The following is a 109,984-nucleotide window of genomic DNA, read 5'->3' as shown; positions in this document are numbered from 1 at the left end:
AAGCGTGAAGCCCCCCTCAAGATGAGATATCCCTACGAAAGTAGTAAGACCCCTTGAAGACGACAAGGTAGATAGGGCAGAGGTGGAAGTGCAGCAATGTACGGAGCTGACTGTCACTAATCGGTCGAGGGCATAACCAAGAGGTAGGAAGGGAAATGGATGAATGATTAGATTTGTATGCGGTTTTGAAGGTACACCGAAAGCAACTTAGTGAATGTGAGCCGAAAGGCGAAGCATGAGCTTAGTGCGAGGTGGTTTGCGAACCTTAACGAGGTATTTCCGAGTTTAGCCCCGCGAACGTACCTTAGCAAGGCCCGATGGCTCAGTTGGTTAGAGCGCCGCCCTGTCACGGCGGAGGTCGTGGGTTCGAGTCCCATTCGGGTCGCTGATATTAAACACTTTGTGTATAATATCTACATATATTGTGGGATCATAGCTCAGCTGGGAGAGCATCTGCCTTACAAGCAGAGGGTCATAGGTTCGAGCCCTATTGGTCCCATATATATGCCGATGTGGCTCAATTGGCAGAGCAGCTGATTTGTAATCAGCAGGTTATCGGTTCGAGTCCGATCATCGGCTTGCATCGAACAGCTTAGCGAAACGATGTAAAGTAACAAATAATTTGGATGGATTCCCGAGTGGCCAAAGGGGGCAGACTGTAAATCTGTTGGCACCGCCTTCGAAGGTTCGAATCCTTCTCCATCCATTGTGCATTTTACAAAAATGTGCTATAATAATTGAATATCGCGGGATGGAGCAGTCTGGTAGCTCGTCGGGCTCATAACCCGAAGGTCGTAGGTTCAAATCCTGCTCCCGCAATCAGATTAGTAAACTGTGCTTTCTAATCTTAAAACGCCCAGATAGCTCAGTCGGTAGAGCAGAGGACTGAAAATCCTCGTGTCGCTGGTTCGATTCCGGCTCTGGGCATTTGTCCTGTAGGACAAGTAATATTTGAATGGAGCATTAGCTCAGTCGGTAGAGCACTTGACTTTTAATCAAGTTGTCCGGGGTTCGAATCCCCGATGCTTCATTGAACCAAGAATCTATAACTTTTCAGTTATAGATTCTTTTATGATATAGGAAATTCTTACCAAATGCTATAGGAGGATATATATGAAATCATCAGTTGATTTGGATAAATTATTAATGAACATCAACCGGAGAAGCTATCCGGCATATAAAGATTTGAAGGGCAGTTATCAATTTCCCGGGTATCAGCTGAATATTGATCATGTGCAGGGAGACCCCTTTGCGGCCCCCTCCAAACTTAGTATACAGGTGAAGAAAAGTCAGGCTGGTTTTCCTGAGTCAATGTACAAAAAGGATTACAGAAGGATTGCGCTGCAGGATTATTTGACAAGGCAATTTGGAAAGGCTGTCTCCGAGTATATGTTTCAGGCGAAAGGCTCAGGAAAAAGCGGTCTTATCGGTATCAGCAGATGTGGACAGGAAATATTGGAAAGAACGGCTTTTGAGATAGACAATGGAGATTTGCTGGTACGCTTTGAAGTCGGATTTCCGGCAAATGGCAGGACAATCAATTCGTTTGAGCTAAAGAAAATTTTGTTTGATTATCTGCCAGAAGCTGTGAAGAAATCACTTTATTTTAAAAACTTGAACGTGAATGAAGTAAATAGGGTCATAGAGCTTTCGGAGGATCAATATACAATACGTGAAGAATTGAAGAGAAGAGGTCTGACGGCTTTTGTGGCAAATGATTCCATACTACCGAGGGAGAGTGGTGTATCCCAGCGCCCGATGAGAAATGCGGTAAAGTTTATGTCGCCTAAAAGTATGGAAGTAGAGTTGGAACTTCCTTACCGGGGAAAAATTAAAGGAATGGGAATCCCGAAAGGCATCACTTTGATTGTAGGCGGGGGCTATCATGGAAAGTCTACTCTGTTAAAAGCTTTGGAGCAGGGAATCTACAATCATATAGCGGGTGATGGCAGAGAGTATGTGGTTACTTGCGATTCAGCAGTTAAAATACGGGCCGAGGATGGGCGTGCGGTTTCTCACGTTAATATCTCTCCGTTTATTAATGATCTGCCAAATAAGAAGAATACGGTCGACTTTTCTACAGAGGATGCGAGTGGTTCTACTTCACAGGCCGCAAACGTTGTGGAGGCTGTCCAGTCGGGTGCGGAGGTGCTCTTGATCGATGAAGATACCTGCGCTACGAACTTCATGGTAAGGGATGCGCTTATGCAGGCTGTAGTCTCAGGAGACCAAGAGCCTATTACACCCTTTACTCTGCAGGCAAGAGATTTATATGAAAAACAAGGTGTGTCGGTCATCTTAGTGGCAGGAAGCTCCGGTTCTTACTTCTACATTGCGGATAAGGTCCTGCAGATGGACAATTATCATACTTATGATATCACCGATAAGGTGAAGCGTGTGATTCAAGATGTAAAGAGTGACGCGGTAGAAAAAGCGCCGGTATCTGTAAATATTCTTTTTGAAAAACAAAAAAATAAACGAGTATTTAAAGCAAGAAGGCTGGAAAAGAAAAGAGATCAGGTTAAGATTAAGCAGTTTGGAAAAGATAGTTTTTCTATCGGGAAAGAGAACGTTGATCTAAAATATGTGGAGCAGATATTGGATTCAGAACAGACTACAGCGCTCTCGTATTGCCTCAAAATCTTGTTAGAACAGATGGAGGTAAAAGAACAGGATGCAGGACAGTGTATAGACCGGCTTTGGAAGCAGATACAGGAGCGGGGGCTTCGGTCTCTTTGTACCGGATCTTATCTTCCGGTTTCCATGGCTCAAATCCGCAGGCAGGATATTTATGCATGTCTGAATAGATATAGAGGTATATTAATATAGCATTCGGAGGAAGAGAGTGTGAAAAAGACTGGAAAACTTCTTGCCGTTTTCTTAACGGTTTTCATTTTAACAGGGACAATAGCGGAAGCGGCGGATACAAAGGAAGATGCGCCTGTGGATATGACGGCAACGGGAATTGTACTCACTGATGCTGAAAGGGAAGGGAAGACAGCTGAGGAGATATATGCGCTTGAGGCGGCGAATGAGGAGACTGCGACTCAGAATGCATATAATATGGCAATAAGCTCCAATGGCTTGACAGGCTGGCCTCAGGGGCCGGCTACATACGGAGAAGCGGCTATTGTAATGGAGGCAGAAAGCGGAGCTATCCTATACGCAAAGAATATAGATGGAAAAGGATATCCGGCCAGTATCACTAAGGTGCTGACCGCGTTGATAGCGCTGGAGAACGGAGGCCTCAACGATAAGATAACAATCACACAGTCCTGTATTGATTTTCTTGAATACGGGGATGCTCATATTGGCATGACTACCGGTGAAGAAATTACTTTGAACGATGCCCTTCACGCGCTGCTTTTGGCGTCGGCAAACGAAGTGGCCTACGCCATAGGAGATAATACCGGAGAAGGTTATGAATGGTTTATCAACCAGATGAACGCACGGGCGAAAGAGCTTGGCGCGCTCAATTCTAATTTTGTAAATACCAATGGGCTGAATGATGAGAACCACTATACGACGGCCCGTGATATGGCGTTGATTACGCGGGAGCTTTATACGAAGCACGAGGAGTTCAAGACCATATCACAGACATTACAGTACACCATCCCGCCCACGAATCTCCAGCCGGAGAGCCGGATTTTCCAGCAGAAGCATAAGATGTTCTATGAGAGTAATGAATATTATTATCCTTATGTGACGGCGGGAAAGACAGGGTACACAGAGCAGGCTATGAATACTTTAGTCACTTGCGCGGATGATGGTAATATGAAGTTAATCTGCGTGGTACTGAAGACACATGGAAGGAATGTGTATACGGATACAAAAGCCTTGCTGGAGTACGGTTTTGCTAATTTTCATAAAGTAAATGTTAAAGAAAATGAAAAGTCAAAAGATTTCAAAGAAATAGACAGCAATTCATATGTGGTTCTGCCGGAAAGCGTGACCTTTGCGGATTTGAAACCAGAGATTATCACGGAGAGCAGTCAGGCAAAAACAGGAATCGTGAATTATTCTTATGAGGGGAATACACTGGGAAGCGCCAACGTCACTTTTAGTCAAGCGTATCTGAAAAAAAATGCGCCTCAGGTGGAAGTGAAGGAGACAAAGAAAACGACAGAAAAAGGTATAAGCCTTCCCACATGGGTCAAGTGGCTGGCAATTGGCGTTGTTGTTGTATTTTTCCTGCTCTTTCTGTGGTTCTGTTTTGCACTTTATGTTAGGAAAAAGCGTAAGGAGCAGCGGAAAAAAAGACAAAAAAGACGGCGGAGACGGCGGTAAATGAGGAAAATGCGAGAAACCCTTGACTTTCCAAGGGTTTCTTTATTATAATAATAGGGCATATAGGAAAAACTATGACGAAGACAGTAGGTTATATTTCAAAGTCAAAGCGAGCCGGTGATGGTGTAAGACCGGTACGAGTAAAATATATCTGAATATCACTTCCGAGTTGCAGTTACTGAAAGTTGCAGGAATTCAAGGCCGCAATGTATAAGTGCTGACGGTAATTTCCCCCGTTACAGGGAACTCATATGATAGTATGCAGTAACAGGTGGTTAACGAAGCTTTGGCTTTCGTCCTATTACGGGGCGGAGGCTTTTTTATTATATAGAAAAGTCCTTTGAACTTTCCTATATAACAAAAACCCTCCGGGGGATGCACACAATGTGCAGATGAAAGCTGCTTCGCAGCCGCACATTGGCGCACAAAGTGTACAAGTCCCTCATGAGTGAGGGATATAGGGAGTTGAAGTGGACTTGTCCACTTTGTTCTTTTATTACATCAAGAAAGGGGTACAACAATCATGTACAATAAAGTTTCTACAGATTTGAAGTTTGTAGACAGAGAAAAAGAAGTGGAAAAGTTCTGGGAAGAGCATCAAATTTTTGAAAAGAGCATGGACAGCAGAAAGGAAGGAGAGACCTATACATTCTATGACGGCCCTCCGACCGCCAACGGTAAACCGCACATTGGCCATGTGCTGACGCGTGTCATCAAGGATATGATTCCGAGATATCAGACGATGAAGGGCCACATGGTTCCGCGTAAGGCGGGCTGGGATACGCACGGCCTTCCGGTGGAGCTGGAGGTCGAGAAGCTCCTTGGCCTTGACGGGAAGGATCAGATTGAGGAATATGGGCTGGAGCCGTTTATTGACAAATGTAAAGAGAGTGTGTGGAAATACAAAGGAATGTGGGAGGATTTTTCTGCCACGGTAGGTTTTTGGGCCGATATGGAAGATCCTTATGTCACATACGACAATAATTTTATCGAATCTGAGTGGTGGGCCTTGAAGCAGATCTGGGAGAAGAAGCTTCTTTATAAAGGTTTCAAGATTGTTCCTTACTGCCCGCGCTGCGGTACGCCTCTTTCTGCGCAGGAAGTAGCGCAGGGATACAAGGATGTCAAGGAACGTTCTGCTATCGTGCGCTTTAAAGTAAAGGATGAGGATGCATATATTCTTGCATGGACGACTACACCGTGGACACTGCCGTCTAATATCGGTCTCTGTGTGAATCCGAATGAGACTTATGTGAAGGTGAAGGCAGCGGACGGATATGTTTATTATATGGCCGAGGCGCTTCTTGATAAGGTGCTGGGCAAGCTGGCAGAGGAAGACGAGCCCGCATATGAGGTGCTGGAGACTTTCACGGGAAAAGAGCTGGAATTCAAAGAGTACGACCCACTATTTACCTGTGCGGCAGACTGTGCCGCGAAGCAGAATAAGAAGGCATTTTATGTGACATGTGATACCTATGTAACACTGACTGACGGTACCGGCGTGGTACACATCGCTCCGGCCTTCGGTGAGGACGATGCCAAAGTCGGCAGAAATTATGATATGCCCTTCGTACAGTTGGTAGACGGCAAGGGCAACATGACAGAGGATACACCGTTTGCGGGTGTATTTGTGAAGAAAGCGGATCCATTGGTACTGAAGGATTTGGAGAAGCGGGGACTGCTCTTTGATGCGCCCAAGTTCGAGCACAGCTATCCGCACTGCTGGAGATGTGATACTCCACTTATTTACTATGCAAGAGAATCATGGTTCATCAAGATGACGGAAGTCAAGGATGACCTGATTGCCAATAATAATACGATCAACTGGATTCCTGAGAACATCGGCAAGGGCCGTTTTGGCGACTGGCTTGAGAATGTGCAGGACTGGGGAATCAGCCGCAACCGTTACTGGGGAACGCCGCTTAATATTTGGGAGTGTGAATGTGGACACCAGCATTCCATTGGAAGTATCGAGGAGCTGAAGTCTATGTCAGACAACTGCCCGGATAATATTGAGCTTCACCGCCCATATATCGACGAAGTGACTATCAAGTGTCCGGTGTGTGGAAAAGAGATGCACAGAGTGCCGGAAGTAATTGACTGCTGGTTCGACAGTGGCTCTATGCCGTTTGCACAGCATCATTATCCGTTTGAAAATAAAGAATTGTTCGAGCAGCAGTTCCCGGCGGACTTTATATCAGAGGCCGTAGACCAGACACGTGGCTGGTTCTACTCTCTGCTTGCCATTTCGACGCTGATTTTTAATAAGGCGCCATATAAAAATGTTATCGTTCTCGGCCATGTACAGGATGAGAACGGACAGAAGATGAGTAAGTCCAAGGGCAATGCTGTCGACCCGTTTGACGCGCTGGAGACTTACGGGGCAGACGCTATCCGCTGGTATTTCTATGTCAACAGTGCACCGTGGCTGCCGAATCGTTTCCACGGCAAGGCTGTTACGGAAGGGCAGCGTAAATTCATGGGCACATTGTGGAACACTTATGCATTTTTCGTACTCTATGCGAATATTGATGAATTTGACGCTACCAAATATACGTTAGATTATGAGAAACTCAGCGTTATGGATAAATGGCTCCTTTCTAAGCTGAATACGCTAGTGAAGGACGTGGACGGGAACCTTGGAAATTACCGGATTCCGGAGGCGGCAAGAGCGCTTCAGGACTTTGTGGATGATATGAGCAACTGGTATGTGAGAAGAAGCCGTGAGCGTTTCTGGGCGAAGGGCATGGAGCAGGATAAGATTAATGCGTACATGACACTGTATACAGCGCTTGTGACGGTGTCAAAGGCAGCTGCGCCTATGATTCCATTTATGACGGAGCAGATTTATCAGAATCTGGTGAGAAACATCGACGAAACTGCGCCGGAGAGCATCCATCTCTGCGATTTTCCGGAGGTCAATGAGTCCTATATCGATAAGGAATTAGAGGCAAATATGGATGAGGTCCTGAAGCTTGTCGTTATGGGCCGTGCGTGCCGGAACGCTGCGAATATCAAGAACCGCCAGCCAATCGGAAAAATGTTTGTAAAAGGTGTAAATAATCTGCCGGAATTTTATCAGGATATCGTAAAAGAGGAATTAAATGTAAAAGAAATAGAGCTGACTGACGATGTCCGTGCATTTACCTCATATACTTTTAAACCTCAGCTAAAGACAGTGGGCCCGAAATATGGTAAACTGTTAGGAGGAATCAAGTCAACGCTTACGAATCTGGACGGAAACGCCGCGATGGATGAGCTCAATGAGACTGGTTCTTTGAAGTTTGATGTGAATGGTCAAGAGGTTACCTTATTTAATGAAGACCTGCTGATCGATATGGCGCAGGCAGAAGGTTATGTATCTGAAAATGATTATGGAATCACGGTAGTTCTGGACACGAACCTGACAGAAGGATTGCTGGAAGAAGGTTTTGTAAGAGAAATCATCAGCAAGATTCAGACAATGCGTAAGGAAGCAGACTTTGAAGTGACTGACAAGATTAAAGTTACCTATGAAGGAAGCGATAAGGCGGAGGCTGTCTTTGCCAAAGCTGCAAAAGAGATAGGGGACGAGACGCTGGCAGTCAGTGTGGAGAAGAAAGCTCCGCAAGGGTACGTAAAGGAATGGAAGATTAACGGTGAGACCGTGACAATGGGCGTGGAGCGTTAAGTGCTCCGCCCATGATGCAGAAGGGAAGAATAGAATGTATAGTAAAAGATTCGAAAAAGAGCAGTTTAAGGCAGATGTAAAAGATAACGTGCGTACACTTTACCGTCGTACGATTGATGAAGCGACACCGCAGCAGATATTTCAAGCTGTTTCTTATGCCGTAAAGGAGGCAGTCATCGATGACTGGCTTGCGACACAGGAGACATATAAAAAAGAAGACCCAAAAACAGTGTATTATATGTCCATGGAATTTTTGATGGGCCGTGCATTGGGGAACAATCTTATTAATATGTCGGCGTACAAGGAAGTAAAAGAAGCGCTTGACGAGATGGGAATCGATTTAAACGCCATAGAGGATCAGGAGCCGGACCCGGCGCTTGGAAATGGCGGTCTTGGGCGTCTGGCAGCTTGTTTTCTTGATTCGCTTGCTACCCTTGGGTATGCGGCTTACGGATGTGGTATCCGTTATCATTACGGGATGTTCAAGCAGAAGATCGAGAATGGATATCAGATTGAAACGCCGGATAATTGGCTGAAGGAAGGATATCCCTTTGAACTGCGCCGTGATGAATATGCACGGGAAGTCCGTTTTGGAGGAAATATCCGAATTGAATATGATGAGAATGAGAAGCGGAACAAGTTCATTCAGGAGAACTATGAGTCTGTACTGGCCATTCCATATGATATGCCAATTGTTGGGTATGGCAACCATGTGGTCAATACGCTGCGTATCTGGGATGCGCAGGCCATCACGGAGTTTAAGCTGGATTCCTTTGACCGAGGTGAGTATCACAAAGCTATCGAGCAGGAGAACCTTGCCAAGAATATTGTAGAGGTGCTGTATCCCAATGATAATCACTATGCGGGTAAAGAGCTTCGTCTGAAACAGCAGTATTTCTTTATTTCTGCCAGCCTGCAGCAAATGCTCTGGAAATATAAAGAAAGACATGACGATGTGCGTAAGCTCTATGAGAAGGTGGCCATTCAGATGAATGACACACATCCGACGGTCGCGGTGGGTGAGCTTATGCGTCTTCTCATCGATGAGGAAGGTTTGAATTGGGATGAGGCGTGGGATGTGACAACTAAGACCGTGGCTTACACGAATCATACCATTATGGCGGAAGCGCTTGAGAAATGGCCGATTGATTTGTTCTCACGGCTTCTTCCAAGGGTTTACCAGATTATTCAGGAGATTGACCGCAGGTTTATCGAGAAAGTACGTCAGATGTATCCGGGCGACGAAGGCAAAGTGAAGAGAATGGCGATTCTCATGGATGGACAGGTAAAGATGGCTCATCTCGCCATTGTTGCCGGATTTTCTGTCAATGGGGTGGCAAAGCTTCACACGGAGATTCTCAAGCATCAGGAGCTCAGGGATTTCTATGAGATGATGCCGGACAAATTCAACAATAAGACGAATGGTATCACCCAGAGAAGGTTCCTGCTTCATGGAAACCAGCTCCTTGCGGATTGGGTTACCTCACATATTGGAGAAGGCTGGATTACCGATTTGAGCCAGATGGAGAAGCTGAAGGCTTTGGCGGATAATCCGAAAGCTCTTGCCGAGTTCATGGATATTAAATATAAAAATAAGGAGCGCCTTGCCGCTTATATATTAGAACACAATGGTGTGGAGGTCGATCCCCGTTCTATTTTCGATGTGCAGGTCAAGAGGCTTCATGAATACAAACGTCAGCTTTTGAACATTTTACATGTAATGTATCTCTACAATCAGATTAAGGAGCATCCGGAGATGCCGTTCTATCCGAGAACATTTATTTTCGGCGCGAAGGCCTCTGCGGGTTATGTCCGTGCAAAGCAGATTATTAAGCTCATCAATTCAGTTGCGGATGTGGTAAATAACGACAGAAGCATCAACGGAAAGCTGAAGATAGTCTTTATTGAAGATTACCGTGTGTCGATTGCGGAGCATATTTTCGCGGCGGCAGATGTGAGCGAACAGATTTCTACGGCCTCCAAGGAAGCGTCCGGTACCGGAAATATGAAGTTCATGTTGAACGGCGCTCCGACGCTTGGCACAATGGACGGCGCCAATGTGGAAATCGTGGAGGAAGTGGGGCTTGAAAATGCCTTTATTTTCGGGCTTAGTTCTGACGAGGTCATCAATTACGAGAACAAGGGTGGCTATAATCCGCAGGACATCTATTTCAATGACTGGGATGTCAAGAGAGTGGTAGACCAGCTGATGGACGGAACTTATTCGGGTGGAGACCACGACATGTTCCGGGATTTGTATAACTCACTTCTGAATACGCAGTGCAGCTCCAGACCGGATATGTATTTTATTTTAAAGGATTTCCGGGCATATGCGGAGGCTCAGAAGCGTGTGGAGGAAGCGTATCGGGATACACAGCGCTGGGCTAAGATAGCTCTTATGAATACCGCTTCTTGTGGAAAGTTTACTTCTGACAGAACGATTCAGGAATATGTGGATGAGATTTGGAAGTTGGATAAAGTGACGGTAAAAGTAGAAGAATAAGAAATAATATGATAAAACCTTTCATACATTGTTATGGGAGGTTTTGTTATGCGAAAATTTTTGAGACAGGCAGGGTATCTGCTTCTGATTATTATATTACTGCCCTATGTGATTACGGTTTTTATCAATGGAAATGGTTTGAACACGGGCATGGGGAGCAACAGTCCCTATGTCACCGTGAAGCGGGATAATAAGACGAAGCAGATGCCGCTTGCGGAGTATGCCATAGGTGTACTGGCTAAGGAAATCGATGCGGATATGGAGAAAGAGGCTATCAAAGCGCAGGCTGTCTTGATTCGTACAAGTATTTACAAGACCATTCAGGAAGAGGGCAGCAGTACCACGCTGACGAAAGGGTACTGGACAAGAAGCCAGATGGAGGATAACTGGGGTACCGGGGAATATGCGAAAAAATATGAAAAAATGAAAAAGGCGTGGGAGGAGACGGAGGGTCAAGTGCTGATGTATAATGGGAGCCTTGCACTGACGCCGTACCACAAGTTGAGCAACGGAAAGACGAGAGCCGGGAGCGAGGTCTTTGGCGTGGAGGATTATCCGTATTTGATGGTCAAAGATTGTCCGCAGGATGTGGAAGCCCCGGAAGCGATGACAACGTCCATGATTCAAGGGACAGACATGGAAGTGACGAAGACGGACAGCGCGGGCTATGTGACAGAGGTGCGCTGCGGGCAGGAGACGGTCAGTGGGGAAGAGTTCCGGGACACGTATCATCTGGCCAGCGCCAGTTTTACCTTGCAGCCCTTTGAAAACCAGATTCGCGTCACCTCTGCGGGAATCGGGCACGGTCTGGGGATGAGTCAGTATACGGCAGAAAAAATGGCGGAAGAAGGGAAAACATGTGCAGAGATTCTTACTTTTTTCTTTGAGGGAACGGCCTTGGAGGAGGTTGCGGAGATTGTCACAATGTAGTTTTCTGTGGATGCCTGTGGGTTGATTCGCAAATTGCATGACTGCTCGTTCAGGCATTGGCAAAAAAATATATTTAATTGGAATAAGGCGTACACTTTCTGGCAAAAATACAGTCAGAGGTGATAAATATGAATAAACAGCAGCGACCTTCCAAAAAGGGAAGAAAACAGGCGGCGCTGGGCCTGATAGTTTGTTTTGTAGCCGCCATTGCATTGACAGGTGCCTATACATGGAGCCATTATAAAGACAGAACACAAAAGGAACTTGAATTGGCGCAGGCAGAAGAACAAGCAAGAGAAGATGCACTACAAAAAGCATCCGAGGAAGCAAATAATATCGCTTCCAAAGCAGAAGAAAAAGAAACTGAAACTGACACAGAAGAAAAGAACACGGAAAATGCAAGTAATACCGCAGAGAACAGCACCAGTACTCAGACGGCTGGAAGCACAGGGCAGATTAATTTCTCAGAAGACGACCAGCTTCTATGGCCGGTGAACGGTAATGTAGTTATGAGCTTTAGCATGGATAAAACCGTCTATTTCTCAACACTCGATCAGTATAAGTACAATCCGGCACTCATTATTTCAGGAGCACTGAATGATAACGTCATAGCTTCCGCGCCGGGAATCGTAAAATCCATTGACGTACTCGCACAGACGGGCACAACAGTTACAATGGACATGGGAAACGGTTACGAATGCCTGTACGGTCAGTTAAAAGAAGTACCCCTGAAAGTCGGCGATTATGTAAACGCAGGAGATGTTGTAGGTTATCTCAGCGAGCCTACAAAATACTATAGCGTAGAAGGATGCAATCTCTATTTCGAATTGCGTAAAGATGGACAGCCCGTGAATCCCATGGATTTCATGGCAGAAGAATAATTAGACGGAAGAAAAGCCAAACAGAAAAATAGTCAGGCAATTATAGTGAATTGTAGAGGGGGACAGGTCCCAACGCGTTGGGACCTGTCCCCAATGAGGTAAAGTATGAATTATACATATATTGTACAGTGTCACGATGGCACGTTGTATACGGGATGGACCAATAATATAGATAAGAGAATGAGGGATCATAATGCCGGCAAGGGGGCGAAGTATACGAAGCCCCGCAGGCCGGTTGTTTTGGTGTATTTGGAGATGTTTGAGACGAAGGAGGACGCGATGAAGCGGGAGTATGCGATTAAGCATATGCGGAGGGCGGAAAAGTTAGAATTAACAAAAAAATACCGTCGGGACAAGGCGTAATGCCTGTGGTCTCCGGCGGTATTTTCTTGTGTGATGGATATGATATTACAGGAGTGAGTACATGAGGATAAAATGGCATGCGCTTCCGCCCATAACAAATAAGTGGAATATCTCATGACTGCCAAAATTCTTATGCTTGTTGTTGAAGATTGGCAGCTTTAACGCGTAAATAATTCCGCCTATAGTGTAAATGATACCCCCTGCTAAAAGCCAGCCAAATTCGGCACGTGTCAGAGAATTTAGAATCTGAGTAAAAGCCAATACGCAAGTCCAGCCCATCCCTATATATAGGACAGATGACACCCATTTAGGACAAAATACCCAGAATGCTTTGATGAGAATGCCGATTATGGCGATGCCCCAAACTAGAGCGAGCATCATATTACCTGTCTTGCCCTTCAACACTAAAAGGCAAATAGGTGTGTAGCTGCCGGCAATCAGAACAAATATCATCATATGGTCAATTTTTTTCAAGATAGTATTAACCTTTTCTGACAAATCTAATGTATGGTAAGTGGTGCTGGCGCCGTAAAGAAGAACCATGCTTAACACGTAAATAGTAAGAGAAATCAAGTAAATTCTGCTTGGCTCGTTGGCGGCCTTTATCAAAAGTGGGACTGCTGCAAAAATAGCCATCAACATTCCGATAAAATGTGTAATAGCGCTCCCAGGGTCTTTAATGTGTTTGTTCATGGTGAATCCCTCCTAACAAAAAATACAAAAGTGATATCATGTAGTAATTAAAACTACATTAAGTATATGAGTATATTACAACTTTTATACATAAATTGCAAGCTCTATTTCAAAAAATATATTATGCCATTTTAGAATAAAATAAATTAGTTCAGTAATTAACTTGTAATAATGTGAGCAAATTTTATATAATAGAAATAATATACAAGCGGATGGATGTGGTATGAATGAGAGTAGTCAGATTCAAAATATCTTTTATAATTTTGACAGTTCTAATGTGTGCGGCAAGCGTAGGCCTGCCAAGTCAGGCTAAAGAGAGAAGGAAGGTGACTGTACTTTTCCCGGCGGAGGAGGACAGCCTTTTATATGGAGTCAATGATGACGGGACGCCTACCGGAATGATGAGCGAGTATTTTGACGCGCTGGAGAAATGTACCGGCTGGGATATGGAGTATGTGACTGGAGATATGGATGAACTGTACGCAAAGTTCCTTGCAGGTGAAATCGACATTATGGGGACTGCCGCCTACACAGAGGAGCTGGTGCCTTACGTTGATTATCCTCTGATAGCGAGTGGGGCCAATTATACAGCGCTGGCGGCAAAAGATGACACCAAAGATATTGTTACAGGGGATATTACTTCTATTAATAATAAAACGGTGGCAGTTACCCAAAGGCAGCAACAGTCCGGCAAGGTAGACGAACTTCTAGCGTTTTGCAACGAAAACGGTGCACTCGTAAATATAAAAGTGTATGACAGCCATCAGGAGTATTACACCGCGGTGGAAAATGGAGAAGCCGACCTTATGATGGTTGGCAGCATGGCGATACCGTCCAATTTGCGGGAAATTCTTTGCTTTGGCGAGCAGCCGTATTATACGGTGGTATCAAAAGGCAGGGAAGAGATACTGAATGAATTAAATACAGCCCTATACACTATGCATAGAATGACTGCCGATTATGGTAACACATTATACCGTAAATACTTTTCAATGGAAAGTATGGACTTGGCCTTTGCATTTACAGAGGAAGAAAAAAAGTATCTGAGTGAGAAAAAAACGTTAAAAGCAGCAGTGACGAGACAGTTTACCGGAAAAGAAAAAATAGACGGACAGACAGAATACAGCGGTTTTATGATTGACGTGGCCCAGCGTTTTGGTGAGTATATCGGTGTAGATATAGAGTTTGTACTGGTGGACGGACAGGCAGGGGCACAGAAGGCACTGGCAGAAGGTGAAGCAGACTTTGCGCCGGCATTTCTGACTCTGCAGGGGAATACCAGCCCAGAGAAAATCACGCTCATTCCATATACAAATGTAAAAAAAGTAATGGTTGCTAATCTGGAGGACGAGACAGAAGATCGTATTCTTGCAGCCACAGGCGCTGAATTAGAAGGAATCAATAAGGGCGGCATAGCGCTGGGCGGATATGATGAGGTCCTCCCCTGCAACAGTCTGGAAGATTGTATTGACCAAGTTTATGAGGGAAAAGCAGATGCAACCTATATGGATATGTTCTCGGCCCAATACTATGTGATAACGAAAGGGTATTCCAATCTGACGGTACTGCTGAACGGAGAGAACTGTGGAGAACTGAATATCGGAGTTGCGAAGAATTGTGATGCCGAGCTTTTGACTATCATGGAAAAGGTTAAAATGTATACCGATGAGGATGAGATATCCCAAGTCATCCTGCAAAATGTGATTAACCAAAAATCCCAGATAACGGTCAAGGACTTTTTTAGACAGCATATGGCTGCAATCATAATCGTAGCGTGCGTCGCATTATGTTTCATAATCAGCTGTATCTACTGGGTCATTTATTCAAGGATGAAAAGGCGCAGTGCGGAAGCAGCAGTGAGAGAAAGGGAGGAGAATGAGAAACGTCTCAGCATAGCCCTGACAAAAGCCAATGCAGCGACAGTTGCCAAATCCCGTTTCTTGTCTAATGTGTCCCATGAAATGAGGACACCGTTGAACGGAATTATGGGAATGCTCACGCTTTTGGAGTCGGACGAAATGTCAGAACAGGCGGGAGAACACTTGAATCAGGCACAGATAGCAGCGGAACATCTGATGACACTGGTCAGCGATGTGCTCGATATGTCCAAAATTGAGACGAACGAGAGCCGGTTAAATAAAGAAATATTTGACATTCATTCACTTCTCGAGCAGACGCAGGCGATTCTTCAGATGCGGCTCAAAGAGAAAAAAATCAGATTAGACATCAAGGATGAGTCGCCGGTTCAAAAAATCTGGGGGGACGCGCCGAAAGTACGGCAGATTCTGCTCAATATTGTGGGGAATTCCATTAAGTTCCTACAGGTAGAGGGGATAATTGGCATTGAGGTGAGGCGGCTGCCTGATAGGGGAGACAGAAAGCTCTGGTATGAATTTGTCTGCTGGGATAATGGACCCGGAATCAGCGACGAATATATGGAGCATATATTCCAGCCGTTCACAAGGGCAAAGGAGGCTGAAGAAAACCAGATAAGGGGAACTGGATTGGGGCTTTCTATTGTGAAGGGACTCGTAGATTTGTTTGGAGGCACGATCGAAGTCGCTGGCACAGAAGGAGTTTGTTTTCACATACAGCTCCCGTTTGAGGAGATTCCGGAAAATATACAGCCCAAAGTGGACAAATCCCCTTCTTTGACATTAGGAAAAGAGGAAAATACGGCAGCAGGCAAGCACGTACTAGTCGCAGAGGACAACGAGCTGAATCTACAGATCATGGTAGAATTTTTGAAAATTCTCGAGGTTACGGCCGAGAGTGCAAGAGACGGAGAAGAGGCCGTCAAGAAATATGTGGAGCACCCAGCCGGATACTATGACGCTATTCTTATGGATATCCAGATGCCTAAATGCAATGGATATATGGCTGCTGAATTAATAAGAAAGAGTCAAAAAGAAGACGCGCAAACAATTCCGATTATTGCGACTACGGCAAATGCCTTTACAGAAGATATTGAAAAATCAAAAGCTGCGGGAATGAACGGTCATCTGGCTAAACCTCTAAATATAGAGATGTTAAAAAAAGTATTAAGCTAAAAAACAAAACGAGCAGGCGGATTCTTTTCCCGCCTGCTCGTTCATTATTCGTTACAAATCTTAATAGTTCTCAGCCTTTCTCTCAAAATAAGCCTTCGGATGAGCACATACCGGGCATACTTCAGGAGCTTCGTTTCCACTGTAGATATATCCACAGTTGTTGCACTTCCATCCCAGAGGAGCGTTATCCTTAAAAGTTTGTCCTGCGCGGAAGCTCTCTAATAATTTGAGATAGCGTTTTTCATGAGAAGCTTCTACCTCTGCAACAAGAGCGAACTTTTTAGCTAATTCGTCAAAACCTTCTTCTTTAGCTTCTTCAGACATACGTTTGTACATATCTGTCCATTCGTAATTCTCACCGGCTGCGGCATCTTCAAGATTCTCTGCAACATCACCGATTCCGTGGAATTCTTTGAACCACATCTTAGCATGCTCTTTTTCTTGATTAGCTGTCTCTTCAAAAATGTTTGACATCTGTACGAAACCTGCTTTTTTAGCTGCTGACGCATAGTACGTATACTTATTACGAGCCTGTGATTCACCGGCAAAAGCATCCATTAAATTTTTTTCAGTCTTTGTTCCTGCATATTTTGACATAATTAAATCCTCCATTTTATCTGATGTATTTTTAGAAAATTGGGACGAGGTAAGATTACACTTTCCCAGTCCCAATTCTAAGTCTAATTGCTTCTATAACTATATTTTACAAATCTTAGCCGAAGTATCTCTTAAGAAGTCCTTCGAAAGCTTTTCCGTGACGAGCTTCGTCTCTTGCCATTTCATGAACAGTATCATGGATTGCGTCAAGGTTAGCAGCTTTTGCACGTTTTGCAAGGTCGAACTTACCAGCTGTTGCGCCGTTTTCAGCGTCAACTCTCATCTCAAGATTCTTCTTTGTGCTGTCTGTTACAACTTCTCCAAGGAGCTCTGCGAATTTAGATGCATGCTCTGCCTCTTCGTATGCAGCCTTTTCCCAGTATAAGCCGATTTCCGGATATCCTTCTCTGTGTGCCACTCTTGCCATTGCAAGATACATACCAACTTCAGAACATTCTCCTTCAAAATTAGCTCTTAAATCAGCGATGATATCTTCACTTACACCCTGTGCTACGCCCACAACATGCTCTGCAGCCCATTCTCTCTCACCTGTCTGCTCTTTGAACTTTTCAGCCGGTGCTTTACAGATTGGACATTCAGCCGGTGCTGCCTCTCCTTCATGAACATAACCACATACTGTACATACAAATTTTTTCATAGTTTTAAATCTCCTTTTCTTTATTTAATTTATTGTTTTTAATATTAGTAATTGTTACTGATATTAAATTATCATATTTTTTCTTGGTTGTCAACAGTTATTAAAAAGTTTTTTCATTATTACTGTTTTTTCTTTTTCTTTACCGTTTTGTGTCACGAACGTGTTAAACATTCTCCGCATGTTCCGTAGAACAGAATAGTGTGTGATTCTATTCTACCATCAAAATTCTGGGAAGCGAGTTCATTGATTTCTTCTATATTATTGAAATCCATGTCGATTACACTTCCGCAGTCTTTACAATAAAAGTGATAATGAGGAATTGTCTGCGCATCGAACCGGTCTCCGCCGTCAGGAGTCGTAATTTTTACTGCCTCACCTAAATCAGCCAGCAGATTCAAGTTGCGGTATACGGTGCCAAGGCTGATGTTAGGAAATTCTGTCTTAACATGCATATATACGGTATCCGCAGTAGGATGGGACGTAGTCGAAGCCAAATATTCCTTGATTGCCTCGCGTTGCCTGCTGTATTTTAAAGTAGCCACTGAAGTCCTCCTTTCAATAATAGTAATAGTTATTAAAATCAATATAGTACAAAATATTTGAATTGTCAATAGGATTTCAAAATTTTTATTTGAAAGAAAATGAATAAAATATGGAGAATTGCCAATACTGTTAAAAGAAGTTGTAACAATTTGTAACAATTACAACACACAAATGACGAAAAATATAACCATATGAAACATTATGGCGAACGAAAATAAAGGCATTATGCTTGACAAAGACATATTTGATTGATATAATATCACCGTAACATATGTAACAATTCTGTAACAATTACAAAAGATAAGAATACATAAAGGAGGGAGATTTATGCATTCAAATCTTAGGAAAGGATTGTTCCTGGTTACACTATTAGGAGCAGTAGCAATTCCGGGGATACCGGCGGCAGCGGCGGATTCAAATACATCTGTATCCGATACTATGCCGGGAGTTGGAATTGAAGCGGTATTGAATGATTGTTATTCACAAAATAAAGAAATCAAAGTAGAAGATTATTTGGTGCCGACTAACAAGGGCGAGTATTTAGATATGGCATTTGCCAATGTCACTAGCTACTTATATATAAGAAGCGAGCCAACGAAAGAAAGTGAATGGGTAGGAAAACTTTACCCCGGGTATGCGGCCAAGATTACAGGCCCCGTCGGTGAATGGACACCGATTCGGTCGGGAGAAGTCACCGGATATGTAAAGACTGAGTTCATTACAACCGGAGGGGCGGCGGAAGAGTTCGCTGTGAATCTGGTAAATGAGGCCAAGAGCGAAGGGAAAGAAGAAGTATTCACTTATGCCGAGTCCAAGGAGCAGGAAGAAGCAAGGCTTCAGGCAGAGGCAGAAGCACAAGCGCAGGCGGAAGCAGAGGCAAGAGCAGCGGCAGAAGCAGAGGCAAGAGAAAAAGCCGGAAGTGGACAGGCTATCGTAGATTATGCCTGTCAATTCATAGGAAACCCCTATGTGTGGGGAGGTACTAGTTTGACAAACGGCGCAGACTGTTCCGGTTTCGTGCAATCAGTATTTGCACACTTCGGAGTCAGCATGCCGAGGACATCTTATGAACAGAGAAGTGCAGGAGTTGCAGTTAGCTACGAACAGGCGATTCCGGGTGACATCGTTTGTTACGATGGCCACGTAGGAATTTATATGGGTGACGGACAAATTGTCAATGCAATGAATCCGGCTCAGGGAATTGGCATCTCACCGGCAGCCTATACAACGATAGTGGCGGTCCGAAGAGTACTTTAGCAGAAGGTGTTTTCACAAATGTTTGAAATGTCAGACAAGAAAATCCGGGAATCTTATCCCGGATTTTTTATGTGTAAAAAATAATGTCGAAATATATAGGCAAAATGTACAAAAAAGTAAAAATTGGTATAATATGGTAAAATATAGTTATGAAGGTTATCCACACTAAATTATGAAAAAAACGTGGAAAAATCGCCATTATCAAAAAGTTATCCACGTTATCCACACAAAAACATACGTTTTTGGGGGATTACTCACCTCAAAAAAAGAACAAACGTTTTGGACAGAACACATAAAAATAGAAATTTGTCGAAAGATGGAAAGAAAGTTGTTGACATATAAGTAATCTAAATTAACATCAAATTGACTAGTTAATTCAAGTAATTTTACATGAATATAAGAAAAACATATAAAAATAATAACTGACATATTTATTTTATAGTTTTTGCGGTTGCTAATTCAAAAAAGAGGTATTATAATAATGAACATGTCAAATAACAAAGGAGGAGTAATAATGGCAGTAAAAGTAGATAAGACAATGTCTATTGGTGAATTGCTTGCTACCGCACCAGATGCAGCTCCGATTCTTATGGAAGTAGGAATGCATTGTCTGGGCTGACCGGGAGCACAGATGGAAACATTGGAAGAAGCAGCTATGGTTCATGGAATGGACGCAGAGCTGTTGGTCGAGAAAATCAATGCTTTCTTAAATGCATAGGTTATGCATATGATAAATCAAGAGGCTGTGATATTTCATAATATCAGGGCTTCTTTTTTTATTTCTTATGCGAATAAAAATAATATTGAATAGAACAATATGTTGTGTTAATATGTTTTGGTAATACAATTACTAGTATAGGGGATTGGGAATATGGAAGAACAATATTTTGAAGAGATGTGCGGGTTTTTGGAGACGCTGGCCCAGATAAAGAAAAATTTTACCGGAGAAGAATATAATCTGCAAAAGCTTTGGACAAAATACCGGGCGCTGCAAAGACCGGGAGTCAATGAAGAAGAAAAATTGGACATGCTCGTGCGTGCGGCCGCGGAGCTTACCACGCAGGAAGCACCACAGTGGGAGATGATAGCGGCCAGATTATTGATGTTTCAATTTACACGCGTATTGGAGGGCAATCTGCACCGTCTCTCTATTCATAGCTTTTACGAAAAATTAGTATATCTGACCAGCGAGGGTCTGTACGGAAGCTATATATTAGAAAATTATACAAAAGAGGAGATTGGTACCTTTGCGTCCTACATGAGGGACGCACGTAATGATTTATTTAACTATGCCGGATTAAAGCTCGTGCTGGAGCGTTATATTATACGCACAAAAAACGGGATTCAGATGGAGACTCCACAAGAAATGTTCTTGGGCATTGCCATGCACTTGGCAATGAAGGAGAGGAATAACCGGGCGGAGTGGGTGAAGCGGTTCTATGATATGCTGAGCCAGTTGAAAGTGACGATGGCGACTCCTACCATGTCCAACGCGAGAAAGCCTTACCACCAGCTGTCCTCCTGCTTTATTGACACGGTTCCCGACAATCTGGACGGCATTTACCGGAGCGTTGACAACTTTGCCAAAGTCAGCAAATTCGGAGGCGGTATGGGGATGTATTTTGGAAAAGTAAGGGCCAGCGGCAGTGCCATCCGCGGGTTCGAAGGGGCTGCCGGAGGCGTGATACGCTGGATACGCCTTGCCAACGACACTGCAGTGGCGGTGGATCAGCTAGGGATGCGTCAAGGGGCGGTAGCCGTCTATCTGGACGTGTGGCACCGGGATCTGCCGGAGTTTCTCAATCTTAGAACCAATAATGGAGATGACCGCCTAAAAGCCCACGATGTGTTCCCGGCAGTCTGTTATCCGGATTACTTTTGGGAGCAGGCAAAGGATAATATAGAAGGGGACTGGTATCTTATGTGTCCCCACGAGATACTGACAGTAAAAGGATATGCGCTGGAGGACTGCTTTGGCACAGAATGGAAAGAAAAATATCTGGACTGTGTGAAAGATGAACGAATCAATAAGAGAGTGATTCCAATCAAAGATATCATCCGCTTGGTTATAAAAAGTGCTGTGGAGACCGGAACGCCGTTTACATTTAACCGGGACCATGTGAACCGCATGAATCCGAATCAGCACAAGGGAATGATCTACTGCAGTAATCTATGTACGGAGATAGCGCAGAATATGAACGCTATAGAGCTGATAGAGCAGAGGATAGAAACGGTGGACGGCGAGACCGTTGTTGTGACAGTGACAAAGCCCGGTGAATTTGTTGTGTGCAACCTTGCCAGCTTATCACTTGGCCGAATAGAGGTGGAGGACAGCGGGGAAATAAAGGACATTACTGCTAGTGCTGTCAGAGCGCTGGACAATGTAATCGATTTGAATTTTTTCCCAGTGCCTTATGCAAAAATAAACAATCAAAGCTACCGCCCTGTCGGTCTTGGCGTCAGCGGATACCACCATATGCTGGCTAAAAAAGGTGTGGCATGGGAAAGTCCTGAGCATTTGGAGCTTGCGGAAAAGGTATTTGCGGACATTCACTATGCCACAATTGAAGCCAGCTCGCAAATTGCGGCAGAAAAGGGGTGCTATGCATATTTTGAAGGAAGTGACTGGCAGACCGGCGCTTATTTTAAAAAGAGAGGACTGACAGAAGGGCGCTGGGAAGAATTGCGCAAAAGGGTGGCACGCAATGGACTTCGAAACGGATACCTGCTGGCAGCCGCGCCGACAAGCAGTACCAGTATTATCGCGGGGACGACCGCAGGGCTTGACCCGGTCATGAACAGGTACTATCTGGAGGAAAAGAAGAATGGGCTCATCCCTCGTGTAGCGCCGGAGCTGTCTATGGATACGTTCTGGTATTATAAGAACGCCCATTATATAGACCAGACATGGTCGGTGAGAGCTTGCGGCATCCGGCAGCGCCACATCGATCAGGCACAGAGCATGAATCTCTATATCACCAACGAGTATACCTTCCGAAAGGTATTGAATCTATATATTTTGGCTTGGGAGCAGGGCGTAAAGACAATCTATTATATCAGGAGTAAGAGTCTGGAGGTCGAAGAATGTGAGGTATGTTCTTCATAACGGGCCTTGGGATATTATCGAAAATGGAGGAGAAGGATGGCAAACAAAAAATTAACGAAAAAACCGTTATTCAATCCGGGCGGCGACACGGATGTGTTGAAACGCCGGATGATTGGCGGCAATACAACGAATCTCAATGATTTTAACAATATGAAATATGGCTGGGTCAGCGACTGGTACCGGCAGGCAATGAATAATTTTTGGATTCCCGAGGAAATCAATCTTGGAGTGGACGTAAAAGATTATAGAAAGCTGCCAGAGCCAGAGCGGAGGGCATACGATAAAATCCTTTCATTTTTAATATTTTTGGACAGCATACAGACGGCGAACATCCCCAATATCGGGGAATATATCACGGCCAATGAGGTGAATCTTTGCCTGTCCATTCAGGCCTTTCAAGAAGCTGTTCACAGTCAGAGCTACAGCTACATGCTGGATACAATCTGCGAGCCGCAGGAGAGGAATGAGGTGCTGTATCAGTGGAAAGAAGACGAGCACCTTCTGGCCAGAAACGAGTTTATCGGGAGTTTGTACAATCAGTTCCGTGAGAAACAAAATGCCGAAATGCTGGCAAAGACTTTAATCGCCAGCTATATTTTGGAGGGAATCTATTTTTATAGCGGCTTTATGTTTTTCTATAATCTTGGAAGGAATAACCGGATGCCGGGGTCCGTGCAGGAAATACGGTATATTAACAGGGACGAAAATACCCATCTTTGGCTGTTCCGCAGCATACTTTTGGAATTGAAAAAAGAAGAGCCGGGGCTGTTTGGCGTCAAGGAAACAGAGGAATACCGGGCCATGATAAGAGAAGGATGTGAGCAGGAAATCCGCTGGGGACATTATGTAATCGGAGATCAGGTACAGGGACTCACGAAAGAGATGATAAGCGATTATATCAAATACCTTGGGAACCTGCGCAGTGCGAGTCTTGGGTTCGGCGCCATATATGAGGGACATGAAAAAGAGCCGGAAAGCATGGCGTGGGTGAGCCAGTTTTCAAATGCCAATATGATAAAGACCGATTTCTTCGAGGCAAGAAGCACCGCTTATGCCAAGAGCAGCGCACTGATTGACGACCTCTAATTCTTATCAAATATGCACAAAACAGAGACGGTGAAAGTGTACAATACCACTGAATTTACCAAAGATAATTGACATCCCAGTTTTAGAGAATTATAATGAAACTAAGATGTGAAACGGGTTTCACATGTTTAGGATGATTTGGGGGATGAAAATGACAAGTATCAGGGAAGTTGCAAAGATTGCAGGTGTGTCACCGTCCACGGTTTCAAGGGTCATGAACGGGACGGCGAAGGTGGATGAAGAGAAGCAGCAGAGAGTGCTGGCGGCGATAGAGCAGACGGGATTCAAACCGAATGAGCTTGCCAGAGCGCTTTTTAAAAAGTCGTCGAAAATGATTGGGGTGATTGTGCCGAATATAGAGAACCCATTCTTTAACGAGATGGCAAAGGCAATTGAAGAGGAGGTATTTCGGGGTGGATATAAGATGCTTCTCTGCAATTCCAATGACGATGGAGAGAAAGAGCTCGCCAACATAGAGATGCTGAGCCAGATGAAGGCGGACGGTATTGTCATCATGACGAATTGCGACAGTACCGGAAAAGCTATTGCAAATTGTGAAATCCCAGTGGTGGTAGTGGACAGAAAAGTCTCTGGTGGAGGCGAGATTGCCTACATAGAATCAAACCATTACGAGGGAGGGCGTATTGCCATGAACCACCTCCTGCAGTGCGGGTGTAAAAATATCGTCTGTATGCGCGCCCCGCAGGAGCTGTCAAGTGGCCGAAAGCGGTATCAGGGATATCAAGATGTCTGTAAGCAGTATGGAATCAAGGAGCAGTTTGTGGACTGTAAGTACAGTTATGACTCGGGGATTGAGGCGACAAAAAATATTTTGAAAGAATATCCGGAAGCGGACGGGATTATCGCCTGTAACGATATGGTGGCGGCTGCTGTTTATAAGATACTGCACAATGAGGGCCTCCGTGTTCCGGAGGAGATTCAGATTATCGGGTTTGATAATATTGTGTTCAGCAGACTTTTCACACCGGAGTTCACGACGATTGAGCAGCCAATTACGGACATGGGAACACTGGCAGCCCGGATTATTATTGAATATGTACAGGGGAAGCCGTTTCAAAAAGAAAATATATTTGACGTAACACTATTAAAACGTCAGACGACAAAAGTAAAGGAGTGAAAGGATGAAAATTGCAGTAGTAGGAAGTATCAACATGGATATGACTGTCACCGCAGAAAGAATTCCGTTGAAGGGTGAGACATTAATGGGGGACAGTATCAGCTATATCCCGGGTGGAAAGGGAGCTAATCAGGCGGTCGCCATGGCGAAGCTTGGAGCGGAGGTCGAGATGTTCGGCTGTGTAGGTGATGACAGCAACGGGCAGAAGATGCTTGACAATCTGAATCATGTGGGGGTAAAGACAACACACATCCAGAGACTGGAAGGAGTTCCCACTGGAATCGCAATGATTACTGTAGGGGAGAATGACAATACCATCATCGTAGTGCCGGGGGCAAATGGCAGGGTAGACAATGCTTATGTGGACGGAATCAAAGAGGAATTAAAGTCTTATGATATGGTGGTGCTCCAGCACGAGATACCGCTGGAAACCGTGAAATATGTAGTAGACTATTGTGCGGAGAACCAGATACCGGTAGTGCTCAATCCCGCGCCGGCGGCAGAGGTGCCGATGGAGACAATAGAGAAAGTCACTTACCTGACTCCAAATGAGCATGAAGCAGTTTTAATTTTCGGTGACGGTCTCAGTACGGAAGAACTGTTGAAAAAATATCCGGAAAAGTTAGTAATCACGCAAGGCTCAAGGGGTGTTTCCACCTGTTTGAAGACGGGAGAGGTATTGACTGTACCCGCCCGCCCGGCTAAGGTGGCAGACACCACAGGAGCTGGGGATACGCTGAACGGTGCTTTTGCAGTGCAGATCGCCGGGGGAAAAGATATGAAGAGCGCGCTCACGTATGCCAATACGGCAGCCAGCCTGTCAACCGAGAAGTTCGGGGCACAGAGCGGAATGCCGACGGCAGAAGAAGTGGAAAAAGAGCTTGGGATATAAGAAAATGGAGTAAAAAAGAGTGTCCGTTCAATGCGGACACTCTTTTAAAAATGTTATAATTCAGCTAACTTCTGTACTGCGTCGGGCGTCAAAAGCTTATCACAATGCTCTTCCAGAAAAGCTAATGAAGCGCCGGTCCCCTTATCGAAGGAGCCATATTCGGAAAGCATATTGCAGATTCTATTGAAATCAGCGGACGTATGCTGGGACTTTGTCAATGCAAGTATATAAGTCTCGGTATCTACGTCCTTATATAGTGTGTTGGCGCCGTTGTACATCGACTTGAGAAGCCGAGAAGCCCGGATGGCGCTGTCCAAAGATGAGAAAGAGAAAAAGCGGATAGAAGGTGTTTTATCTTTGGTATCTTCTTCCTTACTTTTATCTTCCAGTTCAGGCAGTTCTGTCACTGCATCCTTGACATGTTTTAATAAATCGACAAATTCTTCCGCCCCTTCCAGCTTTTTCAAGCGTTCCAACATCGAAGCTTTTTTCTGGTCGCTTCCGCCCTGTGGTGAGGGAGAAAACTTGGAAAAACGTGTGTCCAGTTCGTCGGGGTCTTCTACTTTCGTTATAATAAGCACGACAGAATCGGATGATGCAGGTATCGCTTCTATCATAAGCGGTATATCGTCTGCTTCAAATCCAAATTCATGCGCGGCCTGCTGCATCATATCATGGAAAAGTGATTTTGCTTTTTCAGTCCCGTAAGCCAGCTCGCTCAGCTTTAATTCACGTTCTACTAAATCGGCATGTGTCAGTGTACAGCGTATCTGGTTGTCGTTTATTTTCTCTATTTTCATGTTGTCATCACTTCCTATCGCAATTATAATTATACTTATTCACTATTAGTATAAACAAAAAAAGAAAATATGTAAACAGATTAAAAAAAATACTTGCAATAAAAGGTTGTATTTTTTATAATACCAGTACAGGAAGATATCATATTTTCTTATAATTTCAATTTGTAGAGTATCAACAGTGACAGTCATACGCCGGCGCATTCCGCACAATCGCCGGGTTCATCAGTCATATCAGACAAATTATCAGCAAAACCTGACTTTTAAAATGAGGAGGAGAAAAGCAAGGCAGAATTGTATCTTCCTGCAGGCAGAGTGGCATAGTATATCACATTTTATCCTTATGGTTCACTCTGTCGTATCATAAATCTGCCTGCTTTTGGGGAACAAGATGGAAAAGTCAGATAAAAATTTTGAGGAATTATTTACAGAGCTTAAAAATTACGAACGCCGAGGTATCCGGATGCAGATTGACGGGTGTCCGGCGAGTCCCCTGCAGATAGTCTCGGCTCATATGCTCCGGGAGGACAATACTTATATGAGGGACTATATCATGGACGAAAACGGAAAAGTACAACAATTGGACTTCTATAAAGTAGAACAGTGTAAAAAGTAGTAAAAGCGGATTTACCCCTCGCAGCGTTTTGAGAATATTCGGTTAGAAATGGTTATTGCAGTTTGTGTAAAATCCTGTAATATGGTATAATAATTGCACATGAGTGCAATTAAAGGCGATTGCATCGCCTTTATGCCGTAAAACGGCATATTATACCGTCAAGCCACCACTTGGAAAGGAAATGTCGCGGAGCGCCGCTTCCTATCCTGCGTTTGTGGTATAATAATCGCACATGAGTGCAATTAAAGGCGATTGCATCGCCTTTATGCCGTAAAACGGCATATTATACCGTCAAGCCACCACTTGGAAAGGAAATGTCGCGGAGCGCCGCTTCCTATCCTGCGTTTGTGGTATAATAATCGCACATGAATGCAATTAAGGGCAATTGCGAATATTATATTAAGCCAGTATATCAAAGCAGGAGGTGCCAAATGGACCAAAGACGAAGGACGGGGAGCGAAGAACGCCCGATGAGAAAAACGTCTGGAACCAGGACACAGGCAGGAGGGAGAACCAGCGCCAGAAGGAGTGCTTCTGATGGTGTGTCAGATACAGAGACCGTAAGAAGGGCAAGGCCTCAGGGAAGAGGGGATGCGGGGACGGCGAAGAGAACAGCAGACCCGTATCAAAGCGGGGAGAGAAGGACCACGGCTTCTCAAAGTGCAGAGAGAAGAAGCCGTACTGCGCCTTCGTCAAGAACGCCGCAGTCTTCTCGGAAGACAGCACAGGTAGCGAGGAACTCCTCATCTGGGAGGCCGCCGGGAGCCGGAAGAAAAAAGAATACAAGACGCAGAAGAAAAATGGGGCTTTTCCTAAAAGTTTTTCTTATTTTTGTATTGCTTGCGGGGATACTTGGAGGAGCGTTTTTGTGGACAAGATACGGGCCGTCAAAGGAAAAATATGATTTGGACAAGTATTTTGGAATCGAGTCCACGGGCCAGATAGGGGTTACCGTTAACAATGAGGTTGTCGGACCAATGGCTATGCAGGTAGACGGTCAGGTGTATGTATCTTATGAGACAGTCAGAGACTATCTGAACAGCCGGTTCTACTGGGATGCCAATGAAAATATATTGCTGTATACTCTGCCCACCGAGATGGTATCAGCGGGGGTGGGGAGCAACAGTTATACCGTTTCTAAAGAAACTAAGAACGCAGACTATGTTATACTGAAGACAGAAGGAAGTACCGCGTATATCGCGCTTGACTTTGTAAAGCAATATACTGATATAGAATATAAGCTTCATAAGAATCCGGACAGGGTCATGATTGTCGGTGACTGGAGCGACACGAAGACAGCGACGGTCAAGCGGGATACGGAAGTCCGTTTGAAGGGCGGTGTGAAGAGCCCGATTCTTACGCCGGTGAGCAAAGGGGACAAGGTAACGGTTATTGAAGATGAAAGCGACTGGAAAAAGGTTCGCACGGCCGATGGAGTTATCGGTTATATAAAGAAGACAAAGCTACGCAAAACGGAGACGGAAGCTTATAGCAGAGATTTTCAAGAACCGGTATTTACAAATATCAAGAAGGATTATACGATTAATCTTGCATGGCATCAGGTGACAAGCCAGACGGCTAACAGCGGTGTTTTGGAGACAATCGCGAGCACGAAGGGATTGACTACTATTTCACCCACATGGTTCACTGTAGCCGATAATTCCGGCAATTTGACATCCATCGCAAGCACCGAATATGTAAATTACGCGCATCAGTCAGGTCTGGAAGTGTGGGCTTTGGTTGACAATTTTGGTGAAAATATCGATCAAATGGAACTTTTAAGCCGAACATCTGCAAGAGAGAATCTGGAGAACCAGCTGATATCTGCAGCCATCCAATCCGGCATTGACGGAATCAATGTGGACTTTGAGCAGATAGGAACGGATGTTGGAGAACATTATATTCAGTTCATCCGGGAGCTGTCTGTCAAATGCCGGCTCAACAATCTGGTTCTTTCTGTAGACAACTATGTTCCGAAGGGATTTAATGCCCATTATCATAGAAAGGAACAAGGGATTGTGGCCGACTATGTGATAATCATGGGATATGATGAGCATTACAGTGGTTCCTACGAGGCTGGCTCCGTGGCTTCCTACAATTATGTAAAAGAAGGGATTCAAGAGACAATCAAGGATGTGCCCGCAGATAAGGTAATCAATGCCGTTCCATTCTACACTCGTCTTTGGAGAATGGTCCCGAAGACGGAGGAAGAGCTGGCGGAACAGGCCGGAACAGAGGCGGCGGACTATCCTATGAATGTTACCAGTGAAGCCATGGGCATGGCGGAGGCCGCAAGAAGAATAAGTGAGGCCGGCGCTGAGATTACTTGGGATGATACTGCAAAGCAGAATTATGCGGAGTGGACGGACGCCGACGGGGCAGTGTATAAGATTTGGATCGAAGATGCCACATCGCTGGAGGAAAAGCTTAAGCTCATGAAAGAATTTAAGCTTGCCGGTACAGCGGCATGGAAGCTGGGATTTGAGAATTCAGATATTTGGGAATTGATTGTCAAATATGTGAATTAGTCCTAAAAGTATGTGGATATATGAAGGGTCGGAGGTAGAATTATGGATTTCGGATTACTACAAACAATAGGGGTAGATGAGCGTGAAGTTATGGCTAGATTTATGAACAACGAAGGTCTGTACTGCCGTATTCTCAAAAAGTTTATGGAAGATAAAAGTTATGATGAACTTAAAATATCTTGGGAAGAGGGAGATTATGAGGCAGCTTTCCGTTGGGCGCATACATTAAAAGGTGTGTCTGCCAATCTGGGGCTTGGAGGAATTCGGGAACTATCGTCTGCCATTACAGAACAGCTGCGGCCGGGGCATACAAGGGATGATATACTCTTGAAGGACAATATGAGCCAGCTTGCAGAGCAGTATGCTGCGGCACAGGAAGTAATCGAGAAGCTATAGCGGATGTATATCAAAGGGCCTTTCCTGCATATATTATAAAAATATATGCAGGGAGGGCTTTTTTTGCGCTCAAAAATAAAATGGCTTTTTGCCTTGTTCCTTCTGGGAGTCGTCATTTACGGAAGTTATACTCTGAGCCAATATGTGGCTGGAAATGAAGTCAATAAAAAAGAGGCGGATGTAATCATTGATGTTGGCCACGGGGGAAGCGATCCGGGAAAAATAGGTGTTAACAAAGCGCTGGAGAAGGACATTAATCTGGAGATTGCTAAAAAGGTGCGGGCGATATTGAAGGAAAAGGGAATTTCTGTCCTGATGACTCGGGAAAAGGATGAGGGTCTGGCATCGGGTTCTGCTTCCAACAAAAAGGTAGAGGATATGAAAGAGAGGGTAAAGCTGATAAATGAGGTGAAACCTAAACTTACGGTCAGCATTCACCAGAATAGCTATCAAACGGAGGATGTGAAAGGTGCTCAGGTATTTTACTATAGTCATTCCCAAAAAGGGGAAGAGATGGCAAAAATCCTTCAGGAAGCAGTGAGAAAAGTAGATAGCACGAATAAAAGGCAGGCAAAAGCAAATGATACATATTACCTTTTGAAGCGTACGGAGGTGCCGACTATTATTGTAGAGTGTGGTTTTTTAAGTAACTGGGAAGAGGCGCAGAAACTAATTGATGAGGAGTATCAGCAGAAGATGGCGGAAGCGGTATGTGATGGGATTCTCACCTGCTTAGGAGAGGATACGGATGAGAAAAAATAAATTTGCCATGGTTTCTATATAATGTTATAATATACGTTATGGAAACGATAATAAAAAAAGTAAATAAAAGCGATATAGATAAAGAAGTAATTGAGCAGGCAGGGCAGATTCTCAAGGATGGCGGACTGGTGGCGTTCCCTACAGAGACCGTGTATGGGCTGGGGGCCAATGCGCTGAATGAAGAAGCGGCAGGAAAAACATATGCCGCGAAGGGACGTCCATCCGACAATCCACTAATTGTGCACATTGCGGAATTTGAGGCGCTGGACAAGATAGTGCAGAATGTTCCGGAAAAGGCAAGGCTGATTGCGGAGAATTTTTGGCCCGGCCCGCTTACGATGATTTTTAATAAGAGTGATGTTGTGCCCTACGGAACTACCGGAGGGCTTGATACTGTTGCGGTAAGGATGCCGGATGACCCTATAGCCAGAGCGCTGATCGCTGCGGGCGGAGGGTATATTTCTGCGCCAAGCGCCAACACGTCGGGACGTCCGAGCCCGACAGCTGCAGAGCATGTGGCGGCAGATTTGAGCGGTAAGATCGATATGATAGTGGACGGCGGAAGTGTGGAGATTGGTGTAGAATCTACGATTCTTGACATGACCGTGGAGCCACCGATGATACTGAGGCCGGGGGCGGTCACAAAGGAGATGCTGGATAAGATTATTGGAGAAGTGACGGTAGATGAGAGTCTTATCTCAGACAAGAGCACCGAACCTCCAAAGGCTCCGGGGATGAAATACAGGCACTATGCACCCAGAGCAGAACTAATCATAGTAGAAGGTGACAGCGGCGAGACTGTAAAAGCTATTAAGCAGATTGCATATGAACAGGTCAGACTTGGTTATAAAGTGGGTATTATTGCGTCCAATGAGACAATAGGAGAGTATACGGTAGGCATTATCAAGAATATAGGTTCCAGAGAAAATGAAAAAACTGTTGCCCGGAATCTATATAAGATATTGCGGGAATTTGACGATGAAGAAGTGGATTACATTTATAGTGAAGCCTTCCCATCAGAAGGAATTGGAACAGCTATTATGAACCGTCTGGGGAAGGCTGCGGGGCATCATGTTCTGGCTGCCGGCGCGATAACGAAGCTTCAGAAATACCGCAGTATTGTGTTTGTCAGCAGCAGTGATAACTGCCGGGCGCCTATGGCAGCGGCCCTTCTTAGACGTCAGCCGCTTCTTCAGGAGTACACCGTGTGTTCGAGAGGGATGATCGTGTTATTTCCCGAGCCGCTAAATCCGAAGGCGGAGGAGATAATGAAGATTCATGACATTGTTTTGGCGGGCCATGAGACCACTGCTTTTTCGGAAGATGTGCTGAACGAGGATACTTTGGTTCTCGCTATGGAAGAAACACAGAAACTGAAAATAAAAAGTGAATATCCACAATTTGAACATGTCTATACGCTGTGTGAGTATGTAGGAGGAGAGCAAGAGATACCTTCTGTGTATGGACAAGCACTGGAGCGGTACGAAGAAATGTACGATATGATGAAAGCGTATATTATAAAACTTGCAGAAAAACTAAATGAGGAGGCAAAACACTAATGGGAAATGTGTATGTGATGGACCATCCGCTGATTCAGCACAAAGTCAGCTATATCCGGCGTAAGGAGCTGGGCTCAAAGGATTTTCGGGCTATGGTCGGAGAGATAGCAATGTTGATGTGCTATGAGGCAACCAGAGATTTGAAACTTCAGGAAGTGGAGATTGAGACACCGATTTGCAAAACCATCGGAAAGGAACTTGCAGGCAAGAAACTGGCCGTAGTGCCGATTTTACGTGCGGGACTTGGCATGGTTGAGGGTATGCTCACTATGATTCCGGCAGCGAAGGTCGGGCATATCGGTCTTTATCGGGATCCGGATACTTTAGAGCCGGTAGAATATTACTGTAAGCTTCCGGCAGACTGTGATGAGCGAGAGGTGTTTGTTGTAGATCCTATGCTCGCCACTGGAGGGTCAAGTGTGGAAGCCATTCGCATGCTCAAGGATAAAGGTGTGAAAAATATTCGTTTTATGTGTATTATAGCGGCGCCTGAGGGCGTTGAGCGCATGAAGAAGGAGCACCCGGATGTAGACATTTATATCGGAGCGCTGGATGAACATCTTAATAGTCATGGTTATATTGTGCCGGGGCTGGGAGATGCAGGGGACCGTATTTTTGGAACAAAATAGGAGAAAAAAATGAGCGGCAAAAGAAAAGATTATATTTCTTGGGATGAGTATTTTATGGGAGTAGCCATGTTGTCTGGCAGACGCTCCAAGGATCCCAGCACACAAGTTGGGTGCTGTATTGTAAGTCCTGACAACAAAATTTTGTCTATGGGATATAATGGACTTCCCAGAGGCTGTTCAGACGACGAATTTCCATGGGAGAGAGAGGGAGACCCTCTTCAGACAAAATATGTATATACGGTGCACAGTGAGCTGAACGCAATTTTGAATTACGGCGGAGGTAGTCTGGAAGGAGCAAAGCTTTATGTTTCCTTGTTTCCTTGTAATGAATGTGCTAAGGCTATTATCCAGTCCGGAATTAAAGAGGTTATATATGACTGCGACAAGTATGCGGATACCGATTCGGTGCTGGCATCCAAGCATATGTTTGATTCGGCAGGGGTGAGGTATCATCAATACCACAGAACCGGCCGTAAGATTGAGATTGAATTGTAAAAGGATGAAAAAAGACTGTTTGTGCGGCTGCACAGACAGTCTTTTTTCATATAATTTATTCGTCTAAGGAGCCGACACTGAACCGGGAGTGTCATGACTAAATCAAATTTGCCTGACGCACTAAAAAGCAGTAACGCTTCCATGCTGCATTTTCTGCATAAATACAGCTGTCGATTAAGTCGGGGTCACAGGCATGTTCAAAGTGCATGCAGGCCGTGTCATAATCTGCCTTGGCGCGAAGGATCTCCTCCTCCAGCTCCTTGCTCCCCAGATGCCGCAGGAGAACGTTTCCCTCCGCGGAGTTGGGTTTTTGTAACAGTCTCATATCTGGATTCTCCTTTATGAATTTTTTCTTAGTATCTCCGAAAACTAGAATAAAATACCTGTTCTGGTATATATATGGAGTAAGGGAAATTTTGTGCAGAATAGATGAAAAGGGGAAAAATTTATGGAAAATAAAAGACCTCCATTTTTAATTAATTTTATAATTCGTGCCATATTGGGGATGGGGCTTATCTTTTTTGCGAACCAATTTTTAGACTATAGAAATATACCAGTTTCTGTAGGACTTAATCTGCTCTCCTTTTTGACATCTGGAACTCTTGGAATTCCGGGGGTTGGGCTTCTTTACGGGATTATGTTTTATAAAATTATGTAGGAGTTGCACAAAATTTATTAGAATTAAAAAAAATGCTGGACAAGAAGAAAAAGAATAGTCTATAATCACCCTTACAAGAAAGACATTGTGTGAGTCATGGATTTTCAATCAACATATTTGTGATTTCAAAAAGTCATTCTGACTATTGAAATTTACATCCAAAGGAATGTGACGACATTCCTCACGCCATATCGGCAGTTATTCAAAACTGAAATTTAAAGAAACAAAAAATCATCTGCAAAGGAGGGATAAGACGGATTCATAAGGACATTATCATTTGCGACACAGAAGAAGATTATGCTGAAAGACTGGCAGAATTTTTGCTGCAAAGAAAAGAGGCGCTTCTTCAAGTCAGGGTCTGTTCTACGATAGAAATAGTGGAAAAGCTGCTGGAAATGAATCATATACAGGTTTTGCTGATCAGTGAAGCATATCCACTAGAAGACAGAGAGCGGATTCATGCAGATAAAAAAATAGTTCTCACTCAAAGTCATTGTGCGGATTTGGGTGAAAATGAAAAAGAAATTATGAAGTATCAGCCGGCAGATAAGCTGACTGACGATATTTTAAAAATGTGTCAGGAAGAATTTCACGGTGCTCTGCGTGCGGGCAGAGGGCGGAGCTTGATTATCGGAGTTTATTCACCTGTCCATAAGACGGGAAAGACAACATTTGCGGTTAAGCTTGGAAAAGCGCTGGCACAAAAAGAAAATGTGCTTTATCTCAATCTGGAGACCTATGCCGGAATCGGTGGTTATTTTCCTGAAGATGAAGGACAAGATTTATCCCATCTGCTCTATTATGCAAAACAGGAAAGTGGGGATATCAGTGTGCGGATATCATCAACTGTCAAGCAGATGGGGGCTCTTGATTACATACCTCCTATGAAAGTTTGGACAGACTTGAGAGCAATTTCAGCTCAGGAGTGGAGCGGGCTTTTGGAGAGGCTCGGCATACAGAGTATCTACAGTAAGATTATACTTGATATTGGAAACTCAGTGGCTGATGTATTTGCGCTGCTGAAGAGTGTTGACCTCTTGTTCGTTCCACTCACGGATGATGTGTATGCCAAAGCAAAAATGGCACAATACCGCTATATGCTGGAGGTGCTTAAGCTGCAGGAGCTGGAGCTCAAGTCTGTCTACATAGATATGACAAGGACCATGCGCCAGTCTGTAAAGGAGGCGCAGGGCGAAGTAGAAAGATGGAAGGGGAAGGTGACGCGGCATGCTGAAAGCAGAGCAGCTCCACGAAGAAGTTCTGGCTCATCTGGACTTGACAGCCGAGGTGGATGACGAGGAACTATTAGAACTGATTCATCAGCTTCTGGAAAAGCGCTCCAGAACAGAATTTATACCCCTTCAGGAAAAAGCGGCGCTTGGAAAGGAGCTTTTTAATGCATTCCGTAAGCTGGATATTCTTCAGGAATTAATTGAAGATGAGTCGGTCACGGAGATTATGATTAACGGAGTAGAGAATATTTTTATTGAAAAAGAGGGAAAGATTTTTCTGTCCGACAAAAAATTTGTCTCCCGCGGTAAGCTGGAGGATGTGATACAGCAGATGGTGGCGGACTGTAATCGTATTGTCAATGAGGCTTCTCCTATTGTGGACGCCAGACTAAAGGACGGCTCCCGTGTCAACGCGGTGCTGTATCCGACGGCGCTGAATGGGCCTATTGTAACGATTCGTAAGTTTCCAAACCAGAGAATTACTATGGAAAAATTATTAAAACTTGGGGCAATAGGATGGGAAGTGGTGGAGTTCCTTGTCCGGCTCGTACGGGCAAAATATAACATTTTTATTAGCGGAGGAACCGGCTCTGGAAAGACCACATTTTTGAATGCGCTCTCAGACTATATTCCTAAGGATGAACGAATCATTACCATTGAAGACAACGCAGAACTGCAGATACGGAGGCTTCCCAATCTGGTGCGGTTGGAAGCACGTAATGCAAATGTAGAAGGTACTGGGGAAATAACCATCCGTGATCTGATAAAGGCTGCGCTGCGTATGAGACCAGACCGGATTATCGTGGGGGAGGTCAGAGGCAAGGAAGCCATTGATATGCTTCAGGCGTTTAATACGGGACACGACGGTTCACTTAGCACGGGACATGGAAACAGTCCCAGAGATATGGTGAGCCGGCTGGAAACCATGGTACTGATGGGGATGGAGCTTCCACTGCCGGCAGTCGAACGGCAGATTGCATCGGGAATTGACATTTTGGTGCATCTCGGAAGACTCCGTGATAAAAGCAGAAAATTATTGGAAATAGTGGAGGTGGCCGGTTATGAAAAGGGAGAGATTCTGCTCAATCCTTTGTTTTCCTTTCGGGAGACGGAAGCGTGCAGCGGAAGAATCCAAGGAGACTGGGTGAAATGCGGAGAGCTCATCAAAAAAGAAAAGTTATTGGCAGCAGGATATTAAGGTAAAAGAATATGTGCTGGCAGCTGCTGAAAGCATATTTTTAGTAAGTGTGACAGCGTATCTGTTCTATGCTGATTTGTGGGCGGCAGTATTGCTGGCCCCGCTGGGAATTTACTATTACCGGCGGAAGAAAAGGGAATCTATAAGGAAGAAGCAGCGAGAATTCAGAGGACAGTTCCGGGACGCGCTGGAGACATTGGCATCTGCCCTAAACGTTGGGTATTCTATGGAGAATGCAGTGAAAGAGGTAGGCAGAGAGATGCAGGTAATGTATCCGGCTAAGGCTCTGATTGTAAGAGAGTTTATATATATGTCCCGCCAGCTTAATATCAATATGACTGCGGAGCAAGTCTGGAAGGAGCTGGCCCGCCGGACACAGCTGGAAGAGGTACAGAGTTTTGTTACAGTATTTACACTTGCCAAAAGAAATGGAGGCGACAGCATAGCAATCATTCGCAGTGCGATGCGGCAGATAGGAGATAAGATGGACGTGGAGAGGGAAATCAACACGATTCTTTCGGCTAAGAAGCTGGAATTTAAAGTAATGTGTGTCATACCGCTTGGGATTGTAGCGTATATGAGAGTCAGCTTTCCAGAATTCATGGGAGTATTATATGGCAATGCTGCTGGCATATTTTTTATGAGTCTCTGCCTTCTGGTTTATTTAACAGCCATCCGGCTGGGGCAGAAGATTATTACGATTGAGGTGTAAGTTGAAATTAAAAGACCGAGTGAAAAAAAGGCTGCTTGATATCTCATGGAAATCTCCGCCTAAAGTTACGGTTCTTGTTGCTGGAGCCACTCTGGCTGCCATGCTCTTTGTCTGTATGACGGACGGTATCAACCGGATAGAAAAGATTGAGCGGAACGGGTATGGAGAAAATGCGAGAAAGGAATCGGTCATGGTTCAGCTTGAGGGAGAGGATACACAGGAGATGGAAATCGAGATTCTTCCAAGAGAGTATACCGAAGAAGAACTTCAATCTATGTTCCGGCAGGCGATGAAGGCTCTTGAGCAGACAATTATAGGTAAAAATAAAAGTCTGGATTATGTCTATCATGATTTAATTCTCCCACAGAAACTATCGGGATTTCCTTTTTCCATTGTCTGGGAATTCAGCCGCTACGATGTGATTGATATGAGCGGAAAGCTGAAACAGGATGTATTGAAGGAGCTAGATAAGAATCAGGAAGGAGTCTTGATTACAATCAGTGCAGTGCTTAAATATCAGGACAAGGAGGCGCTATACAGTACAGCAATCCGAGCGTTTGCAAAAGAAAAGCCGGCAGGGATAAAAGAGCGTATTTTGGAGCTGGTTAAGCAAACAGATGAAGAAACGCGTACAAGTCCTTTTCTGGTACTGCCTGCACAATTCGAAGGGAAGGACCTTAAATGGGGAAATTCGGGCGGCACAAGCCTTCCGGCAGTGCTCCTCCTTGGAATGACAGCAGGGTTCTGTGTCATTCTTATGGATAAACAGAAGAAGGAAAAGAAACGAAAAGAGCGGCAGGAACTAATGCTCTGTGATTATCCCGAAATTATAAGCCAATTCACTATGTTGATGGGAGCAGGCATGACAGCTAAAAATGTATGGAAAAAAGTGACTGAAGACTATCGAGAAAAAAAGAAGCATAGTGGAGAGGAACGGCCTGCCTATGAAGAGATGTTGTATACATGGCAGGAGATGAAAAGTGGTATTGCAGAAGCAGAAAGCTATGAGCGCTTTGCACGGCGGTGCGGACTGACGGTCTACATGAAGTTTGGGGCGCTGCTGTCCCAGAACCTGAAAAAAGGCACGAAAGGGCTGGCAGATATTTTCCGTATGGAAGCAGTACAGGCTATGGAGGACCGCAAAAGCAGAGCAAAAAGGTTGGGCGAAGAGGCGGGAACGAAGCTTCTTGTCCCCATGTTTCTGATGCTTGCGGTCGTGATGGCTGTCATTATTATACCGGCTTTTTGGTCTATACAGATTTAAAAGACTGAGGAGGTGAGAGTATGAGGCATTGGATACGCTGGCAGGCGCTCCGCGTGCGGAACGTACTGCAGGAACAGAAGGGGATTACAGTAATTGAATTGATTTTGATACTGGTGGTAGTTATAGGATTGATTATAATTTTCAAATCACAGCTTACCAGTCTGGTACAGTCAATATTTTCTAAAATAACAAGTGAAAGTGCAGGAATCTAAAGCTTAGAAAACGAAAAGAGAGTACAGATATGAAAAAAATGGTCAAAGGAGAAATAACGGTATTTTTAAGTATGATTTTCTTGCTGCTTCTCACTCTGGTGGGAGCGGTAATAGAAAGTGCTTCTATACAAGTGTTAAAGAATGAAAAGCGGGCCGCCGCTGGGAGAGCTGTGGAGTCTGTGTTTGCAGAATTTCAGACTACGCTTCTGGAGAATTACGATATTTTTGCGGTGGAGGGAACTTATGAGACAGGGCACTGGTCTGAGGAGAATATTTTAAACCGACTGGCCTTTTATGGGGCAGAAAATATGGACTCAGAAATAGAAAAAATCGAGTATCTGTCTGACCACAGTGGACAAGCTTTTTACCAACAGGCCGTAGAGTATGAAAAAGAAAAATACGGCGTGGATGTGGCCGAGAGTCTGGCAGGAGGATTGTCTGTCTGGAAGGATCAAAAAGAGAATGCCGAAGAGTATGAGAAAGAGAATACTAGGACGAGCGCAGAGTTGGACACTCTGTTGAATGAGGCAGAAGAGAAACTTCCGGAGGAGGATAATCCAATTGAGGCTGTCGGTAAAATACGGAATGGTAAAATGCTGGATATTGTTCTTCCACAATCTTTTGTGGTATCCCAGAAAGCTGTGGATGCTTCAGGTATGGTGAGCAGAAGAAGCTTAAATACCGGGCGGGGCAGTTTCCCCGAACCTACAAATAAAATACCCTCCTCCATTTTTTTCAATCTGTATCTTCTTGATAAGTTTATATGCGCATCTGATGAGAGTAACAACAGACCGTTGGCGTATGAGCTTGAGTATCTGCTGGAAGGCAAGGCTAATGATTCGGAAAATTTGGAATCCGTGGTGAAGAAGCTGCTATTACTCCGGTTCGGACCCAACTATGGGTATCTCTGTACCGATACAGCTAAAAAAGCCGAGGCTGAAACCTTGGCGGCGGGGCTTTGCACGCTGCTTACAGTTCCCGGCGTTACGGAAATCGTGAAGCAGGCTATCCTTCTTGCATGGGCCTACGGGGAAGGGATTATGGACGTACGCTCCTTGCTTTCGGGAAGACGTGTTCCGCTGATAAAGTCAAAGGAATCATGGCAGCTTCCACTCACAGGCCTTTTGACGCTGGGAGCGTCCGGGGACATCAATGAAGGGAAAGACTGGGAAGGCGGGTATACTTATCAGCGGTATCTGCAGATGCTTCTTCTACTTGAAAAAAAGGAACTCTTGACAATGAGAGCACTGGATTTAATCGAGACAAATTTGAGAACACGTCTGGCAAAGGACTTTTTTAGAGCAGATACCTGCATTACAAAATTAGAGACAAAGAATAGGTGTTCCATGAGACGAGGAATTACATATAACTTTAAAACAAGGTTCATGTATCAATAGATAACGTGAAAGGAGGTGGATACAGATGCCTTTTCTATTGCCCTTACCCATAATCTTTAGTGGTAAATCAAACAATCCTCACAAACACAATGTAAATAAAATTTCTAGAAAGGAGGGCAGACCGGAATACTCACGCAATATACAATTCTTTCTTAATATAGAAAAGGCATCTGCATCCGCCTCACGAGGAAGCATTACAGTAGAAGCGGCTTTTTGCATTCCGTTGTTTCTGTATGCGGCAGTTAGTTTAATCTGGCTGCTGGAAATTCAGGCGCTCAGGACAGCCGTGATTTCTGGAATGCATGAAGCAGGTAAACGGATAGCCCAAGAAACGTATGTTAATCCTATTTTTACGGCGGCCAAGGCTGAGCATGAGATAGTTAAGAGCATCGGTGCAGACCGTTTAGAGCGCAGCCTTACCGTAGGGGGCAGCAGAGGCTTAAAGTGTGGTAAATCAATCATGTATCCCGACAGTAACATTATAGTGCTTCATGTACAGTATCAAGTTAGAATTCCCATTCCAGTATTGGCCATTCCCTCTGTTTCTCAAGAAGAAAATATGCGTGTGAAATGCTGGACAGGCTATGTAAAGGAAGGATTTTCCTACAGTCCGGATACTACGATTGTCTATGTTACAGAGACCGGAGTTGTATATCATCTTGATTTTCATTGCACCTACCTAGAGCTGTCTATTCGTTCTGTCCCGGCAGAGAAAATCGAGAGTCTGCGGAACGAGAGTCATGGGAAATATCATCCGTGTGAGCGGTGCATGAAAAGTTGGAAGGACGGAGGCACTGTTTTTATCACGAATTTTGGAGACCGATATCACAGCTCGCTGTCATGCAGCGGTCTGAAAAGAAAGGTCTACGCGGTACCCTTAGAGGAAGTAAAGGGAAAAGGAGCTTGTTCAAAATGCGGAAAATAATAGAATTGATGATTCTGCCCTATCTTGTTTTGGGCAGTATATATGATTTAAAAAGGCAAATGATTCCCGTCTGGTATTTAGCACTGGGAACCGTGGGGGCCTTGTGCAGCAGTATATATTTTGAGAGTGCCGGCTGGTATATATGGGCGGCAGGAGGTGCGGCGGGAGTGTTGTTTCTCATTGCTGCGAAGATGACAAAAGAAAGTATCGGATATGGAGACGGGTGGATGATTACGAATTTAGGGATATACTGCGGAATCTGGAAGTTAAGTTTTTTGCTGTTCTTTACATTTGCAGGGGCCGCTTTGGCGGCAGGAATCGGAATGTTCTGGAAAAAATGGTCTAGAAAAAAAAGAATACCACTTTATCCGTTTCTGATTCTTGGATATATAGGAGGCGTGATGCTTTGGTGAAAAAGGGGGATTTAAGAGGGAGCACGGTAGTGGAGGCTGCGTATTTATTCCCAATGATAATGCTGGTGTGGATGCTGGTGCTCTTTGCCTTATTTTATTATCATGATAAGAATATTCTGGCAGGCGCGTCATATGAGACCGCCGTTGTCGGCAGTGAAATCGCACATGAGGGTGAGGTACCGGAAGGAAAGCTGGCACAATATTTTCAAGAGCGCATAAAAGGGAAACTAATTTTCTTTGGGGGCGCCTCCATCTCAGTGAATTCTGGGAAGAACGGCATAGAAGTGAAAGTGAAAGCTAGGGCTAGGAACATGGCATTAACCGTGAATAAGAGTGCAGCTATTACAGAGCCTGAGAAATTAATCCGCAAATTCAGAATAGCCAGACAAAGACTGGAGGAGATTGACAAATGAACGATGAATTACGTAAAGCTGCTCTTAAACATTGTGATATAGAAGGAAAGTATGAACGGAACCTCAATCATGCATGGCTATCGTTAGAAATAGATGAGGTATATAAAGAAAATTATCAAATGAGAATGCTCAATTCAAATACACTGAAACGTTTACTGCCTGTTCAGGGGCAGGGAAGAGAGGAAAGGAGCAGCTACAGGTATGAAATAAGTGGAAAATTATCAATGAAATCTTTTTATGAAAATACGGTTTTGGGATATAGAGAAATGGAAAGTTTTATGAAGCAGTTTGTGGAGGCGCTGAGAGAAGTAGAAAATCTTCTACTCAACCCCAACGGTCTTTTACTAGTCCCTGATTATATTTATCAGTCGGATGGGCAGTTCTATTTTTGTTTTTGTCCTTGCAAATGCGCGGATATATGGGAAGAATTCCACCAGCTTACAGAATACTTTGTTAAGAAAGCGGACTATGCTGATAAGGAGGCGATTTATTTAGCCTATGAACTTCACAAAGCATCCATGGAAGAGAATTATAATATTGAAAAAGTACTGGAAGAAATCTTGGAAAAAAAGGATACAGAGGTAAAGAAAATGTCCGCGGAGAAAGAGCATACTTATGCAGTAGAAGAAGATTATTGGATTGACGATTGGGAAGGTGAGCAGGAAATGCTGGGGAGCAAAGTGAAAGAAAAAAGAAGCATGTGGGGAATGGTAAATGATAAATTAAGGAAAAGGAAGAAAAAAATGTGGGGAGACTGGGATACTTTTGCATGACGTTGGTTACTGTGCACACCCGGAGGATGTGTACAGTAACCGACAGTGGCGGAAGAATAAAGTTTTTAAAAATAAAGTCTTGTAAAAGCCTGATGCATTACCTATAATAATGGTAAGATTATCCAACAGGCAATGAAATTGTGAATTTAGAGCCTTTATGTAGTTCTGATTTTACGCTGACGCTTCCTTGATGAGCCGTAATTACCCGTTTGGCTATAGCTAGTCCAAGTCCAGTACCACCTGACTTACTAGTGAAGAAGGCATTAAATATTTCATCAAGCTGTTCAGGAGAAATGCCGCAGCCAGTATCTGAAATAACAATTTTCAGCATGTTATTTTCTATATATGCCTCGAGACGTATTGAACCGGCAGGTGTTACCGCGTCAAAGGCATTTTTCAGAAGATTCAAAACAACTTCATGAAGCTTAATACGGTCACAGAATATATTTGGAAGATTTTTATCTATTTTCGAGGTGAATTCAATCTCAGTGTCTACGCAGGAAGATGCAAATGACAGACAAATATGGCTTAAGAAATCATAAGCGCATACGGGCTGAAGGTTAAGCCGCTCACCATTATTGTAAGTGGACAGCTCCAGCAGCAGACTGTTCATAAATTCAATATCTTCCCGCATGTCGTTCCAGTGTTTGAAACTTTTCGCTTCTGGATGCTGAGATTCTATCAGTTGTAAGGTGCTGTAGACCAGCGCAAGCGGGTTGCGGATTTCGTGACTGATTTTGCTGATAGTGTATTGATGAGACTCCAGAAGCTTCTCAATCAACTCTCTATTTTCAGGTTTCTCATTCATAAGTTGTTCCAGATTTTCATAGTCTCTGTTTGTAAATGACATAATCAATACCGCCTTTCAGAACATAGTTTAACATTGTGCCTGAAGATATTCAAATACAAATTGTAAAGTGAGGGATAAATTATGAAAGACCAGAATTGTATATTTTGTAAAATCGCAGGCGGAGATATTCCGTCAGCTACCTTATATGAAGATGAAGATTTTAAAGTAATACTTGACTTAGGACCGGCGACAAAGGGACATGCACTGATTCTGCCAAAGGAGCATTATGCAGACTTGTATGAGATTGATGACGAGGTGCTTGCCAAAGCCTATAAGCTGGCGAAGAAGATGGTGACAGTACTTACCGATGTGCTGGAGTGCGATGGTTATAACGTTATACAGAATAATAAAGAGGTTGCCGGGCAGACGGTGTTCCATTTTCATATACATTTAATTCCTAGGTACAAGGGGGACGGCGCTGGGATAAGCTGGACGCCCGGTAAATTAACAGATGAAGTCAGAGATGAGATACTGGCACGATTAAATAAATAAGTGGGTATAGTTACAAAAGAAAAAGGGTAGAGCAGAGGATATCAAAGTGGAAACTCAGGCAAAAGACTGCGAAAGCTTTAATCGCATTTACAATGCGAACAAGGAATTGATATTCAAAACAGCCATGAAATACTCTGACAATTATCATGTAGCACAAGAGATAACACAGGATACTTTTCTTCAGTTATACACTCATTTTAATACTTACGATATGGACTATGCTGTGAAATGGTTATTAAAATCGGCAAAGAACGCGGCTTTGAACTATAACAAGAAGGCCGCCTACGAAATACCGGATGAGAACATTACTTTGACATCTGACTTAAGAGAGTCTGCTGAAGATACAGAAGATGTAATTTTCAAGGTAATACATGACAAAGAGATGATAAGACTGAAAGAAGACATTTTAAGTTCATTGTATAATCTTAATGAGCGTTGGTTTGACGCGGTGACAATGGTATACTGTTTAGAGAGGAGTTAGCAGGAAGTCGCTGATGAACTTGGAGTTAGTATTGAGGTGCTGCATAGTGTATTGTACAGAGCTAAGAAGTGGATTAAAAAGAATTATAAGGAACAATATGAAGCAACAAAATACTTATAAACAAACAGGTGCCGATGTGACACCTGTTTCTAGTATGTTTCGTAACATATCAAAATATATCTTAATTTTTCGAAGCGGATTCGATTAGATGAATAATAGTTTCTATGGGATCCTTTTGAGAGGACTGGGACATAGTTTCTATATAAGAATCTTTAGCTTCATATAATTTATTTATTTTAGACAGGAGAAGTTCGTTGGTTATTTCTTCTTCTTCCAAGACAATACTGAACCCCTGATGTTCAAATGAACGGGCGTTTAATATTTGGTCGCCCCGGCTGGCACTTGCGGATAAGGGAATTAATAGATTCGGTTTTTTCAGGGCAAGGAGTTCGCAGATTGCATTCGCACCGGCACGTGAAATTACGATATCTGCAAGAGCAAAAAGATCCTTAAGCTCATCAGAGATATATTCGAACTGGGCATAGCCCTTTAAATTCTTTAAAGAGGAATCCAGTTTGTTTTTGCCACAAAGGTGGATAACTTGGTATTTTTCAAGAAGCTGGGGAAGAATATTTCGCACAGCATCATTGACAGCGGCAGCCCCCAAGCTTCCTCCGATGATGAGGATGACAGGTTTGATTTCCTCAAAACCACAGAAAGCACGCGCCCTTTCGCGGCTGCCGGTCATTAATTCCTGACGGATAGGGGAGCCTGTAAGAACGGCTTTTTCTGGAGGAAGGCACTTTAAAGTCTCGGGGAAGTTACAACAAACTTTTGTGGCCGAGGAGATGGAGAGCTTGTTAGCTAACCCCGGAGTCATATCCGATTCATGGATAATGGTGGGTACATGATTACGTTTGCCGGCCATAACAACTGGGACACTCACAAAGCCGCCTTTGGAGAAAATAACATCTGGTTTTAAACTTTTAATAAGTTTGTTTGCTTCGCCGAACCCCTTAAGTACACGAAATGGATCAGTGAAATTTTGAAGACTGAAATAACGGCGAAGCTTACCGGAAGAGATTCCGTGATAAGGGATACCCTGTTTCGCAATAAGATTTTTTTCCATTCCATTGTAGGAGCCAATATAATGAATATCATATTGAAGCTCCCGCAGACGGGGCAGCAGAGCAATATTAGGTGTGACATGCCCGGCAGTACCACCGCCGGTTAAAATTATACGTTTCATAATCTTCCTCCTGATTTATCTCTAATTAATATATGATGCCAAGGGTCAAAAGGTCATGCGAATGCGTGCTAGCAGGCATTCGTGTGAACTTGGGAGCCGCAAAACATGAGAAAGCAGCCCGAAAGGGCGGAATTCGAATGTTATAGGATTTCGTGAGCACGGAGTGCGGAGAAATCCGTTGGCATCAGAGGTCAAAATTTATTTTGACCTCAACCGCATAATAAAGTGCCAAGGGTCAAAAGGTCATGCGAATGCGTGCTAGCAGGCATTCGTGTGAACTTGGGAGCCGCAAAACATGAGAAAGCAGCCCGAAAGGGCGGAATTCGAATGTTACAGGATTTCGTGAGCACGGAGTGCGGAGAAATCCGTTGGCATCAGAGGTCAAAATTTATTTTGACCTCAACCGCATAATAAAGTGCCAAGGGTCAAAAGGTCATGCGAATGTGTGCTAGCATGTATTCGTGTGAACTTGGGAGCCGCAAAACATGAGAAGGCAGCCCGAAAGGGCGGAATTTGAATGTTATAGGATTTCGTGAGCACGGAGTGCGGAGAAATCCTTTTTGCCTCCAATATTATAATATTAAACAGATAAAGATAAAAGGTCAAGAAAAAGGGGAAGAAAACAAAAAGAATGAGGTTATATGATGAAAAGCGAACAGGAAAGAATGCAGAAGCTTCTCAAAAATGAGTTAACGGAAGAAGCTGACAAAATAATCAAAGAAGTAGAAGCCGATGAGTCATTGAAAGATATCGCCTTGCCGGAAGAACTGGACGCGGGCCTCAAGGCAAAGATTGAACAGTATGAGGCTGAGAAGGCCGCCTACGAAATGCTTTCCGATGAGGACAAAGAAGCAATCCGCATTGGAAGGGAATTTCAGATTAAGAGGGCAAATGACGGCAATGGCGATGACGACAACGGCAATGGAGGTGATAAAGGCGCAGACGGAGGCAGTACAGATGAAGAAAATTATAATGAAAGGAGAGTGGTTCGGTTTAGAAAACGCCGTCGTATGGCGTTTGTACTTGTAGCCATTGTTGCGGTTATGGTAATGGGATTTGGAATGACCAGTTTTGGTGATGTCCCGTTCTTTACTGATATTAAGAATCAAATAATTGGTGATAGACAAATGGTGCAGATAGATTCTAATAAAGAAAATAATAAAGAGAATGTTAATGTTAATTCTGGTATTGATAATGAAGAACAGGCATATCAGGAAATTAAGGATAAGTTTGGGTTTGATGCAGTACAGTTATGGTACTTACCAGAAGGAACTCAATTTGTAGAGAGTATTATTGACCCAGAGTTACAAGAAGCATATTTACTATTTGATTATAACGGTAGTGTTCTTGAGTATCGAATTTTAGTAAATTATACTAATAAATCTTTTGGATATGATATGGAAGATGAGCTGATAGAAGAACAATCACAGATAGTATCTGAAGTTCCTATTACAATAAAACGATATAAAGTGAAAGATAATAATACAGAACAGTATATGATTCAATATGAATATAAAAATGTATTCTATATTATAACTACTACAGTGAATGCAAGTGAAATGTATAAAATTATAAATAATTTAAATTTTTTGTAAAAAAAGCGTTAGTTTTTAAGTTGTAAATTGTTAATATAATAGAAGGGTATAAAAGGAGAAGCGTATATGAAAAAAATTATGGCGATATCTAAATCTTTAGTATTATCAATGATAGTATTATTATCAGTGGCTATGCCGGTAAAAGCAGCAGAAGTAGGAGATTGTATCGATGGTTCATATTTAACATCAGAAAATTCATCAGAAGTCACAATTTTAAATTTATCAAGGGGAGTTTATTTAAGAAGTGGCTCATCAACTATTGCGAAAGCTGGCGAAGGTAAAGTGGCTGCTGGAGGAACCACTATTGCCCAGACAACAGTTTCTAGTGTAGGCGTAAATGTTAGGGTGGAGCGATTAGTAAATGGATCATGGCAAGTATATACATCATGGTCTGCTACAAGATATAATGCAATGTCTGTCAGCTCAAGTAAGACGATATCTGTGCCTTCAGGATACTATTATCGTACACATTGTTTGCACTCAGCTAATTCTGATGCTAGTGGTTCTTATTCAAATGGAATTTGGATATAATGTAATTATTTTATTAAGGCAAACTTTTGTTAATTAGTCAAACAAACACTTAAGTGTTTTATATTACTCAGAGAGACTATTCCAACCACTGCCGTTGTCTGTTATATAACCACTACTATTATATAAAAAATAGGACCTTACATTGAGAAAACCTAGCGTGAATAAGACACGCCATTCAATGTGCAGTGGTTGGAATAGTCTCTCTGGAAAAAAATCATGTCAGGACTGGCGCTCGCCAGTCCTTTAAGTATGTCAAAATTTAGGCAGCTAACACATTAAGAATTAGCTGGTTTGTGATTTGTAAAGTTTTAAGGCTTTGGCCAGCTGGTCTGGACAAGAGGTTCCCTTATAGCCGCATTTGATTCCTTCCATTCGGGTAATTGCCTCGTTTATATCCATGCCTTCTACAAGACGTGAGATTCCCTGTGTATTTCCAGAACATCCTCCCTCGAATTGAACATTGTGAATAACATTGTTACTGTCTACATCTACATGTATATGGCGTGAGCATACGCCCTGAGGTCTGTAATCCATAGTTATACTCCTTACGTTTATTAAGTTAAAATATGTGTTGTTAACGCAAATTATAACAAATGTGTGGAGAAAATGCTAGGTATCCTGTTGAAAATTTGCTATAATAACCGTATTGTAAAATAAGTAAAGTCAGGTGGAGAACAGTTATGGGAGAATATGAAGCGTTTTCTGCGGCTTTAAAAAATCTGCGGGAGATATATAATTATAATGAACCTTATGAAAATATAGTGTTGGCAGGATTTAGCGTACTATATAGAGAATGTGTCAAACGGGCATTGGAACTTATGGGAACGCTGATGGAAAAGAAAGGCTATCCCGGAAAGGATACAGGGTATCCAAGGCAGGTATTAAAAGCCGCGGGTCAGCGTGGGCTGATTAAGAACTTAAGACTATGGTTGAGGGCACTGGATGTAGAGTGTCAGGTGGATTGGGATAACGGCAGTAAGGACATTTCAGATTATGTGGATGATGTTAAAGATAGCTATTTTCCGATGTTCTGTGAGTTTCAGGAAGAGGTTGTGAAACATTGGCTGGTGGAGACTATGAAGTAAAAAGATAAAAGAAGGATAAGGATATACCATGAAATTTAGATTACCGGAAATGGAAGATAGAAGCGAGATTATGCTATATATTCAGGAACATTATTCCAATAATGAGAAGAGTCTGAGTGCAACAAGCAGCCTGCCATTGATGGAGTATGGGGAGTGGGTAAAGAAAATTCATGACAATACTTTTATCTCCGATCCAGTATGGGGGAAATCTTTCACATATCTTGCGTTTAGTGATGAAAATGAGCTTGTAGGATTTTTGAGCATAAGGTTCGATATGCCGGAAGATTTAGCTCTGAAATATGGACATATAGGATATGGGGTAAGACCGCATCAAAGAAGAAAGGGTTACGCAGGCCAAATGCTTCATTTTGCGCTAGACAAGTGCAGGGAGCTGGGAATGGAAAGTGTTACTGTGGGATGCTATAAAGAGAATATTGGTTCGGCTAAGACCATAACAAAGAATGGGGGAAGATTGATCAGAGAGATAAAAGTTGACAAGAAGATAAGTGATTATTGGGAGATACAGCTTGTTGACCAGTTTTACGAAATAGAATTAAATAATAGAGATTTGGAGGATTGAAGATGATAGGAATTATCGGAGCAATGGAACAGGAAGTGGCACAGCTGAAGGAAGCGATGGAGATTGAAGAGACCGTGAGTCAGGCGGCTATGAGTTTTTGCCGCGGAAGACTATGCGGAAAGGATGTTGTTGTGGTTCAGAGTGGCATTGGCAAGGTGAATGCGGGGCTGTGCGCGCAGATTTTGGTGGACAAGTTTCATGTGGATGTGTTGATTAATACAGGAGTTGCCGGTGCGCTGGCAACAGAGCTGAATATCGGTGATATGGTCATTTCTACAGATGCTGTGCAGCATGATATGGATGTCACGAGGCTGGGCTATCAGAAAGGACAGATACCGGACATGGATGTATTTGCTTTTCCGGCAGACAGTGAATTAGTGAAAAAAGCGGAGCAGGCTAACAGGGAGGCGAATCCGGATATTGCTACTTTTGTGGGACGGGTAGCCAGCGGCGACCAGTTTATCGCGGAAAATGATGTGAAAGAGCGGATAATCAGCACTTTTGGGGCGATGTGTACGGAGATGGAAGGCGCGGCAATCGCACAGGCGGCGCATTTGAATCAAGTTTCGTATGTCATCATTCGTGCCATTTCGGACAAAGCCGACAACAGTGCGACAATGGATTATCCTACCTTTGAGAGGCAGGCAATCGCCCACAGTGTAAGGCTTGTCCAAAATTTACTTCCAAGAATTTAGTGGGATTGACCAGCACATTCGGGCGCAAAAGACGTCCGGATTGTCAGAATATGTTGAACGATTAGGGGGTCCAAAATTCACGATTTACGGTATAATGGCGGTAAATCAGTTGAAGGAGGGCTCTTTTTATGTTAGAGACAATAGTAGCACGACAAGTGGTATTTTACATTGTCGGTGCAATAGCGGCTATCGGTATTATAGCAAAGCTGGTCGCCGGCATTTCGCTAAAACGTCTGGTGAGGGCGTCAAGTAACATGAGCAAAAGTAACCATGCATTGATGAGGCTTGTGCGGGCCAAATTTGAACATGCGTGTATGGTGAGCGACAAAGTGCAGAATGTAAGGGCATTCGTAGAAAAGTATGTGTTTGAGTACCGGGTCATAGGTCTCCGTCTTCATTCTTGGCGGCAGCTTGAGAAAGCGACTATCTGGATATACGGTATAGTAAGTGCAGTTGGCGCCGGGCTTGAATATTATGTAAACGGAGTGAGAGATGTTCTGTATCAATACGCTATTGTGGGGGCAGTGGGGATTGTTGTGTTATTTTTATTACATATAACGACGGACGAGCGGTATCAGCTGGAAGCTGCCAAGATGTATATGGTAGATTTTCTGGAAAATACTTATGCCCACCGGTACGAGAAGACAAATCAAAAAGAAATTCAAGTAACTGTACAAAAGGCGGAGGAAGACAGCAGGGGAAGGCAGGCTGCCTCGCCCCAGAAGGCTCCGGTGCGGGAGCCTGACACTAGACAGGTAACGCCTATGGAAGCGCCCGGGGCAGCTCCCCATTTAGTTCCGGGAGAGACGAATTCCGAACCGCCGCAGCGCTCGGACGAGCCACAGCCTGTCCGCACGCCTGTACAGAGACAGGAGTTTGCAGGTGCAGAAGCACAAGGCCAGCAATATGCCAGAGCTCAGGAAACAGGACAAGCATTTGCCAGAGTGCAGGGGCAGAGACAGGCAGTCCAATCCGCGGGAGGACACGGCCAGAGCGCAGTTCAGAGCGGAAAAGCAAGGGTTCAAGAGCCTGCAATGCAGATGAAAGTGCGTGTGCAGGAGGCGCAGCCGGAGCCGTTGACTCAGGCGGCGGCAAGTCCTTACACACAGTCTGTGGGAGTACCACAGAATGCGTCGTCCTATGGCGATGCAGGAAAGGCGCGGCCCGGGGTGGATAGTGCTTCTGGGATGCCGGAATATCAGACGGCGGGGCCAGAGGCACAGGATGGGTATGGGCAGATGAAGGATGAGTTTTCAGGTCAGGAATTTCAGAAGGAGGCAAAAATCAGGGAGATTTTAGAAGAATTTTTAGCATAGAATAGAAAAAAACGCAGGTTTGCGCATAAATATAATTATCTTTTGGAGTTTGCAGAATTATAATGTTACAGTTACAAGCGGGTGTGTGGATATAGAGTGCTGTCCACACACCCGCTTTGTGTTATGCAGGAATGATGAAAGAATAATTAACCTTGAAAACTCCGTTATTTGTTGTAAATATTGTCCATATGCATTATAATATGTTTATAGGTAAAGGGAAAAGAGTGTTTGTGCTGTGTGAGTAGACTTGTACTATATGGATAAATTGACGGAAAGAAAAGCACAAATCACCAAATTAAATATTATGGATGATACGTTCTTTCACAAAATTGTGGAAGACAAGGAGACGTGTGAAGAAATTATCCGGGTGCTGATGCAGAACAAGGAGTTGAGGCTTATCAGTTCCCGGGCACAGTTTTCGTTGCGGAATTCGGGTACTAAATCATCGGTCTTAGATGCCGTATGCATGGATGAAGACAGCAGATACTATAACATTGAGGTTCAGAAGGCCGAGCGGGATGACTATCAGAGAAGAATGAGATATAATTCTTCTAATCTGGATACGTATTTTACAGAAAAAGGAATCAAGTACGCACAGCTGCCGGATGTCTATCTGTTTTTCCTGTCAGATTTTGATTTATTCGAGGCGGGAGAGACGGTATATCATGTGGAGCGGAGGATACGCGAGACGGGTGCAAAAGTAGATAATGGAGTTTACGAAATTTATATTAACACAAAAGTGGATGACGGCTCAGAAATAGCAGAGATGATGAAGTATTTCACAGACAGTAACGGGAGGCATCCTCTGTTTCCTAAGCTGTCGGAGCGGGTCATGTATTTTAAGGAAGTGAAGAAAGGAGTTGCGGAAATGTCTGGTGTTGTAGAGGAGTATGCCAAAGAGTATGCCAAAGAGTATGCAAAAAAATGTTTGGAAGAGCGTGAGCGTCAAATTGTGGAAGAGATGCTGAGGACGGGAGCAGCATTGGAGTACATTTCTAAGGTGACGGGATATTCTATAGAAAGAATCGAAAAGATACAAGAGGAATTATTTGCTTGTGTTAATTAGTTTGCAGAAGTTATGAGGGTAACATATAGCGAAAAGGGCGGAGCGTGCATGTAAATGCAGGCTCCGCTTTTGGATGATACGCATTTATAGTTTTATCTGCATGACATCGACTTCCAACTCCCACAAAAACTTGTCCAAATCTTTATAAGAAAGGAAAACAGTGGCAGTGTTTTCCAGTGGGTGGATTCCCAGACTTTTGCATCTGGTCAAATCGCGGTCGATGAAGAATTCAACGGCGTGGCCGGTATCGTTTATCAATCCGAAGGGGGTGACGCTCCCCTGCTTCAGTCCGAGGTACTTCTCTAGCCTGTCCTCAGAGGCAAAGCTGAGACCGTTTGTGCCGAGCTGGCGGGCCAGAGATTTCAAATCTACTTTTTTCTTTTCATCACAAGTCACGAGAAAATGACGTTTTCCCTTGGAATCGCGTAGGAAGAGATTCTTGCACAGGGTTCCTTTCTGGGGCAGTCCAAGACGGTCCATGTCCTCCATGGTGAAGACCGGCTCGTGTTCTACAGCTTCGTATTTAATATTCAGCCTTTTCAGTTCATCGTATATCCGTTGTTTTAGATTTTCCATAATCGTCCTCCAATTTTTCACGGTAAGCTGGTAAAGTTTTCTATAAGTATAGAATATTTGAATATAAATGTAAAGATGCCAAATGGCATAGGGCGGACTGCGCAAGGTGTGAACACAAAAAAAACACACATTTCACGCAGAACTTTCACAGTTATTTTTTATACTGTGATATGCATGATGTTAGGATTTCGGGAGCACGAAGTGCGGAGAAATCCGTAGGCATCGAGGGTCAAAACGAATTAGGAGGGAACGCAGTGATTGAGGTAAGAAATCTTGTGAAAAAATATGGCGCGCATCTGGCTGTGGACCACTTGGACTTTACAGTGGACACAGGACAGATATATGGTTTTCTCGGTCCCAATGGCGCCGGAAAATCAACGACTATGAATATCATGACGGGATATTTGGGCGCGACCGAAGGAGAAGTCCTTATTAACGGCCACAATATTCTGGAGGAGCCAGAGGAGGCGAAGAAGTGTATCGGCTATCTTCCCGAGATGCCGCCGCTTTACATGGAGATGACCGTCTGGGAGTATTTGAATTTTTCAGCGGAGCTGAAGAAGATACCAAAAAAGGAGCGCAGTATTCAGGTAGAGCAGGTCATGGAGCTCGTGAAGATCGTTGATGTACAGAACCGTCTGATCAAGAACTTGTCCAAAGGTTACCGGCAGAGGGTGGGCCTTGCACAGGCGATTCTTGGTTTTCCGGAAATCATCATACTGGATGAACCAACAGTAGGGCTGGATCCGAAGCAGATTATTGAGATACGGGAATTGATACGGGAACTGGCAAAAAAGCATACAGTCATACTGAGCTCCCATATACTTGCGGAGATTCAAGAGGTGTGTGACTATATCATGATAATCTCCCATGGAAAGCTGGTTGCCAGCGATACGCCGGAGAATCTGGAAAAACTCATGAGCGGGCAGCAGACGGTAGAGATTATCGCCAAAGGGACAGAGGATGTGGTGAAGGACGTTGTGGGCCGAATCGGCGGAATAAAACATGCTGTATATGAGAACGGAATTGAGAAAGACGCAGTGGGTGTGAGTCTGACACCGGAGGCTGGGCTGGATATCAGGGAGCAGGTATTTACGGAGTTCGCGAAGTCGGAATGTCCTCTTCTGATGCTGAGCCACAGCCGTACGACACTGGAAGATGTCTTCCTTGAACTGACGCAGGGAGCGATAGAGGAGGTGCAGACGAATGAAGGCGATATATAAACGAGAGCTGAAGGCGTATTTCCAGTCTATGACCGGGTATGTGCTGATTGCCTTTATGGTTATTTTTACAGGAATTTATTTTATGGCCTATAATTTGAATTCCGGCTATCCTTATTTTTCATATGTTTTGATGAATATTAATTACATATTAATCATTGCAGTCCCTCTTTTGACCATGCGCTCCTTTGCGGAGGAGAGAAAGAATAAGACAGACCAGATGCTCTTGTCGGCCCCGGTGAAGCTTTTTGACATTGTCATGGGAAAATATTTGGCCATGACTACAGTCTTTGCTGTTCCATGTGCGGTATTCTGCCTGTTTCCACTGATTATCAAGAGCTTTGGTACAGCGTATTTGAAAGTGGATTATTTGTCGATTCTAATGTTTTTCCTTATGGGATGTATTTACATAGCAATTGGAATGTTTCTTTCTTCTCTGACGGAAAGCCAGATAATTGCGGCGGTGACAACGTTTGGCGCGCTGCTGCTCATTTATCTCTGGGGTGGGCTGATTGATTTTCTGCCGACATCGAATGTAAGCGGCATCATCGGGACAGTGGTATTGATTACACTTTTGGCGTTTATTATTTACCGGATGACGGGGAACTGGATCATGGCAGGGATTACTGAGCTGGCAGGGGTTATTATCGTAACCGTGCTGAGCTTTGCCAAGGCTTCTTTGTTTGAGAATCTCCTTGTAAATATGATGAAGCGGCTCTACATTGCGGATGTATTTGACAATGTGGCTGTCAATCATTTGTTCGATGTGAGCGGACTTATCATGTACCTGACGGTGGCTGCGGTATTTGTATTTCTTACCATGCAGTCTATTGAAAAAAGGCGTTGGAGTTAAGGAGGAGATAACATGGAAAAAATAAAAAAGATGTTCAAAAGTGTGTCCTCCAAACACGGCTCCTACAGTGTGGGTCTGGCGGCGATTGTCGTCGCAATAGCAATTGTAGTGAATTTGGTGGCAGGGCAGCTTCCTGAGAACATAAGAAATATAGATATCAGCGACAACCGTTTGTATGAAATTACGGATGTGTCTAAAGATATGCTGGGGAAATTAGACAAGAAGGTAAAGCTTACGGTGATTGCGGAGCTGGATTCGGTGGACACAAGAATTGAGACTTTCGTGAAAAAGTATGCGGCCTTAAGTAAGAAGGTGGAAGTGGAGTGGACGGACAGCGTCCTGCACCCAGCCGTTCTTCAGGAATATAATACGGAAGGAAATGTGATTATAGTTTCATGTGAGGATACGGGAAAGACATCCACGATTAACTTTTCCGATATTATTCAATATGACCAGTATTCTTATTATACAACAGGGCAGGTGTCCGAGAGCGCTTTTGACGGTGAGGGGCAGCTGACCAGTGCGATCAACTATGTGACAAGTGAAGAGACGAAGAAAATCTACCGCACAGCAGGACACGGAGAAGGCACATTCTCCTCCTCTGTGAGTGATTTGCTTACCAAGAATAATCTGGAGACAGAAGAGATTAATCTGAGCATGAATCCGGAGATCCCGGGCGACTGTGATCTGCTGTTCTTATATGGCCCCACATCCGATTTGACCGATGATGAAAAGACAATCATATCTAACTACTTAAGTGACGGCGGAAAGGTGTATCTGATACTGGGAGATACGACGGCGGAGACGCCGAATCTGGACGCGGTCATGGCGGACTATGGACTGAAGAAATTGGATGGATATATCGCGGATACGCAGAGATGCTATCAGGGAAATTATTATGCGATTTTCCCGCAGCTATCCATTTCAGGCGGGCTGGCAGACGGCATCAGCAATGAGATGGTATTGCTATTGAATTCTCAGGGGCTGGAACAGACGGAAACGGACAGTGAGACTATCGTGACAACGCCGTTCATGAAGACTTCTACGGACGGATATTTGGTCACGGAGGAAAACCAAGCACAGGGACAATATATTGTAGGCGCAGTTGCAACAAATACAGTAAACACAGACGGTGATGAGGATACGGAAACGGAAACGTTGGAAGCACGTCTCACCGTGCTGGCTTCCGGTTCTCTGATTGACTCTAATATCACAGATCAGCTGACGACGTTAGATAATCTGACTTTATTTGTAAACTCTGTGACAGAGAACTTCGACGATGTGGATAATGTGGCTATCGAGGCTAAGAGTCTGGGTACGGAGCGCAATACACCGCTTCATGCCAGTGCGTTCAGCCTGCTTGTCATCTTTGTTATTCCGGCTGCAATTCTGCTGATTGGATTCGTATTATGGTGGAGAAGAAGAAAGGCGTAGCCGCTGGAAAGGACAGGTGTGGGATGAAGAAAAAATCAAAACAGAAGACAGTGTGGCTCCTCTTGCTCATTCTTGTTGTGTTGTTAATCGTCTTTTTTGCTATGAAGAGCATCAATGAGAAAAAAGTGGAGGAAGAAAAGCAGAAGCAGGCCGAAGAAACAGTCCAGATCTACAAAGCGGACGGTTTAAAGGAGATTTCTTATGAGGACAGCGAAGGGAAGACTATGGAATTCCAAAAGGAAGGCGGGGAATGGAAATATAAGGACGATACAACAATCCCCCTGTCTGAGAGCGTCATGTCCTCCATGGAAAATGCATTTATAAATATTACTGCGGTGAAGGAGATTGGAGAGCCTGATGATTTGGCTGATTATGGTTTGGAAAAGCCGGCTTACAAGCTGCTTCTGACTGCGGAAGACGGAAAGTCGGATCTGCTGCTGATTGGCTCGGCGGCAGGGGATAACTATTATCTTATGCATGAGGATGATGAGAAGGTCTATACCGTTTCGGCGGAGCTCCTCTCCCAGCTGGCCTGGGATTTGGAAAATATCGTGCAGAAAGAGAACTTTGTGAGCGTGACGGAGCAGAATTTTGTGAAGCAGGTGGTTACAAAAGCCGATGGGACAGAAACTATATTTGACGCGGCGGACGAGGCACAGAAAGATGCGGTGACGGCCGTGAGCGGAGGGTATTCGGGATTTTATTTCACGGCATGCGCAGATTATCATGTGACGGAGAAGACGCTGGCGGACTATGGTTTGGACGAAAAGAGCAGGATAAAAGTTGTGCTCACTTATAAAGAAACCAATGAGGACGGCGATTCGGAGGAAAAAGAGCTTACGTTTTATGTGGGCAGTAAGGACTCCACGGGCACATACTATTATGTACAGCTTGACGGCTCGCAGATGGTAAATACAGTGACCGTATCTAATGTGGAGACAGCATTAGGGTTATAGGTGGAAGCGTGCGGAAAAGAGAGAAAGGTTCCTGACATGGGGCTTTCTCTCTTTTTTACTTTCAACTGTTCTCTTCGTATTTTTTATGTCTGGTTATTTTCAACAATAAAATAGCAACGGTCAGTATAAACGGGAAGATGCTGCCTGCAAGCATCCCGGTCTTCATATTGTCCCCTGCACGCTGAGCAATATTTCCCACAATTCCGGGACCTAGCGCTCCGCCAAGATCACCTGCCATTGCAAGCAGTGCAAACATTGCGGTGCCCCCTGTCGGCATATTTTCAGAGCATACGCTTATACTACCCGGCCACATAATTCCCACTGAAAAGCCGCACATTATACAACCAAGGAGTCCGAGCACCGGAAGACTTGACAGAGAGGCAGTAATATAACACAATAGGCAGAGGAAACCTGATCCAAGCATGAATTTCATCAGGTCAAGTTTATTACCGTATTTACCATAAATTGCACGGCTAATCCCCATAGTCACAGCAAACATACAAGGGCCTGCAATATCTCCTATTACCTTGGACAGACCAAGAGCAGACTCTGCAAAAGCAGACGCCCACTGTGCCATTGACAGTTCCGATGCCCCTGAGCACACCATCAGAAGAATAGCTAGCCAGAATAACGGCACTTTCAGTAAATTCCTGATTTTCATAGCCTTTCCGTTTTCGACAGACTGTTCAATCGGACATACTGCAAAATTATATATATTGAAAAGTGGAACAGCCGCCCATATACAAGCAAGAATTCTCCACTTTTCTACTCCAAACACGACAAAGAACAGGGTCGATAGCATAATAACTACCACGGAGCCCCAACAGTAAAAAGAATGAAGCAGGCTCATTGCCGCTTCTTTGTGCTCTGTTGGGCAGGCCTCCACAATAGGACTGCACAGTACCTCTGTCAAGCCGCTTCCAGTGGCATAAATTATTGTGCTCAGAATTATTGCAACGAACGGATCGGGGAGCATTTCCGGTAAAAATGCAAGTCCGATGAATCCTACTGCAGAAAATACTTGCGAGCCAATAACACATTTACGGTAACCTATCTTGTCCGCAAAACGTGCACATAAGACATCGACCACAAGCTGTGTGATAAATAATACTGAAGAAATCAGTGCAACTTTTCCAAGCGGTATATTATAATAATTGTGGAATATCAAAAACAGCAGCGGTGCAAAATTTGCTGCTATTGCCTGAGTGATAAGGCCAAGATAACAGGCTACTAGTGTTCTCTTATATTTATTCATTATATTGACATCTCCTTTCTAGAGCGATATGATTATATCACAAAGCAATGATAAATCAATGTAGAAAATCCCAATTTTATTGTAATATATCGTAATAGAGGTGCAAATGTAAAATGGACAATGAATATTCAAAGACAATTACAGACCAAACTTTGAGGGAAGTGGTAAATCATGGCAGTGAAGAATATCCATTTCAATATTATTATGAGGACATATGGGATTTTGACCTTCATTGTATCGACTGGCACTGGCACCCAGAAGTAGAGTTTGTTTTTGTGGAAAAGGGAACAGCGATAATTTTTATTGGCAGTGAAATATATACGCTTCATGCAGGCAGTGGTATATTTATTAACACGCGGGTGATTCACCGATTTGAGGCGAAAGAAAGCACGATTATACCGAATATTGTATTTTTACCAACACTGCTTGCGGCTCACGATAGTCTGATTTTCCGCAAATATATAAAGCCTGTGCTTGATTCTTCAGTGGAATGCATCATACTTTCATCGGAAAATAAAATTCAAAAAGAGATAATCGATGTGCTTGTATCAGTATTTTCTATTCAGAATTCCAAGAAGAACAGTGAAATCATTACTGTGGAACTGATTATAAGATTATGGAGGATAATGTTTGACAATATCTGTTTGACAGACAAAGAGAATATTTCTGAAAAATCTATACAAATACGCGGCAGGCTGCAAATTATGATGCACTATATACAAAGAAATTATCGCTATCGTATTACGTTAGATGACATTGCGCAAACTGTTTCAATGAGTAAGAGCAGCGTACTGAACATATTCAAAGAATATCTCCACACGTCGCCAGTCAGCTATTTGATTAATTACAGATTAAGACAAGCGACAAGGCTTCTTTCCAACACTGAAGACAGTATTGCTTCTATAGCAAATGAAACGGGCTTTGAAGATGCAGGATATTTCTGCCGCAAGTTCAAAAATCTTTTTGGCATGACGCCAAATGAGTATAGAAAAAAGGGCCAATTTCTTTCTGAATGAAGTACATGGATGAAATGCCTATAGGAGAGGTTTATGTCAACAAAGAGATTATATGACAGGTTAACAGAATACAGAGACAGTGATTATTATGGGTTCCACATGCCGGGACATAAGCGCAACGGTGACCTTATGGGGCTTGGGCTTCCCTATGAGCTGGATATCACGGAGATTGAGGGGTTCGACGACCTGCACCATGCAGAAGGAATTTTGAAGGAGGCGCAGGAGCGGGCGGCGGCAGTATTCGGCGCGGAGGAGACACATTTTCTGGTGAATGGCAGCACGGTAGGAATCTTGAGCGGGATTTTGGGATGTACCCACAAGGGCGGGAAGATTCTGATTGCCCGCCACTGCCACAAGTCCGTGCATCATGCCGTCTACTTAAATGAGCTTGTTCCCCGGTATGTGTACCCGCAGTTTGACGGTCAGGTACATATGAATGGAGAGATACGTGCAGCGGATGTGGAGGTGGAACTTTTAAAGGAGCCGGATATTCAAGCCGTTGTAATCGTGTCCCCCAATTACGACGGTGTAGTGTCGGATGTGAAGGCGATCGCGGAGGTTGCCCACCGCCATAGGATTCCGCTCATTGTGGATGAGGCCCATGGGGCACATTTTGGTTTTCATCCTTATTTTCCTGAGCGTGCCAACAGTCTGGGGGCCGACGTTGTAATCAACAGCCTTCACAAGACCTTGCCGTCATTGACACAGACGGCGCTGCTCCATATCAATGGCCCATATGCGGACAGAGGCAGGATAAGAAAATACTTGGATATGCTCCAGTCCAGCAGTCCCTCTTATATTTTCATGGCCAGTCTGGATGCCTGTGTGGATTGGCTGGAAAATAGTGGGGTTATGGAGTTTGAACGATATGTGAAGCGTCTGGACAGGTTTCGGGAAGAATTGAAGGGGCTGCGGAAATTACGCATTTTGGAGACCCCGCACTATGATAAATCTAAATTGGTGATATCGGTGGATAAGACCGATATGATTAGTAAAGAATTATATAACAAACTATTTAGTGACTTTCATCTACAAATGGAAATGACGGCGGGGACGTACGTGCTTGCCATGACATCGGTGGCCGATACAGAAGAAGGGTTCCGCAGACTGCGGGATGCGCTCTACGAAATCGATTCGGAGGCCGGAGCAGCGGCGGATGGAAGTGGCGAGGAGGTCAGCGGGGAGCTGCCCCGTCTCAGACAGGTGTATACACCTTATGAGGTGGAGTGTCTACGTCAAAGCCATAAGAGTGAACTGCTTCGCTGGAGAGATGCGGCAGGCAGAGTGTCGCTGGAATATGCGTATCTTTATCCGCCGGGAAGTCCGGTCATTATCCCGGGCGAGGAGATAAGCGAGGCGGCGGCCAGCCTTTTGGAATATTACGACAGGAAGAGATTTCAAGTCGAGGGAATCGAGGAGAAAGGGAAGATAAAGGTGTGGAATCATGGGTAAGATATTTTATCTGATGGGGAAAAGTTCTTCGGGAAAGGATACCATATACGGGAGACTCAAGGAGCAGTTTCCGAAGCTCAGAACGGTAACGTTGTATACGACCCGCCCCATCCGTAAAGGAGAAGAGGAAGGGCGGGAATACCATTTTACGAATGAGGAAGGCCTTAAGCGCTTTCAAGAAGCCGGAAAGGTCATAGAACTTCGTGAGTATCATACGATTCACGGGATTTGGAAATATTTTACCGTGGATGACGGACAATTTGATTTGGTAAATGATAATTATCTCATGATTGGAACGTTAGAATCCTATGAGAAAATGAAAGAATATTTTGGAGAGGACGCGCTGGTGCCGGTGTATATAGAAGTGGAGGACGGCCGGCGCCTTCTAAGGGCTATCGAGAGGGAGCAGAGGCAGAGTGAGCCAAAATATGCGGAATTGTGCAGAAGATTTCTTGCAGATACGGAGGATTTCTCAGAGGAAAAACTGAAGGGCGTGGGCAAGGATGACCGTTTCATCAATGATAATCTGGAAGACTGTTTAAGAAAAATTTCAGAAAGAATTCAAAGTTTTGTCAATCATAGAGAGGAATTATAGATTATAATAGAAAGCAGATAAGGAAATTTTGCTAGGTATTCGGCCTAAATTATGTTATACTAGCGTATAGTCGGGTATATTCTGCCCGGCAGTGAAAGAAACAGGAAGAGATAAAAGAAGGTGAGACATATGTCAGGATTTAAAGATGTCGTAGGACATAAAGATATCATTCAATATATACAGACTGCAGTAAAGCAGGACAAGGTTTCCCATGCTTACATTTTGAACGGTGAGCGGGGCTCCGGCAAAAAGCTTTTGGCTAAGCTTTTTGCGCAGACTCTGCAGTGCGAGAACGGGGAGGAAGAGCCATGTTATGAGTGCCATTCCTGCAAACAGGCCGTCAGCGGCAATCACCCCGATATTATTAAAGTGACTCATGAGAAGCCGAACTCCATTGGTGTAGATGATATCCGTGTACAGATCAATGAGGACATTCAGGTTAAACCGTACAACGGGAAGTATAAGGTTTATATTGTTCCGGACGCGGATATGATGACGGTTCAGGCTCAGAATGCGCTGCTAAAGACGATTGAGGAGCCGCCGGCTTACGCGGTGATTCTTCTGTTGACCGAGAATGCAGAGAGCCTGCTCCCCACGATCTGCTCGAGATGTGTAATGCTAAAGCTCCGCAATATTAAAGATACACTGGTGAAAAAGTATTTGATGGAGAATTTACAGATACCGGATTATAAGGCGGATGTCTGTACCGCGTTTGCACAGGGAAATATTGGAAAAGCAATCATGCTGGCCAACTCTGAACATTTCAATGAAATTAAAGATGAAGCGGTTTCGCTTTTGAAGAATATAGATGATATGGAACTGCCGGAGCTGGTGGAGGCCGTAAAAAGGGTGTCTGTGTATAAGATTGAGATTACCGATTATCTGGATATATTGATGATCTGGTATCGGGATGTACTCCTCTACAAAGCAACAAAGAATATTGACCGGGTCATTTTCGGAGAGCAGATGGAATACATCAAAGAGCGGGCGAGAAAGAGTTCTTATGAGGGAATCAGCACGATTCTGGAGGCGATTGAAAAGGCAAAGACCCGCTTGAAAGCCAATGTCAACTTTGATCTTGTTATGGAACTTCTGTTATTGACGATAAAGGAGAATTAAACGATGACGAAAGTGATTGGAGTCCGTTTTCGGACCGCAGGAAAAATATATTATTTTTCTCCGGGCAAGTTCCCTATCGAAAAGGGTAATCAAGTGATTGTGGAAACTGCGAGGGGCGTTGAATTCGGCGATGTAGTGATGGGGCCGAAGGAAGTACCGGATGAAGAGATTATGCAGCCTTTGAAGGCGGTAATCAGAATTGCCACAGAGGAAGACAAAAAGACAGAAGAAAAGAATCGGAAGAAAGAGAAAGAAGCATTTCAAATCTGTCTGGAGAAGATTCACAAGCATGGGCTGGAGATGAAGCTGATCGACGCAGAATATACGTTTGACAACAACAAGGTACTCTTTTACTTTACGGCGGACGGAAGAATTGATTTCCGTGAACTGGTAAAGGATCTTGCGGCGGTTTTCCGTACCAGAATCGAGCTGCGTCAGATCGGTGTCAGGGATGAGACGAAGATACGGGGAGGTATTGGCATATGTGGACGCGAACTTTGCTGCCATACCTACCTGTCCGAGTTTGCGCCGGTGTCTATCAAGATGGCGAAAGAGCAGAACCTGTCTCTGAATCCCACGAAGATATCTGGCGTTTGCGGAAGGCTGATGTGCTGCCTGACCAACGAGGAAGAGACCTATGAGGATTTGAACAGCAAACTTCCCGCCATGGGAGATACGGTGACGACGCCGGAGGGGCTTAAAGGCGAGGTACAGTCTTTAAGTGTACTTAGACAATTAGCGAAAGTAATCGTTACATTGGACAATGATGAGAAGGAAATCCGGGAATACCGGGCTGATGAGCTGAAGTTCCGGCCGCGGCGCAAGAAAAATGATATGAAGCTTTCTAAGGAAGAATTGAAGCAGCTGGCGGCGCTGGAAAAGGGTGAAGGGGCGTCAAAGTTAGATGACAATTAATTTAAGAGACGGTGAGCGGTTAGATGACCTGCAGATAAAAGGATATCGGATTATTCAGCATCCCGGGCGGTTTTGCTTTGGGATGGACGCAGTGCTTCTTTCCGCTTTTGCCAAGATAAAAGAGGGAGAATATGTTCTGGACTTGGGGACAGGTACGGGGATTCTCCCTATTCTTTTGGAAGCAAAGACAAAAGGAAGACACTTTGCCGGGCTGGAGATACAGGCGGACAGTGCCGGGATGGCGGCGCGGAGTGTCAGTTTGAACGGATTGGAACAAAAGATTTCCATAGTAGAGGGTGATATCAAAGAAGCTTCTTCCATATTCGGAGCAGACTCTTTTGATGTGGTCACGACCAATCCGCCTTATATGATCGGGCAGCACGGACTCTCGAATCCGGAGAGTGCAAAAGCGGTTGCACGGCATGAAGTCTTATGTACACTGGACGATATTCTGAGGGAGAGCGCAAGAATACTGCGGCCCAGAGGGCGGTTCTATATGGTGCACCGTCCGTTTAGGCTGGCGGAGATATGCAGTAAGATGTGCGCGGAAGGGATAGAGCCGAAGCGTATGCGGCTGGTCTATCCATATGTGGATAAAGAGCCGAATATGGTGCTGATTGAAGGGATGAGAGGAGCGAAATCCAGAATGACGGTGGAGCCGCCTCTGATTGTTTATGAAAAGAACGGGGATTACACAGAAGAGCTGCTTAAGCTTTATGGAATGTAACCCGGAAACGGAGTAGAATATGGCAGGAACCTTGTATTTGTGCGCTACGCCTATAGGGAATCTGGAAGACATGACCTTCCGGGCGGTGCGTATATTGAAGGAAGTTGATTTGATAGCGGCGGAGGATACGCGCAACAGCATTAAACTATTGAACCATTTTGAAATCAAGACGCCCATGACCAGCTATCATGAATATAATAAAATTGAAAAAGGAAAGAGGCTCGTGGAAAAGCTTCAGGCGGGCCTGAACATTGCGCTGATTACGGATGCGGGAACTCCCGGAATCTCAGACCCGGGAGAAGAATTGGTCAAGATGTGCTGTGAGGCCGGTGTTGAGGTGACTTCTCTGCCGGGGGCGGCGGCGTGTATTACGGCGCTGACTTTATCGGGACTTTCTACCAGACGGTTTTGCTTCGAGGCATTTCTTCCCGCAGACAAGAAGGAGCGGAAGGAAATACTGGCAGAGCTTGTGGAGGAGACACGGACCATCATTGTCTATGAAGCGCCCCACCGTTTGTGGAAAACGTTGCAAGAACTATGGGAAGTGCTTGGGGAACGAAGAGTGACCGTGTGCCGTGAACTTACAAAGAAGCACGAGACCGCTTTTAGGACGACCTTGGCTTCGGCTGCTGCTTATTATGAGTTACATGAACCTAAGGGCGAGTGCGTGCTGGTGATTGAAGGAAAGTCTAGGGAAGAGATACGTCAGGAAGAGCAGAGCCGATGGGAAGAAATGACCATCGCGGAACATATGGAGTATTATCTCGGACAGGGAAAGGAAAAAAAAGAGGCCATGAAGCAGGTGGCAAAGGACAGAGGGATGCCAAAGCGGGATATCTATAAGGCGCTGCTGGATGAATAATAAAAAGGGATGGACAAGGCATGTATCAGAATGCCAATGTTCATCCCTTTTAAGGTGTAGAAAATTTCAGTTTGGTCTATGGTGATCGGAGCTTCCGGCGAAATAGATAATCCCGGTATGCCTTATGCACCTCCTGCTTCATCTTGGCCGCTATAGGGACCCGGATGCCGTTGTGAAGAACAAAGTTACGGTCTTCAATCATATTTACTTTATCCATATTTACTGTGCAATTTCTATAGCAACAAAGAAATTGCGAATAATCTTTCAGCATTGGCTGAAATTCCCCAAAGGACATGTAAGAACGTATCAAGGAAGTCTGTGTGTGTATCTGGATATAGTGGTTATAATAGTCGGTATATAAGATATCTGATATAAGCACTTTCGTGTAAGTACGCCCTTCTTTGACTTCTATATAGTGGTTGTCGCAGGGGAGCTTTTCAATACATAAATTACAGGTTTCCACAAAACGCTGATAAGAAATCGGCTTTACCATATAATCAAATGCGCGGACTTGAAAGCCTTCTATGGCATAATCGGAGCTGGAAGTGGAAAATATAATAAAACAATGGGAATCCTTTTTGCGGATTTCTCTGGCAAGAGAGATTCCGTCTATTTCCTGCATCATTATATCCAGAAAAACGAGGTCATACTTGCCTGGGTGAAAATTTTCAAGGAAACTGGGAGAATTGCTGTATGTATGGATAGAGCCGGCAAGCCGGGCGGACTCACAATATTGGAGCGCAAAGCCCTTAAGAATCTCAAGGTCAATGTCAGAATCGTCAACAATCGCGATTTTCATAATGTTGTACCTCCTTTTTGTAATTAAGGATACATTATAGTTATCTTAGCATAATGCATAAAAAAATCGACTATTATGTAAGAAACAGACAATAAAATGGTAAAAAATACATGCAATCAGTAAAAATCTGAGAAATTAAACTTTCGTCAACTTGCATAGAGAAATTAAAAATCTTTGTTCAAGTCAGTCATAGACCAAAGTATTTTTTTTTATTATACTTGATTACAGATAAGGCGGTAAGCCGCAGATGGAAAGAAAGACATTTTAGGAGGAAAGAACCAATGGCAAGTTTATCATTGAAACATATCAACAAAGTTTACCCGAACGGTTTTGAAGCAGTAAAAGATTTTAACCTCGAAATTCAGGACAAAGAATTTATCATCTTCGTAGGTCCTTCCGGATGTGGTAAGTCCACAACACTGCGTATGATTGCAGGTCTGGAAGAAATCTCCAGCGGAGAGTTAAAAATCGGGGACAAAGTAGTAAATGATGTGGAACCGAAGGACAGGGATATTGCGATGGTATTCCAGAACTACGCTCTCTATCCTCATATGACTGTATATGATAACATGGCGTTCGGATTGAAGCTGAGAAAAGTTCCGAAACCGGAAATCGATAAGATGGTTCGTGAAGCGGCAAAGATTCTTGATTTGGAAAGCCTACTCGACCGTAAGCCGAAAGCTTTATCCGGTGGACAGAGACAGCGTGTTGCCATGGGACGTGCTATCGTGCGTGACCCGAAGGTATTCCTTATGGATGAGCCTCTTTCTAACTTGGATGCTAAGCTGAGAGGACAGATGCGTATTGAGATTTCAAAGCTACATCAGAGACTGGGGACGACAATCATCTATGTAACACATGACCAGACAGAGGCTATGACTCTTGGTACAAGAATCGTTGTTATGAATGCTGGTATCGTTCAGCAGGTGGATACACCGCAGGTATTATATGATACTCCATGCAACTTGTTCGTTGCAGGATTTATCGGATCTCCGCAGATGAATTTCCTTGACGCTGTATGTAATGTGAAAGGGGATAAGGTTACTCTTAAGATTGGACCGTCCGATATCGAGCTTCCACCGTCAAAAGCGAAAAAGCTTATAGACGGAGGATATGATGGAAAGACTGTCGTACTTGGCATTCGTCCGGAAGATGTGCATGATGAGCAGATGTTCATTGAATCTTCTCCTAACACTGTAATTGAGGCGACTATCCGTGTATATGAGATGCTTGGCGCAGAAGTTTATCTGTACTTTGATTACGAAGGAGCAAGCATGACTGCGAGAGTTGACCCAAGAACAACCGCAAGGACAGGCGACACAGTTAAGTTTGCTTTTGACGCAGAGAAGATACATGTATTTGACAAAGAGACAGAATTGACGATAACTAACTAACATAAACTAATTAGTGCCCTGCCGGCTGAGTTCCGGTGGGGCGCTTCTTATATTCTTCTTTATTATTTTTGAATTTGAGATTGACAAAGGTGGTAATAATGCGTATAGTAAGGGTTAGTAAGAGGGAGTAACCTACGCTGTATGCGTTCGCGGTGTCGTCAGTACGATGGGCACATCCGGTACCGTGAAGAAGTGGTGAGACTTTTATTGCAGGACGTTCATGCAATAGGGGTCTTTTTTTTGTATAACGTCTTCTGTGAGGTAAATACTAAATTAGGAGGAGACATATTATGAAAGAATTTTATCAATTGTCAGCCACGGAAGTAAAGCGGGAGCTTAACGGATACGAGGAGCCGCTGACATCAGACGATGTTGAAAAACATAAAGAAAAATATGGGGCAAATGAGCTGGCTGAAGAAAAAAAGAAGGGAACCCTTGCTGTGTTTTTGGAGCAGTTCAAGGATTTTCTGGTTGTTATTCTGATTTTTTCTGCCATAGTTTCCGGATTTTTGGGTGACGGAGAGAGCGCCGCAGTCATTCTCGTCGTGATTACGATTAATGCAGTGCTGGGGACGGTGCAGACGAAGAAAGCGGAGCAGTCGCTCGCGGGGCTTAAGAAGCTATCCGGACCGGAGGCAAAGGTTCTCCGGGGTGAAGCCGTAGTTTTGCTTCCTACAAGAGAGATTACCGTTGGGGATATCGTCCTGCTTGAAGCGGGAGACTACGTGCCGGCCGACGGAAGGATAATAGAAAATGCAAGCTTGAAGATCGATGAGAGCGCTTTGACGGGGGAGAGCGTGGGTGTAGACAAGACATCGGACGTTATTGAAGAAGAAGTTCCATTGGGAGATAGGAAGAACATGGTGTTTTCCGGCAGCTTTGTCACCTATGGACGCGGTTCTTTTGTCGTTACCGGAATCGGCATGGGAACCGAAGTGGGTAAGATAGCCGGGCTGCTTAAGACGACTTCGGAGAAGAAGACGCCGCTTCAGGTCAGCTTAGATCAGTTCGGCCAGAAGCTTTCTATAATTATTTTAGTCTTCTGCGGTATTCTGTTTGGCATCAGTGTATTCAGGGGTCAGGATATAGGGAACGCATTTTTGTTCGCGGTGGCGTTGGCTGTGGCGGCTATTCCGGAGGCGCTCAGCTCCATTGTTACAATTGTGCTTTCATTCGGAACACAGAAAATGGCGAAAGAGCATGCCATTATCCGCAAACTGCAGGCGGTGGAAGGCCTTGGCAGTGTGTCGGTCATCTGTTCAGATAAAACGGGCACCTTGACACAGAATAAGATGACGGTAGAGGACTATTATGTGGAAGGGAGAAGGATACGGGCGGCAGCCATTGATGTGGAGGACCGGGCACAGAACCAGCTTTTGACATACAGTATTTTATGTAACGATTCTACTAATGTGGATGGAGTGGAGCTGGGGGATCCGACGGAAACGGCTCTTATCAACCTTGGAAGTACACTGCACAGGGAAGCAAAGGAGATTCGGGAGAAATATCCGCGTCTGAGTGAGATCCCGTTTGACAGCGACAGGAAGCTAATGTCCACATTGCATAAATTAGACGGTAAATATATAATGGTCGTAAAAGGCGCTGTGGACGTGCTGCTGGGCCGTATGACGGCAATACAGAAGCAGGGAGCTGTGTGTGCGGTTACAGAGGAAGAGATAGAGAAGATCGTGGCCCAGAACGAAGCGTTTTCACAGGAAGGGCTCCGGGTACTGGCATTCGCTTACAAGGAGATGCCTCAAGCGGCAGACAAGGCCTATGAACCCGGCCAAAAGGACGGACGGCTTGCGCTGGAGGATGAAAAGGAATTAACCTTCCTCGGACTTATCGCTATGATGGACCCGCCCAGAGAAGAGTCAAAAGCTGCCGTGGAAGAATGTATCAGGGCAGGAATCAAGCCCATTATGATTACCGGTGACCATAAGGTGACCGCGTCGGCCATCGCCCGTAGAATCGGTATCCTAAAGGATGACAGTGAAGCCTGTGAAGGCGCGGATATTGAGTCTTTGACGGATGAGGAGCTGAAAGATTTTGTGGAGGGGATCTCGGTGTATGCAAGGGTATCGCCGGAGCACAAGATTCGTATCGTGCGGGCATGGCAGGAAAAGGGCAATATTGTGTCTATGACGGGGGACGGAGTGAACGACGCCCCGGCTCTAAAACAGGCGGACATCGGTGTTGCCATGGGCATCACTGGCACAGAAGTGTCCAAGGACGCGGCGGCGATGGTATTGACCGACGACAACTTTGCTACTATTATTAAGGCAGTAGAAAACGGCAGAAATGTCTATCGCAATATAAAAAACGCAATCCAATTTTTGCTTTCCGGTAACTTTGGCGCCATTTTGACTGTGCTGTACGCTTCCATCGCAGGGCTTCCGGTACCATTTGCCCCAGTACACCTGCTATTTATTAACTTGCTGACGGACAGCCTTCCGGCTATCGCGTTAGGAGTGGAACCGCATACGAGCAGGGTGATGGAAGAGAAACCCCGCCCGGTCAATGAGTCCATTCTGACGAGAGACTTTTTGATTAAAATAGGGACGGAGGGGCTCGTGATTGCCTGTACGACGACTGCGGGGTTCTTGATTGGATACCGGCAGGGCGGAGGGGCGCTGGGAAGCACCTTTGCCTTCGGCACGCTCTGTCTGTCCAGACTGGTTCATGGATTTAACTGTAAGTCTGAAAGACCGGTAGTGTTCACGAAAAGATTTTTCAATAATTTATATTTAATTGGTGCGTTCGTGATAGGGTTTGCATTGATCACGGCAGTCTTGACAGTCCCTGCTTTGAATGGGATTTTTAAGGTAGTAACTTTGCGCATGCCTCAGATGATGACGGTATATGGGCTTGCAGTCATGAACCTGCTTGTTATACAAGTTCTGAAATGGTTCAGGAGGTTCAACAGAAGATAGATAGGAGAGTGATACGTTTATGGATTGGAGTCAAGTGACTTTTAAGAAAATCAGAGGGCTCATTGTATTTACCATGGTTCTTCTCGTGGGTCTGTGGAAGTTTGATATTGTGCTTGACGCGCTGGTGTTCATATGGGGAATCGTGTTCCCCTTTGTCCTTGGGGGCGCCATTGCGTTTATAATAAATGTGCCTATGAGTTTTTTGGAAAGTAAAATCTTTGGCAAAGATAAGGAGAGGAGGAGTGCGGCAAAGAATAAAATTGCCCGTCCTTTAAGCTTGATCGTCACTATTGCCCTTGTTATCGGCGTGATTGTGCTGGTCATGTTTGTCCTTGTACCACAGCTTGCCGAGACGTTTTCAAACCTAGGGCAGAGTATTGCCGCGTTTATTCCTAAGATGCAGGAGTGGGTAAAAGAATTTACGAATAATCCTGATATCATGGCGTGGGTCAATCAATTGGAATTTGACCCGGATAAGATGATTCAGTGGGGCGTGGATTTTCTTGGAAACGGTGCAGGGAACATGATGAATACAACGCTTTCTGCCGCGATGAGCATCGTCAGTGGATTTGCGACGTTTTTCATTGCATTCTCCTTTGCGTGTTATATTTTGGTACAGAAGGAAAAGCTGCATGTACAGGTGAGGAAAATAATTTTTGCCTTCATACCAAAGAGAAAGGCGGAGGCAGGCCTTGAAGTATGTTCGCTTACTTATAAGACTTTTTCTAGCTTTCTGACTGGCCAATGTGTGGAGGCTGTCATATTGGGGAGCATGTTCGTTGTGTCAATGACTTTGCTCCGCATGCCATATGCACTATTGATAGGGATAATTATTGCTTTCACTGCGCTGATTCCAATCTTCGGCGGCTTCATCGGATGCATATTAGGATTTTTCCTTATATTTATGGTCAACCCAAAACAGGCGCTCATATTCGTCGTTCTGTTTTTAATTTTGCAACAGATAGAAGGGAATCTGATTTATCCTCATGTAGTTGGCGGCTCCGTCGGACTGCCGTCTATTTGGGTATTGGCGGCTGTCACCATCGGCGGTAACTTGATGGGGATTGTGGGAATGCTGATTTTTATTCCTATTGTGTCTGTGATATATACGCTTTTCAGAGAAATCGTATATTTGGAGTTGAAGAAACACAGAATTAAGAAGGTTACGGCCCACACCGTGGAGGAGTATACGGAAGAGGAAGTAGAAAAGATGCAGGAAGCTTTCAAGAGAGAGCATGCAAATGACTGATGACAGGCCCGGCAGAATGCCGGGCTTATTTCATTATATAGGAAAGTCCTTCGAACTTTCCTATATAATAAAACCTTCCGGGGGTTGCACACAATGTGCAGAGGAAAGCTGCTTCGCAGCCGCACTTTGTTCTAATATTAGGAAAATTCGTCCTATGAAATAAAAACTAATGAAAAGGTGTGGAGTGTGTGCTATAATAAGCATATTCAAATAGTAAAGTGTAATGGAGTATAATACTTTTCTATACGTTATATTTCGAGAGGCCGTGAAGTCAGATGAAAAAGATAGAAAATGAGAGAATATTTTGGGAAAAAGTCAATCACGACATCAGAACGCCGTTAAACGGGATTAGTGGATTACTATATCTGATGAGACAGAACCTGCATGATCCAAACAAGATGGAAGAATATTTGGATAAGATTGAGGCGTCGGCGGAGGAACTTAAGTACCAGCTCGCGTTGCTGTTGAATCTGGAGGGTATCATGGAGCCCGGACTTTATGAGGATAAAGTAGATGCAGCGGTCATGGCGGAGGATGTCCTGCACGGCAAAAATATATTGATTGTGGAAGACAATGAGATTAACCGAGTGATTGTACGTGAGATTCTCGAGAGCTGGGGATGCACGACTCTGCAGGCCGTCGATGGACTGGAAGCCACGAAGATATTTGAAGACAGCGGCAATGGAGAGATAGACTTTATCCTTATGGATATACGCATGCCTTATATGAATGGCTATGAGGCGGCAAAAAGGATTCGCGGCATGAGCCGGGAAGATGCCGGAAAGGTGGTTATCATAGCGTTGACGGCCAATACCTATCAGGCAGAAATAGAAAAAGTAAAAGAAGCGGGGATGGATGGGATTATCACGAAACCACTGCATGTAAGCGCGCTGCGCCATTTGATGATGTCAAAAGCCGTAAATGACCGTAAATAAATATACTGAATTAAAGTGGAGCACACTACTCCAGAGACATGGTTCTAATCAAACTTTTGATTAAAGGGTACAATAATTATAGACCATATCAGAGGAGAGGTGTATAATGCTTGCGCGTAGAGGACTATGTTGCGGAGCGGATCAAAGAATTATGTGATAAACATGGATTTTCGAAATACCGGCTTGCACGGTTGACAGGAATGTCTCAGACGGCCTTGGGAAATATATTTGCAAAAACCAGTATCCCCACGATTCCAACTTTGGAGAAAATATGCGAGGCTTTTGATATCTCGCTTGCCCAGTTCTTTGCTGGGGAAGGTGACAGGCCTGATTTGACAGATGCCCAGAAAGAAATACTGGAATTATGGAGCGAACTAAATGCAGAGGAGCAGAAAATATTGCTTAAATTTATCCGCAGTCTGGAGAGCTAGTGTCACGTCAGATTACGAATGTCCGGTGGATGTCAAAGGAAATATCCGCTTTGTTGACAAAAATAAGGGAACAGTTCAAGTAGTATTGAACTGTTCCTTTTCATATATATAGGTAGAATAAGTATAATGGGAGTGGATATATGTTAAATTATCTCTGGGCAGGTATGATAGTGATTGGGGTTGTATTTGCCGCTTTTACCGGGAAAATGCCGGATATTACGAATGCTGCGCTGGATTCATCTAAGGAGGCTGTCACGCTCTGTATCACCATGCTGGGCGTGATGTCCTTCTGGGTGGGATTGATGGAAATTGCTAAGAGAGCAGGTATTATGGAGAGCGCCGCACGGAGAATGCGGCCGTTGATTCGGTTTTTATTTCCAAGCCTTCCCAAGGGACATCCGGCGGAGGAACATATTACGGCCAATATCATTGCTAATGTACTAGGGCTTGGCTGGGCTGCCACACCTGCGGGGCTTCGGGCGATGGATGAGCTTGGCAGGCTGGAGGAGGACAGAAGGCGGGGAAGGCTGCCGGGGCCGGTGCGCGAGAAAGGCGTGGCCAGCAATGAGATGTGTACGTTCCTGATTGTGAATATTTCTTCCCTCCAGTTGATTCCGGTAAATATTATTGCTTACCGCAGCCAATATGGAAGCGTGAATCCTGCGGCCATTGTGGGAGCCGGGATTATTGCTACATCGGTGAGTACACTGGCGGGGATTATATATTGCAAAATGAGGGACAGGGGGCGGAGGGTGTAATATATATACCTCTGCAATCTGACGAAAATGTATGATAATAGCTATCGTTTTTTGGAAATCTCCCCATTGAATTTCATGTTTCAATTTTATATAATAAACGTTCATATATAAAATTGAGATGGAAGAGGGAAAGCAATGAAGGCATTACAGAAAGACATGACATCCGGGAGCCCGGCGAAAATTATACTTGATTTTACCCTGCCCATATTTATCGGGAACGTGTTTCAGCAGTTTTACAATATGGCGGATACCGTGATTGTAGGAAAGTTTGTGGGAACTAAGGCCTTGGCGGCCGTCGGAAGCACAGGGACGATTATGTTTTTGATTATCGGCTTCGTACTGGGGATGACGGCCGGCTTTACCGTGCTGACGGCGCAGCGGTTCGGGGCGGGAGATATGCCAGCTATGCGGCAGACGGTGGCAAGTGCAGTTCTCTTGTCGGCAGGTATGTCGGTCATCCTTACCGTTGTCAGTATGGTCTTTATGAAGCCGCTGCTGGAATTTATGCATACACCTGCCGACATCTTTGAGGATGCATACGCCTATATCATGATTATCTGTGCCGGCATTTTCGCGCAGATGCTTTATAACCTGCTGGCAAGTGTCCTGCGTGCCCTCGGCAACAGTAAGATACCTCTGTACTTTTTGATTATGGCAGCGCTCTTAAACATTGTGCTGGATTTAGTGTTCATCATCGCGTTCGGGCTTGGGGCTGCGGGCGCCGCCTATGCTACGGTAACGGCACAGGGTGTTTCGGGAATATTATGTCTTGTATATATCGTAAAGAAAGTACCGGTTCTGCATTTGGAAAGGGAGGACTGGAAGCCTAAGGGACACCTGCTCAAGATTCAGCTAGCCGTGGGCTTTCCTATGGCGCTACAGTATTCTATAACGGCCATCGGCACGATGATGGTACAGACATCGCTGAACCTTCTTGGTTCTATTCAGGTTGCCGCGTTTACGGCAGCCAGCAAGATTGAGCAGATTGTGACGCAGGCATATATCGCGCTGGGAACGACTATGGCGACCTACTGCGCCCAGAACATCGGGGCAGGCAATATACCGCGGATCAGAAAAGGATTTAAGGTGGCTACGATTATGGGGTGTGTTTACTCTGTGATTGTGGCGGCAGTTATTATGACCGTGGGGAAATACATGACCTATCTGTTTCTCTCCGGCGATGTGGCGGACATTATGAAATCGGTGGATATCTACTTGAAATGTGTGGGTATCTTCTTTATTCCGCTGACCGTGGTCAACCTGTACCGGAATGGGATACAGGGGATGGGATTTGGCCTGCTTCCCATGATGGCGGGTGTGGCAGAGCTGGTGGGGCGCGGTGTCGTGGCGGTCATTGCTTCACGGCAGAAAAGCTTCGTGGGAGTGTGTCTCGCAAGCCCTGCCGCATGGGTACTTGCCGGAGCCTTATTGTTGGTAATGTATTATTACGTCATTAAAAAGTGCGAAAAGAAATTTAAAAAGTATTATACTAATTAAAATTCTTGTCTCTCACCAATTTCAATCATTTGCCGCCGGGCAGATGAATAGAATGATAGAGAGGATATTCAGCGGAGTTTTTCGTATGAAGGCATTTTTGTATATAGCTGATTTTATAGTACCGTTCTTAATCCTGAGCATTGTAATCTATGGATTGAGTATGAAGGTCAATGTATATGACACGTTTATTAAAGGGGCTAAGAGTGGTTTTTTTACGGTCATCAAGATTATGCCCACCTTGATTGGACTGATGGTCGCGGTGGGGATTCTGCGGGCTTCGGGATTTCTGGACTTTCTCTCCAGACTGATCGGTCAGTTTACGGGGGCGTTTGGATTTCCCGGTGAGCTGGTTCCGCTTACCGTTGTAAAAATGTTCTCCTCCTCGGCGGCGACCGGACTTCTACTTGATATATTTAAAGAGTTTGGGACGGATTCATACATAGGGCTGATTGCGTCCATATCGATGGCATGCACGGAGACCATTTTCTATACTATGTCGGTCTACTTTATGACGGCGAAAGTGACGAAGACCAGATACACTTTGACAGGAGCGATGATTGCCACATTCGCCGGGCTGGCGGCCAGTGTGGTTATGGCAGGTATGATGTAGCGGTATGATGAGGGCAGAAGGATAGATTGAGAAAGCGGGGGAGCTAATGGAAATGGAACCCTCGCTTTTTGCTTGACGAAATGCCGGGGAATGTGGATAATAGTCAATAAATGGTAGAGGACGAAGGAATGAGATACGGAGGAGGAACTTATGAAGGAATTTCTAAAAAAGAAAAATGTTATATTTTCGGCAAAACGATATGGGATTGACACGCTGGGGGCTATGGCACAGGGGCTTTTTGCCTCTCTTTTAATCGGGACAATCATCAGCACATTGGGGGAACAGTTAGGGATTGAGATATTGGTAACGGTGGGCGCTTATGCGAAAGGGGCTACCGGTGCCGCTATGGCTGTTTCTATCGGATATGCATTGCAGTGTCCGTCACTCGTACTGTTTTCGCTGGCAGCAGTGGGGATGGCGGCCAATGAATTGGGGGGAGCAGGTGGCCCGTTGTCCGTGCTGGTAGTGACTATATTTGCAGCAGAATTCGGGAAAATAGTTTCTAAAGAAACTAAAATAGATATTATTGTAACTCCTCTTGTGACAATCAGTGTGGGTGTACTTTTGTCCCTATGGTGGGCGCCTGCCATAGGAGCGGCGGCCAGCAGTGTGGGCGGCGCGATTATGTGGGCCACGGAGCTGCAGCCGTTCTTCATGGGAGTGCTGGTATCTGTCATCGTCGGCATGGCGTTGACACTCCCCATCAGCAGCGCGGCCATCTGTGCAGCGCTTTCGTTGACCGGGCTTGCCGGAGGCGCTGCCGTGGCGGGATGCTGTGCGCAGATGGTGGGATTTGCAGTGATCAGCTTCAAGGAGAACCGCTGGGGCGGCCTGTTTGCGCAGGGCATCGGAACCTCTATGCTGCAGATGGGCAATATTGTCCGCAATCCAAGAATATGGCTCCCGCCTACGCTGGCCTCCGCCGTCACCGGCCCCATCGCTACCTGTGTCTTTCAACTGAAGATGAACGGTCCCGCTGTTTCGTCCGGAATGGGGACCTGCGGGTTCGTGGGGCAGATCGGTGTGTATACCGGCTGGATGAATGATATTGCGGAAGGGACAAAAGCTGCGGTGACGGCAATGGACTGGGCAGGCCTTGTGCTTATCTGCTTTGTGCTGCCGGGTCTCCTTTCTTGGCTGATAGCGGTACCTATGAAGAAGAAGGGCTGGATAAGAACAAATGATTTGAAGCTGGATATGTAAAAACCGGCTTACTGTTTTTCCAGCAATTCTTCTTTCACATAGTTCTCCAAGACGTCAAATGGAGCGGGGCCCACATCCAATACAGCCTTGTGAAACTCTTTTTGTTTGAAATCGCTGCCTAATTCTGCGGCGATTTCTTTTTTTAATTGAAAGATTTTGACATAGCCCAGATAGTATTTTAAATAATTGCCCGGATCGCCCACGATCAATTCATAAACACGTTGTATCGCGTTGATATCGGTAATTCCATAATCTTTAAAAAACTTAATCGTGTCAGTCACGCTCCAATTATCGTAATGGATACCCATATCTGCCAAAGCATAGAGCCCTAGGATGACTGAGCTGTTTTTTTGGAGCAGAGTCGCATCATTTTTGGAGAGTGGGGCCATGTAGTATGACATCATCTCGGCATAGGTGGCCCAGCCTTCCACATAACCGCCGAAGTCCAATATATTGCGGACCGGGTCGGCCTCCTTGGAGGCAAAATAAACGGTTTGGTAGAGATGCCCCGGGTAACCTTCATGGGCCAGAGTGGTGTATAAGTTGAGTCCTTTCACGGTCTGCCCTTCGTTGATATAAATTACATTGTCGGTTGAATTGTCAATGGCAGGAATCATGTAAAATGCGGGACTCAAATATTCCTGCATCGCTTCGGGAACGTATTTTACGTTTACGTTGACCGAAGGTATAGAGGGGAACGCCTCAGTTATTTTGCTCTTTAGGTCATTGAGCATGGAAGTGGGCTCTGTTGTCTCGAGAATAGAGGCAGCCTGACTGTCGGCCGTACTTCCAGAGGTGTAAAGAATATTCTGCATGGCCTTCAAATCTTCCGCCATCTGTTTTTTCGTCATTTTCTGTAGTGTAGGAATGCTTTCGGATATTCCCGTACTGTGTTTGACCACATATTCATAGTAAGCCTTCCCATCGGGAAGGTTGCAGAGACCTTTTTCATTTTTGCCGGTTCCTTTTAGCTTTGTCAACTCTTGTATCAAGTTTTCATAGGCAGGAAAGATTACGGACTGAATGCAGGAGGCGTTTTTGGAGGTAAACGTTTCCTTCTGCTTGTCGGTAATGCCGTCCACTGTGTTAAGGCGCTCTTGAAAGGTAGTGTAAAGATAATTGTTGTCCCCCATATCTATAAACGAGCGGCACTGTTCGGTGACGGAGTCTACTTGATAATCGGGCATAAAGAGCCCGGAGTCGGATTTGGTCTGCTCAAACAGTATGAGCGAGCCAAAATAATCTCCTGTCTTTTCTAACAACTGGAGATAGATGTCTACATCTTCCGCGGAGTGGAACTGGTATTCAGACAGTAAGACCGGAAGCTGGGCATGAAGCCCGGTGACGGGACTAAGCGGCTCTTCGTAGAGAAGGAAGCGGGCGCCCGACGAGGCGGTTTCCAAATAAGAATCCAGAACATCGTAGGTGAGCCGGTTCTCTTTCGAGAGTGCGGAATCTTTGAATTCGTGCAGGGCCGCAGAGCAGTTTTCCAATGCCGCGTGTGACATGGCCGGGTCGGTGGAAAAGCTGCCGTATGTAATGGGATAGTCCAGAAGCCCGTAGTCTGATGGATTCTGCAAGGTATAATGGAGGCTTATGGTGCTGGAGGATACCTCCTGTTGAAATAATCGGTTGGTAAAAGTCTCGAAGGATTTGTCATCAGGGCTTGTTTTGGAAAACGCTTTGCAGCCGCTGAGGACTAGAATCAGAACGGTTGTCGTCAGGAGGAGCCGGTAAAGGCCTCTGCGGTAAGATGAGAATGAACTGCGCATAGAAACTCCATAAGGGTGTTTTTTATTAATTTATGATAATAAAACCAATAGTAGACGAACAATTTTTGTGTTTTCATGTGTCTTGTCACCTGTAAATATATATGCTATAATGGTGTAACTTTAACGGGAAAGGTGAGTTATGATGACGATAACAGAAGAGATACAAAAATTAAAAGAGGAAAAGGACGCCGTGATATTGGCTCATTATTATGTAGAGCCGGAGGTACAGGTCATTGCCGACTATGTAGGTGATTCGTTCTACTTGAGCAAAGTAGCGGTGGGGCTCAGTGAGCAGACCATTGTATTTTGCGGGGTATCATTCATGGGGGAGAGCGCCAAGGTGCTGAATCCTGAGAAGACGGTTCTGATGCCGGATGCAGAGGCCGACTGCCCGATGGCGCATATGGCAGATGCGGATACGATTCAAGCCATGCGGGAAAAATATGAGGATTTGGCGGTGGTCTGCTATATCAATTCTACTGCGGAGCTGAAGCGTCATTCGGACGTGTGCGTGACCTCCGCCAATGCGGTACAGATAGTGAAGGCGCTGCCGAACCAGTACATATTCTTTATACCAGACCGTAATCTGGCGCATTACGTCGCAGGACTCGTGCCGGAGAAGACCTTTGTATACAATGAAGGATACTGTCCTACACATGAGCGCATGCAGACAGAGGAGATCCGAAGGGCAAAGGAAATGCATCCGCAGGCGGAAGTGCTTTCCCATCCGGAATGTCCGCAGGCCGTTCTTGCCATGTCCGATTATATTGGCAGCACTACCGGTATCATTAATTACGCGAAGAAGAGTGATGCCAAGGAGTTCATTATCTGCACGGAAATCGGCGTACGTTACCAACTGCAGCAGGACAATCCCCAGAAGAAATTTTATTTTACAGAGACTGAGCCGGTCTGTCCGGATATGAAACGGATTACATTGGAAAAGATTCTCCATGTTCTGAAAACCGGCGATAATGAGGTTCAGGTAGATACGGGGCTTAGGGAGGAATCAAGGAAGCCGCTTGAGAGGATGCTGGAGCTGGCAAAATAGGTCTGCGAAAGGACAAGTTATGGAAATGAAAACAGACATAGTGATCGTGGGAACTGGCGTAGGCGGTCTATTTTCTGCGCTGAACCTGCCCCGCGATAAGCAGATTGTGATGATTACTAAAGAGGATATGCAGAGCAGCGATTCCTTTTTGGCGCAGGGCGGCATCTGTGTACTGCGTGGAGAAGAAGATTATTCCAGCTATTTTGAGGATACGATGAAGGCCGGGCATTATGAAAACCGCAAGGAATCCGTAGATATTATGATACGCAGTTCACGGGAAGTGATAGACGATCTGGTAGACTGTGGCGTTGAATTTGAAAGGCAGAACGGAGAGTTTGTCTATACGAGAGAAGGCGCCCATTCAAAGCCCCGGATTCTTTTTCACGAGGATATTACGGGAAAAGAAATTACCAGTAAACTGCTGGAACAAGTAAAGAAGCTCCCCAATGTTGCGATTTATGAGTATACTGCTATGACGGACATTCTGGAGCGTGCCGGAAGGTGCCACGGTATTGTGGCGAAGACGAAAGCTGGCGAAGAGATGGAGATTTGGGCCGATTATACGATATTGGCCAGCGGGGGTATCGGCGGCCGTTACCGCCACTCAACAAATTATCCCCATTTGACAGGAGATGCCATTGAGATAGCGAAAAAGCACGGCATCCGTCTGGAACATCTGGATTATGTCCAGATTCATCCCACCACACTTTATTCTAAAAAGTCCGGGCGCAGATTCCTTATATCGGAATCTGTGCGGGGAGAAGGGGCGGTGCTCTATAACAAGAGAAAAGAACGGTTCGTGGATGAACTGCTTCCGAGGGACGTGGTCACCAAGGCCATCGAGGAAGAGATGGAGAAAGACGGAACGGACTTTGTGTGGCTCTCTATGGAGCATATTGACAAAGAGACAATTCTAGGGCATTTTCCCAATATATACCGGCATTGTCTGGAAGAAGGCTATGATGTGACAAAGGAATGTATCCCGGTAGTGCCCGCCCAGCATTATTTTATGGGCGGTATCTGGGTGGACTGCGACAGCAGGACTTCTATGGACAGGCTCTTTGCGGTAGGGGAGACCAGCTGCAACGGTGTCCATGGCGCCAACAGGCTAGCCAGCAACTCCCTGTTGGAAAGCCTTGTCTTCGCAAAACGTGCGGCCGCGGCCATAGATGGAGAAATCAAAGGGAAAGGATGTAGACGAGATGAATGATATAACAATGACACTGCAGGCAGACCACCTGATTTTGCAGGCGCTTGAGGAGGATATTTCAAGTGAGGATGTGACTACGAATTCGGTGATGAAAGAAGCTGTGGACGGCGAGGTGCAGCTCATCTGTAAGCAGGATGGCGTAGTGGCCGGGCTCTCCGTGTTCCAGCGTGTGTTTGAGCTTTTGGATGGTACGGTCAAGACGGAGCTATACTGCAAGGACGGGGATGAGGTGAAGAATGGGCAGCTTATGGGCATTGTGACCGGAGATATCAGAGTCTTGCTGTCCGGTGAGAGGGTAGCCCTAAACTACCTTCAGCGGATGAGCGGGATTGCCACGTATACACATGAGGTGGCAGGCCTCCTTGTGGGCAGCAGGACGAAACTTCTTGATACAAGAAAGACGACGCCGAATATGCGTATCTTCGAGAAATATGCGGTGCGGGTCGGCGGCGGTTACAACCACAGATACAATTTGTCCGACGGAGTACTTTTGAAAGACAATCATATCGGTGCGGCCGGCGGCGTGCGTGAGGCGGTTCTGGCGGCCAAGGAATATGCGCCCTTCGTCCGTAAAATAGAGGTGGAAGTGGAGAATCTGGATATGGTGCGCGAGGCTGTGGAGGCGGGGGCCGATATTATCATGCTGGATAATATGACTCCTGAGCAAATGGAGGAAGCGGTTGCGCTGATTGACGGCAGGGCAGAGACAGAGTGCTCCGGGAATGTGACAAAGGAAAATATCGGCCGGCTTACCGCACTTGGCGTGGATTACATTTCCAGTGGCGCTCTGACACATTCGGCACCTATTTTGGACATCTCTTTGAAAAATCTACATGCGGTATAGGAGGAGAAAAGAATGACAGGTGCTGAGCGCAGGAACGACATGTTGAGCCGTATTAAGAGCAGCGCTGTCCCGGTCTCGGGGAAAGAGATGGCGCGGATTTATGAGGTGAGCCGTCAAGTGATTGTACAGGATGTTGCCCTGCTGCGTGCGGCCGGCAATGATATTATATCGACAAACAGAGGTTATATACTCCATGCCGTACCGGTGGCAAGCCGGGTATTTAAGGTCAGCCATACGGATGAGGAGCTGGAGGAGGAACTTTGCTCTATCGTGGATTTGGGCGGAAAGATAGTCAATGTCATGATCCGCCACCGTGTCTATGGAGAGATGGAGGCGGAGCTCCAGATTAATTCCAGACGGAAGGTGATGGAATTTCTGGAGGACTTAAAGAGCGGAAAATCCAGTCCGCTCAAGAACATCACCGCCAACTATCATTATCATAAAGTTGAGGCAGAGAATGAGGAAACGCTGGATCTGATTGAAAAAATGCTTCGGGAAAAACGCTTCCTTGTGGAAAATTAGCTGTGTCAATTATATGAAAAGCAGTCCCTATCTGTTGGACAGAGGGGACTGCTTTTTTGAGCAATTTGAAGGTTATCTTTCCGGCATTTTAAAGTCGGCCAAAGCTCTGTTCAGGAAATCATTGAACGGCTTCATCCGGCGGCAGATATCTGCCGCAGTCTTGACGAAGCCCTCTGCGTCTTGGAATTCCTCATCGGTGATCGTGTATTCCAAATACCAGCTTTTATTTTTTAGGTATTCTGCCTGAGGGTGTTCCCTGTCATAGCCTTTGGGGACATTTTTGAGTGCCGTGCCCTTCACTGTAAAATAATCCTTAAAATCATCTGCCGTAATAATCTGCTCCCACTCGGACGGGTGCGCCGCAATATAGTCCCTTATCATGGCAGTTGCATCTTTGAACATATCGGCAAAAAGTCCTCCGCCTATGAAAGAATTTCCGCCCGGTTTTATTACAAAATAGTACCCAACAGGAATGGGGAGCTTCCCCTTTGACGCTATATGCGCACGAAAAGCGGGATTATAAGGGGATTTGTCGTGACTGAACCGGGTATCCCGCACTAACTTAAAGGTCAAGTCTTTTGGATTGTTGTGCAGGATATCGGAATCGTTCTTGCCAATCTCCAGAATTAACTCCTGCAGAAGAGACTCAAATTCCTGTACCGCCGTTTTGTAAGTTTCTTTGTTGGCGTGATACCATTCCCGGTTGTTGTTGGCTGCCAAGTCTGACAGATAAGTCAAAATAATCGAAGTATTCATTTATACCCCCTCCGTTCCCAGATTGTTCACAATGGAAATCTGTGTAGAGCTCAGGAAATCTCTGATAAATCTGCGTGTGCGCTCCGGAGATTCATAGGTTTTGCAAAAATGAAATCTGCCGGCCAAGTCGTCGATCTCTTCCATGGCATTTTTTACACCGGTTATCTCCTCTGTTGACACTTCTTTCGAGGAGGTGTATTCCAGATGGGCAGGATGAAGGCGGTGGCTTTGGATTGCATAGTTGAGCCGGTCTTTGCAACGGCACTTCCCACCGCCAAATTCGCCGCAGTAAGCTTCCAGAAAGTCAGCCATCTTCCGGCGGACTCTCACCAGACGCTGGCGGTAAGCCTCGGGAGTGATGCCAAGAATCTCTCCGGCAATACGGCTGTCCACTTTGAACATGGTACCCAGTATAAAAATACAGCGGCTCTCGGTATCCAGACATTGCAGCATGACGTTGGTACAGGACAGTTTGAGCTCTTCCGCCAGAATCGCCTTCTCTACATTCTGAGTCAGGTCGGGGATGTCCTCGGCCCCACCGTTTTCAATGTCATAGCCATAGTACTCAAAACTCAGCGGATGCTGTGAAAACATATTTTTCTTATAATCTTTTAGATGATTGGCCGCGATTCGAAATACCCATGTGGAAAAAGCGCTCTCTTTCTTGAAAGATGAAAGGTGGGTAATCACTTTCAGCAGAATTTCTTGTGAGGCGTCCTCCGCGTCGGGAAAAGTTCCAAGCATCCTGAGAGACAGGTTAAATACCAGATCCTGCACACTGAGGATGATGGTCTCCAGAGACTTTTCGTCACCGGCAATTGCTTTGTCAATTAAATCTGTAAGGTCTTTGTTCGTTGATTTATCCATATTTTTTTACCTCCTATTTCATTAGACATCAAGGAGCCCCTGCTTGTGACAAAAAAATTAAAATTATTTTATGCAATATTCGAGCAGAGGTTTTAAATCTTCTTTCGAAGCGCAGTCATAGGAGGATGCAATAGCACGATAGGACTCGCTGTTCCCTTCTTGCTTTTTCAGCATACTGCGGAACATGGACATCATAATCCGGCTCCCCAGACTCATTTTTTCATAGCATAGGCCGCCCTGAAAATAGTAAGCTTTTATTTGGCTCCATTCATCATCTGTGAAGTTTTGCCGTAAACATTTTGCGGTCTCAGCAGAGTCGGCAGGAGTGGCGCCGCTGGCGAATACAACAACTTTTTTGCCGGCCATTGCAGGCAGTTTTTCTTTGAACCATTTCAAGCCTCCAATGCTTCCCGCGTAAATACCACCGCCGTATATGACTGTATCATACGCGTCAAAATTGATGGCGCTTCTCCTTGCGTAGGGAATGACATCGCAGGACAGTTCTTCTCCTATCCATTTGGCGAAGCGTTCTGTAAAACCGGTTTTGCTTTTATAGATTACAATTGAATTGTGGCTCATATCGGGCCTCCTTTATGATTGTTTTGCTTGGGACAAAAATGTTTGATATGCATGTTCCAGCTGTTCGGTTACCTCGTGGACGGGAATGCCCGGCTCTGTAGTGGCGAGGATAGTCCCGATTCCGGTAGTGTAAATGAGCATATCCATATGGAGCTGTTTTGCTTTTTCCGTACTGATTTGAAGTTCCTTGGAGATAAAATCCGCCATATCGGAGCTGGCCTCTGTTTCGTAAATATCATGCAAGGAATGAATGTTACAGCGCCTGTGAAGTATGAACATCTGGAAAATATGGGGTTCTTCCTCTGCCAGCCGGATATAAGCGTACCCGGTGCTGCGGAAAATATCTGATTTATCAATGTGTTCCGTGATATAACGTTTGACGAAACCTCGTGTCCGTGCAAGGACATCCTGATGAAGCCCCTCCATATTTTGGCAGTATGTATATATGGGCTGAACGGAGCAGCCTAATTTGCGCGCAATATTTTTTACTAGAACTTCATGCATTCCTCCGCTGCGGGCAAGCGAAAAGGCGGCGTCCACTACCATATCCTTGGTAATCCGTTGCTTTGGCATTTGTAATACCTCCTTTTATATTATATAAATAGTTTATATAAATAAGTTATATTAAAATTCACAAGAAGTCAAGAGGTTTTTGGATGAAGTCAAAGATTTATAAAAGACATGCCGGCGGCTCGGATTAGATTTGGTATGTTGAGTCAAAGTCTAATCCGGCCGCCGGCATCTGTGAAAAGGCGTGGAAAGCACATATCGTAAGGACTCACATCATCTTTTCTGTTATGATTTGAGATGTTTTCTTTTTGTTTTCAAGTGCTTTGCCGCCTAACTTTTTGTAAGCTTCGGCATACAAAATATCAATTAAAAAAAGCTGCGCAGTTTTTGCCGCTATGGACCCACCCTCCATTGGGCCTTCGTTCGCGCCGCACAGCAGCAGTACGTTAGAATACTGGGCTGCCGGAGTCTTTTGGAACATAGTCACGAAGACGACAAAAGCTTTTACACTATGGCATATGCGGGCAATCTCGATACAGTCTTTTGTAATGCCTGAGTTACAGAATATAATTGCCAAATCGCCCTCACCAAGCAGTGCGGCCTGTGTTAGCTGCATGTGTGCGTCAGTGTTGAAGATTACATTGGGCAGAATCTTCATGAACTTGTTGCGGGCTTCGCTGGCGCTGGTCCCTGAGCCGCCGAAGCCGAAAAGATTGATACTTCTGGCCGAAACGAGTACGTCAGTCACTTTGGGAATGGCGTTGTAGTTCATTGTGTCGAACGCTTGAGTCAGGGCCAATTGGTAGGCCTCCAGTACTTTGGTCGCCGTATCCTTACAATTGTCAGTGTCAGTTACATTGATTTTATCCTTTTTATAGGTTGTATCGGGGCCGGAGGTACTGAGCGCCAGCGATAACTTGAAATCCTGATATCCCTTTAAAGACAGCGTGCGGCAGAAGCGGAACACACTTGTCTCTCCAACTTCGCATAACCGCGATAAATCAGTGATTGTAGAACTGAGGGCTGCCTGAGGGGATGAAAGTACAAAATCGGCAACTTTTTTCTCGGCTTTTGTCATCTTTGAATACCGGCTTGTTATCTCTGTCATAAGATTAGTGGTGGCCACGGATAACACCTCCTTCTCATGTGATATGCCACGGTGGATGTTAGAGTTTCCGGACATACTTTATAACAATATTTTACAGTAAAAAAAATTTCCTGTCAATTGTGAAAAAAACAGTTAAAATATAGTTTGATAATTAAAAATGGAATAGAATAAATTAAAAATAAAAAAAATTTTTATTTTATATTTTTGGAAAACATACATGGAAAAGAATGGATAAATACAAAAGATTAGTAAAATGAAACAAATAAAACCTAGTAAATATAGAGAATATGCACAGTTGACAATAGAGTAGCACAATGATAATATTATTTCAAAAGATTAACAAAAAATGCCATTTCTCTAAAAAGAAAAATCATATTATATAAAATAAAAAAATTTCTTTCAAAAAGAGAAAGGCGTATATCAAAGGAGGAGAAAAATGAAAAAGAAAGTATTAAGTGTTCTTCTGTGTGCAGCTATGGTGACCAGCCTTGTAGTTGGGTGCGGAGGGAAAAAAGACGATGGAGATGCTGCTAAGACGGACAGCGGAAAACCGTTTGCGGGGGAAAAGTTGACGGTACTGTACATGTCTAGTGTCTATGCGGATGCGGCGAAAGACATGGTGGAGGAATTCGAGGAACAGACGGGGGCGACAGTCGAGGTAGTAGACTTCCCGTATACCACACTCCATGAGAAAGCGCTGCTTGACTTGACCAGTGGAACCGGTTCTTATGATGTGATTGATGTCGCAAGCCAGTGGGACGGTGAATTTGCCCCTTACATGACGGAGCTTACAGACTTCATAGAAAAAGACAATTACAATATGGATGAATTTATTGAGAAGGTATTGGAGAACTCCGGAACTTGGCAGGGGACGGTAACCGGAATCCCTAATGCCAGCACACCTCAGCTTTTCGCTTACAGGACAGACTTGCTGCCCGACGGACTTCCGGATACATGGGAAGAATACCGGGAGATGGCAAAAGCACAGACAGACCCGGAAAAGGGTATGTATGGTATTTCCGTGTCAGCTACAACGGGACAGCTGGGCGGCGTGTTTGACTATGTGTTATGGTCGATGGGCGGCGCATGGGCCGATGAAGACTGGAATGTGACAATCGACTCACCGGAAACAAGAGCAGCTTTAGAACATTTAAAAGAGATTCAGAAGTATGCTGACCCATCCATTCTGTCATGGGGGACGGAGGAGTCTATTAAAGCATTCTTGGACGGCAATGCGGCTGTCTGTGAAACATGGCCTACATTGGGACTGGTGCAGGCTGCGGACGATGAGGCACAGTCAAAAGTTGCCGGAAAATGGGCTTTAAGTACTATTCCATATGGCAAGACGGGAACAACATTGTTGAGCGCATGGGATTTGTCTATCCCATCCAGTTCTAAAAATCAGGAGCTTGCATGGGAATGGGTAAAAATGTATACAAGCGCAGAAAAACAGAATGAATTTTATGAAAAATACGGCATCCTGTCACCTAGAAAAGCCTTTTGGGAGCAGGACGGCATCAAAGGAACTTATATGGATACAGTCAGAGAAGCCTTGGATACAGCCAATTTATGGTGGAGAATCCCCGCTTCCACAGAGGTCGACACTATGCTCAACACAGTAGTAAGCGAATATATGTCAGGTCAGATCGAGTTGGAAGAGGCTGTGAAAAAGATGGACAAAGGAATTGAAGACGCCTTAAAGAATGCTCCTCCGGAAGAGGGAACGAAAAATTATAATCTTTAATCAATCTGACAATGTAAAGGTATGGGAGGAAGTTACCTGCGGAGTGTTCATCTGCAGGTAATCTTCTTTAAGGAAAGGGATGTAGACGGATATGATGAAAAAAAATAAAGGGAAAAACCCTGCGCCAGTGATGCATAAAAGCAAAGGAGATAAATTTGCATCATGGATGTTTTTGACTCCTACCATGATTTTTCTTGGTATTACGGCGCTGCTCCCACTGCTGTATTCTCTGTACTTGAGTTTTTTTAGACTGAAACTGAACTTGCCTAATGCAGTCCCGGAATTTGTTGGGCTTCAGAATTATATAAAAATGTTCAGCGACCCGGCGCTCCTTACAAGCACGAAAAATACACTGTTTTTTGCGGTGATTTCTGTAGCTCTGGAGCTGGCAATTGGAATGCTGCTCGCGATGGCGCTTTGTTCCGACAAGATGTGGGCCAGAATATGCACCTCCATTTTCCTGATACCGATGATTATGGCACCCGTTGCCGTCGGTACACTGTGGCGTATGATGCTGGATTCGACTACCGGGATTATCAATTATCTGCTCGGCTTTTTGGGAGTTCCCAGTATCACATGGCTCAGCAGCCCGAAGACCGCTATGCTGGCCGTTATCTTGGTCAATGTCTGGCAGCTGGTTCCCTGGGTTACGATTATCTGTGCGGCCGGATTAAAGGCATTGCCGGGGGATTGTCTGGAAGCCGCTACAGTGGACGGCGCTACAAACGGGCAGATTTTCAGAAAAATCGTTCTGCCGATGATGAGCCCGGTGCTGACAGTAGTGGTAATGCTGCGTTTTGTTGACGCATTTAAGGTATTTGACACGGTCTATGTAATGACCAACGGCGGGCCCGGAAGCGCTACAGAGATGCTTCCCAACTACATTTACAAACAAGGCCTTAAGTTTTTTGACGCCGGATACTCGGCATCGCTGGCTATTATTTTCGTAGTTGTAATGACGCTGGTCACGATGGGATTTTTGAAACTGAGGGACAGAATGGAGGAGAACATATAATGAAAATGAAAAAGCAAAGGAAGCTGCCGACACCTGATAACATTATCGGTAATTTTGCCGGGCGGCCTGTCCGGGTGATTTTGGTAGTTTTGAGTATGATTCTTATTTTGTTTCCTCTGTACTGGCTTCTGACGAGTTCGTTCAAAGTGAAGGCAGAGTATTTGGCTAACCCGCCGGTACTGTTTCCGAGCAGTTTAACTTTAGACAGTTACGAGAGCGTATTCGGGAAGGACCAGTTGTTCAACAATTTTCTGAATACGATGATTGTGGCGGCGGTGTCTACTATAATCTCCGTACTGCTGGGAAGTATGGCGGCCTATTCGGTGGCGAGGGGGAAAATCGGCAAACGGGCCAGAAAATACTTTGGACTATGGTTCATGATACAAAAGATGTATCCTGCCATTGCTACTGCTATTCCGGTCTATCTGGTCATGAGGACACTTCATCTGATCGATACTAGAACGGCATTGATTATTATGAATACAAGCTTTAACCTGCCATTAGTTATATGGCTCATGATGGGATTTTTCGAACAGCTACCATATGAACTGGAAGAATCGGCCATGCTGGACGGGTGCGGCTTTACGAAGCGTTTCTTCTATATTATTTTCCCGATTACAAAGCCGGGTATTATTGCCTCTGGAATTCTCGCATTTATTGGTGCTTGGAATGAGTTCTTATTTGCAGTCATCTTAAGTGTAAATAAATCAAAAACACTGCCGGTGGTCATTGCCGGTTTTATCACGGACAGAGGACTCGAATGGGGGCCGATGGCGGTAACGGCAGTCATTACGCTGGTGCCTGTTCTGCTCATTGTGTGGGCGGCCCAGAAGAATTTCGTGCAGGGTCTGGCTATGGGCGCCGTCAAAGGATAAAAATAGTGAGGGAATAAGGATGAAAAAGAGGATTGTTTGTTTTGGAGATTCGAATACTTGGGGATATGATGCGGTAACGGGCGGCAGATTTCCGGATGAAGTGCGCTGGACGGGCGTGCTCCAAGAAATATTGGGAGCTGGGTATGATGTGATAGAGGAAGGACTTTGCGGCAGGACGACGGTGTTTGAAGACCCGCTCAACGAAGGCCTGAGTGGGCTGGAATATCTGCTCCCATGCCTGATGTCGCACTCGCCGGCTGCCTATCTGGTAATCATGCTGGGGACAAATGACTGCAAAGAGAGATTTTCGGCTACGCCGAAAAATATTGCCGACGGAATGAAACGTCTCATCGTAAAAGCACGCCATACAGAGGCTTGGTCCGACGAGCCGAGGATACTGGTCGTGGCGCCCGGCCCCATTGAAAAAGAGTGCGAACAGTCGCCGGTGGCGGGAGAGATGGGGATATGCAGCGAGAAGTCAGAGCGTCTGGCCGAGGAATATAGGGTATGCGCAGAGGAGCACGGCTGTGAGTTCTTGGATGCGGGCCCTGTTGTGCGAATGAATCGTATTGATTATATGCATCTGGATGCCGAAAGCCATAAAAGATTAGCGTCGGAAATCGCTGCTGTAATTAGAAGGAGGATATGATATTGGAAAAGCATATTGAAAACTTACAGGGAAAATTGATTGTCTCCTGTCAGGCCCTGCCCAGCGAACCACTACACTCTTCGTATATCATGGGGAGAATGGCGGTGGCCGCGAAAGAAGGAGGTGCGGCGGGGATACGTGCAAATACAAAAGAAGATATCGCCGAAATCAAAAAGAATGTAGATCTGCCTGTCATAGGGATTGTAAAAAGAGATTATGAGGACAGCTCGGTATACATCACTCCGACTATGCGGGAGATTGAGGAGTTAATTGAAGTAGGACCTGAGATCATAGCGCTGGATGCCACGCAGGCCCTCCGCCCGGGCGGGAAGACTTTGGAGGGATTTTACAGAGAGATTCGGGCTGCTTACCCGAAACAGCTCCTGATGGCTGACTGTTCTACCGTGGAGGAGGCCGTGTACGCGGACTGGCTTGGGTTTGACTTTATCGGCACGACGCTTGTTGGATATACAAAACAGAGCAGGGGAATGCGCATTGAGGAGAACGATTTTTCCATAATCCGGCAGATGATAGATAAGGTTTCCCACAGAATCATAGCAGAAGGGAATATCAACACACCGGAAAAAGCAAAAAGAGTGATAGACATGGGAGTGTTCAGCGTGGTGGTAGGTTCCGCCATAACACGCCCACAGATTATTACAAGAATGTTTACTGATATTTTGGATGAATAAAGACTGTATAGGTGGGGGATTAGATGAAACATTATGTAAGTATCGACATAGGAGGCACCTATATTAAGCACGGCCTCATCGCGGGTGAAGGCGTGATAACTACAAAAAGCTGTATTCCAACTGAGGCATGGCAGGGAGGGACCGGAATTTTTCAAAAGGTAAAGGAAATCATTGAAGCCTATTCTGCCGGTCATGAACTTGCGGGAATCTGTATTTCCACTGCGGGGATGGTAGATTGCGAAAAGGGCGAGGTATTTTTTTCGGGAGAATTGATACCTGATTATTCGGGGACGAACTTTAAGCAAAGGCTGGAGGCGGAATACGGGATACCGTGTGAAGTGGAGAACGATGTCAACTGTGCCGCGCTGGCTGAGTATCAGGCGGGAGCGGCCGCCGGGAGCAAGACGGCGGTCTGCCTGACTTTGGGTACAGGGATAGGCGGATGCATACTGATTGACGGGAAGGTGTTTCACGGGTTTGGAAACAGTGCCTGCGAGATTGGATATATGAAGATGCGGGGCAGTGATTTCCAGACTCTTGGGGCCAGCAGTATTCTGAGTAAAAAGGTATCTCAGATAAAAGGAGAGAACTGGGATGGCCTTCGGATTTTTGAAGAGGCGAAAAAGGGAGATGCAGTCTGCCTGAATGCAATCGATGAAATGGCGGATGTACTGGGAGAGGGTATTGCCAATATCTGCTATGTTGTAAATCCTGAGGTGGTGGTGCTGGGCGGCGGCGTTGCTGCGCAGGAACAGTTTCTTAAACCGAAAGTAGCCGAGAGGCTGGAAGTGTACCTAAAACCAGTCATTTTTGAAAGAACAACGATAGCCTTTGCCCGGCAGAGAAATGATGCGGGCATGCTGGGGGCTTATTATCATTTTCATGCTATGCGCTCAGGCGGTTAGGACATAGGCGTAAGAAATAAGGAATGCTCCGCGGGGGAGTTCTACCCGCAGAGCATTCCTTTTGAGTTTGAATTGAAACAATATAGACTTTATTTGACCGGAAGCAATTCAATATAGCCTCTTGTCCCGACAGGCTCCAGCTGAATTTTGGGATTGGAGTTATCCCATTCAAGCCCGGCCGATGCTGGGTCGTATTTCTGGATAGCGGCTTGAACTTCTTCGATTGCCTGACAATAATTTTCCTCTTCAAATGGTTCCCCTTGAAATTTAATATATTTCGCAGCAGGCAGCTCGATGACATCGAACCCTTCTGGAATCTCTCCGCTGTAGTCGGCGGATACTTCTACGCCTTGAACATATTCCGAAGTTTGCGGCTTGATGTATTTGGGAGGAAGCCATAAGCATACAGGCTCGCCTTCCAGAGCTTTGATACTTTGAAGCAGGCCCCACACGTCACAGCCCACTTCTTCGCAATAAGAAAAATAGTCGGCGGCTTTTATTCCTCGTTTGATAATAACTTTGCGGGCCGGTTTTTCTGTAATTTGAATAAATACATTTCTTAGATTTTCCATAATTGGTCTCCTTTCAATTGTACGGTATCTTACACCGTATGGCGTGAAAAGATAAAGCGGAACAGGCCGTTGTGCGTATTCCCGGGGATTGCAGTTGAATTCACGAAAAAATGCGCGCTGGTATCCGTCAACACTGGAAAATCCCATCTCAAAGGCGACATCGGCTATTTTGCAAGAAAAATCTCTTAGCTTTAAGGCTGATTTTGACAGCCTGAGCCTGCGGATGTAATCAGCTGGGGTGAGTCCCGTGTGTTCGCTGAACAAGCGGTAAGAATACCACGGAGAATACAGAGATATCTTCGCTAAATCTGCCAAAGTGATATTCTCGGTAATGTGTGCTTCAATATAGTCCTGCATACGCTGGACGGCGTCAATATGCGGTTGTTCCTGCATTTCTTTTCCCTCCTTACACGTGATATTATAGGCAGAACCAGCAGAAACTTCTCGACTATTTTTGCTGAGAATATCGTGTCAGCCTCTCTTTCAATGTCCCGGTATGCAGCTCGAACAGATGATTGTCAAAGTCATAGAAATAAATAGACTGTCCCTCACCTTCCACGCGGGGGCGTCCGGGTAAGAGCTCCACTCCCACAGACTGAATACGTTTTATATAGTGCTCGACTTCGTTTTCATCTATTTGAAAGGCGATGTGGTTATAGCTTTTTTCGGTAAGCGGCTCCCCTTCCATCAAAGAAATCCATAGATTCCCAATCACAAAAAACTTTTCCCGTGCAATGGAAAAAGTGTAATCACCGCTTGAGTAGACTTCTTCTGCGTCAAAAATTTCTTCAAAAAATACGCTGGAACGAGTTAAATCTTTCACGATAAATGTTAGGTGATTTATTCCTGAAATCATACCGGACCTCCTGAATATGTGGTTATTTTTATTGGAATGATGCTGGGGTAAAATATTTTTTATTCCTCCGATGTCTACGGACTACAGATATCATAACAATTTAGAGGGATGAAAGCAATAAAGAATACCGATATGCTTGTTGTATTACAATTAAATTCGGAAAATAAAGCACACACTTTAATTAAAGCATATACTATAAAAAGTACACTAAAAACAAGGCGATTTTCTTCAAAAATTGGACGAAATTTGACGAAATGACGAAAATTATATAATTTCACGTACAATATTGACGTTTAATAAATATAAAATTATAATAAATACAATAAAATTATCAATAAAGAGGAGGCGTAAAGGTGAAAAGATTTATTTTTAGGAGGGTGCTGACGGGTATATTGACAATAATTATAGTATTTGCACTAAATTTTGTCATTATTAAAATGGCTCCGGGCGATCCGATTACGACGCTTATGGGAAAGGAAAATTCAAGTCCGGAGATGCGGCAGGCTCTGGAAGAGAAATACGGTCTGGACAAACCTTTGCCGCTTCAGTTTTTTAGCTATCTGAAGACAGCTGCCACCGGAGATTTGGGTATTTCAATCATATATAACCGCCCGGTTTCGGAGATGATTAGTGAGAAGGTAGGCGCCACGGTATTACTTGGATTGACTTCGGCGATATTGGCAGCCGTCATTGGGACATTTATGGGAATTGTGGCGGCCCGGCGGGAGGGCGGTGCGTTTGATGCGGTTTCATCGGGCGTTTCCTATGCGTTTAACTCTATGCCGGCTTTCTGGCTTGGACTGATGCTGATCATCCTGTTTTCCTCCATGCTTGGATGGTTCCCGTCGTTCGGCATGACGGACACCCGGGCGGGATTTACGGGCGCGGCATATGTGCTGGATGTTTTAAAACATATGTTTTTACCGGTGCTGACTTTGACATTGGTGCTGCTTCCACAGTATTTCAGGATTGCGAAGTCTTCTGTGCTGCAGACGAAGAATGAAGAATTTATCATGACGTTCAAGGCTACGGGAATGAGCAAAAAGAAAATTTTCAATAAGTACATATTTCGCAATGCAATCCTGCCGACCATTACCATATTTGGTATTTCCATGGCGTATTTGATTACAGGTGTAACTTTGATTGAGATTGTGTTTGCATGGCCGGGAATGGGGCGGCTTGTGATGACCGCCATTACCCAGCGGGATTACCCGACTTTGATGGGAATCTATCTGATTATGTCCATATCGGTGGCGGTAGTTATGCTGATTGTGGACATTGTGTATGCACTGCTTGACCCGAGAATCCGTTATGAATAGAGGTGGATTATGAAGAAACTATCAATCAAAAAAATTTGGAAAACAATCACCGGTGACAGACAGCTCTTGGCCGGTACGATAGGACTTGCGCTGCTGCTTTTGCTCGCTGTGGCCGCAGCGGCGGTGGCGACGGAGAATCCCTACCATTACGGAAAGGATATGCTGGTCGGGCTAGGAGAAAACGGGCATATTTTGGGAACCAATCATATGGGGCAGGATATCTACAGCATGATTATCTATGGAATCAGGACGTCTCTTAAAGTCGCTGTTATCTCTGCGCTGATTTCTGGGGCGCTGGGTGTTTTTATCGGTGGGATCGGCGGATTTTTTGGCGGTAAAGTTGACACATTTATCTCCGAGCTCATCAATGTATTTATGATGCTTCCCAGCTTCTTTTTAATATTGTTGATTATCGCGATGTTCGGAAATAGTATCACCAATGTCATGATTGTCATCGGTATTACGACTTGGCCGAGCAACGCCAAACTTATGCGGGCACAGGCATTGTCGCTCAGAGAGCGGACATTTGTAAAGAGCGCGGTCGCCATGGGCGAGACAAAGCGGCAGATATTGTTCAAGTATATCATTCCCAACGGAATCTTTCCGGTCATAGCTAATACGACGATGGGAATGTCCAATGCGATTCTAACAGAAGCAGGTCTTTCATTTTTAGGTCTGGGCGATCCCGGCATCATCAGCTGGGGGCAGATGATATATACAGGGAAGCAGTACATAACGAGCGCGTGGTGGATTTCCGCCTTTGCGGGCGCTGCGATCGTAGTTACAGTTCTGGTGTTTTATCTGCTGGGAGATGGGCTTAATCATGTCCTTGACCCGAAATATTCGAGAAAGAGGGGGTAGAACATGGAAAGGTTGTTAACGCTAGAAAATGTTAATGTCTCTTATGTCAATAAGGACAAGAAGGTATATGCCGTAAAAAATGCGGGATTCTCTATCAACAAGGGAGACTCTCTTGGAGTCGTGGGAGAATCTGGCTCCGGGAAATCCACACTTGCCATGGCGCTGCTCAGGCTTCATGATGAGAGCCGGACAGAGATTACCGGGAAAGCGCTTTTTGAAGGAAAGAACCTGCTGGAATTGACACAGGAAGAGATGAACGCTCTTCGCTGGAAGGATATCTCTGTTGTATTCCAAAAGGCCATGAATTCCTTGAGCCCGGTGCACCGAATCAGCGAACAGGTGGAAGACATTTACCGTGTCCATGAGCCGCACGCATCCAAGAAGGAAATTGAAGAGCGGATGATCTATCTGTTGAAATTAGTCAACCTCCCCGAGAGGGTGTACCGTCTGTATCCTCATGAGATGTCAGGCGGAATGCTCCAGAGGACTGCAATCGCGGTCAGCCTGCTTCACAGCCCGAAGCTGATTATCTTTGACGAGGCTACGACGGCGCTTGACGTTGTGACGCAGGGACAGATTCTGGAGGAAGTGGTGCAGATGGAGCAGGAAATCAGCATGACCAGAATTATGATCACGCATGATATGTCCGTGGTCGCTGCCTCCTGTAATAAAGTGGCTGTTATGTATGCCGGAGAATTTATGGAGATTGGTTATGTGAAGGATATCTTCAAAAATCCGATGCATCCGTATACAAAAGGACTTCTCAATTCCTTCCCTTCCCTGAAAGGTGAGAATGAGACGCTTCACGCCATTCCGGGATTCCTGCCGGACCTCTCCAAACCGGAGCCGGGCTGCGTATTCGCGTCTAGATGCCCGCAGGCTTCCGAACGGTGCAGAAGGGAAAAACCTGCTTGTCAGGAGTTGAAGGACGGAAGACAGATTGCCTGTTGGCTGTATCAAGGAGGTGAGACGCATGAATAAAGAAAACCATACCCCCTTTGTCTCGGTGAAGGACGTTGCCATGTGGTATCCCTATCACGGCAAGAGGCAGCAAAAAGGGGAGAAGGATTGGATAAAAGCGGTCGACGGCGTGAGCATAGAGATTGAGCATGGGGAGATACTTGGAGTTATAGGGGAATCTGGATGTGGTAAATCTACGCTTGGCAAGATTCTCACAAGACTTGAGAACCCTACGAGAGGAGACTGCCTTATCGACGGGGTGTCTACCAAAGAGATGATTAAAAAGGATGCTAAGAAGTTCAGAAGTACGGTACAGATTGTATTTCAAAATCCATTTGACACTTTCACGCCGAGGGATACTATTGAAAAGATTTTACTCCGGCCTCTTAAAAATTATAGTATCGGCACTGACAATGAAGACAGACGCCGCATCTGTATAGAGGCGTTGGAAGCCGGAGGGCTTCGGCCTGCGGAGGACATTTTGAAACGGTTCCCACATGAGCTTTCGGGAGGACAGCTCCAAAGGATTTCTATCATCCGTTCCATGTTCCTGAACCCGGGTTTTATTGTTGCGGATGAGCCAGTGTCCATGTTGGATGTCTCGGTCAGGGCAGACATTATTAATATGTTGATTGAGCTTAGTAAGTCGAAGGACGCGGCGGTCATGTTTATCAGCCACGATATTGCGCTCACAAGATATATCTCCGACAATATCGCGGTGATGTATCTGGGCAGGATTGTAGAATACGGTTCTGCCGACGAGGTGGTGAAATCACCTATGCATCCGTATACACAGGCGTTGATTTCCAACTGTGCCTCCATCGACCCGGAGGATAAACAGGAGACCATCTCTATAGAGGGGGAACCGCCCACTCCGCTCAACCCGGGGCCGGGCTGCTATTTCGCCCCTAGATGTTACATGGCTTGTGAGGAATGTTATAAACGGTATCCGGAACCGGTTGTGTCGGAAACGGGACACTGGGCGGCATGCGCCCGAATCGGGGAAAATGGGAAATAGACAGAGAAAGCTCTGTTTATATAGGTTTTAAGAAAAAACAAAAAAGGAGGAAGTATTATGTTGAAAAAGAAATTAGCTGCCTGTATGGCAGTAGTTCTCGGACTATCGCTTCTGGCGGCAGGCTGCGGTAAAGGGAAAAGCGATTCTGGAACAGAAGGCGGAAGCGGAAAGAGTGAGGGCGGCGGAACCTTTATTATCCGTGCCACGGGGGACCCGATGTCCTTCAATCCCGTAATTAATGCGGACGACAATGGGTTTCCGATTTTCCAGAATATATACTTAAGGCTTTGCGCTCTGGATTCCAGCAAACAAAATCTGGTTCCCGAGGCAGCAAAGGAATGGTCATATAATGAGGAGGCCACCGTATTGACTTTTAAACTGCGTGAAGACCTGAAGTGGACGGACGGAGAAGCATTGAACAGTGAAGATGTGAAGTACACATTTGACACTATCAAAGAAAATCCAAGTTACTACTTCAGCTCCAATATGCAGAATGTAGATTCCATCGAGGCTCCCGACGATTATACCGTAGTGTTCAATCTGGTGGAACCGGATCCCTCTTTTGTGAAACTGCTGGGCTGGTACGCTACATTTATCGTACCGGAGCATATCTACAATAACGGCAGCGACTGGGCGGAAAATCCAGCTAACAGTGAGCCGGTATCCTGCGGGCCGTTCAAATTGGAAGAGTATAAGCAGGGCGAGAGTGTGACTTTGGTCAGAAATGACGATTACCCGGAACCGGCTAAACTTGACAAGTTGATTTTCTCGATTATTCCAGACGAGGCTACTGCGCTGCAGGCAATCAAGAACGGAGAGATTGATTTTTATGAGAATTTCCCAACTTCTTCTTTGAAGGAGATGGAGGCTGACACAAATCTCCGTGTTGTTATCAATGAATATCCGTCTCCGATCAGAATGGTATTTAATGTGACAAAGGATAAGGTTTCCGATGTCGCTGTGCGCAAAGCGATTGCCACTGCTATCGACAGAGATGAGATATCAGAGAAGGTATTTAACGGTGTCCAGAAGCCGGAGTACAATTTATATCCGTCCTTGATTGAATGGGCTTCCAACTCAGAAGATACCGCTCCGAAGTTTAATATCTCCGAGGCGTCTAAGATTCTTGAAGAAGCTGGGTATACTAAGGACGCTAATGGCTTCTATGTATCAGGACTTACCATTGATGTTTTTGAAGGGGCAGGATATCCGGATACAGCAAAATTGATTAAAGCGACACTGGAGGAAGCAGGAATCGGCGTGGAGATTCAGGTTCATGAATACAACGCTTGGAATCAGAAGGTAGGAGACGAGAGAGACTTCATGATAGAACTTCAGGGCGGCTTCATGGGGCCTGACCCGGCTGCGCTTGCCACAAGAGTCCAGTCTGGCATGACGTTTAACTGGGGCGGCTACAGTAACACACAGGTGGATGAACTGCTGAAGAAGGGCGCGTCTACCAGTGATGAGGACGAAAGAGCCGGATATTATAAAGAAGTACAGAAGATTCTCGCAGAAGAGCTTCCATATGTGAACATCGTAACATTTGCAGGGCCTGAGGTGAACAGTACCCGTTTTGTGAACCTGCCGTACGACGGACAGGGCAAGTGGGGATGGGCCGACTATTCCCATGTAGAGATGGTTGAATAGGGTTAGTGTGAGGAAAGAGGAGCGGGCGTATAACGCCGCTCCTTTTAAGAAAGGAAGGAAACGTGCATGAAACAGATTTATGAAGAGCTATTAAAAAATGTCCCGGATTATAAGACCTTCTTGACATTTGATGAGATGGAGGCCAGCTCCAGAGCGCTGGCGGAGAAATATCCGGCCAGTACAGAACTGTTTGAGATAGGCAGGACAAGGGACGGCAATATACTGAGCTGCCTAAAAATAGGAAACGGCAGCCATACGGCTCTGATGTTCGGCTGCCCACATCCGAATGAACCCATTGGAACAATGATGCTGGAGTATTTTACGGAGCAGCTTGCCAAGGATGAGGTCCTGCAAAAAGAGCTGGACTATACTTGGTATATTGTGAAAGTATGGGATATTGACGGGTTGAAACTGAATGAGAAATGGCTGAAAGGCCCTTATACACTTTATAATTACTCAAGAAACTTTTTCCGGCCTGCAGGGCATCAGCAGGTAGACTGGACTTTCCCAATCGATTATAAAGAACTGCATTTTCATGATACGATACCGGAATCCGAGGCGATGATGGGGCTCATCGATAAGATTCGGCCGGAGTTTATTTATTCCCTGCACAATGCGGGATTCGGCGGCGTTTATTGGTATCTTTCCAGACAGACACCGGAAATCTACGAGGAGATGCGTGAAGCGACCAGAAAACAAGGAATACCGATGCATTTGGGCGAGCCGGAAGCGCCGTACTGTGTAGAGTGGGCGCCGGCTGTATATCAAGCATTGGATATTAAGTCGGACTATGACTATATGGAAAAATACGGGAACGTAGATATGAAGGAGGCAATGATATATGGGACGTGCAGCGCGGCGTACGCAAAAGAAGTGTGCGATGCATTCACACTGCTTACAGAAGAACCGTATTTTTATGACAAGCGAATTACCGATATGAGCGAATCCGATATTCTGAGGAAGGATGCCGTTCTTGAAAAGCTGAAAGCAAATGAGGAGAGCAACCGTTTTATAAAAAGCGTTCTGGAACCTACCAGACAATATCTGGACAGCCGCAATCCATTTCTTATGGCGCTCGACGCATTTTCGGAAGACAGCAGTGGAGACGCCACAAAGAAAATGGTGGCAGAGAATCCGGAATATCAGAAGAAAGCGACCGTTGCCGAAAAGTTCGATAATCTTCTTGTCTCCAAATTTTATAAACTGTTGAGTTATGGTATGCTGATTCGCGCACATGAACTTGAGCTTGAGAAAATGAAGGATAATGAGGAAGTCAATCCTGAGAAAAGGGAGGCGCTTTTAAAGGCGGTTGAGACTGCAGAGAAGGCACACAAAGAGCTGGCGGATTATCTGGAAGAGAAGATAGATTATGAAGTTGTTCCTATTAAAAAACTGGTTTCAATTCAACTAGAATGTGGTATTATTATGGCAGAGTACCTAAAAGGGACCTGCTAAAAATACAAAAGAAAAATTCTATAAGGGGATAAACCAAATGGATATGATTACCAACATCAGAAATAAGTATTCCGGCCTGACACGGAAACAGAAGCTGATAGCTGATTACATGCTGGAGAACATCGAAAAGATGTCATTCTTAACCTTAAAGGAGCTGAGCGAGGAGCTGGATATCACGGAAGTTACCATTCTGAATGCGTGCAGCGCACTGGGATTCTCCAGCTTTAATGAAGTGAAATATGAAAGCCGCAAATACATCAGTTTGATGGAGAAGGTGAACCTTCATCGGGAAAAGGAGTATCTTTCGACCTATGTCCCCGAGTATGAACTGGTGAACCAGAAGGAGCTTTTGAAGAATATTGTTCAGGAAGAACTGGCACAGATGGAGTCCTTTGTGGAATCCCTTGACATAGATTTGATGTTTTCTTCAGCAGAATTGTTTATCTCCAATCCAAAGATTGTTTTATGTGGGAGAGGCATCTCCAAGTTGTTGGCGGAATTTTTAGCTATCAGGCTGGCGGGGACGGATATTGCGTCCACGGTGATGGATACGGAGCTGAACGACAGTATCCATGCTGCGCTTCCCATGTTTGATGAGATGACGCTGGTGGTGGCAATTTCTTTTCCGGATTATTATTTTATGACAGACAAAATTGCCGAGCACGCCGCGAAAGAGGGATGCAAGGTTCTGGCAATCACCGATTCTCCGAATGCGCCGATAGTGAAATTCGCGAATCAAACACTGCTGGTGCCAAGCAGCACCAGACTGTTCCTCAATACGGTCTCCATTCCCATGGCTTTAGTCAATGTCCTCACATCTGCGCTCGATATTATAAACAGCTACCGGAAGGGGGAAACGGAAGGCGGGCCGGAGCGCTTCAGCAGCCTTTTCCGGGAGGAAGCCCGTGTTTAAAAATCTCTTTTGGTAACCCTTGACAAATATTCTTCAGGTGTGTTACAGTTTTCTACAAGTATAAAGTAAATGCAGTGATGAAGAGAGTATGTTTTTGGAAGTCTTACAGAGAGTTCCCGGAGGCTGAGAGGGAATGGCGGAAGAAGGCGGAATATGGCTTCTGAGCGGCACACCGACCATTGACGCTTCGCTAAGTGCAGACGGGAAACATCGTGGTCACTAGGCTCGAGAGAACCTCGCCAAGTGAACCAGATGTACTTTCGCACTAAGCTCGTGAAATACCTCACTAAGTGCTCAATGCAGGCTGTGAAGGGTCCGCCCTTTAACGCGGAGAGTGCTCATAGGCACTTATGGAGGTTCTGGCCGTGAGGCCGGGGCAAATAGAAGTGGTACCACGGATTAATACCCGTCTTCTTGCAGATGCGAGAAGGCGGGTTTTTTATCATATAGGAAAGTCCTTTGAACTTTCCTATATGATAAAAACCCTCCGGGGGATGCACACAATGTGCAGAGGAAAGCTGCTTCGCAGCCGCACATTGGCGCGCAAAGTGTACAAGTCCCTCATGAGTGAGGGATATAGGGAGTTGAAGTGGACTTGTCCACGTTGTTCTCACTGTATATGATACGACAAAAGGAGAGAGAAAGATGGCAGATAAGCAAAAATACTATATTACGACGGCGATAGCCTACACGTCAGGCAAGCCGCATATCGGCAATACCTATGAAATCGTGCTGGCGGATGCGATTGCCAGATATAAGAGAAGTCAGGGATATGATGTTTTTTTCCAGACAGGAACTGATGAGCATGGACAGAAAATTGAACTGAAGGCGGAAGAAGCCGGGGTCACACCGAAGGAATTTGTGGATGGAATTGCCGCGCAGATTCAGGGGATATGGGATTTGATGAATACGTCCTATGACAAATTTATCCGGACAACGGACGATTATCATGAGGCCGAGGTTCAGAAGATTTTTAAAAAACTGTATGAACAGGGAGACATTTACAAAGGCCATTATGAAGGAATGTACTGTACACCGTGTGAGTCATTTTTCACGGAATCCCAGCTTGTGGATGGCAAATGCCCGGATTGTGGAAGGGAAGTGCAGCCGGCCAAGGAGGAAGCTTATTTCTTCAAGATGAGTAAATACGCGGACAGACTGATCGAACATATCAATACACATCCTGAGTTCATTCAACCGGTGTCCCGCAAAAATGAGATGATGAACAATTTCCTCCTCCCGGGGCTCCAGGATTTGTGTGTATCCAGAACTTCTTTTAAATGGGGAATTCCGGTTGACTTCGACCCGAAGCATGTAGTCTATGTCTGGCTTGACGCGCTGACCAACTATATCACCGGAATCGGATACCATTGTGATGGAGACAGCACGGAGCTGTTCCAGAAGAATTGGCCAGCGGACTTGCATCTCATTGGAAAGGATATTATCCGTTTCCACACGATTTACTGGCCTATCTTCCTGATGGCCCTTGATCTGCCGCTTCCGAAACAGATATTCGGGCATCCGTGGCTGCTGCAGGGAGACGGCAAGATGAGTAAGTCAAAGGGAAATGTGCTCTACGCGGATGAGCTGGTAGATTTCTTTGGCGTGGATGCTGTGCGTTACTTTGTTCTTCACGAGATGCCGTTTGAAAATGACGGTGTCATCTCTTGGGAGCTTATGGTGGAGCGGCTTAATTCTGATTTGGCCAACACGCTTGGCAATCTGGTAAATAGAACTGTCTCTATGACGAACAAGTATTTTGGAGGCACGGTGACGGACAAAGGCGTGGCTGAGGATGTGGATTCGGAGCTGAAAGAGTTGATTGATAAAACTCCGGCACTCGTAGAAAAGAAGATGGAGGATCTCCGTGTGGCAGACGCGATTACAGAGATTTTCAATCTATTCAAACGCTGTAACAAATATATTGATGAGACAATGCCATGGGCATTGGCAAAAGACGAGGAGAAAGAGGACCGCCTCGAAACGGTACTGTGGAATTTGATTCAGGGGATTTCAGCGGGCGCCAGACTCTTGGAATCTTTCATGCCTGAGACATCCGAAAAGATTCTCGCACAGCTTGGAGAGGGGCATGTGACTGACAAACCTGAAATATTATTCCAGAGGCTGGATTTGGAGGAAGTGTTGAAAAAGGTGGAGGAGCTTCATCCGGCTCAGGAGGAAGAGACGGTTGAGGAGCCAGTGGTCGATATAGAAGCAAAACCGGAAATCAGCTTTGAGGATTTTGGAAAAATGCAGTTTCAGGTGGGAGAAATTATCGCCTGCGAGGAAGTAAAGAAGTCGAGAAAACTGTTATGCTCTCAGGTGAAGATTGGAAGTCAGGTGAAACAGATTGTGTCAGGAATCAAGGGGCACTACTCTGCAGAGGAAATGGTGGGCAAGAAGGTCATGGTACTCGTCAACTTGAAACCAGCGAAACTTGCCGGCGTGCTTTCAGAGGGAATGCTGCTCTGTGCGGAGGATGCCGAAGGAAATTTATCTCTTATGACACCGGAGAAGTGCATGCCGTCTGGTGCGGAAATCTGTTAATTCTACTAAAAATAAGGTTTTTTTACCAGGGCCCTGCATTGCAGGGTCCTCTTTTACGTGATACAATAGAGTGATATATAAAATTGGATAATAATGGATTTTATACTGTTATAGAAGGAGCAGAAAATTATGAAAAATTGGAAGAGAGCTGCCGCGGCAGCAATGATTATGACCTTGACGGCGGCCGGATGTGGAAGCGGCGCAGGTACTAAGAAGGAAAAAGAGACTGCACTTGACCCGGAGAAGCCGGTTACAATCACGGTATGGAATTACTACACTGGCGCTCAGCAGACTGCTTTTGACGGACTGGTGGAAGAGTTCAACCAGAGCAGGGGAAAGGATTTGGGAATTACGGTAAAGGCATCTAATGAAGGCGGAATTACGGACTTGGAGGAGAACGTACTTGCCGCGGCGGAAAAGAAAGTGGGGGCGAAGGAAGTGCCTAACATATTTGCCGCATACACCGACACAGCGTACAATGTTGATAAGATGGGCATTGTCGCGGACCTAAGCGAATATTTTACGGAAAAAGAGAAAGAGGAGTACATAGACAGCTATATCACGGAAGGCAGTTTCCCGGACGGAGAGAGCCTTAAGATACTGCCGGTCGCAAAGGCCACGGAAGTATTTATGCTCAACAAGACTGACTGGGATAAGTTTGCCTCAGCGACGGGGGCGGAACTGTCCGACCTCGAGACGATTGAAGGACTTACTGAGACAGCGGAGAAGTATTATGAGTGGACAGACAGCCTGACAGAGGAGCCGGATGACGGCAAGGCATTTTTTGGAAGGGACGCTATGGCCAATTATATGATTATCGGAGCCATGCAGTTGGGAACCCAGATAATCGAGGGCGACGGCACAGGCAAGGTGAAGATTAATTTCCCGGAGGAGATTGCGCGCAAGCTTTGGGATAATTATTATATTCCATTTATTAATGGGCACTTTAGTGCGGCAGGAAGATTCCGAAGCGATGATATTAAGACGGGAAATATTATTTCTTTTGTAGGCTCTTCCTCTGGCGCGACTTTCTTCCCAGATAAGGTGATTTTAAATGATGATGAAAGTTATTCTATAGAGACTGAGATTCTACCCGCGCCCCAGTTTAAAGAGGGGGAAGGCTACGCGGTCCAGCAAGGGGCCGGCATGGTCGTCACAAAAGGAAGTGAGGCTGAGATAGAAGCTTCTGTTGAATTTTTAAAATGGTTCACTGATACGAAGCAGAATACTTACTTTTCAGCGGCATCCGGATACCTGCCTGTAAAAAAGGTGGCAAACGATGCAGAGGCTATGCAGAAGGAGACAGATGGAAACGAGACTGTCGGTAAAGTAATTGAAGTATCGATAGAGACAGTGAATAACAATCACTTATACACGACGCCGGCTTATGATAATGGTACTACTGCCAGAAATGTACTGGAGTATTCCATGTCTGATAAAGCGGCGGAGGACCGGCAGGCTATTGAGGCAGATATAGCTGCAGGAACGCCCAGAGGGGACGCGATTGCTAAATATGATACGGATGAGAATTTCAAGGCATGGTATCAAAGCACGAAGGAGAAGCTGGAGCAAACTGTGAAATAGCCGATGAATGGAGAGACCAAGATGACAGAGAAGCAGAAAAAAACGGTTAAAAAGAAATCTATCTTCAAAAAAATTCTTATCCCGCTCATGGGTCTGCTTATTCTTGAAATTTTAATATTGGTCTGCAGTGTATTTGGACAGGGAATTATTACAGAATTAAATAATAATGAGAAAGCTATTATCAATGAAAAAGTAGAAAGCCGCAAGAATTATCTGGAGAATGAAATGATTGGAAGCTGGATGAATCTGACCTATACGGCGGAGCTTATCAATGATAGTACGGAGAAGCTGCTGAAGAGCGGCGCAATCACTATGCAGACACTGGATAACGGTTCTGACTATGCGGTTCCGCTTCTCTCGGAAGCCGCCGAGCCTCTGCTGGCTATGATGCGCACCAACCATGTGACTGGGGCATTTATCATATTGAACACCGGAGATTTGAGTGTGGATAAGATAAATGGGCAGCTAAAAGATAAGCCCGGTATATATCTGCGGGATTCCAACCCGCAGGCCCAGCCGTCGTACCGCAATCAGGATATCCTGATAGAGCGGGCGCCCATAGCGCTTGTCCGGCAGATGGGAATTGCCACAGATACTGCCTGGAATCCAAAATTTGATTTTCAAGACAGCGGCCAGTCTTATTATGATTTTCTGTATAAGCCTTTTCAGGCTGCTTATGAGAATCCGGAGTACAGTATGGAGGACTGCGGTTACTGGAGTCATGTGTTCAACTTGTTTGGCGAGGGGAAACGGGCAATAGCTTATTCTATACCTTTAAAGCTTTCTGACGGAAGCGTGTATGGCGTGCTGGGCATTGACATCACACAGGATTATCTGCGGGAGTTCATTCCCAATGAGGAGATTGCGGACAGCGGGACGGGGGCGTATATTTTGGCGCTGGAGCAGGAGGATGGTACGCTGAGTGACGCGCTTGTCAATGGGGCTGCATATACCAAGGAGGCGGAAGAAGGGAAGAAGATTAAGATTGACAGTTCCCAATATTATGCCTATTCGGAGACACTGAACCTCTATAACAGTAACACGCCTTTTTCCGATGAAAAATGGGTGCTGACAGGTGCTGCGCCACTTGACAGTATCATGGACTTTGCAAAAAAAGTGGAGCTGGCTCTTATGGCCGCGGTGACTGTCACAATAATTATAGGCTTGCTTGGAAGTTTCCTGATCAGCTATAAGGTGCAGAAACCTGTTTCTGATTTGTCCAAGGAGATACGGGAGAAAGACCCGACGAAGCGTATCCAGCTTTGCCAGACCGGAATCGAGGAGATCGACCAGATGACGCAAGCTATCGAGAAGCTTAGTCTGGATGTGATAGACTCAGGCCAGAAATTCACCAAAATTATCGAGATGGCCAGTGTAAGGCTGGCTGGATTTCAAATTGACCGTGCGGAACGGCAGCTGTTCAAGACGGAAAATTTTTTTGATATTTTCGGGTGTCCTGAGGCAGATGGAATCGAGATGAGCATAGAGGACTTTGATGCGAAGTTCAAAGAGTTCAAACATTATTTTGTGGAGAAGGATGAACTTGCGGACAGCTATATTTACAAGATTCCCGATGGAAGGGGAAGCCGGTTTTTAAAGTTGAAATGCCGGATGACGGAAGACAGTTGTTACGGGCTTGTGGAGGATGTAACACAGTCTTTGCTGGAAAAAAAGGTGCTACAGCATGAGCGTGATCATGATCCGCTCACGAACTTGTTCAACCGCCGGGCTTTCCGCCGTGAAGTTCAGGAGCTTTTCGAGGAAAGGCAGGAAGAACTCAAGACGGCAGCTCTGATTATGATAGATTTGGACAACTTAAAATACATTAATGACACGTATGGCCATGATTACGGGGATAAATATATAATCAAAGCGGCTTTGGCTTTCCGCTATTATTTGCCGGCAGGCGCTATCACAGCCCGTATCTCAGGAGACGAGTTCAATATTTTTCTCTATGGGTATGACAGTGAAAAAGAGATTCAGACAGTTATAGATACTATGAAAATGGGACTGGACAGCATGGTCCTGACACTGCCGGGAGATATTCTCCAGAAGGTGCAGGCGTCGGGGGGCATAGCGTGGTATCCAAAGGATTCAACGAGTTTTGAAGTACTGTTGAAATACGCAGATTATGCGATGTATATGGTGAAAAACAGTACAAAGGGAGAGATCTTAAGTTTTGATAAAGAGCACTATCTCTCAAAGAATTCACTGATACAAAATAAAGAAGCGCTCACAAGGCTCATTGAACGGCGGGCGGTAAAATATGCATTCCAGCCGATTGTGGATGCCCGGACGGGGAAGGTGTTTGCTTATGAAGCGTTGATGCGGCCAGAGATGGAAGAGTTTAAGTCCGTACTGGATGTACTTGAAATTGCCAGATATGAAGGTAAGCTAAACCAGATTGAGGAGATGACATGGTTTGAAGCAATGAGAGCCTTTGTGGGTCATATTAAGGCGGGCACAATAGCGGAGGACGCATACATATTCTTCAACTCTATTCCCAATCAATATCTTTCCATGCAGGCGGAACGGACATTTGCCGATGAATACCGGGAGTATCTTGGGCAGATTGTTGTTGAGCTTACAGAGGAAGAACGGATTGACCGGGAGGCATGGGATGAGAAAAGGACTCATGGCAGGGAGCTTAGAAGAAAGATTGCGCTTGACGACTATGGCTCCGGTTATAATAGTGAAAAGATGCTCATTACCATATCACCGGATTATATCAAGGTGGACATCGCTATAGTCAATGGCATTCATCAAAGTTCAGACAAGCGTGCAATTGTAGAATATATTGTGAATTATGCTCACGAGAGAGGAAAGTTTATTATTGCGGAGGGCGTTGAGACGGAGGAAGAGACGGAAGAAGTAATCCGTCTGGGCGTGGATTATCTGCAGGGGTATTATGTCGCGAAGCCTACATTTACTCCGGCAGGCATCCTGCCGCAGGCTTTGGAGACCATTGAGAAGATGAAAAATTAATTGTCAGAGATGAAAAAACGGACACGATTACAGTTGGCAGTGCATATGTAGCACTGGTGGTTGCAATCGTGTCCGTTTTTTTGTGGGAACAATTAATAATTCCAAATCACCATTATAAAAAAATTCTTGCTTTTATCTGAATGCCGCGCTATAATTACTGTATTAGATAAATAATACAGTAATGCAGTAATACAGAAAGGACATTAGGGAGAATGCAGCCGCTTATACGAATTGAAAATATGAATAAAGTCTATAACCCCGGTGAAAATGAGGTCAGAGCGCTGGACGGAGTAAGCCTTCAGATTATGCAGGGTGAGTTTGCCGCTATTATCGGACATTCTGGTTCCGGCAAGTCTACCTTGATGAATATGATAGGCTGTCTGGACGCTCCTACATCGGGAAAGTATTTTTTGAATGGCAGAGACGTATCAGGAATGAATGACAGAGAACTTTCGATTGTCCGCAATGAGGAGATTGGATTCATTTTTCAGGGGTTCAATCTGATTGCCAATCTGGATGCCATCGGCAATGTTGAGCTGCCGCTTATTTACCGGGGAATCGATAGGAGAAACCGCAGGGAAGTGTCAAAGGAAGCGCTGCGTCTGGTTGGGCTTCAGGGCAGGATGAAGCATCGGCCTGCGGAGATGTCGGGGGGACAGCAGCAGAGGGTGGCTGTGGCAAGGGCGATAGCCGCCAAGCCGCCAATCATTCTGGCGGATGAGCCTACCGGGAATCTGGATTCACATTCCACGGAAGAGATTATGAATATACTCAAGGAATTGCACCGGAATGGGAGAACGATTATT

General features: G+C 45.1%; 102 protein-coding genes, 7 tRNA genes and 1 rRNA gene (1 of these 110 running past the window's edge). 90 read left to right on the top strand and 20 right to left on the bottom strand.

From position 1 onward, the window contains the following. The 15 genes from BN6465_RS11760 to BN6465_RS11690 form a co-directional block, all read left to right on the top strand. Positions 1-140 (top strand): 23S ribosomal RNA (locus tag BN6465_RS11760); the annotation flags it as partial. A 171-nt stretch (positions 141-311) separates the two neighbouring features. After that, positions 312-385: transfer RNA gene (locus BN6465_RS11755), tRNA-Asp, on the top strand. 41 nt (positions 386-426) lie between these two features. After that, positions 427-499 (top strand) — tRNA-Val (locus BN6465_RS11750). A 7-nt stretch (positions 500-506) separates the two neighbouring features. After that, positions 507-579 (top strand) — tRNA-Thr (locus BN6465_RS11745). Positions 580-624: 45 nt separating this feature from the next. Then, positions 625-706 (top strand) — tRNA-Tyr (locus BN6465_RS11740). Between the two features lie 39 nt (positions 707-745). Next, positions 746-819: transfer RNA gene (locus tag BN6465_RS11735), tRNA-Met, on the top strand. A gap of 35 nt (positions 820-854) precedes the next feature. Then, positions 855-927: transfer RNA gene (locus BN6465_RS11730), tRNA-Phe, on the top strand. 30 nt (positions 928-957) lie between these two features. Beyond that, positions 958-1,030 (top strand) — tRNA-Lys (locus BN6465_RS11725). A gap of 83 nt (positions 1,031-1,113) precedes the next feature. Beyond that, entirely contained in the window at positions 1,114-2,829 is a 1,716-nt protein-coding gene (locus BN6465_RS11720; protein ID WP_066735102.1) for an ABC-ATPase domain-containing protein, read from the top strand. Positions 2,830-2,847: 18 nt separating this feature from the next. Further along, positions 2,848-4,287, top strand: a complete 1,440-nt coding sequence (locus tag BN6465_RS11715) for a D-alanyl-D-alanine carboxypeptidase family protein (protein WP_066735099.1) — start codon at positions 2,848-2,850, stop codon at positions 4,285-4,287. Between the two features lie 523 nt (positions 4,288-4,810). Next, positions 4,811-7,957, top strand: a complete 3,147-nt coding sequence (gene ileS, locus BN6465_RS11710) for an isoleucine--tRNA ligase (protein ID WP_066735097.1) — start codon at positions 4,811-4,813, stop codon at positions 7,955-7,957. 34 nt (positions 7,958-7,991) lie between these two features. After that, a complete protein-coding gene (locus tag BN6465_RS11705) occupies positions 7,992-10,460 on the top strand; it encodes a glycogen/starch/alpha-glucan phosphorylase (RefSeq protein ID WP_066735088.1) in 2,469 nt (822 codons plus the stop codon). 48 nt (positions 10,461-10,508) lie between these two features. Further along, positions 10,509-11,390 (top strand): SpoIID/LytB domain-containing protein, encoded by an 882-nt coding sequence (locus BN6465_RS11700; RefSeq protein WP_066735086.1) that lies wholly within the window; start codon positions 10,509-10,511, stop codon positions 11,388-11,390. A 128-nt stretch (positions 11,391-11,518) separates the two neighbouring features. Continuing rightward, positions 11,519-12,271: a peptidoglycan DD-metalloendopeptidase family protein gene (locus BN6465_RS11695; protein ID WP_066735084.1), complete on the top strand. Its 753-nt coding sequence runs from the start codon at positions 11,519-11,521 to the stop codon at positions 12,269-12,271. 105 nt (positions 12,272-12,376) lie between these two features. Then, a complete protein-coding gene (locus BN6465_RS11690; protein ID WP_066735082.1) occupies positions 12,377-12,634 on the top strand; it encodes a GIY-YIG nuclease family protein in 258 nt (85 codons plus the stop codon). 45 nt (positions 12,635-12,679) lie between these two features. On the opposite strand, the gene trhA is transcribed toward BN6465_RS11690, so the two are convergent. Beyond that, positions 12,680-13,327 (bottom strand): PAQR family membrane homeostasis protein TrhA, encoded by a 648-nt coding sequence (gene trhA / locus BN6465_RS11685; protein ID WP_066735079.1) that lies wholly within the window; start codon positions 13,325-13,327, stop codon positions 12,680-12,682. A gap of 227 nt (positions 13,328-13,554) precedes the next feature. Between trhA and BN6465_RS11680 the strand changes: the two genes are divergently transcribed. After that, entirely contained in the window at positions 13,555-16,377 is a 2,823-nt protein-coding gene (locus BN6465_RS11680; RefSeq protein WP_066735075.1) for an ATP-binding protein, read from the top strand. Between the two features lie 60 nt (positions 16,378-16,437). Here BN6465_RS11680 and rbr read toward each other — a convergent pair whose 3' ends face one another. The 3 genes from rbr to BN6465_RS11665 form a co-directional block, all read right to left on the bottom strand. After that, positions 16,438-16,974 carry a rubrerythrin gene (rbr, locus tag BN6465_RS11675; protein WP_066735072.1) on the bottom strand — a complete coding sequence of 179 codons (537 nt, stop codon included), beginning with the start codon at positions 16,972-16,974 and terminating at the stop codon, positions 16,438-16,440. 115 nt (positions 16,975-17,089) lie between these two features. Next, positions 17,090-17,632 carry an NADH peroxidase gene (locus BN6465_RS11670; protein ID WP_066735069.1) on the bottom strand — a complete coding sequence of 181 codons (543 nt, stop codon included), beginning with the start codon at positions 17,630-17,632 and terminating at the stop codon, positions 17,090-17,092. Positions 17,633-17,784: 152 nt separating this feature from the next. Further along, positions 17,785-18,174, bottom strand: coding sequence for a Fur family transcriptional regulator (locus tag BN6465_RS11665; protein WP_066735067.1), 390 nt, complete (start codon positions 18,172-18,174; stop codon positions 17,785-17,787). Between the two features lie 328 nt (positions 18,175-18,502). Here BN6465_RS11665 and BN6465_RS11660 point away from each other — a divergent pair, with 328 nt between their 5' ends. The 6 genes from BN6465_RS11660 to rbsK all read left to right on the top strand — a co-directional run bounded on the left by BN6465_RS11660 (position 18,503) and on the right by rbsK (position 25,654). Then, entirely contained in the window at positions 18,503-19,432 is a 930-nt protein-coding gene (locus BN6465_RS11660; RefSeq protein WP_066735064.1) for a C40 family peptidase, read from the top strand. A gap of 514 nt (positions 19,433-19,946) precedes the next feature. Then, a complete protein-coding gene (locus BN6465_RS21605; protein WP_082891672.1) occupies positions 19,947-20,150 on the top strand; it encodes a DUF1858 domain-containing protein in 204 nt (67 codons plus the stop codon). Between the two features lie 153 nt (positions 20,151-20,303). Beyond that, positions 20,304-22,538, top strand: coding sequence for a ribonucleoside-diphosphate reductase subunit alpha (locus tag BN6465_RS11650; RefSeq protein ID WP_082891671.1), 2,235 nt, complete (start codon positions 20,304-20,306; stop codon positions 22,536-22,538). Positions 22,539-22,574: 36 nt separating this feature from the next. Continuing rightward, positions 22,575-23,624, top strand: coding sequence for a ribonucleotide-diphosphate reductase subunit beta (locus BN6465_RS11645; RefSeq protein ID WP_066735061.1), 1,050 nt, complete (start codon positions 22,575-22,577; stop codon positions 23,622-23,624). A gap of 151 nt (positions 23,625-23,775) precedes the next feature. Beyond that, positions 23,776-24,762, top strand: a complete 987-nt coding sequence (locus tag BN6465_RS11640; RefSeq protein WP_066735333.1) for a LacI family DNA-binding transcriptional regulator — start codon at positions 23,776-23,778, stop codon at positions 24,760-24,762. A 4-nt stretch (positions 24,763-24,766) separates the two neighbouring features. Further along, complete coding sequence (gene rbsK, locus BN6465_RS11635) at positions 24,767-25,654, top strand: ribokinase (RefSeq protein ID WP_066735054.1); 888 nt, start codon at positions 24,767-24,769, stop codon at positions 25,652-25,654. Between the two features lie 53 nt (positions 25,655-25,707). On the opposite strand, the gene BN6465_RS11630 is transcribed toward rbsK, so the two are convergent. Beyond that, positions 25,708-26,454: an adaptor protein MecA gene (locus BN6465_RS11630; RefSeq protein ID WP_066735053.1), complete on the bottom strand. Its 747-nt coding sequence runs from the start codon at positions 26,452-26,454 to the stop codon at positions 25,708-25,710. 388 nt (positions 26,455-26,842) lie between these two features. On the opposite strand from BN6465_RS11630, the gene BN6465_RS11625 reads away from it, so the two are divergent. The 7 genes from BN6465_RS11625 (at position 26,843) to BN6465_RS11595 (ending at position 33,436) form a co-directional block, all read left to right on the top strand. After that, positions 26,843-27,067 carry a hypothetical protein gene (locus BN6465_RS11625; protein WP_066735051.1) on the top strand — a complete coding sequence of 75 codons (225 nt, stop codon included), beginning with the start codon at positions 26,843-26,845 and terminating at the stop codon, positions 27,065-27,067. A gap of 431 nt (positions 27,068-27,498) precedes the next feature. Further along, positions 27,499-29,595, top strand: coding sequence for a glycosyl hydrolase family 18 protein (locus BN6465_RS11620; protein WP_227183952.1), 2,097 nt, complete (start codon positions 27,499-27,501; stop codon positions 29,593-29,595). Between the two features lie 42 nt (positions 29,596-29,637). Beyond that, complete coding sequence (locus BN6465_RS11615; RefSeq protein WP_066735049.1) at positions 29,638-29,991, top strand: Hpt domain-containing protein; 354 nt, start codon at positions 29,638-29,640, stop codon at positions 29,989-29,991. Positions 29,992-30,054: 63 nt separating this feature from the next. Continuing rightward, positions 30,055-30,753, top strand: a complete 699-nt coding sequence (locus BN6465_RS11610) for an N-acetylmuramoyl-L-alanine amidase (RefSeq protein WP_066735045.1) — start codon at positions 30,055-30,057, stop codon at positions 30,751-30,753. 38 nt (positions 30,754-30,791) lie between these two features. Next, entirely contained in the window at positions 30,792-32,312 is a 1,521-nt protein-coding gene (locus tag BN6465_RS11605) for an L-threonylcarbamoyladenylate synthase (RefSeq protein ID WP_066735318.1), read from the top strand. Beyond that, on the top strand, positions 32,312-32,941 hold the full coding sequence (gene upp / locus BN6465_RS11600; RefSeq protein ID WP_066735042.1) for a uracil phosphoribosyltransferase: 630 nt from the start codon (positions 32,312-32,314) through the stop codon (positions 32,939-32,941). Before BN6465_RS11605 ends, upp begins: the two co-directional genes overlap by 1 nt. A 9-nt stretch (positions 32,942-32,950) precedes the next feature. Then, entirely contained in the window at positions 32,951-33,436 is a 486-nt protein-coding gene (locus BN6465_RS11595) for a deoxycytidylate deaminase (RefSeq protein WP_066735040.1), read from the top strand. A gap of 97 nt (positions 33,437-33,533) precedes the next feature. Here BN6465_RS11595 and BN6465_RS11590 read toward each other — a convergent pair whose 3' ends face one another. Further along, positions 33,534-33,761, bottom strand: a complete 228-nt coding sequence (locus BN6465_RS11590) for a DUF2508 family protein (RefSeq protein ID WP_066735038.1) — start codon at positions 33,759-33,761, stop codon at positions 33,534-33,536. A gap of 123 nt (positions 33,762-33,884) precedes the next feature. Here BN6465_RS11590 and BN6465_RS11585 point away from each other — a divergent pair, with 123 nt between their 5' ends. The 11 genes from BN6465_RS11585 (at position 33,885) to BN6465_RS11535 (ending at position 42,633) form a co-directional block, all read left to right on the top strand. After that, complete coding sequence (locus BN6465_RS11585; RefSeq protein ID WP_066735035.1) at positions 33,885-34,094, top strand: pro-sigmaK processing inhibitor BofA family protein; 210 nt, start codon at positions 33,885-33,887, stop codon at positions 34,092-34,094. Between the two features lie 320 nt (positions 34,095-34,414). Continuing rightward, a complete protein-coding gene (locus tag BN6465_RS11580) occupies positions 34,415-35,389 on the top strand; it encodes a P-loop NTPase family protein (RefSeq protein ID WP_066735027.1) in 975 nt (324 codons plus the stop codon). After that, complete coding sequence (locus tag BN6465_RS11575) at positions 35,322-36,524, top strand: CpaF family protein (protein WP_066735025.1); 1,203 nt, start codon at positions 35,322-35,324, stop codon at positions 36,522-36,524. Before BN6465_RS11580 ends, BN6465_RS11575 begins: the two co-directional genes overlap by 68 nt. Before the next feature lie 13 nt (positions 36,525-36,537). After that, entirely contained in the window at positions 36,538-37,236 is a 699-nt protein-coding gene (locus BN6465_RS11570) for a type II secretion system F family protein (RefSeq protein ID WP_066735022.1), read from the top strand. 1 nt (position 37,237) lies between these two features. Beyond that, complete coding sequence (locus tag BN6465_RS11565; protein ID WP_082891669.1) at positions 37,238-38,500, top strand: type II secretion system F family protein; 1,263 nt, start codon at positions 37,238-37,240, stop codon at positions 38,498-38,500. A gap of 20 nt (positions 38,501-38,520) precedes the next feature. Next, positions 38,521-38,712: a Flp1 family type IVb pilin gene (locus BN6465_RS11560; RefSeq protein WP_066735019.1), complete on the top strand. Its 192-nt coding sequence runs from the start codon at positions 38,521-38,523 to the stop codon at positions 38,710-38,712. 29 nt (positions 38,713-38,741) lie between these two features. Next, positions 38,742-40,109 (top strand): DUF5702 domain-containing protein, encoded by a 1,368-nt coding sequence (locus tag BN6465_RS11555; RefSeq protein WP_082891668.1) that lies wholly within the window; start codon positions 38,742-38,744, stop codon positions 40,107-40,109. A gap of 25 nt (positions 40,110-40,134) precedes the next feature. Then, on the top strand, positions 40,135-41,034 hold the full coding sequence (locus BN6465_RS11550) for a pilus assembly protein (RefSeq protein WP_227183954.1): 900 nt from the start codon (positions 40,135-40,137) through the stop codon (positions 41,032-41,034). Further along, positions 41,022-41,447 carry a prepilin peptidase gene (locus tag BN6465_RS11545; protein WP_199882826.1) on the top strand — a complete coding sequence of 142 codons (426 nt, stop codon included), beginning with the start codon at positions 41,022-41,024 and terminating at the stop codon, positions 41,445-41,447. The genes BN6465_RS11550 and BN6465_RS11545 overlap by 13 nt, the downstream gene beginning before the upstream one ends. Then, a complete protein-coding gene (locus BN6465_RS11540; RefSeq protein ID WP_227183957.1) occupies positions 41,444-41,860 on the top strand; it encodes a TadE family protein in 417 nt (138 codons plus the stop codon). Before BN6465_RS11545 ends, BN6465_RS11540 begins: the two co-directional genes overlap by 4 nt. Beyond that, complete coding sequence (locus tag BN6465_RS11535; protein ID WP_082891665.1) at positions 41,857-42,633, top strand: DUF6382 domain-containing protein; 777 nt, start codon at positions 41,857-41,859, stop codon at positions 42,631-42,633. Before BN6465_RS11540 ends, BN6465_RS11535 begins: the two co-directional genes overlap by 4 nt. A 118-nt stretch (positions 42,634-42,751) precedes the next feature. Here the strand turns inward: BN6465_RS11535 and BN6465_RS11530 are convergent, their stop codons facing one another. After that, positions 42,752-43,483 (bottom strand): sensor histidine kinase, encoded by a 732-nt coding sequence (locus BN6465_RS11530; RefSeq protein WP_066735013.1) that lies wholly within the window; start codon positions 43,481-43,483, stop codon positions 42,752-42,754. Positions 43,484-43,564: 81 nt separating this feature from the next. Between BN6465_RS11530 and BN6465_RS11525 the strand changes: the two genes are divergently transcribed. Together BN6465_RS11525 and BN6465_RS11520 are read left to right on the top strand one after the other, a co-directional pair. Further along, positions 43,565-43,975 (top strand): HIT family protein, encoded by a 411-nt coding sequence (locus BN6465_RS11525; RefSeq protein ID WP_066735010.1) that lies wholly within the window; start codon positions 43,565-43,567, stop codon positions 43,973-43,975. Between the two features lie 46 nt (positions 43,976-44,021). Beyond that, entirely contained in the window at positions 44,022-44,456 is a 435-nt protein-coding gene (locus BN6465_RS11520; RefSeq protein WP_082891664.1) for an RNA polymerase sigma factor, read from the top strand. A gap of 181 nt (positions 44,457-44,637) precedes the next feature. Here the strand turns inward: BN6465_RS11520 and BN6465_RS11515 are convergent, their stop codons facing one another. After that, on the bottom strand, positions 44,638-45,705 hold the full coding sequence (locus BN6465_RS11515; RefSeq protein ID WP_066735007.1) for an undecaprenyldiphospho-muramoylpentapeptide beta-N-acetylglucosaminyltransferase: 1,068 nt from the start codon (positions 45,703-45,705) through the stop codon (positions 44,638-44,640). 641 nt (positions 45,706-46,346) lie between these two features. On the opposite strand from BN6465_RS11515, the gene BN6465_RS11510 reads away from it, so the two are divergent. Together BN6465_RS11510 and BN6465_RS20795 are read left to right on the top strand one after the other, a co-directional pair. After that, entirely contained in the window at positions 46,347-47,300 is a 954-nt protein-coding gene (locus BN6465_RS11510; RefSeq protein ID WP_082891663.1) for a DUF4367 domain-containing protein, read from the top strand. Positions 47,301-47,366: 66 nt separating this feature from the next. After that, entirely contained in the window at positions 47,367-47,831 is a 465-nt protein-coding gene (locus BN6465_RS20795; RefSeq protein ID WP_074017787.1) for a DUF6147 family protein, read from the top strand. Positions 47,832-48,113: 282 nt separating this feature from the next. On the opposite strand, the gene BN6465_RS11500 is transcribed toward BN6465_RS20795, so the two are convergent. Continuing rightward, positions 48,114-48,365 carry a TIGR03905 family TSCPD domain-containing protein gene (locus BN6465_RS11500; protein ID WP_066735003.1) on the bottom strand — a complete coding sequence of 84 codons (252 nt, stop codon included), beginning with the start codon at positions 48,363-48,365 and terminating at the stop codon, positions 48,114-48,116. A gap of 146 nt (positions 48,366-48,511) precedes the next feature. Between BN6465_RS11500 and BN6465_RS11495 the strand changes: the two genes are divergently transcribed. The 5 genes from BN6465_RS11495 (at position 48,512) to BN6465_RS11475 (ending at position 52,573) form a co-directional block, all read left to right on the top strand. After that, entirely contained in the window at positions 48,512-48,916 is a 405-nt protein-coding gene (locus BN6465_RS11495) for a hypothetical protein (RefSeq protein ID WP_066735001.1), read from the top strand. A gap of 28 nt (positions 48,917-48,944) precedes the next feature. After that, positions 48,945-49,496, top strand: a complete 552-nt coding sequence (locus BN6465_RS11490) for a GNAT family N-acetyltransferase (protein ID WP_066734999.1) — start codon at positions 48,945-48,947, stop codon at positions 49,494-49,496. A gap of 2 nt (positions 49,497-49,498) precedes the next feature. After that, on the top strand, positions 49,499-50,191 hold the full coding sequence (locus BN6465_RS11485; RefSeq protein ID WP_066734997.1) for a 5'-methylthioadenosine/adenosylhomocysteine nucleosidase: 693 nt from the start codon (positions 49,499-49,501) through the stop codon (positions 50,189-50,191). A gap of 128 nt (positions 50,192-50,319) precedes the next feature. Next, positions 50,320-51,507: a hypothetical protein gene (locus BN6465_RS11480; protein WP_066734995.1), complete on the top strand. Its 1,188-nt coding sequence runs from the start codon at positions 50,320-50,322 to the stop codon at positions 51,505-51,507. Positions 51,508-51,763: 256 nt separating this feature from the next. Then, complete coding sequence (locus tag BN6465_RS11475) at positions 51,764-52,573, top strand: PD-(D/E)XK nuclease family transposase (RefSeq protein ID WP_066734988.1); 810 nt, start codon at positions 51,764-51,766, stop codon at positions 52,571-52,573. Positions 52,574-52,657: 84 nt separating this feature from the next. On the opposite strand, the gene BN6465_RS11470 is transcribed toward BN6465_RS11475, so the two are convergent. Continuing rightward, positions 52,658-53,149, bottom strand: a complete 492-nt coding sequence (locus tag BN6465_RS11470; RefSeq protein ID WP_066734987.1) for a prolyl-tRNA synthetase associated domain-containing protein — start codon at positions 53,147-53,149, stop codon at positions 52,658-52,660. Between the two features lie 254 nt (positions 53,150-53,403). Between BN6465_RS11470 and BN6465_RS11465 the strand changes: the two genes are divergently transcribed. The 4 genes from BN6465_RS11465 to BN6465_RS11450 are packed head-to-tail and all read left to right on the top strand — an operon-like array spanning position 53,404 to position 57,612. After that, the gene (locus tag BN6465_RS11465) at positions 53,404-54,372 is read left to right on the top strand and encodes an ABC transporter ATP-binding protein (RefSeq protein ID WP_066734983.1); all 969 of its coding nucleotides are present in this window, start codon (positions 53,404-53,406) and stop codon (positions 54,370-54,372) included. Further along, the gene (locus tag BN6465_RS11460; RefSeq protein WP_066734981.1) at positions 54,356-55,222 is read left to right on the top strand and encodes an ABC-2 transporter permease; all 867 of its coding nucleotides are present in this window, start codon (positions 54,356-54,358) and stop codon (positions 55,220-55,222) included. Before BN6465_RS11465 ends, BN6465_RS11460 begins: the two co-directional genes overlap by 17 nt. 12 nt (positions 55,223-55,234) lie before the next feature. Next, entirely contained in the window at positions 55,235-56,656 is a 1,422-nt protein-coding gene (locus tag BN6465_RS11455) for a GldG family protein (protein ID WP_066734979.1), read from the top strand. Between the two features lie 23 nt (positions 56,657-56,679). Further along, positions 56,680-57,612 carry a DUF4340 domain-containing protein gene (locus BN6465_RS11450; protein ID WP_199882825.1) on the top strand — a complete coding sequence of 311 codons (933 nt, stop codon included), beginning with the start codon at positions 56,680-56,682 and terminating at the stop codon, positions 57,610-57,612. Positions 57,613-57,673: 61 nt separating this feature from the next. On the opposite strand, the gene BN6465_RS11445 is transcribed toward BN6465_RS11450, so the two are convergent. Next, entirely contained in the window at positions 57,674-58,867 is a 1,194-nt protein-coding gene (locus BN6465_RS11445) for an MFS transporter (protein WP_066734974.1), read from the bottom strand. 113 nt (positions 58,868-58,980) lie between these two features. On the opposite strand from BN6465_RS11445, the gene BN6465_RS11440 reads away from it, so the two are divergent. From BN6465_RS11440 to rsmI, 7 genes are all read left to right on the top strand, one after another. Next, positions 58,981-59,883: an AraC family transcriptional regulator gene (locus tag BN6465_RS11440; RefSeq protein ID WP_066734971.1), complete on the top strand. Its 903-nt coding sequence runs from the start codon at positions 58,981-58,983 to the stop codon at positions 59,881-59,883. Positions 59,884-59,916: 33 nt separating this feature from the next. Next, positions 59,917-61,335, top strand: a complete 1,419-nt coding sequence (locus BN6465_RS11435) for an aminotransferase class I/II-fold pyridoxal phosphate-dependent enzyme (RefSeq protein ID WP_066734967.1) — start codon at positions 59,917-59,919, stop codon at positions 61,333-61,335. Further along, entirely contained in the window at positions 61,328-61,930 is a 603-nt protein-coding gene (locus BN6465_RS11430) for a nucleoside/nucleotide kinase family protein (RefSeq protein WP_066734965.1), read from the top strand. The genes BN6465_RS11435 and BN6465_RS11430 overlap by 8 nt, the downstream gene beginning before the upstream one ends. Before the next feature lie 129 nt (positions 61,931-62,059). Continuing rightward, positions 62,060-63,049, top strand: a complete 990-nt coding sequence (holB, locus tag BN6465_RS11425) for a DNA polymerase III subunit delta' (RefSeq protein WP_066734962.1) — start codon at positions 62,060-62,062, stop codon at positions 63,047-63,049. A 3-nt stretch (positions 63,050-63,052) separates the two neighbouring features. Beyond that, positions 63,053-63,964, top strand: coding sequence for a PSP1 domain-containing protein (locus tag BN6465_RS11420; RefSeq protein ID WP_066734959.1), 912 nt, complete (start codon positions 63,053-63,055; stop codon positions 63,962-63,964). Beyond that, positions 63,954-64,691, top strand: coding sequence for a tRNA1(Val) (adenine(37)-N6)-methyltransferase (locus tag BN6465_RS11415; RefSeq protein WP_066734956.1), 738 nt, complete (start codon positions 63,954-63,956; stop codon positions 64,689-64,691). The genes BN6465_RS11420 and BN6465_RS11415 overlap by 11 nt, the downstream gene beginning before the upstream one ends. A 19-nt stretch (positions 64,692-64,710) precedes the next feature. Beyond that, complete coding sequence (rsmI, locus tag BN6465_RS11410; RefSeq protein ID WP_066734954.1) at positions 64,711-65,553, top strand: 16S rRNA (cytidine(1402)-2'-O)-methyltransferase; 843 nt, start codon at positions 64,711-64,713, stop codon at positions 65,551-65,553. A gap of 76 nt (positions 65,554-65,629) precedes the next feature. Here rsmI and BN6465_RS11405 read toward each other — a convergent pair whose 3' ends face one another. After that, positions 65,630-66,352: a LytR/AlgR family response regulator transcription factor gene (locus tag BN6465_RS11405; protein WP_066734950.1), complete on the bottom strand. Its 723-nt coding sequence runs from the start codon at positions 66,350-66,352 to the stop codon at positions 65,630-65,632. Positions 66,353-66,633: 281 nt separating this feature from the next. Here BN6465_RS11405 and BN6465_RS11400 point away from each other — a divergent pair, with 281 nt between their 5' ends. The 9 genes from BN6465_RS11400 to BN6465_RS11360 all read left to right on the top strand — a co-directional run bounded on the left by BN6465_RS11400 (position 66,634) and on the right by BN6465_RS11360 (position 77,362). After that, complete coding sequence (locus BN6465_RS11400) at positions 66,634-67,746, top strand: ABC transporter ATP-binding protein (RefSeq protein ID WP_066734949.1); 1,113 nt, start codon at positions 66,634-66,636, stop codon at positions 67,744-67,746. Positions 67,747-68,036: 290 nt separating this feature from the next. After that, positions 68,037-70,679 carry a cation-translocating P-type ATPase gene (locus tag BN6465_RS11395; protein WP_066734948.1) on the top strand — a complete coding sequence of 881 codons (2,643 nt, stop codon included), beginning with the start codon at positions 68,037-68,039 and terminating at the stop codon, positions 70,677-70,679. A 19-nt stretch (positions 70,680-70,698) separates the two neighbouring features. After that, positions 70,699-71,928 (top strand): AI-2E family transporter, encoded by a 1,230-nt coding sequence (locus tag BN6465_RS11390; RefSeq protein WP_066734947.1) that lies wholly within the window; start codon positions 70,699-70,701, stop codon positions 71,926-71,928. A gap of 275 nt (positions 71,929-72,203) precedes the next feature. After that, entirely contained in the window at positions 72,204-72,863 is a 660-nt protein-coding gene (locus BN6465_RS11385; RefSeq protein ID WP_066734945.1) for a response regulator, read from the top strand. Positions 72,864-72,973: 110 nt separating this feature from the next. Beyond that, positions 72,974-73,294, top strand: a complete 321-nt coding sequence (locus BN6465_RS11380) for a helix-turn-helix domain-containing protein (RefSeq protein WP_066734943.1) — start codon at positions 72,974-72,976, stop codon at positions 73,292-73,294. Positions 73,295-73,434: 140 nt separating this feature from the next. Continuing rightward, the gene (locus BN6465_RS11375) at positions 73,435-74,052 is read left to right on the top strand and encodes a nucleoside recognition protein (RefSeq protein ID WP_066734942.1); all 618 of its coding nucleotides are present in this window, start codon (positions 73,435-73,437) and stop codon (positions 74,050-74,052) included. A 135-nt stretch (positions 74,053-74,187) separates the two neighbouring features. Next, complete coding sequence (locus tag BN6465_RS11370; RefSeq protein ID WP_066734940.1) at positions 74,188-75,549, top strand: MATE family efflux transporter; 1,362 nt, start codon at positions 74,188-74,190, stop codon at positions 75,547-75,549. A gap of 85 nt (positions 75,550-75,634) precedes the next feature. Continuing rightward, complete coding sequence (locus BN6465_RS11365; protein ID WP_066734938.1) at positions 75,635-76,159, top strand: spore maturation protein; 525 nt, start codon at positions 75,635-75,637, stop codon at positions 76,157-76,159. A 150-nt stretch (positions 76,160-76,309) separates the two neighbouring features. Next, the gene (locus BN6465_RS11360; RefSeq protein ID WP_066734935.1) at positions 76,310-77,362 is read left to right on the top strand and encodes a PTS transporter subunit IIC; all 1,053 of its coding nucleotides are present in this window, start codon (positions 76,310-76,312) and stop codon (positions 77,360-77,362) included. Between the two features lie 8 nt (positions 77,363-77,370). On the opposite strand, the gene BN6465_RS11355 is transcribed toward BN6465_RS11360, so the two are convergent. Beyond that, on the bottom strand, positions 77,371-79,134 hold the full coding sequence (locus BN6465_RS11355) for a DUF885 domain-containing protein (RefSeq protein ID WP_066734933.1): 1,764 nt from the start codon (positions 79,132-79,134) through the stop codon (positions 77,371-77,373). A gap of 142 nt (positions 79,135-79,276) precedes the next feature. Here BN6465_RS11355 and nadA point away from each other — a divergent pair, with 142 nt between their 5' ends. Genes nadA through BN6465_RS11335 form a run of 4 tightly spaced genes read left to right on the top strand, consistent with a single transcriptional unit; the run spans position 79,277 to position 82,758 of the window. After that, complete coding sequence (gene nadA, locus BN6465_RS11350; protein ID WP_066735301.1) at positions 79,277-80,182, top strand: quinolinate synthase NadA; 906 nt, start codon at positions 79,277-79,279, stop codon at positions 80,180-80,182. Positions 80,183-80,201: 19 nt separating this feature from the next. Beyond that, positions 80,202-81,392, top strand: a complete 1,191-nt coding sequence (locus BN6465_RS11345) for an L-aspartate oxidase (protein WP_066734931.1) — start codon at positions 80,202-80,204, stop codon at positions 81,390-81,392. After that, on the top strand, positions 81,385-82,236 hold the full coding sequence (gene nadC / locus BN6465_RS11340; protein WP_066734930.1) for a carboxylating nicotinate-nucleotide diphosphorylase: 852 nt from the start codon (positions 81,385-81,387) through the stop codon (positions 82,234-82,236). The genes BN6465_RS11345 and nadC overlap by 8 nt, the downstream gene beginning before the upstream one ends. Positions 82,237-82,248: 12 nt before the next feature. Continuing rightward, on the top strand, positions 82,249-82,758 hold the full coding sequence (locus tag BN6465_RS11335) for a transcription repressor NadR (protein WP_066734929.1): 510 nt from the start codon (positions 82,249-82,251) through the stop codon (positions 82,756-82,758). Between the two features lie 72 nt (positions 82,759-82,830). Here BN6465_RS11335 and BN6465_RS11330 read toward each other — a convergent pair whose 3' ends face one another. The 5 genes from BN6465_RS11330 to BN6465_RS11310 form a co-directional block, all read right to left on the bottom strand. Continuing rightward, complete coding sequence (locus BN6465_RS11330; protein WP_066734928.1) at positions 82,831-83,514, bottom strand: DUF2461 domain-containing protein; 684 nt, start codon at positions 83,512-83,514, stop codon at positions 82,831-82,833. Further along, a complete protein-coding gene (locus BN6465_RS11325) occupies positions 83,515-84,381 on the bottom strand; it encodes an RNA polymerase sigma factor (protein ID WP_066734927.1) in 867 nt (288 codons plus the stop codon). A 63-nt stretch (positions 84,382-84,444) separates the two neighbouring features. Next, a complete protein-coding gene (locus tag BN6465_RS11320) occupies positions 84,445-84,960 on the bottom strand; it encodes a flavodoxin domain-containing protein (protein ID WP_066734926.1) in 516 nt (171 codons plus the stop codon). A gap of 12 nt (positions 84,961-84,972) precedes the next feature. Continuing rightward, entirely contained in the window at positions 84,973-85,533 is a 561-nt protein-coding gene (locus BN6465_RS11315; RefSeq protein WP_066734924.1) for a TetR/AcrR family transcriptional regulator, read from the bottom strand. A gap of 205 nt (positions 85,534-85,738) precedes the next feature. Then, the gene (locus BN6465_RS11310) at positions 85,739-86,596 is read right to left on the bottom strand and encodes a MurR/RpiR family transcriptional regulator (protein WP_082891662.1); all 858 of its coding nucleotides are present in this window, start codon (positions 86,594-86,596) and stop codon (positions 85,739-85,741) included. A gap of 418 nt (positions 86,597-87,014) precedes the next feature. Here BN6465_RS11310 and BN6465_RS11305 point away from each other — a divergent pair, with 418 nt between their 5' ends. The 6 genes from BN6465_RS11305 to BN6465_RS11280 all read left to right on the top strand — a co-directional run bounded on the left by BN6465_RS11305 (position 87,015) and on the right by BN6465_RS11280 (position 92,458). Next, entirely contained in the window at positions 87,015-88,322 is a 1,308-nt protein-coding gene (locus BN6465_RS11305) for an ABC transporter substrate-binding protein (protein ID WP_066734922.1), read from the top strand. A 91-nt stretch (positions 88,323-88,413) separates the two neighbouring features. Then, positions 88,414-89,337, top strand: coding sequence for a carbohydrate ABC transporter permease (locus tag BN6465_RS11300; protein WP_227183593.1), 924 nt, complete (start codon positions 88,414-88,416; stop codon positions 89,335-89,337). Then, the gene (locus tag BN6465_RS11295) at positions 89,337-90,212 is read left to right on the top strand and encodes a carbohydrate ABC transporter permease (RefSeq protein WP_066734919.1); all 876 of its coding nucleotides are present in this window, start codon (positions 89,337-89,339) and stop codon (positions 90,210-90,212) included. The genes BN6465_RS11300 and BN6465_RS11295 overlap by 1 nt, the downstream gene beginning before the upstream one ends. A gap of 19 nt (positions 90,213-90,231) precedes the next feature. Next, entirely contained in the window at positions 90,232-90,861 is a 630-nt protein-coding gene (locus BN6465_RS11290) for an SGNH/GDSL hydrolase family protein (RefSeq protein WP_066734917.1), read from the top strand. A 2-nt stretch (positions 90,862-90,863) separates the two neighbouring features. Next, on the top strand, positions 90,864-91,553 hold the full coding sequence (locus tag BN6465_RS11285; RefSeq protein ID WP_066735289.1) for an N-acetylmannosamine-6-phosphate 2-epimerase: 690 nt from the start codon (positions 90,864-90,866) through the stop codon (positions 91,551-91,553). 23 nt (positions 91,554-91,576) lie between these two features. Next, positions 91,577-92,458, top strand: coding sequence for an ROK family protein (locus BN6465_RS11280; protein ID WP_066734915.1), 882 nt, complete (start codon positions 91,577-91,579; stop codon positions 92,456-92,458). An 89-nt stretch (positions 92,459-92,547) separates the two neighbouring features. Here BN6465_RS11280 and BN6465_RS11275 read toward each other — a convergent pair whose 3' ends face one another. Further along, the gene (locus BN6465_RS11275) at positions 92,548-93,423 is read right to left on the bottom strand and encodes an AraC family transcriptional regulator (RefSeq protein ID WP_066734913.1); all 876 of its coding nucleotides are present in this window, start codon (positions 93,421-93,423) and stop codon (positions 92,548-92,550) included. Between the two features lie 55 nt (positions 93,424-93,478). After that, entirely contained in the window at positions 93,479-93,886 is a 408-nt protein-coding gene (gene fosX / locus BN6465_RS11270; RefSeq protein WP_066734910.1) for a FosX/FosE/FosI family fosfomycin resistance hydrolase, read from the bottom strand. A gap of 353 nt (positions 93,887-94,239) precedes the next feature. On the opposite strand from fosX, the gene BN6465_RS11265 reads away from it, so the two are divergent. From BN6465_RS11265 to BN6465_RS11215, 11 genes are all read left to right on the top strand, one after another. Further along, positions 94,240-95,205, top strand: coding sequence for an ABC transporter permease (locus tag BN6465_RS11265; protein WP_066734907.1), 966 nt, complete (start codon positions 94,240-94,242; stop codon positions 95,203-95,205). A gap of 9 nt (positions 95,206-95,214) precedes the next feature. Further along, the gene (locus BN6465_RS11260) at positions 95,215-96,066 is read left to right on the top strand and encodes an ABC transporter permease (protein WP_066734904.1); all 852 of its coding nucleotides are present in this window, start codon (positions 95,215-95,217) and stop codon (positions 96,064-96,066) included. Positions 96,067-96,069: 3 nt separating this feature from the next. Continuing rightward, the gene (locus BN6465_RS11255) at positions 96,070-97,047 is read left to right on the top strand and encodes an ABC transporter ATP-binding protein (RefSeq protein ID WP_066734901.1); all 978 of its coding nucleotides are present in this window, start codon (positions 96,070-96,072) and stop codon (positions 97,045-97,047) included. After that, on the top strand, positions 97,040-98,044 hold the full coding sequence (locus tag BN6465_RS11250) for an oligopeptide/dipeptide ABC transporter ATP-binding protein (protein WP_066734898.1): 1,005 nt from the start codon (positions 97,040-97,042) through the stop codon (positions 98,042-98,044). The genes BN6465_RS11255 and BN6465_RS11250 overlap by 8 nt, the downstream gene beginning before the upstream one ends. 57 nt (positions 98,045-98,101) lie before the next feature. Further along, positions 98,102-99,694, top strand: a complete 1,593-nt coding sequence (locus BN6465_RS11245) for an ABC transporter substrate-binding protein (protein WP_199882824.1) — start codon at positions 98,102-98,104, stop codon at positions 99,692-99,694. A gap of 66 nt (positions 99,695-99,760) precedes the next feature. Continuing rightward, on the top strand, positions 99,761-101,149 hold the full coding sequence (locus BN6465_RS11240) for a M14 family zinc carboxypeptidase (protein ID WP_066734894.1): 1,389 nt from the start codon (positions 99,761-99,763) through the stop codon (positions 101,147-101,149). 37 nt (positions 101,150-101,186) lie between these two features. Further along, entirely contained in the window at positions 101,187-102,062 is an 876-nt protein-coding gene (locus tag BN6465_RS11235) for a MurR/RpiR family transcriptional regulator (RefSeq protein WP_066734886.1), read from the top strand. 645 nt (positions 102,063-102,707) lie between these two features. Next, a complete protein-coding gene (gene metG, locus BN6465_RS11230) occupies positions 102,708-104,609 on the top strand; it encodes a methionine--tRNA ligase (protein WP_066734879.1) in 1,902 nt (633 codons plus the stop codon). 129 nt (positions 104,610-104,738) lie between these two features. Continuing rightward, positions 104,739-106,193 (top strand): extracellular solute-binding protein, encoded by a 1,455-nt coding sequence (locus BN6465_RS11225; RefSeq protein WP_066734877.1) that lies wholly within the window; start codon positions 104,739-104,741, stop codon positions 106,191-106,193. A gap of 21 nt (positions 106,194-106,214) precedes the next feature. Continuing rightward, the gene (locus BN6465_RS11220; protein ID WP_066735283.1) at positions 106,215-109,178 is read left to right on the top strand and encodes an EAL domain-containing protein; all 2,964 of its coding nucleotides are present in this window, start codon (positions 106,215-106,217) and stop codon (positions 109,176-109,178) included. 212 nt (positions 109,179-109,390) lie between these two features. Then, on the top strand, positions 109,391-109,984 hold the 5' portion of the coding sequence (locus tag BN6465_RS11215) for an ABC transporter ATP-binding protein (protein WP_066734875.1). The gene runs 93 nt beyond the window's last position; the window shows 594 of its 687 coding nt (coding positions 1-594); the start codon lies at positions 109,391-109,393; its stop codon lies beyond the right edge, outside the window.

The organism is Bariatricus massiliensis, from assembly GCF_900086725.1.
GTDB lineage: Bacteria > Bacillota > Clostridia > Lachnospirales > Lachnospiraceae > Allocoprococcus > Allocoprococcus massiliensis.
This window is presented reverse-complemented; position numbering and strand designations above follow the sequence as displayed.

Coding starts and splice junctions, on each gene's coding strand:
- BN6465_RS11535 (WP_082891665.1), top strand. CDS start 41,857: ATGAACGATGAATTACGTAAAGCTGCTCTTAAACATTGTGATATAGAA.
- BN6465_RS11400 (WP_066734949.1), top strand. CDS start 66,634: ATGGCAAGTTTATCATTGAAACATATCAACAAAGTTTACCCGAACGGT.
- BN6465_RS11650 (WP_082891671.1), top strand. CDS start 20,304: ATGGAAGAACAATATTTTGAAGAGATGTGCGGGTTTTTGGAGACGCTG.
- BN6465_RS11395 (WP_066734948.1), top strand. CDS start 68,037: ATGAAAGAATTTTATCAATTGTCAGCCACGGAAGTAAAGCGGGAGCTT.
- BN6465_RS11455 (WP_066734979.1), top strand. CDS start 55,235: ATGGAAAAAATAAAAAAGATGTTCAAAAGTGTGTCCTCCAAACACGGC.
- BN6465_RS11500 (WP_066735003.1), bottom strand. CDS start 48,365: ATGGATTACAGACCTCAGGGCGTATGCTCACGCCATATACATGTAGAT.
- BN6465_RS11385 (WP_066734945.1), top strand. CDS start 72,204: ATGAAAAAGATAGAAAATGAGAGAATATTTTGGGAAAAAGTCAATCAC.
- BN6465_RS11225 (WP_066734877.1), top strand. CDS start 104,739: ATGAAAAATTGGAAGAGAGCTGCCGCGGCAGCAATGATTATGACCTTG.
- BN6465_RS11690 (WP_066735082.1), top strand. CDS start 12,377: ATGAATTATACATATATTGTACAGTGTCACGATGGCACGTTGTATACG.
- BN6465_RS11705 (WP_066735088.1), top strand. CDS start 7,992: ATGTATAGTAAAAGATTCGAAAAAGAGCAGTTTAAGGCAGATGTAAAA.
- rbr (WP_066735072.1), bottom strand. CDS start 16,974: ATGTCAAAATATGCAGGAACAAAGACTGAAAAAAATTTAATGGATGCT.
- BN6465_RS11595 (WP_066735040.1), top strand. CDS start 32,951: ATGAGCGGCAAAAGAAAAGATTATATTTCTTGGGATGAGTATTTTATG.
- BN6465_RS11560 (WP_066735019.1), top strand. CDS start 38,521: ATGAGGCATTGGATACGCTGGCAGGCGCTCCGCGTGCGGAACGTACTG.
- BN6465_RS11345 (WP_066734931.1), top strand. CDS start 80,202: ATGGAAATGAAAACAGACATAGTGATCGTGGGAACTGGCGTAGGCGGT.
- BN6465_RS11335 (WP_066734929.1), top strand. CDS start 82,249: ATGACAGGTGCTGAGCGCAGGAACGACATGTTGAGCCGTATTAAGAGC.
- BN6465_RS11320 (WP_066734926.1), bottom strand. CDS start 84,960: ATGAGCCACAATTCAATTGTAATCTATAAAAGCAAAACCGGTTTTACA.
- BN6465_RS11495 (WP_066735001.1), top strand. CDS start 48,512: ATGGGAGAATATGAAGCGTTTTCTGCGGCTTTAAAAAATCTGCGGGAG.
- BN6465_RS11590 (WP_066735038.1), bottom strand. CDS start 33,761: ATGAGACTGTTACAAAAACCCAACTCCGCGGAGGGAAACGTTCTCCTG.
- BN6465_RS11330 (WP_066734928.1), bottom strand. CDS start 83,514: ATGAATACTTCGATTATTTTGACTTATCTGTCAGACTTGGCAGCCAAC.
- BN6465_RS11430 (WP_066734965.1), top strand. CDS start 61,328: ATGGGTAAGATATTTTATCTGATGGGGAAAAGTTCTTCGGGAAAGGAT.
- BN6465_RS11240 (WP_066734894.1), top strand. CDS start 99,761: ATGAAACAGATTTATGAAGAGCTATTAAAAAATGTCCCGGATTATAAG.
- rbsK (WP_066735054.1), top strand. CDS start 24,767: ATGAAAATTGCAGTAGTAGGAAGTATCAACATGGATATGACTGTCACC.
- BN6465_RS11700 (WP_066735086.1), top strand. CDS start 10,509: ATGCGAAAATTTTTGAGACAGGCAGGGTATCTGCTTCTGATTATTATA.
- BN6465_RS11515 (WP_066735007.1), bottom strand. CDS start 45,705: ATGAAACGTATAATTTTAACCGGCGGTGGTACTGCCGGGCATGTCACA.
- BN6465_RS11295 (WP_066734919.1), top strand. CDS start 89,337: ATGAAAATGAAAAAGCAAAGGAAGCTGCCGACACCTGATAACATTATC.
- BN6465_RS11255 (WP_066734901.1), top strand. CDS start 96,070: ATGGAAAGGTTGTTAACGCTAGAAAATGTTAATGTCTCTTATGTCAAT.
- nadA (WP_066735301.1), top strand. CDS start 79,277: ATGACGATAACAGAAGAGATACAAAAATTAAAAGAGGAAAAGGACGCC.
- BN6465_RS11525 (WP_066735010.1), top strand. CDS start 43,565: ATGAAAGACCAGAATTGTATATTTTGTAAAATCGCAGGCGGAGATATT.
- BN6465_RS11475 (WP_066734988.1), top strand. CDS start 51,764: ATGGATAAATTGACGGAAAGAAAAGCACAAATCACCAAATTAAATATT.
- BN6465_RS11645 (WP_066735061.1), top strand. CDS start 22,575: ATGGCAAACAAAAAATTAACGAAAAAACCGTTATTCAATCCGGGCGGC.
- BN6465_RS11530 (WP_066735013.1), bottom strand. CDS start 43,483: ATGTCATTTACAAACAGAGACTATGAAAATCTGGAACAACTTATGAAT.
- BN6465_RS11305 (WP_066734922.1), top strand. CDS start 87,015: ATGAAAAAGAAAGTATTAAGTGTTCTTCTGTGTGCAGCTATGGTGACC.
- BN6465_RS11605 (WP_066735318.1), top strand. CDS start 30,792: ATGGAAACGATAATAAAAAAAGTAAATAAAAGCGATATAGATAAAGAA.
- BN6465_RS11510 (WP_082891663.1), top strand. CDS start 46,347: ATGATGAAAAGCGAACAGGAAAGAATGCAGAAGCTTCTCAAAAATGAG.
- holB (WP_066734962.1), top strand. CDS start 62,060: ATGTCAGGATTTAAAGATGTCGTAGGACATAAAGATATCATTCAATAT.
- BN6465_RS11415 (WP_066734956.1), top strand. CDS start 63,954: ATGACAATTAATTTAAGAGACGGTGAGCGGTTAGATGACCTGCAGATA.
- BN6465_RS11585 (WP_066735035.1), top strand. CDS start 33,885: ATGGAAAATAAAAGACCTCCATTTTTAATTAATTTTATAATTCGTGCC.
- BN6465_RS11445 (WP_066734974.1), bottom strand. CDS start 58,867: ATGAATAAATATAAGAGAACACTAGTAGCCTGTTATCTTGGCCTTATC.
- trhA (WP_066735079.1), bottom strand. CDS start 13,327: ATGAACAAACACATTAAAGACCCTGGGAGCGCTATTACACATTTTATC.
- BN6465_RS20795 (WP_074017787.1), top strand. CDS start 47,367: ATGAAAAAAATTATGGCGATATCTAAATCTTTAGTATTATCAATGATA.
- BN6465_RS11460 (WP_066734981.1), top strand. CDS start 54,356: ATGAAGGCGATATATAAACGAGAGCTGAAGGCGTATTTCCAGTCTATG.
- BN6465_RS11450 (WP_199882825.1), top strand. CDS start 56,680: ATGAAGAAAAAATCAAAACAGAAGACAGTGTGGCTCCTCTTGCTCATT.
- upp (WP_066735042.1), top strand. CDS start 32,312: ATGGGAAATGTGTATGTGATGGACCATCCGCTGATTCAGCACAAAGTC.
- nadC (WP_066734930.1), top strand. CDS start 81,385: ATGAATGATATAACAATGACACTGCAGGCAGACCACCTGATTTTGCAG.
- BN6465_RS11390 (WP_066734947.1), top strand. CDS start 70,699: ATGGATTGGAGTCAAGTGACTTTTAAGAAAATCAGAGGGCTCATTGTA.
- BN6465_RS11555 (WP_082891668.1), top strand. CDS start 38,742: ATGAAAAAAATGGTCAAAGGAGAAATAACGGTATTTTTAAGTATGATT.
- BN6465_RS11355 (WP_066734933.1), bottom strand. CDS start 79,134: ATGCGCAGTTCATTCTCATCTTACCGCAGAGGCCTTTACCGGCTCCTC.
- BN6465_RS11250 (WP_066734898.1), top strand. CDS start 97,040: ATGAATAAAGAAAACCATACCCCCTTTGTCTCGGTGAAGGACGTTGCC.
- BN6465_RS11300 (WP_227183593.1), top strand. CDS start 88,414: ATGATGAAAAAAAATAAAGGGAAAAACCCTGCGCCAGTGATGCATAAA.
- BN6465_RS11440 (WP_066734971.1), top strand. CDS start 58,981: ATGGACAATGAATATTCAAAGACAATTACAGACCAAACTTTGAGGGAA.
- BN6465_RS11630 (WP_066735053.1), bottom strand. CDS start 26,454: ATGAAAATAGAGAAAATAAACGACAACCAGATACGCTGTACACTGACA.
- BN6465_RS11275 (WP_066734913.1), bottom strand. CDS start 93,423: ATGCAGGAACAACCGCATATTGACGCCGTCCAGCGTATGCAGGACTAT.
- BN6465_RS11680 (WP_066735075.1), top strand. CDS start 13,555: ATGAGAGTAGTCAGATTCAAAATATCTTTTATAATTTTGACAGTTCTA.
- BN6465_RS11405 (WP_066734950.1), bottom strand. CDS start 66,352: ATGAAAATCGCGATTGTTGACGATTCTGACATTGACCTTGAGATTCTT.
- BN6465_RS11435 (WP_066734967.1), top strand. CDS start 59,917: ATGTCAACAAAGAGATTATATGACAGGTTAACAGAATACAGAGACAGT.
- BN6465_RS11260 (WP_066734904.1), top strand. CDS start 95,215: ATGAAGAAACTATCAATCAAAAAAATTTGGAAAACAATCACCGGTGAC.
- BN6465_RS11545 (WP_199882826.1), top strand. CDS start 41,022: ATGCGGAAAATAATAGAATTGATGATTCTGCCCTATCTTGTTTTGGGC.
- BN6465_RS11280 (WP_066734915.1), top strand. CDS start 91,577: ATGAAACATTATGTAAGTATCGACATAGGAGGCACCTATATTAAGCAC.
- BN6465_RS11480 (WP_066734995.1), top strand. CDS start 50,320: ATGTTAGAGACAATAGTAGCACGACAAGTGGTATTTTACATTGTCGGT.
- BN6465_RS11470 (WP_066734987.1), bottom strand. CDS start 53,149: ATGGAAAATCTAAAACAACGGATATACGATGAACTGAAAAGGCTGAAT.
- BN6465_RS11670 (WP_066735069.1), bottom strand. CDS start 17,632: ATGAAAAAATTTGTATGTACAGTATGTGGTTATGTTCATGAAGGAGAG.
- BN6465_RS11720 (WP_066735102.1), top strand. CDS start 1,114: ATGAAATCATCAGTTGATTTGGATAAATTATTAATGAACATCAACCGG.
- BN6465_RS11290 (WP_066734917.1), top strand. CDS start 90,232: ATGAAAAAGAGGATTGTTTGTTTTGGAGATTCGAATACTTGGGGATAT.
- metG (WP_066734879.1), top strand. CDS start 102,708: ATGGCAGATAAGCAAAAATACTATATTACGACGGCGATAGCCTACACG.
- BN6465_RS11420 (WP_066734959.1), top strand. CDS start 63,053: ATGACGAAAGTGATTGGAGTCCGTTTTCGGACCGCAGGAAAAATATAT.
- BN6465_RS11375 (WP_066734942.1), top strand. CDS start 73,435: ATGTTAAATTATCTCTGGGCAGGTATGATAGTGATTGGGGTTGTATTT.
- BN6465_RS11615 (WP_066735049.1), top strand. CDS start 29,638: ATGGATTTCGGATTACTACAAACAATAGGGGTAGATGAGCGTGAAGTT.
- fosX (WP_066734910.1), bottom strand. CDS start 93,886: ATGATTTCAGGAATAAATCACCTAACATTTATCGTGAAAGATTTAACT.
- BN6465_RS11640 (WP_066735333.1), top strand. CDS start 23,776: ATGACAAGTATCAGGGAAGTTGCAAAGATTGCAGGTGTGTCACCGTCC.
- BN6465_RS11490 (WP_066734999.1), top strand. CDS start 48,945: ATGAAATTTAGATTACCGGAAATGGAAGATAGAAGCGAGATTATGCTA.
- rsmI (WP_066734954.1), top strand. CDS start 64,711: ATGGCAGGAACCTTGTATTTGTGCGCTACGCCTATAGGGAATCTGGAA.
- BN6465_RS11325 (WP_066734927.1), bottom strand. CDS start 84,381: ATGGATAAATCAACGAACAAAGACCTTACAGATTTAATTGACAAAGCA.
- BN6465_RS11575 (WP_066735025.1), top strand. CDS start 35,322: ATGCTGAAAGCAGAGCAGCTCCACGAAGAAGTTCTGGCTCATCTGGAC.
- BN6465_RS11245 (WP_199882824.1), top strand. CDS start 98,102: ATGTTGAAAAAGAAATTAGCTGCCTGTATGGCAGTAGTTCTCGGACTA.
- BN6465_RS11485 (WP_066734997.1), top strand. CDS start 49,499: ATGATAGGAATTATCGGAGCAATGGAACAGGAAGTGGCACAGCTGAAG.
- BN6465_RS11660 (WP_066735064.1), top strand. CDS start 18,503: ATGCATTCAAATCTTAGGAAAGGATTGTTCCTGGTTACACTATTAGGA.
- BN6465_RS11360 (WP_066734935.1), top strand. CDS start 76,310: ATGAAGGAATTTCTAAAAAAGAAAAATGTTATATTTTCGGCAAAACGA.
- BN6465_RS11620 (WP_227183952.1), top strand. CDS start 27,499: ATGGACCAAAGACGAAGGACGGGGAGCGAAGAACGCCCGATGAGAAAA.
- BN6465_RS11315 (WP_066734924.1), bottom strand. CDS start 85,533: ATGCCAAAGCAACGGATTACCAAGGATATGGTAGTGGACGCCGCCTTT.
- BN6465_RS11220 (WP_066735283.1), top strand. CDS start 106,215: ATGACAGAGAAGCAGAAAAAAACGGTTAAAAAGAAATCTATCTTCAAA.
- BN6465_RS11695 (WP_066735084.1), top strand. CDS start 11,519: ATGAATAAACAGCAGCGACCTTCCAAAAAGGGAAGAAAACAGGCGGCG.
- BN6465_RS11550 (WP_227183954.1), top strand. CDS start 40,135: ATGCCTTTTCTATTGCCCTTACCCATAATCTTTAGTGGTAAATCAAAC.
- BN6465_RS11235 (WP_066734886.1), top strand. CDS start 101,187: ATGGATATGATTACCAACATCAGAAATAAGTATTCCGGCCTGACACGG.
- ileS (WP_066735097.1), top strand. CDS start 4,811: ATGTACAATAAAGTTTCTACAGATTTGAAGTTTGTAGACAGAGAAAAA.
- BN6465_RS11625 (WP_066735051.1), top strand. CDS start 26,843: ATGGAAAAGTCAGATAAAAATTTTGAGGAATTATTTACAGAGCTTAAA.
- BN6465_RS11370 (WP_066734940.1), top strand. CDS start 74,188: ATGAAGGCATTACAGAAAGACATGACATCCGGGAGCCCGGCGAAAATT.
- BN6465_RS11365 (WP_066734938.1), top strand. CDS start 75,635: ATGAAGGCATTTTTGTATATAGCTGATTTTATAGTACCGTTCTTAATC.